Consider the following 113,782-nt stretch of genomic DNA (forward strand, 5'->3'; position numbering starts at 1 on the left):
TCGCCACCCATGTCGTACCGGCCAAGGACAAGCCGCACTTCCTGACCCGGGCCTGGGAGCGGGTGCGCGAGGAGGTCGAGAACGGGCACCAGGCGTACGTGGTGTGCCCGCGCATCGGCGACGGCGAGGACGACCCCAAGAAGAAGGCCTCAGCCGAGGACGACGCCGAGAAGCGGCCCCCGCTGGCCGTCCTGGAGATCGCCGAGCAGCTGAGGCGGGGGCCGCTCGCCGGGCTGTCCGTGGAGGTGCTGCACGGCCGGATGGACCCGGCCGACAAGGACGACGTCATGCGCCGCTTCGCCGCCGGCGAGGTCAAGGTGCTGGTCGCCACCACCGTCATCGAGGTCGGTGTGAACGTGCCGAACTCCACGGTCATGGTGATCATGGACGCGGACCGGTTCGGCGTCTCCCAGCTCCACCAGCTGCGCGGCCGCGTCGGCCGCGGCTCCGCGCCGGGCCTGTGCCTGCTGGTCAGCGAGATGCACGAGGCGAGCCCCGCCCGGGCCCGGCTCGCGGCCGTCGCCGCCACCCTGGACGGCTTCGAGCTCTCCCGCATCGACCTCGAACAGCGCCGGGAGGGCGACGTACTGGGCCAGGCCCAGTCGGGCGTGCGCTCCTCGCTGCGCATGCTCGCGGTCATCGAGGACGAGGAGGTCATCGCCCAGGCCCGGGAGGAGGCCGCCCGCGTGGTCGCCGAAGACCCCGAGCTGGAGCGGTTGCCGGGTCTGCGGAGTGCGCTGGAGGCCCTGCTGGACACCGAGCGCGAGCAGTACCTGGAGAAGGGCTGAGCCTCCTCGCCCGGTACCGCTCGGGTCCGTCCCGAGCGGTACGACCTATCGTGGAACTCCGCAGTAGCCATCACCGTCGTACCGAAGGACCCCAGATGACCCGCGTGATCGCCGGCAGCGCCGGCGGGCGACGGCTGACCGTGCCCCCGGGCACCGGCACCCGCCCGACCTCGGACCGGATGCGCGAAGGCCTCTTCTCGACCTGGGAGTCGCTGCACGGCGTCGAGGGGGCCCGGGTGCTCGACCTGTACGCCGGCTCCGGCGCGGTCGGCCTGGAGGCCCTCTCCCGCGGCGCGGACCACGCACTGCTGGTGGAGCCCGAGGCCAAGGCCGCCAAGGCGATCCGGGACAACATCAAGGCGGTGGGCCTGCCCGGCGCCGAGTTCCGGGCGGGCAAGGCGGAGCAGATCGTGGCGGTCCCGGCCGGCGCGGACCCGTACGACGTCGTCTTCCTGGACCCGCCGTACGCCGTCGGCCACGACGATCTTGGCGAGATCCTGCTCACACTCCGCGCCAATGGCTGGCTCACGGACGATGCGCTCGTCACCGTGGAGCGCAGCACGAGGAGCGGGGCCTTCCCGTGGCCCGAGGGCTTCGAGCCGCTGCGCTCCCGCAAGTACGGCGAAGGCACCCTTTGGTACGGTCGCGCCGCCTTCACCAGCGAAGACTCATGATGCCCGCATCGGAGAGCGAGGGACCCAAGTTGCGCCGAGCCGTCTGTCCCGGGTCATTCGACCCCATCACCAACGGACACCTCGACATCATCGGCCGGGCCTCCCGGCTCTACGACGTCGTGCACGTCGCCGTGATGATCAACCAGTCCAAGCAGGGGCTGTTCACCGTCGAGGAGCGGATCGAGCTGATCCGCGAGGCGACCGCCGACTACGGCAACGTCGAGGTGGAGTCCTTCCACGGGCTGCTCGTCGACTTCTGCAAACAGCGCGACATCCCGGCCATCGTCAAGGGCCTGCGCGCGGTCAGCGACTTCGACTACGAGCTCCAGATGGCCCAGATGAACATGGGGCTCTCGGGCGTCGAGACACTGTTCGTGCCGACCAACCCCACCTACAGCTTCCTGTCGTCCTCCCTGGTCAAGGAGGTCGCGGCCTGGGGCGGCGATGTGGCCCACCTGCTGCCGCCGCACGTACACGCGGCGCTGACCGAGCGGCTCGCCGAGCGCTGAGGGACTGACGGGCCGTCAGCCGGTGTCGGGCGTTCGCCCGGTGGCCGTACAGTCGTCCCGTCCGTCTCAGGAACCGCCCGAGGCCGAGAGAGTGCGAGCCCCCATGGACGTGCAGAAGAAGCTCGACGAGATCGTCGCGGCCGTCGGCGGCGCCCGGTCCATGCCCATGTCGGCCTCCTGCGTGATCAACCGCGCCGAGCTGCTCGCCCAGCTCGAAGAGGTGCGCCAGGCGCTGCCCGGCTCGCTCGCGCAGGCGCAGGAGCTCATCGGCGGCCGGGAGCAGATGGTCGAGGACGCCCGCCGCGAGGCGGAGCGGATCATCGACTCGGCGCACGCCCAGCGCGGTTCGCTGATCTCCGACACCGAGGTCGCGCGCCGCTCGCAGGCCGAGGCGGACCGGATCCTGGCGGACGCCCGCAGGGAGGCCGAGGAGATCCGGGCCGAGGCCGACGACTACGTCGACAGCAAGCTCGCGAACTTCGAGGTCGTGCTCACCAAGACCATCGGCTCCGTCGACCGCGGCCGCGAGAAGCTGCTGGGCCGCGGGCCCGGGCTGGACGAGCAGGGCTACGCGGACGCCGAGGCGCCCGAGCGCAGCCACGACCCGGAGACGCAGCGCCGGCAGGCGGACGCGTACGTGGACACCAAGCTCGCGACCTTCGAGGCGGTGCTCTCCAAGACCCTGGAGGCGGTCGGCCGGGGCCGCCAGAAGCTGCTGGGCCGGGTGCCCACGGACGACCTCGGCGCGCACATGGCCGCCCAGGACGCCGCGGGCTCGCAGCAGTCCCGCTCGGCCAGCGACGCGGACTTCCTGGCGGGCCTGGCGGAGCCGGCGGCCCCGATGGTGCCCGCGGCCCCGGCGATCCCGGCGCAGGCGCAGCAGGAGCCCACGTATGACGCGTACGGCTACCAGCAGCCCCAGCAGCAGGACTACGCCTACCAGGACCCCTACGGCTACCAGCAGCAGGTCCAGCAGCCGGATCCGTACGCGGCGCTGGGCTACGACCAGCAGCCGGACCCGTACGCGGCCTACCAGCAGCAGTCGCAGCAGCCGCAGGCCGCGCAGCACCAGCCGCAGCAGCCCGCGCTCGACGAGACCAGCTTCTTCGACACGAGCATGATCAATCTGGACCAGCTGCGCCAGTACGAACAGGGTCGCTGAGGCCGGATTGGGCTCAGAGCGAAGCGCCGGGTATCCTGGCTCTTCGGTCGCGCGTATGCACCGCGATCCATGCTGCCCACAAGTGGCGGAATCTTTGATCTTCAGCGATCTGTGAAAGCAGGAACGGCCCTGAATACCCGCCTCGACCACCGCAACCCCCTCGTGTTCGACACGCACGAGCTGGGTCGGCGTCCTGGTGCCATGCAGCGGCTGTCCCGCGAGATCGCGACCCCGGCGGACTTCGGTCTCGTCGGAGTCATCGGAGTGCCGGAAGGCGCCCCGCTGAAGCTCAGCCTCCGCCTTGAGTCGGTCATGGAAGGGGTGCTTGTCACAGGCACCGCCCGTGCATCGGCCGTGGGGGAGTGCGTAAGGTGTCTGGAGTCCGTCGAGCGCGAGCTCAAGGCGGACTTCCAGGAGATGTTCTCGTACCCTGACGCCGACGACCGGAGCCGCACCAAAGCGGAGCCGGCCGACGACGCCGAGGACGACGAGGACACGCTCTTCCTCGAGGACGGCTTGTTCGACCTCGAACCCGTGCTGCGTGATGTGGTGGTGCTCGCACTGCCCATGCAGCCGGTGTGCCGGGAGGACTGTCTCGGACTGTGCCCCGATTGCGGGCTCAGCCTGAACGACGACCCGGACCACCACCATGACGCCGTCGACATCCGTTGGGCGGCATTGCAGGGACTCGTCGTGACCGATCAGGACGACGAGAAGGACAACATGAGCGGCACTGCCTCTGACGGAGTTCAGGGCGCCGCCGAGAAGCAGGAGAAGTAGCCGTGGCTGTTCCGAAGCGGAAGATGTCGCGCAGCAACACGCGCCACCGCCGGTCGCAGTGGAAGGCTGCGGTCCCCACCCTGGTTTCGTGTGAGCGTTGCCAGGAGCCGAAGCTCCAGCACATCGCGTGCCCGAGCTGCGGCACCTACAACAAGCGCCAGGTCCTCGAGGTCTGAGCGGCTGGTGAGAGGCGCAATGTCTGAGCTGTCCAACGCTGAGAAGCAGGCAGACAGTAACAACGCGGCCTCGTCCCACACGCTTCTGGAAGGGCGGCTCGGGTATCGACTCGAGTCCGCCCTTCTGGTGCGTGCACTGACCCACCGCTCGTACGCGTACGAGAACGGCGGTCTGCCCACCAACGAGCGCCTGGAGTTCCTCGGGGACTCCGTGCTCGGCCTGGTGGTCACGGACACGCTGTACACGACCCACCCCGACCTGCCCGAAGGCCAGCTGGCCAAGCTTCGGGCCGCGGTGGTCAACTCGCGCGCACTGGCGGAGGTCGGGCGCGGCCTCGACCTCGGCTCCTTCATCCGGCTCGGCCGGGGCGAAGAGGGCACGGGTGGCCGGGACAAGGCCTCCATCCTCGCCGACACCCTTGAAGCGGTGATCGGCGCGGTCTACCTCGACCAGGGCCTCGACGCGGCCTCGGAGCTGGTTCACCGGCTCTTCGACCCGCTCATCGAGAAGTCCTCGAACCTCGGGGCCGGCCTGGACTGGAAGACCAGTCTCCAGGAGCTCACGGCGGCCGAAGGCCTCGGCGTACCGGAATACCTGGTCACCGAGACCGGTCCGGACCACGAGAAGACCTTCACCGCTGCTGCCCGCGTCGGTGGTGTCTCGTACGGCACCGGCACCGGCCGCAGCAAGAAGGAAGCGGAACAGCAGGCCGCGGAGTCCGCTTGGCGCGGTATCCGGGCCAAGGCGGACGAGCGGATCGCGGCGGAAGCCGCGGCATCCGCCGCCGCCAAGGTCGCGGTGACGGCTCCGGCCGACACCGGGGCCGAGGCCGTGGCCTCGGCCGAGGACGGCGGGTCGCCGACGCCCGCCGACCCGACGCCGAGCGGCTGAGCTGAACCCTTCCTTCGGGATCCCCCGCCCGCCCCTGCCTCCGTGCAGGGGCGGGCGGACCCGTTTCCGGGCCCGGCGGGGCAGGCCGGTACGCTCGCCGGGAGCGACCAGAACGCACCACGACCGCATCGCCCCCGGAGGACCGCCGTGCCCGAGCTGCCCGAAGTCGAAGTCGTACGGCGGGGCTTGGAGCGCTGGGTGGCCGGCCGGACCGTCGAGGCCGTCGAGGTGCTCCACCCGCGCGCGGTACGCCGCCACCCGGCCGGCGCCGCCGATTTCGCCGCGCGGCTGACGGGCGAGACGATCGGCGTCCCGCAGCGGCGCGGCAAGTACCTGTGGCTGCCCCTGGAGGGGCGGGACCTCTCGGTGCTCGGGCACCTCGGGATGAGCGGACAGCTCCTGGTGCAGCCGCAAGAGGCCGCCGACGAGAAGCACCTGCGCATCCGCGTGCGCTTCGAGGACGCCGCCGGGACCGAGCTCCGCTTCGTCGACCAGCGCACCTTCGGCGGGCTCTCGCTCCACGAGAACACGCCCGACGGGCTGCCCGACGTCATCGCGCACATCGCCCGGGACCCGCTGGACCCCCTCTTCGACGAGGCCGCTTACCATGCGGCGCTGCGCGCCAAGCGGACCACCGTCAAGCGGGCTCTGCTGGACCAGTCGCTGATCAGCGGGGTCGGCAACATCTACGCGGACGAGGCGCTGTGGCGGGCGCGGCTGCACTACGAGCGCGCCACCGCCACGCTGACGCGCCCGCGGAGCGCGGAACTCCTCGGCCACGTCAGGGACGTGATGAACGCGGCGCTCGACGTCGGCGGCACCAGCTTCGACAGCCTGTACGTCAACGTGAACGGCGAGTCCGGCTACTTCGACCGTTCGCTCGACGCCTACGGGCGCGAGGACGAGCCCTGCCGGCGCTGCGGCACCCCGATGCGGCGCCGCCCGTGGATGAACCGGTCCAGCTACTTCTGCCCGCGCTGTCAGCGGCCCCCGCGCGTGGCGTCGTAGGACTCCCGCGCGCCGATGACCCGGGGCATGCTGGCTTCGAGGAAGTGGATGAGCGCGAGCAGCCGGTCGGCGATCTCGACGCCGAGAGGGGTCAGCTCGTAGTCGACGCGGGGCGGGTTCGTCGGCTGTGCCTCGCGGTTGACGATGCCGTCGCGCTCCAGCGCCTGCAGGGTCTGGGAGAGCATTTTCTCGCTCACGCCGTCGACCTTGCGGCGCAGCTCGTTGAAACGGCACGAACCGTCGCGCAGGGCGCCCACCGTGAGGCTGCCCCAGCGGCCCGTGACGTGCTCCAGGGTTTCCCGGGACGGGCACGCGCGCGCGAAGGCGTCGAACGGAAGCTCTGTCTCCATGCCGACCAGCTTAACTCCGTACAGCGCTGACCAGAAGATTGCGCTTTCGGCTGGTAAGCGCCTAGAAGCCGAAGTCCTGGGTCCACCAGGGGCCGCCGGCGGCGACGTACACGCCGACGCCGAGGGTGCGGAACTCGCAGTTGAGGATGTTCGCCTTGTGGCCGGGGCTGTTCATCCAGGCGTTCATGACCGCCTGGGCGTCGCCCTGGCCGCGGGCGATGTTCTCGCCGCCGAGTCCGGAGAGGCCCGCCTTGGTGGCGCGGTCCCACGGGGTGTTCCCGTCGGGGTCGGTGTGGTCGAAGAAGCCGCGGGTGGCCATGTCCTTGCTGAAGGCGGCGGCCAGCGTCGCGAGCGGCGGGTTCGCCCGGACCGGACCGCAGCCGGCCTGCGCGCGCTCCTGGTTGACCAGGGTGAGTACGGCGGTCTCCTCCGCGGAGTGGCCGTCGCCGGGCGTCGGGGCCGGGGCCGGGGGCGGGGTCGGGGTCGGCGGGGCGGGCGGCTTGGGGGCGGCCGTCTTCGGCGGTACCGGCACCGGTACCGGGACCGGCGGCGGGCTCTTCAGCGGCTTCGCCTGCACCTTGGCGGAGGGGGATGCGGAGGCGGTCGGGGTGGGCGAGGCGGAAGGGCTCGCCGAGGCCGAGGGGGAAGGGGAAGGGGAGGCGGACGGCGAGGGGGAGGCCGAGGGTGACGGGCTGCTCGCGTCGGGGCCCGCGGAGGCGCGGCCGGAGAGGTTGGCGAGGCCGCCCCCCTGCTGCTCGGGCACGGGGGCCGGACTCGGCGAGGCCTCGGCCTCGGACTTGGCCTGCGTGTTCGCGGTCGAGCCTTCGGCGCTGACACCGACATAGGGGAAGGAGGTGCCGACCGGAACCATGCCGGTGGTCACCGCCGCCGTACCGAGGACCACGGCCACGGCCCCGCCGAGCAGGGCGGTGCGCACGAGGGTGCGGCGGTTGCCGTCGCGGCCCGGCGCGGCGTGAAGTCGGTGGCGTCCCATCGGCGACGTGCCTTCCTTGAGGCTCAAGATCATCCCTTACTCACCCAAATGGGTGAGTTCACTGGTGCGCGACTGTACGCGATGGGGCGCCGGGGCGATGTGGGGCGAAAGTCTCCGCCCCGTTAGCGTTCACGCATGAATGAAGACGTCCGCATGACCGCGTGGGTGCGCGGCCGTGTACAGGGAGTGGGCTTCCGCTGGTTCACCAGGGCCAATGCACTGGAGATCGGTGGAGTCGTCGGGTTCGCGCTCAACCTCGACGACGGGCGAGTACAGGTGGTGGCCGAAGGTCAACGTGAGAATTGCCACCGGCTGCTCGACTGGCTGCGCTCTGCCGACACGCCCGGGAGGGTGGACGGAGTGACAGAGATCTGGGGCACACCGCGCGGTGGCTACGACGGGTTCGCGATCCGCTGAGCGATCGGCTGATCATGTACTGATCACATCTCCGGACGGTCCGCACCCGGCCGGATCTGCGCGTTCCGCTCCCGACGCGTTGCCGGACGCGGTGTTCCGTGGAAGGGTCGAAGCAGCGGACGATCTCCACGTCCCTTGGGAGAGCCGGGCTGCCCGCCGATACGGGGCGTGATCGTGTTGACCGTCAAACTTTTTGGTGAGACGCTGGAAGCCCCGCGCACCTGAGCTGTTTGGCAGTGCTGGCACTAGTAAGCGCAGTGACTGACAGTCGCTGCCGGACATCCGCGGGTGCGATTCCCTCACGACCCACACCGCTTCGGTCGGTCACTCAGTGTGGAGGACCATCCATCATGGCAAAGGCGCTTCTCGGTTACGTCGGCGGTTCCGATCCGCGACTCCTCGCCGAGATGCGACGGCTTCAGCAGCGCGTCCAGGACCTCGAGTCCGAGCTCGTACGGATTCAGTCCGAAAATGACGCGCTGAACGCGGCCGCCGCTCAGCACGGAGACTCGCTGCTGGACCGCATCGACATCGACGTACCCCAGGCGGAGCCTGCGCTCACCTGATCCGCGCTCTATTCGTCGCTTCGACTCCAGCCCCGCATGATCTGCAAGGGACGCTTCGGCGTCCCTTCTTTCTTGGCCGCCCCGGCCGCCGGCCGCGTCAGTGGTCCACGAGCGCGTTGGGCCAGGTGGGGGGGCGATTCCTTTAGCGTCAGTTGTGCCCTGCACCTTCATGGGTGAAACCGAACGTGAAAGGTAGAGTCCGGCGGCGTGCACCTCAAGTCCCTGACCCTGCGTGGCTTCAAGTCCTTCGCCTCCGCAACCACCCTGCGCTTCGAGCCCGGCATCACGTGTGTCGTGGGCCCCAACGGCTCGGGCAAGTCCAATGTGGTGGACGCGCTGTCCTGGGTCATGGGGGAGCAGGGCGCCAAATCCCTGCGCGGCGGCAAGATGGAGGACGTCATCTTCGCCGGCACCACCGGGCGGCCGCCGCTCGGGCGAGCCGAGGTGTCACTGACCATCGACAACTCCGACGGCGCCCTGCCGATCGAGTATGCCGAGGTCACGATCACGCGCATCATGTTCCGTGGCGGCAGCAGCGAGTACCAGATCAACGGGGACACCTGCCGGCTGCTCGACATCCAGGAACTGCTCTCCGACTCGGGCATCGGCCGCGAGATGCACGTCATCGTCGGCCAGGGCCAGCTGGACTCCGTCCTGCACGCCGATCCGATGGGCCGGCGCGCCTTCATCGAGGAGGCGGCCGGCGTTCTCAAGCACCGCAAGCGCAAAGAGAAGGCGCTGCGGAAGCTGGACGCGATGCAGGCCAACCTCGCGCGCGTACAGGACCTCAACGAGGAACTGCGGCGCCAGCTGAAGCCGCTGGGGCGGCAGGCCGCCGTCGCCCGGCGGGCGGCCGTCATCCAGGCCGACCTGCGCGATGCGCGGCTGCGGCTGCTCGCCGACGACCTGGTGACGCTGCGGGGCGCGCTCGACGCGGAGGTCGCGGACGAGGCGGCGCTGAAGGAGCGCAAGGAGGCGGCCGAGGCACAGCTCGCGCAGGCCCTTCGGAGCGAGGCGGAGCTTGAGGAAACGGTGCGGCAGTTGACGCCGCGGCTCCAGCGGGCGCAACAGACCTGGTACGAGCTGTCGCAGCTGGCCGAGCGGGTACGGGGGACTGCGTCCCTGGCCGACGCGCGGGTCAAGTCGGCCTCGGCCGCGGCCCCGGAGGAGGAGCGGCGCGGCCGCGATCCGGAGGACATGGAGCGGGAGGCCGCGCGCATCCGCGAGCAGGAGGCGGAGCTGACGGCGGCGCTGGAGGCGGCGTCGCGGGCGTTGGAGGACACCGTCGAGCACCGGGCGGAGCTGGAGCGGTCGCTGGCCGCGGAGGAGCGGCGGCTGCGGGACGCGGCGCGGGCCATCGCCGATCGGCGCGAGGGGCTGGCGCGGCTGAAGGGGCGGCTGGGCGCGGCCCGGTCCCGGGCCGGGGCGGCGCAGGCGGAGATCGACCGGCTGGTGGCGGCGCGGGACGCGGCCGAGTCCAGGGCCGGGGCCGCCCAGGCGGAGTACGAGACGCTGGCCGAGGAGGTCGGCGGGCTCGAAGACCCGGCGGTGGACGAGGAGTACGCGGCGGCGCGGGCGGAGCTCGCGGCGGCGGAGGCCGCGCTGGCGCAGGCGCGGGACGCGGTGGCGGCCGCGGAGAAGTCGCGGGCGGCGGTGTCGGCGCGGCGGGACGCGCTGGCGCTCGGGCTGCGGAGGAAGGACGGCACGGGGGCGCTGCTCGCCGCGCGGGAGCGGTTGGCGGGGCTGCTGGGGCCGGCGGCGGAGCGGCTGTCGGTGACCCCGGGGTACGAGGTCGCGGTGGCGGCGGCGCTGGGCGCGGCGGCGGATGCGCTGGCGGTGTCCTCGCCGGGTGCGGCGGCCGCCGCCATCCGGTATCTGAGGGCCGCGGACGCGGGCCGGGCCACCCTCCTGATCACGCACGCACCGACCGGGATCCCGATCCCGGGCCAGGCCGATCCCGACGCGGAGGCCCAGCCCCAGGCGGGTGCGCCGTCGGGGATCCCCTTCCCGGGCCAGGCTGCCACCGGCGTCGATGCCGCCCCTTCCCGAAACCAGGGCTACGCCCCGGATCCCGCGCCTCGAACGCCGGCGGGGCCGGAAGGGCCTGACGGGGGCTCCGCCCCGGACCCCGGTGCTCAGGCGTCGGCGTTGCCCGCCGCGGGGGGCGTGTCGGCGCCGGCGTCTGCCGTTGCCGCCGGCAGTGTCGTGCCCGCCGGGGGGTTGGCGCAGGGGGATGCCGCCCTGCTGCGGGCCGTGGGGTGGGTGTTGCGGGAGTACGTCGTCGTCGAGGGGCTCGACGAGGCCGAGCGGGTGGTCGGTGCGCGGCCCGATCTCGTTGCCGTGACCCTGGACGGGGACGTGCTCGGTGCGCACCTCGCGCACGGCGGTTCCGCCGGCGCTCCCAGTCTGATCGAGGTGCAGGCCGCCGTCGACGAGGCGGATGAGGAGCTCGTTCGGCTGGACGCCGAGTGCGCGGAATGCGGCTCGGCGCGTGACCGGACGCACGCGCTGCGGCGGGAGCTCGCGGCGCGGGTCGAGGAGATCGGCGAGCGGCGGCGGGCCGGGGAGCAGGCCCGGGCCGGGGTGGCGCAGCAGCTGGGGCGCCTCGCCGGGCAGGCGAAGGGCGCCGCGGGCGAGGCCGAGCGCAGTGCCGCCGCCGCGGCCAAGGCCCAGGACGCGCTGGAGCAGGCGCTGGCCGAGGTCGAGGAGTGCGCCGAACGGCTCGCCGTCGCCGAGGAGAACGACCCCCTGGGGGACGGTGGTGCGGGGGAGCCGGACACCGCCGTGCGGGACCGGCTCGCCGCCGACGGGGCCAACGCCCGCCAGACCGAGATGGAAGCCCGGCTCCAGCTCAGGACCCACGAAGAGCGCGTCAAGGGGCTGGCCGGGCGCGCCGATTCCCTGGACCGCGGCGCCCGCGCCGAACGCGAGGCCCGCGCCCGCGCCGAACGCCGCCGGGCCCGGCTGCGCCACGAGGCCGAGGTGGCCCGCGCCGTCGCCGACGGAGCCCGGCAGCTCCTCGCGCACCTGGAGGTCTCGCTGCGCCGGGCCGAGCAGGAGCGCGCCGCCGCCGAGTACGCCAAGGGCCTGCGCGAACGGGAACTCGGCCAGGCCCGGACACGCGGCCGCGACCTCAAGGGCGAGCTCGACAAGCTCACCGACTCCGTGCACCGCGGTGAGGTGCTCGGCGCCGAGAAGCGGCTGCGCATCGAGCAGGTGGAGTCGCGTGCGCTGGAGGAGTTCGGGATGGGGGCGGCGAGCCTCGTCGCCGAGTACGGGCCGGACCAGCCCGTACCGCCGAGCCCGCCGGCCGAGGGGGAGGACCCGGACGCCGACGCCGAGCCGGGGCCCTTCGTACGGGCCCGGCAGGAGAAGCGGCTGAAGGCGGCCGAGCGCGCGTACCAGCAGCTCGGCAAGGTCAACCCGCTCGCCCTGGAGGAGTTCGCGGCGCTGGAGGAGCGTCACCGCTTCCTCAGCGAGCAGTTGGAGGATCTGCGCAAGACCCGGGCCGATCTCCTTCAGGTGGTGAAGGAAGTCGACGAGCGCGTCGAGCAGGTGTTCACCGAGGCCTACCGCGACACGGCCCGGCAGTTCGAGGGGGTGTTCTCGCGGCTGTTCCCCGGCGGCGAGGGCCGGCTGATCCTGACCGACCCCGACAACATGCTCACCACCGGCGTGGACGTGGAGGCCCGCCCGCCGGGCAAGAAGGTCAAGCGGCTCTCGCTGCTCTCCGGCGGCGAGCGCTCGCTGACCGCCGTCGCCCTGCTGGTGTCCATCTTCAAGGCCCGGCCCAGCCCGTTCTACGTGATGGACGAGGTCGAGGCCGCCCTCGACGACACCAACCTGCAGCGGCTGATCCGGATCATGGAGGAACTCCAGGAGAGCTCGCAGCTGATCGTGATCACCCACCAGAAGCGGACGATGGAGGTCGCCGACGCGCTGTACGGCGTCTCCATGCAGGGCGACGGCGTCTCCAAGGTCATCAGCCAGCGGCTCCGCTGACCTACCCGCCCGCCTTCCCTTCGAGAAGTGAACACCATGTGCCGGACTGTGCCCGAACCTTCTGATCACATGTGAACTTCTCCCACCCTATTGACTTCAAGAAATGAACACATAGGCTCGCTCCCGCTGCCTTTCCCTTCGGGTGGTGCCGGATCTTCAGCTGTGCGCCACTGGAAGGAACCACCCCCACCCAGCCCGTCACCGCAGCCGGGCACCCGCAGGAGCACACCTTGACCAGCAGCACAGCGCAGGCGCCGGTGCCGGGCGGCGGCGGCCGGGCCGCCCACCCCGACCACCTCGGGCACGTCATCTTCATCGCCGCCGCGGCCGCCATGGGCGGCTTCCTCTTCGGCTACGACAGCTCGGTCATCAACGGCGCGGTCGTCGCCATCCGCGAGCGGTTCGACGTCGGTTCGGCCGTACTCGCCCAGGTGATCGCCGCCGCGCTGATCGGCTGCGCGCTCGGTGCGGCCACCGCCGGCCGCATGGCTGACCGGATCGGCCGTATCCGCTGCATGCAGATCGCCGCGGTCCTGTTCACCGCGAGCGCGATCGGCTCGGCCCTCCCCTTCGCCCTCTGGGACCTCGCCTTCTGGCGCGTCGTCGGCGGCTTCGGCATCGGCATGGCCTCCGTCATCGGCCCCGCCTACATCGCCGAGGTCTCCCCGGCCGCCTACCGCGGTCGGCTCGCCTCGTTCCAGCAGGCCGCGATCGTCATCGGCATCGCCGTCTCCCAGCTCGTCAACTGGGGGATCCTGAACCTCGCCGACGGCGACCAGCGCGGGGAGATCGGCGGCCTCGAAGCCTGGCAGTGGATGCTCGGCGTCATGGTCGTCCCGGCCGTGCTCTACGGGCTGATGTCCTTCGTCATCCCGGAGTCCCCTCGCTTCCTCGTCTCCGTCGGTCGTACCGACGACGCCAAGAAGGTGCTGACCGAGGTCGAGGGCTCGAAGATCGACCTGGACGGGCGCGTCGCCGAGATCGAGCACGCCATGCGCTCCGAGCACAAGTCCACCTTCAAGGACCTGCTCGGCGGCCGCTTCGGCTTCCTGCCCATCGTCTGGATCGGCATCGGCCTGTCCGTCTTCCAGCAGCTCGTCGGCATCAACGTGATCTTCTACTACAGCTCCTCGCTGTGGCAGTCGGTCGGCATCGACCCGAGCTCCTCCTTCCTGTACTCCTTCGAGACCTCCGTCGTGAACATCATCGGCACGGTGATCGCGATGATCTTCGTCGACCGGATCGGCCGCAAGCCCCTCGCGCTCATCGGCTCGGTCGGCATGGCGATCTCCCTGGGCCTCGCCGCCTGGGCCTTCTCCTACAAGGACACCAGCGGCGGCGACATCGCACTGCCGCACACCCAGGGACTCGTCGCCCTCATCGCCGCCAACTGCTTCGTCCTCTTCTTCGCCCTGTCCTGGGGCGTGGTGGTCTGGGTGCTGCTCGGCGAGATGTTCCCCGGACGCATCCGCGCCGCCGCCCTCGGCGTGGCGGCCGCCGCCCAGTGGATCGCCAACTGGGTCATCACCGTCTCGTTCCCGTCGCTGTCGGACTGGAACCTGTCCGGCGCGTACGTCATTTACTCGATCTTCGCCGCGCTCTCGATCCCGTTCATCCTCAGGTGGGTGCCGGAGACCAAGGGCAAGGCGTTGGAGGAGATGGGGTAACCACCCCCGCCAACACCCCCTCTCCTCTTACGGCAGGTGCTGCCCCCGCTCAGTCCTTGAGCCGGGGCAGCACCTGTTCGCACAAAAGGTGCAGGCTGCGCCAGCCCTCGTCCAGCGGCATCCCGCCGCACAGCGGGTGCAGCACCAGGTTCCCCGCCTCGCCCGCGCCCCGGGCGTACGCGACCGCCTCGTCCGGGGTCAGCACCCGGTACACGCCCTCCGCACGCAGCTCCGCCACCGTGCGCGCGGCCGACCGTACGGCGCTGCGGATGTCCTTCGACTGCCACGAGGCGTACATGCCCGCCTCGTGCAGGAAGCGGTCGCCGTACTCGGCCCAGACCCGGTCCGGGTCCTCCGCGATGTGCAGCAGCGGCGTCTCGGCCGCGGGCATCATGCAGAAGCCCTCCGTCCCGTGCTCCGCGAGCTGCGCCTGGTAGTACGCCTCCAGCTCCGGCAGGTGCGCGCTGGGGAAGAACGGCAGCCCGAGCCGGGCCGCACGCCGGGCCGCGGCCTTGGAGCTGCCGCCGACCAGGAGCATCGGGTGCGGCTGCGTGAAGGGCCGCGGGGTGACCCGTACGGTACGGCCGCGGTACTCGAACGGCTCGCCGGTCCACGCCCGCAGCAGGGTCTCCAGCAGCTCGTCCTGGAGCCGGCCGCGCCGGCCCCACTCGACGCCGTGCTGCTCGTACTCCTCGGGCCGGTAGCCGATGCCCGCGACCGTGACGAGACGGCCGCCGCTCAGCAGGTCGAGGACCGCGATGTCCTCCGCCACCTTCAGCGGGTCGTACAGAGGGCCGATGATCGCCGAGACGGTGACCGCGATCCGGCGGGTGGCGCCGAAGACCGCGCCCGCGAAGGCGAACGGCGAGGGCAGCCAGTTGTTGGCGGCGCCGTGGTGCTCCTCGGTCTGGATCGTGTCGATGCCGCGGTCGTCCGCGTACCTCGCCATCTCCAGCGCGGCCTTGTAACGGGCGGAGAGGGTCTCGGGGGTGCCGTTCGGGTCGACGAGATTGAACCGGGCCACGGTGATGGGCATGGAGAAGTCCCCCTTCGCCGGATGTGGGTGCGCGGGCGAAGGGGGACGTTAGCTGACGCAGCGTCAGTTGGACAGGGATCCGGCGGAGGTGAGCGCGGGCTCCTCGGCCTCGGCCCCGGCCGCGGGAGCAGCCGGAGCCGCCGTGCGCGGCAGTACGGCGTACAGCGCGCCGGAAGTGACGATGCCGGCCGCCCAGCCCAGGCCGTTCTGCCCGATCCAGGTGCCGGCGAGCGGTCCGGCGAACCAGTCGACCTTGGTGAAGAGCAGCCCCACGACCAGGGCCAGGCCCCACGCGGTCATGGCCTGCCAGGCGTACCCGCCCCGGTACCAGTAGGCGCTGGTGCGGGTGGTGTCCAGCAACGCGGCGCCGTCGTACGAGGTCCGCCGCAGCATGTCGACGCCGAAGACGCCGATCCACGCGGAGAACGCCACGGCCAGCAGCGTCAGGAAGGAGATGAACGAGCCGAAGAAGCTGGTCGCGACCACCATCAGCAGGAAGCCGAAGACCAGGCTGATGACGGCGTTGACGCTGACGGCCGCCGCGCGCGGGACCTTGATGCCGAGGGTCTGCGCCGTGAAGCCGGCCGAGTACATGGACATCGAGTTGATCAGCAGCATGCCGACGAGCGCGATCAGCAGGTACGGCACCGCGATCCAGGCGGGCAGCAGATTGCCGATGAAGGAGACCGGGTCCTGGGCCGTGGCCAGGTCCGGGGTGCCGACCGCCATGACCGCGCCCATGAGCACCATCGGGATCACGACGACGGCCGCGCCGCCGATCGTCGCGCCGACCATGCCCTTGGCGGAGGCCGTACGCGGCAGGTAGCGGGTGAAGTCCGGGCCGGACGGGACCCAGCTGATGCCGCCCGCGGCGATGGTGCCGATGCCGGCGATCATCATCGCCGTCGAGCCGGCCGGCTTGTCGAAGACGGCGGACCAGTCGGTCTCCGCGACCAGATAGCCGAGCACGAGCACGCTGAAGGCGCCGAAGAGGTACGTCGACCAGGTCGAGCACACGCGCAGCGCGCTGATGCCGAGGCCGGACACCAGGAAGGTGCAGCCGACGAAGAGCAGCAGGGTGACCAGGATCAGGACGGTGTTCTTCCGCACGCCGAACAGCAGGTCCAGCACGGTGAGCATGGCGAAGGCGCCGCTGACCGCGTTGATGGTCTCCCAGCCCCAGCGGGCGACCCAGATCAGGGCGCCGGGGAAGAGGTTGCCGCGCTGGCCGAACACGGCCCGCGAGAGCGCCATGCCGGGGGCGCCGCCGCGCTTCCCGGCGATCGAGATCAGCCCGACGATCCCGTACGAGACGACCGGAGCGGCGATCGCGACGACCAGCACCTGCCAGATGTTGAGCTTGTTGAAGATGACCAGGCCGGCGCCCATGGTCAGCAGCAGCACGCTGATGTTGGCGGCGACCCAGGTCGGCACGAGCTCGCGGACCCGGCCGCTGCGCTCGCTGTCCGGGACGGGCTCCAGGCCGCGGGTCTCCACCGAGGTCTCGGCCGAGGTCGGGGCGGAGGTCTCGGTCGGCGTCGGTATCGCGCCGTCGGCGGGCTCGGCAGGCATGCGGTACTCCGGTGGGCAGGGCGTACGGGTAAGTCGCCCATCATCGTAGATGTGCCGCCAAGTCCACAAATAGAGGCTTACGGCCCGGCCGGAACCGCGGAGACGGGGGTCCGGGGCCGCCGTGGCAGATACTGGACGGGTTATGGACATCCTCATCCTTGCTGTAGTCATCGCCCTGGTCGCGGTCGGCGCGATCAGCGGGCTCGTGGTCAGCAGCCGCAAGAAGAAGCAGCTGCCGCCCTCGGCACCGTCGAGCACGCCGACCATCACTGCCCCGCCCGCCGAACCGCAGGTGGGGGAGGACGCCGTAGAGACGGCGGAAGAGCCCCGCCGCACGATCGAGGAGGTCGGCCTCCCCGAAGCGGAGGCTGCGGCTCCCGAGGCGCCCGCCGTCGTCGCCGAGCCCGAGGCACCGGCCGCCCCCGAGATCGAGGTGCCCGAGCCCACCGCCGGCCGCCTGGTCCGGCTGCGCGCCCGCCTCGCCCGGTCGCAGAACTCGCTCGGCAAGGGGCTGCTCACGCTGCTCTCGCGTGAGCACCTCGACGAGGACACCTGGGAGGAGATCGAGGAGACCCTCCTGATCGCCGACGTCGGTGTCGTGCCGACGCAGGAGCTCGTGGACCGGCTCCGCGAGCGGGTCAAGGTGCTCGGCACCCGCACCCCGGCGGACCTGCGCGCCCTGCTCAAGGAGGAGCTGCTGACCCTGGTCGGCACCGACTTCGACCGCGCCGTGAAGACCGAGAGCGGCACCGACACCCCGGGCGTCGTGATGGTCGTCGGCGTCAACGGCACCGGCAAGACCACCACCACGGGCAAGCTGGCCCGCGTGCTCGTCGCCGACGGCCGCTCCGTGGTGCTCGGCGCGGCCGACACCTTCCGCGCCGCCGCCGCCGACCAGCTCCAGACCTGGGGCGACCGCGTGGGCGCCCGTACGGTACGCGGCCCCGAGGGCGGCGACCCGGCCTCGATCGCCTACGACGCGGTCAAGGAGGGCATCGCCGAGGGCGCCGACGTGGTGCTCATCGACACCGCCGGCCGCCTCCACACCAAGACCGGCCTCATGGACGAGCTCGGCAAGGTCAAGCGCGTCGTGGAGAAGCACGGCCCGCTGGACGAGGTCCTGCTGGTCCTGGACGCCACCACCGGGCAGAACGGCCTGACCCAGGCCCGCGTCTTCGCCGAGGTCGTGGACATCACCGGCATCGTGCTGACCAAGCTCGACGGCACCGCCAAGGGCGGCATCGTCGTCGCCGTCCAGCGCGAGCTCGGCGTCCCGGTCAAGCTCGTCGGCCTCGGCGAGGGCCCCGACGACCTCGCGCCCTTCGAGCCGGAGGCGTTCGTCGACGCCCTGATCGGCGACTGAGCGCAGCCCGTACGCGGTGCACGCAGCCCGTACGCATGACAGCGCCCCCGCGTTCCGGCCGGAACCCGGGGGCGCTGTCGTAGGCACGTGTACTAGCGCCGGAGCCGGTGGCAGATGTATGCGAGCGTGCCCAGCAGCAGCCGGGCCTGCGGCGGGCCGCCCGCGGAGTCCAGCGCGGGCGGGCGCAGCCAGCCGACCGGGCCCAGGCCCGCGTGGTCGGACGGCGGGGCGGTCAGGAAGGCGCCGGGCCCCAGGGCCCGCAGGTCGAGGTCGGCGTCGTCCCAGCCCATCCGGTACAGCAGCTGCGGCAGCTCGGCGGCCGCGCCCGGGGCCACGAAGAACTGGGCCCGGCCGTCCGGGGTCGCGGTGACCGGCCCGAGCGGCAGGCCCATCCGCTCCAGGCGGACCAGCGCCCGGCGCCCGGCCTCCTCCGAGACCTCGATGACGTCGAAGGTCCGGCCGACGGGGAGCAGTACCGCCGCACCGGGGTAGCCGCCCCAGGTCTCGGTGACCTCGTCGAGGGTGGCGCCGGCCGGGACGGTCGGAGCCAGGGGGAGCGGATGAGCCCCCGGTGCGCTGCAACCCGTATGACCGCAGGAGCAGCCGCGGGCGGGGGCCGCGGCGCGGGCGCCGGGGACCACGTCCCAGCCCCACAGTCCGGTGTACTCCGCGACCGCCGTGCACTCCGAGCTCCGGCCGCGGCGCCGCGAGCCGGAACGGAACTCCTTGGTGCTGCGGCTGCCGCCGATCGTGAAGCCCATGCCCATGCCCCCTCCAACGGGTCGGACGCGCAGGTGGTTACGACGTCGGCGGGACGGGATGCGGGGCCGGGGGCGAGCCCGGTGCCCGGAGGGGCTGCCCGGCGCACTCCTCGCCGCGCGCGCCCCCACCGCACTCCCGTCCATCCGATCGTTTTCGCCTCGGTGTCAAGTGAATCGCGCCTGGCGGGTGGCTAGTTCATTCAAAGGGGTGGCGAATGGTGGCGTTTCTGGAATCGACCTCGCGGAGGGGGTGATCGTAGGATTACTTTCAGTGCACCAAACCCCGAAGGCGGGCCGTCCGTGGTTATGCCGGAGGCAACTTGTGGAGGACCTGTGAAGGTCCGTGGCGGCGCTCGCCGCTCCAGCCAGGGTTTCGTGTGAAGAGGCTGAGTGGATGGGGGCGTTCCAGTGAGCGGCAACGGCGCAAGCGGAACGAGCGTGGAGCCGGAGGTCCCGGGCTCCGCGGCCCGCAATGAGCAACTGACCTCCTGGTTCGTCCGCAGCGGCTGGTCGAAGGGCGAACTCGCCCGCCAGGTGAACCGGCGCGCCCGGCAGATGGGCGCCCACCACATCAGCACGGACACCTCCCGGGTGCGCCGCTGGCTCGACGGCGAGCAGCCCCGCGAGCCCGTCCCGCGGATCCTGTCCGAGCTGTTCTCCGAGCGCTTCGGCTCCGTCGTCGCCATCGAGCAGCTCGGGCTGCGCACCGCCCACCAGACGCCCTCCGTCTCCGGCGTCGACCTGCCCTGGGCCGGCCCGCAGACCGTCGAGCTGCTCGGGGAGTTCTCCCGCAGCGACCTGATGCTGGCCCGCCGCGGCTTCCTGGGGACCTCGCTGGCCCTCTCCGCCGGCCCCGCCCTCATCGAGCCCATGCAGCGCTGGCTCGTCCCGGTCGCCGCCGCCGACCCGGGCCCCCGCGAGGCGGGTGCGCCCGGCGCCCTCAGCGGCCACCGCCCGCCCCGGCTCTCCGAACCGGAACTCGGCCTCCTCGAAGCCACCACCGTCATGTTCCGCCAGTGGGACGCCCAGTGCGGCGGCGGACTGCGCCGCAAGGCCGTCGTGGGCCAGCTGCACGAGGTCACCGACCTGCTCCAGGAGAACCACCCGGCCCCCGTCATGCGCCGGCTCTTCAAGGTCGCCGCGGAACTCGCCGAACTGGCCGGCTGGATGAGCTACGACATCGGCCTGCACCCCACCGCGCAGAAGTACTTCGTCCTGGCGCTGCACGCCGCCAAGGAGGGCGGGGACAAGCCGCTCGGCTCGTACATCCTCTCCAGCATGAGCCGCCAGATGATCCACCTGGGCCGCCCCGAGGACGCCCTGGAACTCATCCACCTCGCCCAGTACGGCAGCCGCGACTGCGCCGGCCCGCGCACCCAGGCCATGCTGTATGCGATGGAGGCCCGCGCCTACGCCAACATGGGCCAGCCCAGCCGCTGCAAACGAGCCGTCCGGATGGCCGAGGACACCTTCTCCGACGTCGACTTCGGCGGCGAGCCCGAACCCGACTGGATCCGGTTCTTCTCCGAGGCCGAGCTGAACGGCGAGAACTCCCACTCGTACCGCGACCTGGCCTACGTGGCCGGGCGCAGCCCCATGTACGCCTCGCTCGCCGAACCGGTGATGCAGCGGGCCGTGGACCTCTTCGAGAAGGACGACGAGCACCAGCGCTCGTACAGCCTCAACCTGATCGGCATGGCCACCGTGCACCTGCTGCGGCGCGAGCCCGAGCAGGCCGTCGTCCTCGTCGACCGCGCCCTGAAGGTGGCGGAAAAGGTGCGCTCCGAACGGGTCAATACGCGGATCCGCAAGACCGTCGACACCGCCGCCCGTGAGTACGGCGACGTGGCCGACGTGGTCCAGCTGACCGACCAGCTCGCCTCCCGGCTCCCCGAGGCCGCGGTGGCCGTCTGACGGCCCGCGCGGCCGCCCCCGAAGGCCCCGGCCGCGGCAGTCACCCCGTGAAGCCCGATCAGGCTCCCCCAGCCAGGTCCCCCGGGTGCTGCCGCGGCCGGCTCGCTTTTTCTGCGCCTGAACCGGCGCCGCTCTCGCGGAGGTGGTTGCTCGCCGTCGTGGTTCCTCAATTCATGGTTGCCGTGTTCATCGTGCTGTAACAGCCCGGACGCCTTCGTCATCGGCGCGAAACACCCAGCGGCGCCGCCGGAAACCGGCCTGCGCGAATCTCAGGGCCAATAACCGGCCAGCCCCCAGGCCCCCACCCCCCGGCCTTACGCCTTGCGCCGCTCAGGTTTTCACGATCGCCCGCACGCGAACGTACCGACGACGAGGAGACGCCGATGGCATCAGCCATCACGACCCTCGCGGCAGACGCCCCGACGCTCTCTGCCGCGAACACCGGGTTCATGCTCATCTGCTCCGCCCTGGTCATGCTGATGACCCCCGGGCTCGCCTTCTTCTACGGCGGCATGGTCCGAGTCAAGAGCAGCCTCAACATGCTCATGATGAGCTTCATCAGCCTCGGGATCGTCACGATCCTCTGGGTCCTCTACGGCTTCAGCCTCGCCTTCGGCACGGACTCCGGCAGCATCATCGGCTGGTCCTCCGACTACGTCGGCCTCAGCGGCATCGGCATCACCGAGCTGTGGGACGGGTACACCATCCCGGTCTACGTCTTCGCGGTCTTCCAGCTGATGTTCGCCGTCATCACCCCCGCCCTGATCAGCGGCGCCCTGGCCGACCGCGTGAAGTTCAGCGCCTGGGCCCTGTTCAGCGCCCTGTGGGTCACCGTCGTCTACTTCCCCGTCGCCCACTGGGTCTGGGGCGCCGGCGGCTGGCTCTTCGAGCTCGGCGTCATCGACTTCGCGGGCGGCACCGCCGTCCACATCAACGCCGGCGCCGCGGCCCTCGGCGTCATCCTGGTCATCGGCAAGCGCGTCGGCTTCAAGCGGGACCCGATGCGCCCGCACAGCCTCCCGCTCGTGATGCTCGGCGCCGGTCTGCTCTGGTTCGGCTGGTTCGGCTTCAACGCCGGCTCCTGGCTCGGCAACGACGACGGCGTGGGCGCGGTCATGTTCGTCAACACCCAGGTCGCCACCGCCGCCGCCATGCTCGCCTGGCTCGCGTACGAGAAGCTGCGCCACGGCTCCTTCACCACCCTCGGCGCCGCCTCCGGCGCGGTCGCGGGCCTCGTCGCCATCACCCCCTCCGGCGGCTCCTGCTCCCCGCTCGGCGCGATCGCCATCGGCGCCATCGCCGGTCTGGTCTGCGCCATGGCCGTCGGCCTCAAGTACAAGTTCGGCTACGACGACTCCCTCGACGTCGTCGGCGTCCACCTCGTCGGCGGAGTCATCGGCTCGCTCCTGGTGGGCTTCTTCGCCACCGGCGGGGTCCAGTCCGACGCGGCCGGCCTCTTCTACGGCGGCGGCCTGGAGCAGCTCGGCAAGCAGGCCGTCGGAGTCTTCTCCGTACTCGCCTACTCTCTCGTGGTGTCCGCGATCCTCGCCTTCCTCCTGGACAAGACGATCGGGATGCGGGTCACCGAGGACGACGAGGTCTCCGGCATCGACCAGGTCGAGCACGCCGAGACCGCCTACGACTTCAGCGGAGCCGGCGGCGGCGCCTCCTCCCGGAGCACCGCCGCACCCGCCCCCGTTGCCGCCGCGAGCAAGAAGGTTGACGCATGAAGCTGATCACCGCGATCGTCAAGCCGCACCGGCTCGACGAGATCAAGGACGCCCTCCAGCGGTTCGGAGTCCAGGGGCTCACCGTCTCCGAGGCCAGCGGGTACGGCCGCCAGCGCGGCCACACCGAGGTCTACCGCGGCGCCGAGTACACCGTGGACCTCGTACCGAAGATCCGTATCGAGGTGGTCGTCGAGGACGACGACGCCGAATCGGTGATGGACGTCCTGGTCAAGGGCGCCCGCACCGGAAAGATCGGTGACGGCAAGGTGTGGAGCGTCCCCGTGGACGCGGTCATCCGCGTCCGCACCGGCGAGCGCGGCGCAGAAGCGCTCTAGGCGACGGGAGCTCCTGGGTGACGAGTGTCGAAGAGACCACGACGGGTGATTCCGACGAACCGTCCGCCTCGGGACCCAGCGGTTACGCCGCGGCCCGGCTGCGACTCCTCCAGGAGGAGTCGCGGTCCGGGCCTTCGCGGCGTTCCGCGCTGGCCGGGCTGACCGACGACTGGCTGAACGCCCTGTTCACCACGGCCCTGCGGGAGACCGGGGTGCGGGGCGCCACCCTCGTCGCCGTCGGCGGCTACGGGCGGGCCGAACTCTCCCCGCGCAGCGACCTCGACCTGCTGCTGCTCCACGACGGCAAGGCCGAGCCGCGGGCACTGAGCGCGCTGGCCGACCGCATCTGGTACCCCGTGTGGGACCTGGGCGTGGCCCTCGACCACTCGGTGCGGACCCCGGCCGAGGCCCGCAAGACCGCCGCCGAGGACCTCAAGGTGCACCTGGGGCTGCTGGACGCCCGGCCGGTCGCGGGCGACGCGGGGCTGCTCGCGGGCCTGCGCACCTCGGTGCTGGCCGACTGGCGCAACCAGGCCGCCAAGCGGCTCCCGCAGCTGCACGCGCTGTGCAGGGAGCGGGCCGAGCGGGCCGGGGAGCTGCGCTTCCTGCTGGAACCCGACCTCAAGGAGGCCCGCGGCGGGCTCCGCGACGCCACCGCGCTGCGGGCGGTCGCCGCGTCCTGGCTGGCCGACGCCCCGCGCGAGGGGCTGGCCGAGGCCCGGCGGCGGCTGCTGGACGCGCGCGACGCCCTGCACCTGGTGACGGGCCGGGCGACCGACCGGCTCGCGCTCCAGGAACAGGACCAGGTCGCGGCCCAGCTGGGGCTGCTCGACGCGGACGTGCTGCTGCGCGAGGTGTACGAGGCCGCGCGGGTCGTCGCGTACGCCGGGGACGTGACCTGGCGGGAGGTCGGGCGGGTCCTGCGGGCCCGCGCGGCCCGTCCGAGGCTGCGCGGGCTGCTCGGGACGCGGGGGGCCGCGGCGGCCGAGCGGGCGCCGCTCGCGGAAGGGGTCGTGGAGTCCGACGGCGAGGCCGTCCTGGCCCTGGCCGCCCGGCCCGACCGGGATCCCGTGCTGGCGCTGCGGTTCGGGGCCGCGGCCGCGCAGGCCGGGCTGCCGGTGTCGCTGCACGCCGTACGAAGGCTCGCGGCGCAGGCCAAGCCGCTGCCGGTGCCGTGGCCCGCCGAGGCGCGGGAGCAGCTGCTGACCCTGCTGGGGGCGGGGGAGCCGACCGTCGCGGTCTGGGAGGCCCTGGAGGCGGAGGGGCTGATCACCCGGCTGCTGCCCGACTGGGAACGGGTGCGGTGCCGGCCGCAGCGCAATCCCGTGCACACCTGGACGGTGGACCGGCACCTGGTGGAGACGGCGGTACGGGCCTCCGCCCTGACCCGCCGGGTCGGCCGGCCCGACCTGCTGCTGATGGCCGCCCTGCTGCACGACATCGGCAAGGGCTGGCCCGGGGACCACTCGGTGGCGGGCGAGACGATCGCCCACGACGTGGCCGTACGCGTGGGCTTCGACGAACGGGACGCCTCCGTGCTGGGCGTGCTCGTACGGCACCACCTGCTGCTGATCGACACCGCGACGCGGCGCGACCTCGACGATCCCGCGACGGTCCGTTCGGTCGCGGAGGCCGTGGGATCGCTCGGCACGCTGGAGATACTGCACGCGCTGACCGAGGCGGACGCGCTGGCCACCGGCCCGGCGGCGTGGAGCACGTGGCGGGGCTCGCTGGTGGCGGACCTCGTGGCGCGGGTGGCCGCGGTGCTGCGGGGCGCGCCCCCCGCGGCGGCGGAGCCGGCCATCGCGACGACCGACCAGGAACGCCTCGCGGTGGAGGCGCTGCGCACCGGGGAGCCGGTGCTGGCGCTGCACGCGCGCCAGGAGGAGGACGACGCGGTCGGCGTCGAGCTGGTGGTGGCGGTCCCGGACCAGCCGGGGGTCCTCCCGGCGGTGGCCGGCGTACTGGCCCTGCACCGGCTCACGGTCCGGGCCGCCGACCTGCGCTCGCTGGAGCTGCCGGAGCTGGCCGGCGAGGTGCTGGTCCTGCGGTGGCGGGTGGCGGCGGAGTACGGGGCGCTGCCGGAGGCGGCCCGGCTGCGGACGGACCTGATCCGGGCGCTCGACGGCTCGCTGGACGTCCCGGCGAAGCTGGCGGACCGCGAGGCGGCGTACCCGCGGCGGCGCGGGGTGGTGCCGCCGCCGCCCCGGGTCACGGTGGTCCCGGAGGTGTCCTCGCTGGCCACGGTCCTGGAGGTGCGTGCTCCGGACGCGGTGGGTCTGCTGCACCGGATCGGGCGCGCGCTGGAATCCTCCGGGGTACGGGTGCGCAGCGCGCACGTCTCGACGCTGGGCGCCAACGCGGTGGACTCCCTGTACGTGGTCGACGCCGACGGCAAACCGCTGCCCCCTGCCGCCGCCGCGGCCCTGGCCGCCGCCCTGGAGGGCGCCCTCCGCTGACCGGGGGTCGGGGGCCCGCCGCGCGGCGTCCGGGGGCGGAGCCCGGGGCCGGAAACGGGCGGGTCCCCGGACGGGGGGAGGGCCCGATACCCTGGGGGGCGACCACACGCCCCCGACCCGAGGAATCGCGACCACCGTGTTCGATACGCTTTCCGACCGCCTCAGCGCGACCTTCAAGTCCCTCCGGGGCAAGGGCCGCCTCTCCGAGCAGGACATCGACGCTGCGGCGCGGGAAATCCGTATCGCCCTCCTCGAGGCCGACGTCGCCCTCCCCGTCGTCCGTTCCTTCATCGCGAACGTCAAGGAGCGCGCCCGCGGCGAAGAGGTCTCCAAGGCCCTGAACCCGGGCCAGCAGGTCCTCAAGATCGTCAACGACGAGCTCGTGTCGATCCTCGGCGGCGAGACCCGGCGGCTGCGCTTCGCCAAGACCGCGCCCACCGTGATCATGCTCGCCGGCCTCCAGGGTGCCGGTAAGACCACCCTCGCCGGAAAGCTCGGCCTCTGGCTCAAGGGCCAGGGCCACTCCCCGCTGCTCGTCGCCTGCGACCTCCAGCGCCCCAACGCCGTCAACCAGCTCAGCGTCGTCGCCGAGCGCGCCGGCGTCGCGGTCTACGCGCCCGCCCCCGGCAACGGCATCGGCGACCCGGTGCAGGTGGCCAAGGACTCCATCGAGTACGCCCGCACCAAGCAGTACGACATCGTCATCGTAGACACCGCCGGCCGCCTCGGCATCGACTCCGAGCTGATGCAGCAGGCCGCGGACATCCGCGACGCCGTCAGCCCCGACGAGATCCTCTTCGTCGTCGACGCCATGATCGGCCAGGACGCGGTCAACACCGCCGAGGCCTTCCGCGACGGCGTCGGCTTCGACGGCGTCGTGCTCTCCAAGCTCGACGGCGACGCCCGCGGCGGTGCCGCGCTCTCCATCGCGCACGTCACCGGCAAGCAGATCATGTTCGCCTCGAACGGCGAGAAGCTCGACGAGTTCGACGCGTTCCACCCCGACCGCATGGCGGGCCGGATCCTCGACATGGGTGACATGCTCACCCTCATCGAGCAGGCCGAGAAGACCTTCAGCCAGGCCGAAGCCGAGAAGATGGCGGCCAAGCTGGCCAAGGGCCCCAAGGAGTTCACGCTCGACGACTTCCTGGCCCAGATGGAGCAGGTCCGGAAGATGGGCTCCATCTCCAAGCTGCTCGGCATGCTCCCCGGCATGGGGCAGATCAAGGACCAGATCAACAACATCGACGAGCGCGACGTCGACCGCATGGCCGCGATCATCAAGTCGATGACCCCGGCCGAGCGCCACGACCCGCACATCATCAACGGCTCGCGCCGCGCCCGTATCGCCAAGGGCTCCGGCGCCGAGGTCAGTGCCGTCAAGAACCTCGTCGAGCGCTTCTTCGAGGCCCGCAAGATGATGTCCCGCATGGCGCAGGGCGGCGGGATGCCGGGGATGCCGGGCATCCCCGGGATGGGCGGCGGCCCCGGCCGGCAGAAGAAGCAGATCAAGCAGGCCAAGGGCAAGCGCAAGAGCGGCAACCCGATGAAGCGCAAGGAAGAGGAGGCGGCGGCAGCCGCCCGCCGCGAGCAGGGCCCGCAGAGCGCCCCGCCCGCGACCGGCAGCCCGTTCGGCCTTCCCGCCGGCGGCGGCCAGTCGGGCCAGGACTTCGACCTTCCGGACGAGTTCAAGAAGTTCATGAAGTAAGCGGCAGCCGTACGAGGGCGTACGGAAAGGGCCCTGGCGGGATCATCCCGCCAGGGCCTTCCTCGTACGTACTGCGGGCGCAATGGTGCGTTATATCCCTTATGGTCGGCCACGAGGACGGCAGTAAGGAGGCCACGTGCCCAGCCCCACCCCCGTACCGCCTCGCGAACGCGCCGATACGCCCTGGCGCTCCGAGGGCGCGCCGACGCCGCCACCCAAGAGGAAGATGCCCGGGGGCTGGCGCGGACTGGTCCTCGCCGCACTGATCGTCTTCCTGCTCGCCAACGTGGCCCTGTCGTACTTCAACCAGGGCGACGAGCCGACCGTCTCGTACACGGAGTTCAGCAAGCAGGTCGCCGACGGCAACGTCTCGAAGATCTACTCCAAGGGCGACGCCATCCAGGGCGAGCTGAAGAACAAGCAGCCGCTGCCCGACGGCGACAAGGGCGACTACACGAAGTTCGTCACCCAGCGCCCGGCCTTCGCCGACGACGACCTGTGGGCGAACCTCAGCAAGCACAACGTCGTCGTCACGGCCTCCCCGGTCGTCCTGCAGCGCAGCTTCCTGGCCAATCTGCTGATCTCGCTCGCCCCGATGCTGCTGCTGGTCCTCCTGTGGGTGTTCATCGCCCGCCGCATGGGCTCGGCCATGGGCGGCGTCGGCGGGCTGGGCCGCAAACAGCCGCCCAAGCCCGTCGAGCTGGAGGGCGGCAAGCGCACCACCTTCGCCGACGTGGCCGGCATCGACGAGGTCAAGGGCGAGCTCAACGACGTCGTGGACTTCCTCAAGAACCCCCAGCGGTACCGGGCCCTGGGCGCCAGGATGCCCGGCGGGGTGCTGCTCGCCGGACCGCCCGGCACGGGCAAGACGCTGCTGGCGCGGGCGGTCGCGGGCGAGGCCGGGGTGCCGTTCTTCTCCGCCTCCGCCTCCGAGTTCATCGAGATGATCGTCGGCGTGGGCGCCTCCCGGGTCCGCGAACTCTTCTCCGAGGCGCGGAAGGTGGCCCCCGCGATCATCTTCATCGACGAGATCGACACCATCGGCCGGGCCCGCGGCGGCGGGGCCGCCATGGGCGGCCACGACGAGCGTGAACAGACCCTGAACCAGATCCTGACCGAGATGGACGGCTTCTCCGGCTCGGAGGGCGTCGTCGTCCTCGCCGCCACCAACCGGCCCGACGTCCTCGATCCGGCGCTCACCCGCCCCGGCCGCTTCGACCGCACGGTCTCGGTCTCCCCGCCCGACCGGGCCGGCCGCGAGGCCATCCTGCGGATCCACACCCGGGACATCCCGCTCGCCGCCGACGCGGACCTCGACCAGGTGGCCCGCACCACTCCCGGCATGACCGGCGCGGACCTCGCCAACCTGGCCAACGAAGCCGCCCTCCTCGCGGTGAAGCACAAGCAGAGCCAGGTCACCCAGGCAGACTTCATGGACGCCCTGGAGAAGGTCCAGCTGGGCGCCGCCCGGTCGCTGGTCATGCCGGAGGAGGAGCGCCGCCGCACGGCCTACCACGAGAGCGGCCACGCCCTGCTGGGCATGCTCCAGCCGGGCGCCGACCCGGTCCGCAAGATCACGATCGTGCCGCGCGGCCGAGCGCTCGGCGTCACCCTCTCCACCCCCGACGCGGACCGCTACTCGTACACGGAGGAGTACCTGCGCGGCCGCATCATCGGCGCGCTGGGCGGCATGGCGGCCGAGCACGTCGTGTTCGACGTCATCACCACGGGCGCGGAGAACGACCTGGAACAGGTCACCAACCTCGCCCGCGGCATGGTCGGCCGCTGGGGCATGAGCGAGCGCGTCGGCCGCCTCACCGCGATCCCGGCCGACGCGCAGAGTCCGTACGGGCTGCTGGCGGCACCCGCCACCCTCGACGCGGTGGACCACGAGATGCGGCGGATCGTCGACGAGTGCTACCTGGAGGCCTGCCGACTGCTGCGCGAACACCGGCCGAAACTCGACGCGCTGACCGAGGCCCTGCTGGCGAACGAGACCCTGGACGAGCCGGCCGCCTACGAGGCCGCGGGCATTCCCCGCCTCTCGAAGGAGGTGAAGTAGCGGCGCGGGCCCCGCCGACACCCCTACGGCACGCGGGCGATCACGTAGCGGAAGATGTTCGGCAGCCACACGGCGCCGTCCGGCCGCTCGTACGGGTGAAGCGCCTCGGTCAGCTCCTTCTCGACCTGCGCCGGATCGGACGAGGACTCGTACAGCCCCGTCGACAGCAGCCCCCGTACCGCGCTGTCCACGTCCGCGTACCCGAACGGGCAGAACACCCGGCCCGATCCGTCGGGCGTGAGCCCGGCCTTCGCCACCGCCGCGTCCAGGTCCCGCGGCGCGGGACCGCCGCCCAGGACCGCGGGCACCGTGCACCGCTCCGCCGGGCCCCAGTCGGCCATCACCACCGCCCCGCCCCGCCGGACCGCCGGCAGGGCCGCGTCCAGGGCCGCCGCGGTCGGGGAGAAGGCCAGCAGCACGTCGTACGGGCGCACGCCCCCCGGCGGGGCCGGGACCACCTCCAGCAGCCGCTCGCGCGCCAGCGCCCGCCGCGCCGGGTCCGCCTCCACCCCCGTGGCGGCGGCTCCCCGCCCCGCGGCCAGCAGCAGGGCCAGCCCCGACCCGCAGTCCAGGCCGAGCAGCCGGTCGCCCGGCCCGACCTCCAGCCGGTCGTAGACCGCTTCGTACAGCGGTACCAGCATCCGTTCCTGGATCTCCGCCCAGTCCCGGGCGACGAGCGTCGCCGTCGGCGTCGGTGTCATCGAAAGAGCGCTCCTGATTCCTTGTCGCCCCCTTGCCCCCGTTGCCAGAGAACTCCCCATTCGCCCCCGCGTCCAGAGGAGTGCGCCACCCGATTCACGCTCGGCGCGCCCGGCGCCGTACCATTCGCGCCATGGCAAAGGCACCCGTTCTCACCCCCCAGGCGGAGGATTTCCCCCGCTGGTACCAGGATCTGATCAACAAGGCCGAGCTGGCCGACAACGGTCCGGTACGCGGCACCATGGTCATCCGACCGTACGGCTACGGGCTGTGGGAGCGGATGCAGCAGGAGATGGACGCGCGCATCAAGGACGCGGGCGCCCAGAACGCGTACTTCCCGCTGTTCATCCCGCAGTCGTACCTGACGCGCGAAGCCGAGCACGTCGAGGGCTTCGCCCCCGAGCTCGCGGTCGTCACGCACGGCGGCGGCAAGGAGCTGGACGAGCCGGTCGTGGTCCGGCCCACCTCCGAGACGATCATCAACGACTACTTCTCGAAGTGGGTCCAGAGCTACCGCGACCTGCCCCTTCTGATCAACCAGTGGGCGAACGTGGTCCGCTGGGAGATGCGCCCGCGCGTCTTCCTCCGTACGAGTGAGTTCCTCTGGCAGGAGGGCCACACCGCCCACGCCACGTACGAGGACGCCCGCGACTACGCCGCCCGCATCCACACGGACGTGTACGGCGACTTCATGACGAACGTGCTCGGCATCGACGTCGTGCTCGGCCGCAAGACCGCCAAGGAGCGCTTCGCCGGCGCCATCAACACCCTCACCCTCGAGGGCATGATGGGCGACGGCAAGGCCCTGCAGCTGGGCACGAGCCACGAGCTCGGCACCAACTTCGCCAAGGCCTTCAACACGCAGTACCTGTCGAAGGAAGGCAAGCAGGAGCTCGTCTGGCAGACCTCGTGGGGCGTCTCGACCCGCATGGTCGGCGGTCTGATCATGTCCCACGGCGACGACAACGGCCTCCGTGTCCCGCCGCGCCTCGCGCACATCCAGGTCGTCGTCATGGCGATCAAGGGCGACGAGGCCGTCACCAAGGTCCGCGAGCTCGGCGCGCAGCTGAAGGCCGCCGGCATCCGCGTGCACGTCGACGACCGCGTCGACACCCCCTTCGGCCGCCGCGCCGTGGACTGGGAGCTCAAGGGCGTACCGGTCCGCGTCGAGATCGGCCCCCGCGACCTGGAGGCCGGCACCGCGATGCTGGCCCGCCGGATCCCGGGCGGCAAGGAGCCCGTGCAGATCGACGCGCTCGCCGACCTGCTGCCCAAGGTGCTCGAAGAGGACCAGGCGCAGCTGCTGCGCGAGTCCCGCGAGCGCCGCCTGGCCCGCACCTCCGACGTCTCCACCATCGAGGAGGCCGCCGAGGCCGCCATCGCCGGCGGCTGGGCGCGGATCCCGTGGGCCGACCTCGGCCCCGAGGGCGAGGCCAGGCTGGGCGAGCAGGCCGTCTCCGTACGCTGCCTGATCGCCGCGGACGGATCGGTTCCGGAGGCGGACGACGCCCCCGGTACGCTCGCGATCGTCGCGCGCTCGTACTGATCGCCCCTCTCTGACCAGGGGTCGGCCCCGGCGCACGGCACGAGCCGCGCGCCGGGGCCGATCCTTTTGGTCGACGTTACGTACCGACTCATCCTGGGATCGGCGCACCCGTCCTCGTCGGGACGCATGAGACTGAACTGACTGGTACGTGCAAAAAATTTGGAATGGCCCGGAATCGGAACACCGGGGCACCCCGGCTCGTTGTCACGACGTGAGCACGACACCACCTGTTCTCGCCGCAGAGCTGGCGCAGGCGTGGGCCGATATTCAGCGGTACCACCCCGAGCTGCCTGACCTTGCCGCGCCCGAGTCCCTGATCGGAGAGTCCTCGTCCGCCTGCGGCGCCGAGCTCTCCTTCGAGCGACTGCTGCACGAGGCAGTCCACGGCATCGCAGCCGCCCGCGGAGTGCGCGACACCTCGCGGGCAGGCCGCTACCACAACCGCAGATTCCTCGCGATCGCCGAGGAGATGGGGCTGGACCACGCCGACGAGCCGCACGCCAGCAGCGGCTTCTCGCTGGTCTCGCTCAATCCCGAGGCGAAGAAGCGCTACCGCCCCACCATGGAGAGGCTGCAGCGCGCGCTGAAGGCGCACACGGCCGCGACGGCCGCCGACACCAAGCGCAGCTTCCGCGGGCCGGCCGCCCGGCACGGCTCCTCGGGTGGCGGTGTCCGCGTCAAGGCGGTCTGCGACTGCGGGCGCAATGTGCGGGTGGTCCCCTCCGTGCTGGCCCAGGCGCCGATCGTGTGCGGCGGCTGTATGAAGCCGTTCCGCATCCCCGAGGTCGCCGTCTCGGCCGCCGCCTCCTGAGCCCGGCCGACTCCCCCGCGAGAAGCGCCGCAGGCATGTGGCACAATGGCTAGCTGTACTCGACAGTCGCATAGGACCCCTCTCTCCTCCGGCTGACGCGTCCATCGGGCACCCGAGTACCGCAACCCCACGTGGCATCTCATGTGCCCAACCACGTCAAGTTCAGGAGACACCACTCCAGTGGCAGTCAAGATCAAGCTCAAGCGCCTCGGCAAGATTCGCCAGCCGCACTACCGCATCGTCGTCGCCGACGCCCGCACCCGCCGGGACGGTCGCGCGATCGAAGAGATCGGTATCTACCACCCGACGTACAACCCGTCGCGCATCGAGGTCAACGCCGAGCGTGCGCAGTACTGGCTGTCCGTCGGCGCCCAGCCCACCGAGGCTGTGCTCGCCATCCTGAAGCTGACCGGTGACTGGCAGGCGCACAAGGGCCTCCCGGCCCCCGCGCCGCTGCTGCAGCCGGAGACGAAGGAGAGCAAGCGTCGCTCCTTCGACGAGTTCGCCAAGGCCCTCGAGGGCATCGGCGAGACCAAGGGCGATGCCATCACGCAGAAGGCGAAGAAGGCCGACAAGAAGGCGGACGAGGCTGAGGCCGCCGCCGAGTCGACCGAGGCCTGATCATGCTCGAGGAGGCTCTTGAGCACCTCGTGAAGGGCATTGTGGACAACCCCGACGAAGTGCAGGTCGCCTCGCGCAACCTGCGTCGCGGGCAGGTGCTCGAGGTCCGGGTTCACCCGGACGACCTCGGGAAGGTGATCGGCCGTAACGGCCGCACCGCGCGTGCTCTGCGTACCGTCGTGGGCGCCATCGGCGGCCGGGGGATCCGCGTCGACCTCGTCGACGTGGACCAGGTCCGCTGAGACTTGGTTCATCGAGAACGTGAATCACCGGCACGGGCCGGGGAGGGCATTCGTGCCCGCCCCGGCCCGTCGTCGTCTGAACAGGAGAAATAGGTGGAGCTGGTAGTCGCGCGGATCGGCCGCGCCCACGGGATCAAGGGTGAGGTCACCGTCGAGGTGCGGACCGACGAGCCGGAGCTGCGGCTCTCGCCCGGTGCCGTGCTGCGGACCGAACCGGCGTCGGCGGGTCCGCTGACCATCGAGACGGGCCGCGTGCACAGCGGGAGGCTGATGCTCCGCTTCGCCGGCGTCAAGGACCGCACCGGCGCCGAGGCGCTGCGCAACATCCTGCTGATCGCCGATGTCGACCCCTCGGAGCTCCCCGAGGAGGAGGACGAGTACTACGACCACCAGCTGATGGACCTGGACGTGGTGCTGGAGGACGGTACCGAGATCGGCCGGATCACCGAGATCTCCCACCTGCCCTCGCAGGACCTCTTCATCGTCGAGCGCCCCGACGGCACCGAGGTGATGATCCCGTTCGTCGAGGAGATCGTCGCCGAGATCGACCTGGAGGAGCAGCGCTGCGTCATCACCCCGCCGCCCGGGCTGATCGACGACCGCGCCGAGATCGTCTCCACGCGTGACGACGGGGCCGAGGCCGGGGAAGAAGCCTGATGCGTCTCGACGTCGTCACGATCTTCCCCGAGTACCTGGAGCCGCTGAACGTCTCCCTCGTCGGCAAGGCGCGGGCCCGTGGGCAGCTCGACGTACACGTCCACGACCTGCGGGACTGGACGTACGACCGGCACAACACGGTCGACGACACCCCGTACGGCGGCGGTCCCGGCATGGTCATGAAGACCGAGCCGTGGGGCGAGGCCCTCGACGCGGCCCTGGCCGACGGGTACGAGTCCGGCGCGCGCGGGCCGGTCATGGTCGTCCCCACGCCCAGCGGCCGCCCGTTCACCCAGGAACTGGCCGTCGAGCTCTCCGAGCGGCCCTGGCTGATCTTCACGCCGGCCCGGTACGAGGGCATCGACCGCCGGGTCATGGACGAGTACGCCACGCGCATGCCGGTCTACGAGGTCTCCATCGGCGACTACGTGCTGGCGGGCGGCGAGGCCGCCGTCCTCGTCGTCACCGAGGCCGTGGCCCGGCTGCTGCCCGGTGTGCTCGGCAACGCCGAATCGCACCGCGACGACTCCTTCGCACCCGGCGAGATGGCGAACCTGCTGGAGGGGCCGGTCTACACGAAGCCCCCCCAGTGGCGCGGCCGGGGCATCCCGGACGTGCTGCTCAGCGGCCACCACGGGAAGATCGCCCGCTGGCGCCGGGACGAGGCCTTCCGCCGGACCGCGCGGCACCGTCCGGATCTGATCGAGCGCTGCGAGGCCTCGGCCTTCGACAAGAAGGACCGCGAGATCCTGAGCATCCTGGGCTGGCGGCCCGCCGCCGACGGCCGATTTTGGCGTAGGCCGGAGGCCGTGGAAGAATAGGCGGCTGCTGTGTGCTCGCGTGCGCCCCTGCCACAGGGGGACAGTCGTTCGCCGAGTGACGCGGCTCCCGAATTCTCTCCGGAAACCCGCACCGGCGGCCTGTGGCGTCGTGCGAAGAAAGCAGACGAAGAACATGTCTCACCTGCTCGATGGCGTCAACGCCGCCTCGATCCGCTCCGACGTCCCGGCCTTCCGCCCGGGTGACACGATCAACGTGCACGTCCGCGTCATCGAGGGCAACCGCTCCCGTATCCAGCAGTTCAAGGGTGTTGTCATCCGTCGCCAGGGCTCTGGCGTCTCCGAGACCTTCACCGTTCGCAAGGTCTCCTTCAGCGTCGGCGTCGAGCGCACCTTCCCGGTGAACTCCCCGATCTTCGAGAAGATCGAGCTCGTCACCCGCGGTGACGTGCGTCGCGCCAAGCTGTACTTCCTCCGTGAGCTCCGCGGCAAGGCCGCGAAGATCAAGGAGAAGCGCGACCGCTGATCTCCTCTCCGGGTCCCGGAGGCGGCCGGATAGGCTCGCCCTCGATGGACACCGAAGCAGAGCTCACACAGCGCGGCCACTCCTCCCCCGAACCGGGGGAGGGGCGGCCGCGTTCTGCGTTGTGGGGACGGAGTGCGCTGCCCACGTGGCGGGCCTTCCTGACGGTGCGGGGAGCGGCGCTGCTGGGCGTGGTGTGTACGGGGTTCCTGCTGCTGGTCAGCAACTTCGTCGTACAGCCCTTCCAGATCCCGAGCCGGTCGATGGAGCCGACGCTCCAGGTCGGGGACCGGGTGCTGGTGAACAAACTGGCGTACCGTTTCGGCGATGGGCCGAAGCGCGGGGACGTGGTGGTCTTCGACGGCACGGGCTCCTTCGTACAGGAGCGGGCCGAGGGCAATCCGATCGGCGAGGCCCTGCAGGGCGCGGCCTCCGCGCTCGGGATCGGCGAGCCGTCCGAGACCGACTTCGTGAAGCGGGTCGTGGGCGTCGGCGGGGACGACGTGGTGTGCTGCGACGCCGGAGGGCGGATCAAGGTGAACGGGGTCCCCGTGGAGGAGCCGTACCTGTACCCCGGCGACGCGCCCTCGAAGGTGCCTTTCCGGATCGTCGTACCCCTTGGGACCCTGTGGGTCATGGGTGATCATCGTTCCCAGTCCCGGGACTCCCGGGACCACCTGGGGGAACCGGGCGGGGGGATGGTGCCGGTGGAGAAGGTGATCGGGCGGGCCGACTGGATCGGCTGGCCGGTCTCGCGCTGGGGATCGACTCCCACGGCGACACCGTCCTCCGGTGGCGGTCATGGGTAGCCGGGGGCGGTCCAGAGGCGGCCGGGTCCCCGAGCCGGAGCCGGATCCGGAGCCCGAGCCGAGGCGGACGCCCCAGCCCCCGCCCGCGCCCCGATTCTGGCGTGCCCCCGAGACTCCGGGCGGCCCCGAGCCCCGGCGGGAGCCCGAGCCCGCCGCGGTCCCCGAGCGGCCGGTGCGGGAGCCCGGGTCGCGGCGAGGGGCCAAGGCGCAACCCGTCGCGGCCGAGAGCGGCGGCCGGGCCGAGCGGCGCCGGCTGGCCCGCCGGGTCAAGCGGCGCAGGCGTACCCGCCGGGTGGGCGAGGTGCCGCTGCTGATCATCGTGGCGCTGTGCATCGCGCTGGTCCTCAAGACCTTCCTCGTACAGGCCTTCTTCATCCCGTCCGGATCCATGGAGCAGACGATCCGGATCGGCGACCGGGTGCTGGTCGACAAGCTGACCCCGTGGTTCGGCTCCAAGATCGAGCGCGGCGACGTCGTGGTGTTCAAGGACCCCGGCGGCTGGCTCAAGGGCGAGGCCGCGCGCCCGCCCGAGGACCCGGTCGGCGTCAAGCAGATCAAGGAGACGCTGACCTTCATCGGCCTGCTGCCCTCCGCCGACGAACAGGACCTGATCAAGCGGGTCATCGGCGTCGGCGGCGACACCGTCGTGTGCTGCGACGCCAAGGGCCGCGTCACCGTCAACGGAACGGCCCTCGACGAGCCGTACGTGAGCCCCGGCAACGCCCCCTCCGAAATCCGGTTCGAGGTGCAGGTGCCCCGCGGGCGGCTCTTCGTCATGGGCGACCACCGGGCGAATTCGGCCGATTCCCGCTTCCACCTCGACGAGGCCTTCGACGGCACCATCGACGAGAAGGGCGTCGTGGGGCAGGCCGTCGTCATCGCCTGGCCGTTCGACCACTGGCGCAAGCTCGAACAGCCCGTGACCTTCCGTTCGGTCCCCGATCCGGCCCCGAGCGGGCGACGCGGCCGCCGACGGCGCCGACGCGGCCCGCCGTTCGCATAGTGTGTCCTCGGTCTCCCGCGCCTTAGGGAACTCCCGCTCGTTAAGGGAGGGGAGGGCCCGTATCCGATTCGGCGCGGGCGGCGATCTGCGAGGTTGAGGAGTGGATGTGGGGGATGTGGCGGTAGGCGCGCGATCCGGACGCGATGAAGGCGAGGAGCGGCCGGACGATGCCGAGCGCGAGGCCGAGGACAGTGGTGCCGAGGCGAAGCCGCACCGCTCGTTCTGGAAGGAGCTCCCGCTCCTCGTCGGCATCGCCCTGCTGCTCGCCCTACTGATCAAGACCTTCCTGGTGCAGGCGTTCTCGATCCCGTCCGACTCGATGCAGAACACCCTGCAGCGCGGCGACCGGGTGCTCGTGGACAAGCTGACGCCGTGGTTCGGTTCTGAGCCCGAGCGCGGCGAGGTCGTGGTCTTCCACGACCCCGCGAGCTGGCTGGCCGGGGAGCCCACCCCGGAGCCCAACTTCGCGCAGCAGGTCCTCAGCAAGATCGGCCTGATGCCGTCCGCGGACGAGAAGGACCTGATCAAGCGGACCATCGCCATCGGCGGTGACACGGTCGAGTGCAAGAAGGGCGGCCCGGTCGTCGTCAACGGCAAGGAGCTCGACGAGCCGTACATCTACCCGGGCAACACCCCGTGCGACGACGCCCCGTTCGGTCCGATCACGGTGCCCAAGGGCAAGATCTGGGTGATGGGCGACCACCGGCAGAACTCGCAGGACTCCCGCTACCACATGCAGGACTCCACCCAGGGGTTCGTGCCCGTCGACAAGGTCGTCGGACGGGCCGTGGTCGTGGCCTGGCCGATCACCCGGTGGGCGACCCTGCCCATCCCGGACACCTTCGACCAGCCGGGCATCGGTAACCAGACCAGGGCGACCGCGATGGGCCTCGGGGCCGCAGGGCTGGCGCCCGTCGGGCTCGGACCGGCCGCGCTGGGCCTGGCCGGAGCGGTTCCGGTCGTCATGTGGCGTCGGCGGAGGCTGACCAGCGGGACTACCGGCAGGTAGGGTGCCGCCCAGGTCGTCGATCCCGGAAGTGTGGGGGCGCTGCAATGGGCGAAACGCTGAATACGCGGACAAGCGGTACCGAGGGCATCCGCGGTACCGGAGGAACACGCGGTGGCAAGGACGGCCGCGGCGGTCTCGGCAACGTGCTGTCGGGAGTCGCCGTGGCCGTCGGCTTTGTGCTCTTCCTGGGCGCCTTCGCCTGGGGGGCCTTCACCTACAGGCCGTACACGGTGCCGACCGACTCGATGATGCCGACGGTGAACCCCGGGGACCACGTGATCGCGCAGCGGATCGACGGCGGTCAGGTGCGGCGCGGCGACGTGGTCGTGTTCACCGACCACACGTGGAGCGACACGCCCATGGTCAAGCGTGTCGTCGCCATCGGCGGCGACACCGTGAAGTGCTGCGGGGCGGGAGGCCGCCTCACCGTGAACGGCAAGGAGCTCGACGAGCCGTACCTCGAGCACGCCCTGCCCGAGGGGGCGGCCGCGAGCAGCGCCGCCGTGCCGGCCTCCGACACCCCCTTCGAGGTCACGGTGCCCGAGGGCAACCTCTTCCTGCTGGGCGACGAGCGCGCCGCCTCGCTCGACTCCCGGGCCCACCTCCAGGAGGCCGGCCAGGGCACCGTGCCGCGGTCCGCGGTCCAGGCCCGGGTCGACGCCCTCGCCTGGCCCACGGTGAAGATGCTGGAGCGGCCCGCCACCTACGCCTCCCTTCCCGGAGGGACCTCGCGGCCGGGGCCGCTGCGCCTCCAAGCGGCCGTGGTGGTGGCCGGAGCCGCCCTGGTGCTGCTGGGGGCCGCGTACGGGCCCCTCGTACGGGTCCTGCGGCGCGGGCGGCGGCGGGAGCCGGCCGGTGCCCGCTGACGCGGCCGGCGCGGGCGGCCCCCGCAAGGTGTCCCGGGTGATCCTGCTGGACCCCGCGGACCGGATCCTGCTGCTGCACGGCTTCGAACCGGACAATCCCGCGGACCACTGGTGGTTCACCCCGGGCGGCGGGCTCGAAGGCGGCGAGACCCGGGAGCAGGCCGCGCTGCGGGAGCTCGCCGAGGAGACGGGGATCACAGAGGTGGATCTGGGGCCGGTGCTGTGGCAGCGGTACTGCTCGTTCCCGTTCGACGGGCGGCGCTGGGAGCAGGACGAGTGGTACTACCTGGCCCGGACCACGCGGACGCGGACCGAGCTGAGCGGGCTCACCGAGCTGGAGCGACGCAGCGTCAGCGGTGCCAGGTGGTGGACCTCCGAGGAACTTCTCTCGGCCCATGAGACGGTGTACCCGACCAGACTCGCCGAGCTGCTCCGTACGCTGCTCGACGACGGTCCCCCGGGTGCGCCGGTGGTCCTGGCCCCCGAAATCGTTTAGGGGCGCACGGGCCTGGCGCACAATAGGGGGACGCACGGCTGAAGGGGAACATGCCATGAGCGCCGAGGACCTCGAGAAGTACGAGACCGAGATGGAGCTGAAGCTCTATCGCGAGTACCGCGACGTCGTCGGGCTGTTCAAGTACGTGATCGAGACCGAACGTCGTTTCTACCTCACGAACGACTACGAGATGCAGGTGCACTCGGTCCAGGGGGAGGTGTTCTTCGAGGTCACGATGGCCGACGCCTGGGTGTGGGACATGTACCGGCCGGCCCGCTTCGTGAAGCAGGTGCGGGTGCTGACCTTCAAGGACGTGAACATCGAGGAGCTCAACAAGAGCGATCTCGAACTGCCGGGCAGCTGACGCCCGTCCCTTCGCCGCCCGCGCGCGCTCTCGCGGCCACCGTCCCGGCCTTCCCGGTTTCACCCTCAGGGGTGAGGGGGTTGTCCACAATGCCCTCGCTGTCCACCAAGATCCACAGGGTGGGCGGGGCCGCGGGATCGTCGGGGGCGGAGGTGGTGCCCGATGAACGCGAAGGGCGTGGCACGGCAGGCGTTGGGGCGGTACGGCGAGGAGCTCGCCGCGCGGAGGCTGACCGAGGCCGGCATGACGGTGATCGCGCGGAACTGGCGGTGCCGCAGCGGGGAGATCGACATCGTCGCGCGGGACGGGGACGCCCTCGTCGTGTGCGAGGTCAAGACGCGCCGGGCGGGGGATTTCGAACACCCGATGGCGGCCGTCCGCCCCGGCAAGGCCGAGCGACTGCGCCGGCTCGCCGGGCGCTGGCTCGCCGACCACGGCGGACCACCCCCGGGCGGGGTGCGGATCGACCTCGTGGGAGTCCTGCTGCCGCGGCGCGGTGCGGCCGTGGTGGAGCACGTCCGGGGGGTGGCGTGATGGGTTTCGCACGAGCCTGCTCGGTTGCCCTGGTGGGTGTCGACGGCGTGGTGGTGGAGGTCCAGGCCGATCTGGAGCCGGGGCTCGCCGCTTTCACCCTGGTGGGGCTGCCCGACAAGACCCTGACCGAGAGCCGGGACCGGGTGCGGGCCGCTGTCGTGAACTCCGGCGCGACCTGGCCGCAGAAGAAGCTCACGGTCGGGCTCAGCCCGGCTTCCGTTCCGAAATCGGGCGCGGGATTCGACCTGGCCGTCGCGGCCGCCGTGCTGGGCGCCGCCGAGGTGGTCGACCCCGCCGCCATCGCCGATCTGGTGCTCATCGGGGAGCTGGGGCTGGACGGCCGGGTGCGGCCGGTGCGGGGCATCCTGCCCGCGGTCCTCGCCGCGGCCGACGCCGGGTACCGGAACGTGGTGGTGCCGCAGCAGTGCGCCGCCGAGGCCATGCTCGTCCCGGACGTCAGCGTGCTCGGCGTGCGCAGCCTGCGCCAGCTGATCGCGGTCCTCACCGACGGGGAGGTCCCCGAGGAGGAACCGCCCGATCCGCTGGGGCGGCCCGATCCGATGCTGGCCGGGCTGGTGGTCCCGGGCGCGGGCATCGGCACGGGGATCTCCCGAGGCGGGGGCCGGGCCGGAGAGGCGGGGGAGGTCCCGGACTTCCCCGACCTCTCCGATGTCGCCGGGCAGCACGGCGCCCGCCGGGCCCTGGAGGTGGCCGCCTCCGGGGGCCACCACCTCTTCCTCAGCGGACCGCCGGGAGCCGGCAAGACGATGCTGGCCGAGCGGATCCCCTGGATCCTCCCGCCGCTGTGCCGGCAGGACTCCCTGGAGGTCACGGCCGTGCACTCGGTCGCCGGGGTCCTGCCGCCGGGCGAACCGCTGGTGGCCCGGCCCCCGTACTGCGCGCCGCACCATTCGGCGACCATGCAGTCCCTGGTCGGTGGCGGGGCGGGGGTGCCGCGGCCCGGGGCGGTCTCCCTGGCCCACCGGGGCGTGCTGTTCCTCGACGAGGCCGCCGAGTTCAGTACGAAGGCGCTGGACGCGCTGCGCCAGCCCCTGGAATCGGGGCACGTGGTGATCGCCCGGGCCGCGGGGGTGGTGCGGCTGCCGGCCAGGTTCCTGATGGTCCTCGCGGCGAACCCCTGCCCGTGCGGGCGCCACACCCTGCTCGGGGCCGGCTGCGAGTGCCCGGCCTCGGTGATCCGGCGCTACCAGGCCAGGCTGTCGGGGCCGCTGCTGGACCGGGTGGACCTGCGGGTGGAGGTCGAGCCGGTCACCCGCTCCGACCTGCTGGGGCGCGGGGGCCGCGGGGAGTCCACGGCGGTCGTAGCCGACCGGGTGCGAGAAGCCAGGGACCGCACCGCGGCCCGGCTCGCCGACACCCCGTGGCGGCTCAACGCCGAGGTGCCCGGGCACGAGCTGCGCACCCGCTGGCAGGCGGCCCCCGGGGCGCTGGCCCAGGCCGAACGCGACCTGGAGCGCGGGCTGCTCACCGCCCGCGGGCTGGACCGGGTGCTGCGGGTCGCCTGGACCGTGGCCGACCTGCGCGGCCGGGACCGCCCCGAGGCCCTGGACGTGGCCGTCGCCCTCGAACTGCGCACCGGCATCGCCCGCGGGGCGGCCCTGGCCATGGGGGCGCAGTCATGAGCACCGCGGAGGGGCCCGAGCAGGCGTACGGGACCGGACCGGCGAGTGGTTCCGAGCCGGTCGACGGGTCCTGGACGGCGGCCGAGCCCGACCAGGAGGTGCTGGCGCGGGCGGCGCTGACCCGGGTGTTGGAGCCCGGGGACGAGCACGGCGGGCGGTGGCTGCGCGAGCACGGCGCCGTCGGGTTGATACGGCTGCTGACCGGCCCGGACACCGCGGCGGCGGCCCTCACCGGGGTGGGGGAGCAGCGGCTCGCCGGCTACCGCGGACGGGCCGCGCTCGCCGACCCCCGGCGGGACCTGGCGGCCGCGGCCCGCAGTGGCGGCCGGTTCATCTGCCCCGGCTCCCCGCAGTGGCCGACCCAGCTGGACGACCTCGGTGACGCCCGGCCCATCGGGCTCTGGTTACGGGGCCGGCCGGACCTGCGGACCTGGGCACTGCGCTCCGTCGCCGTGGTCGGGGCCCGGGCCTGCACCCCGTACGGCGCGCACATGGCCCAGACCCTGGCCGGCGGACTCGCCGAGCGGGGCTGGGTGGTGGTCTCGGGAGCGGCGTACGGGGTCGACGGCGCGGCCCATCGAGGGGCCCTCGCCTCGGGCGGCGCCACCGCCGCGGTGCTCGCATGCGGCGTGGACATCGCCTACCCGCGCGGCCACGCCGAGTTGCTCGGCCGGATCGCCGCGCAGGGGATCGTACTGGGGGAGCTGCCGCCCGGAAGCCACCCGACCGCGAGCCGGTTCGTGCTGCGCAACCGGGTCATCGCCGCACTGACCCGGGGCACCGTGGTGGTCGAGGCGGCCCACCGCAGCGGCTCCCTGGTCACAGCCCGGCGGGCCCAGCAGCTCGGGCGGTTCACCATGGGCGTTCCCGGCCCGGCCACCAGCGGGCTCTCGGGCGGGGTGCACGAACTGCTGCGCGGCGAGGCCGTGCTCGTCACGGACGCCGCGGAAGTGGTCGAGCTCGTCGGCGGCATGGGCGAACTGGCCCCCGAGCGGCGCGGCCCGGTGCTCGCCCGGGACTTGCTGGACCGGGACACCGCCCGCGTGCTCGAAGCCATGCCGGCCGGCCGCCTCGCGCACGCGGACCAAGTGGCCCTCGCCGCCGGCACCGGAACCGATGAAGTCATCGGCAGACTGTACGAACTTCACTCTCTGGGGTTCGTCGAACGGCAGGGCGAGGGCTGGCAGTTGACCACACAATCACCTGAAGGAGGCACACAAACCGGCGGCATCCGGCGAGGCGGTCATTGACCTGGGGTGTTCCGGTGAAAGAGTGAAGCCGATGAGAGACGCGGTCTCCCCGGTGGCAGCCGCCGGGACCGAGCGCCAGGCGCCGGTCCCGGGTCGCCCGCGCGAGTCAGGACGCCCCGGTGCCCATGCGCGATCCCGTACTCTTCGCGCACCGCGACACTTCCGTCACGCTACGCTCCCAAGGAATCCGGCTCCGGCAAAGGCGAAGCATGCCCCAGCACACCTCAGGGTCTGACCGCGCTGCGGTGCCCCCCGCTGCCCGCGGCAGCGTGCGGACCACCGCGCCCTCGTCCCTCGAGGTGCTGTGGCGCTCGTACAAGGAGAGCGGTGACGAGCGGCTGCGGGAGCAGCTGATCCTGCACTACTCGCCCCTGGTGAAGTACGTGGCAGGCCGGGTCAGCGTGGGTCTGCCGCCCAATGTGGAACAGGCCGACTTCGTCTCCTCCGGGGTCTTCGGGCTGATCGACGCCATCGAGAAGTTCGACATCGAGCGGTCCATCAAGTTCGAGACGTACGCGATCACCCGCATCCGGGGCGCGATGATCGACGAGCTGCGCGCCCTGGACTGGATCCCGCGCTCGGTCCGGCAGAAGGCGAGGGCCGTGGAGCGGGCCTACGCCACCCTCGAAGCCCAGCTGCGCCGCACCCCGACCGAGCACGAGGTCGCCGGCGAGATGGGCATCGCCGTGGAGGAACTCCACGCCGTGTTCAGTCAGTTGTCGCTGGCCAACGTGGTCGCCCTGGAGGAGCTGCTGCACGTCGGCGGCGAGGGCGGCGACCGCCTCTCGCTGATGGACACCCTGGAGGACACCGCCGCCGACAACCCGGTGGAGGTGGCCGAGGACCGCGAGCTGCGCAGGCTCCTGGCCAGGGCGATCAACACCCTGCCGGAACGCGAGAAGACCGTGGTCACGCTGTACTACTACGAGGGCCTCACGCTGGCCGAGATCGGCAACGTACTGGGCGTCACCGAGAGCAGGGTCAGCCAGATCCACACCAAGTCGGTGCTCCAGCTGCGGGCCAAGCTGGCGGATGTCGGCCGGTGAGCTTGCGGCACCTCCGTAGAGTGGACGCGTGCCCAGGATTCGAGCGGCCTCCGTGGCCGAGCACCGGTCGATGCAGCGCGGCGCCCTGCTGGACGCCGCGCGCTCCCTGTTGTCCGAAGGCGGGACGGAAGCGCTGACCTTCCCCGCCCTGGCGGAGCGCACCGGCCTCGCCCGGTCCTCCGTGTACGAGTACTTCCGCTCCCGCGCGGCCGTGGTCGAAGAGCTGTGCGCGGTGGACTTCCCCGTGTGGGCCGCCGAGATCGAGGCGGCGATGGAGCAGGCCGAGTCGCCCGAGGCCAAGGTCGAGGCCTACGTACGGAGCCAGCTGGGGCTGGTCGGGGACCGGCGGCACCGGGCGGTGGTCGCGATCTCGGCCAGTGAGCTGGACGCGGGGGCGCGGGAGAAGATCCGGGCCGCCCACGGGGGGCTCGTGGCGATGATCGTGGAGGCGCTGGGTGCCCTCGGGCACGAGCAGCCCCGGCTCGCGGCGATGCTGCTCCAGGGGGTCGTCGATGCGGCCGTGCGGCGCATCGAGCTGGGCGCCGCGGAGGATCCCGGTGTGGTCACCGAGGCCGCCGTGGCCATGGCCCTGCGGGGCGTTCAGGGCTGATTCGGCAGCAGTCTGGGTGTGGGGCGCGGCAGGAGGGTCAGCGGATTCAGGTACGCCGTGCCCGAGAGCAGGCCCCAGTGCAGGCAGGGGCCGCCGCAGTGCGTGCCCTCCGTGAGGACCGCCACCACCTGGCCGGTCGAGACCTCCTCACCCTCCGTGACCAGCGGCCGGACCGGTTCGTATGTGGTGCGCAGGCCGCCCGGGAGGGTCAGGGACAGGACCCCGCGCCCGGCCACCGGGCCCGCGAAATGCACCCGCCCCGGGCCGACCGCCCTGATCCGCGCTCCCGCCGGGGCGGCCAGGTCCACCCCGCGGTGCCCCGCCGCGTACGGGGTCGGGGGCGGATCCCACCAGCGCGCCACCACCAGTGGCGGCGGGAGCGGCCGGGCCCCGGGAGCGAGAGACTGGGACAGGGTCAGGAGCAGCGTGAGCAGCAGTGTCGTCATGCCGTCCAGGTTGCCGCCCCGTCGCGCAGCGTGAGCGGGCCTGTGGACAAGCGGCCGGGTGTGGACAACGGCGTCACCTGGCATACCGCCCGGTCCCGTACACTTCTTACGGCGATCCGGGTCACCGGGTCGACTTCGCACGCCCCAGCACCAGCCGCTCAGGCCGGGTGAAAGCGTCTCTCGGTCCCCTTCGTCGGGGGCAGGACGCGGTGGGGCGTCAGGAACCAAACCGAGAAACCAAGGAGATGGCCATGGCCGTCGTAACGATGCGGGAGCTGCTGGAAAGCGGCGTCCACTTCGGTCACCAGACCCGTCGCTGGAACCCGAAGATGAAGCGCTTCATCTTCACCGAGCGCAACGGCATCTACATCATCGACCTGCTCCAGTCGCTGTCGTACATCGACCGCGCCTACGAGTTCGTCAAGGAGACCGTCGCCCACGGCGGCTCCATCATGTTCGTCGGTACCAAGAAGCAGGCCCAGGAGGCCATCGCCGAGCAGGCGACGCGCGTTGGTATGCCGTACGTCAACCAGCGCTGGCTGGGTGGCATGCTCACCAACTTCTCCACCGTCTACAAGCGCCTCCAGCGTCTGAAGGAGCTTGAGGCGATCGACTTCGAGGACGTCGCCGCCTCGGGTCTCACCAAGAAGGAGCTCCTGGTCCTCTCCCGCGAGAAGATCAAGCTGGAGAAGACCCTCGGTGGTATCCGCGAGATGTCGAAGGTCCCCAGCGCCGTCTGGATCGTCGACACCAAGAAGGAGCACATCGCCGTCGGTGAGGCGCGCAAGCTCCACATCCCGGTCGTCGCGATCCTCGACACCAACTGCGACCCCGACGAGGTCGACTACAAGATCCCGGGCAACGACGACGCGATCCGCTCCGTCACCCTGCTCACCCGCGTGATCGCCGACGCCGTCGCCGAGGGCCTCATCGCCCGCTCCGGCGCTGCGACCGGTGACTCGAAGCCGGGCGAGAAGGCCGCCGCCGAGCCGCTCGCCGAGTGGGAGCGCGACCTGCTCGAGGGTGAGAAGAAGGCTGACGATGCTGAGGCCGCCCCGGCCGAGGCCGCTGTCGAGGCCCCCGCCGCCGAGGCCCCCGCGGCTGAGGCCCCCGCGGCCGAGGCCGTCGTCGAGGCTCCGGCCGCCGACGCCGAGCAGGCCTGACCCTCTGAGAGAGCCCGGCGTTCATCCGCCGGGCACTCGCAGCACGGACGATGACGGCGGGGGAGCCGCGCCTGGTGCGCGCCTCCTCCGCCGTTCACCCGTAGATCTACGACTTCGAGAGAGAATCACAGACTCATGGCGAACTACACCGCCGCTGACGTCAAGAAGCTCCGCGAGCTCACCGGCGCCGGCATGCTGGACTGCAAGAACGCGCTGGTCGACTCCGACGGTGACGTCGACAAGGCCGTCGAGGCGCTCCGTATCAAGGGTCAGAAGGGCGTCGCCAAGCGCGAGGGCCGTTCTGCCGAGAACGGTGCCGTCGTGTCCCTCATCGCCGACGACAACACCTCCGGTGTCATCGTCGAGCTGAAGTGCGAGACGGACTTCGTCGCGAAGGGCGAGAAGTTCCTCGCCGTCGCCAACGAGCTGGCCGCGCACGTCGCCGCCACCTCCCCGGCCGACATCGAGACGCTCCTCGCGTCCGAGATCGCCCCCGGCAAGACCGTCACGGCCTTCGTGGACGAGGCGAACGCCAACCTCGGCGAGAAGATCGTCCTGGACCGCTTCGCGCAGTTCACCGGCGGTTACGTCACGGCGTACATGCACCGCACCATGCCCGACCTGCCGTTCCAGATCGGTGTCCTGGTCGAGCTCGACAAGCCCAACGCCGAGGTCGCCCGCGGTGTCGCGCAGCACATCGCCGCGTTCGCGCCGAAGTGGCTGTCCGCCGAGGACGTCCCGGCCGAGGTCGTCGAGTCCGAGCGCCGCGTCGCCGAAGAGGTCACCCGCGCGGAGGGCAAGCCCGAGGCCGCCCTGCCGAAGATCGTCGAGGGTCGTGTCAACGGCTTCTTCCGCGACAACACGCTTCTTGGCCAGGCGTACGCCCTGGACGCCAAGAAGTCCGTCCAGAAGGTTCTGGACGAGGCCGGTGTCACCCTGGTGCGTTTCTCGCGCATCAAGGTCGGCATCTGAGTCCGTCCTTACAACGACGGACACCGGACCCCGGTAGGGTCTGAAGCAGTCGTCCGCGTGCGCGCGGAACGACCGCAGATCTGACGAGGAGGCCATTGCCGTAGAGGGAACCGCGAGGACCCACCGGCAATGGCCTTCTTCGTATGTGCACGAGGAGATCTCCATGAATCAGGGCGTGGACCCCCACACCGCTTCCGACGACAAGAGCGACCACGACAAGAAGGGCCGCCGCTTCATGCTGAAGCTGTCGGGCGAAGCCTTCTCCGGTGGTGGAGGACTGGGCGTCGACCCCGACGTCGTCCATGCCATCGCGCGCGAAATCGCCGCGGTGGTCCGTGACGGCGCGGAGATCGCCGTCGTCATCGGCGGCGGAAACTTCTTCCGCGGCGCCGAACTCCAGCAGCGCGGCATGGACCGTGCGCGGTCCGACTACATGGGCATGCTCGGCACCGTCATGAACTGCCTCGCCCTCCAGGACTTCCTGGAGAAGGAAGGCATCGACTCCCGTGTGCAGACCGCCATCACCATGGGGCAGGTCGCGGAGCCGTACATCCCGCTGCGCGCCGTGCGGCACCTGGAGAAGGGCCGCGTCGTGATCTTCGGCGCCGGCATGGGCATGCCGTACTTCTCCACCGACACCACGGCCGCCCAGCGGGCCCTGGAGATCGACGCCGAGGCCCTGCTCATGGGCAAGAACGGTGTCGACGGGGTCTACGACTCCGACCCGAAGAAGAACCCCGACGCGGTGAAGTTCGACGCGCTGGAGTACAGCGAGGTGCTGTCCCGCGACCTGAAGGTCGCCGACGCCACCGCCATCACGCTGTGCCGCGACAACAAGCTGCCGATCCTGGTCTTCGAGCTGCTCGCCGAGGGCAATATCGCCCGCGCCGTCAAGGGTGAGAAGATCGGCACGCTCGTGAGCGACCAGGGCACCCGGGCCTGAGCGTCTCGACGCCGGGCCCGGCCCCACTGGGCCGAGCCCGCCCCGCCCGCCTGAACCATCCATATCTGACATGCAGGAGCACGTGGTGATCGAAGAAATCCTCCTCGAGGCCGAGGAGAAGATGGAGAAGGCCGTCGTCGTCGCCAAGGAAGACTTCGCGGCGATCCGCACCGGTCGTGCGCACCCGGCGATGTTCAACAAGATCGTGGCGGACTACTACGGCGCCATCACGCCCATCAACCAGCTCGCGTCCTTCTCGGTGCCCGAGCCGCGCATGGCGATCGTGACCCCGTTCGACAAGAGCGCCCTGCGCAACATCGAGCAGGCCATCCGCGACTCCGACCTGGGCGTCAACCCCAGCAACGACGGCAATATCATCCGGGTGACCTTCCCCGAGCTGACGCAGGACCGCCGCAAGGAGTACATCAAGGTCGCGCGCACCAAGGCCGAGGACTCCAAGGTCTCGATCCGCGCCGTCCGCCGCAAGGCGAAGGACTCCCTCGACAAGCTCGTCAAGGACAAGGAGTCCGGCGAGGACGAGGTGCGCCGCGCGGAGAAGGAGCTCGACGACACCACCGCGAAGTACGTCGCGCAGGTCGACGAGCTGCTCAAGCACAAGGAAGCCGAGCTCCTCGAAGTCTGATGAACGACTCTCCCTGGGCCACGGAGCCGGTTCCGGCGGGTCCCGCATACGATGCGCTGGTGGGCACGCACACTCGGCCCATGCCCATCGTGCCCGATGCCGCCGGCCGTGACTTCGACGACCGGGAAGCACGCGATCGGGGGGCCGCCGCCGAAGGCAGCCCCCCGTTCCGCGCCGAGACGCCGCCGCAGGAGCCCATGCCCAGCCCCCCGCCCCCGCCCTCGCAGGCACCGCAGGACGCCACGCCGCCGCCGAAGAAGCGGGCGGGGCGAGACCTGCGTGCCGCCATAGGGGTCGGTGTCGGCCTCGGTGCGGTGATCTTCGCTTCGCTGTTCATCGTCAAGGCGGTCTTCGTCGGCGTCATCGTCGTCGCGGTCGTCGTGGGCCTGTGGGAGCTCACCTCCCGGCTCCAGGAGAAGAAGGGCATCAAGGCGCCGCTCGTCCCGCTCGCGGTCGGCGGCGCCGCCATGGTCATCGCCGGGTACGTCCGGGGGGCCGAGGGTGCCTGGGTGGCCATGGCCCTGACCGCGCTGGCGGTCCTGGTCTGGCGGATGACCGAACCGCCCGAGGACTACCTCAAGGACGTCACGGCGGGCGTCTTCGCGGCGTTCTACGTGCCCTTCCTGGCCACCTTCGTCGCGATGCTGCTCACCGCCGACGACGGGCCGGAGCGCGTGGTCACGTTCCTGCTGCTGACCGTGGTCAGCGACACCGGGGCGTACGCGGTGGGCTGGCGCTTCGGCAAGACCAAGCTGGCGCCGCGCATCAGCCCCGGCAAGACCCGCGAGGGGCTGCTCGGCGCGGTGGCCTTCGCGATGGCGGCCGGCGCGCTCTGCATGGAGTTCCTGATCGACGGGGGCGTGTGGTGGCAGGGCCTGCTGCTCGGTCTCGCGGTCGCGGTCAGCGCCACGCTGGGCGACCTCGGTGAGTCGATGATCAAGCGGGACCTGGGCATCAAGGACATGGGCACGCTCCTCCCGGGCCACGGCGGCATCATGGACCGGCTCGACTCCCTGCTGCCGACCGCCCCTGTGGTGTGGCTGCTGCTCGCCGCCTTCGTCGGCACCGGCTGAAACCGGGCCCCGCGGCTTCCGACCGGCGGGCGGTTCACCAGGGCAACCCCGCTGAGCTGGGACGACGTACGTACGAAGGCTTCGGGTGGGTCGGGGCGGTTACTCTTGAAAGGCGCGCTGCTTCTGCGGCGCGCCTTTCGTCTTACGAGGAGTACCAGCCATGGCCCGCCCTGTCCCGGGAGAGCTCACCTTCGTCGCCCCTCGCGGGGCCAAGAAGCCGCCCCGGCATCTCGCCGACCTCACGCCCGAGGAGCGTCGCGAGGCGGTCGCCGCGATCGGCGAGAAGCCCTTCCGGGCCAAGCAGCTCTCACAGCACTACTTCGCCCGGTACGCGCACGACCCGGCCGAGTGGACCGACATCCCGGCGGGCTCGCGGGAGAAGCTCCAGCAGGAACTGCTGCCCGAGCTGATGAACGTCATCCGGCACATCTCGTGCGACGACGACACCACGCGCAAGACCCTGTGGAAGCTGCACGACGGCACGCTCGTCGAGTCCGTGCTGATGCGCTACCCCGACCGGGTCACCATGTGCATCTCCTCGCAGGCCGGCTGCGGCATGAACTGCCCGTTCTGCGCCACCGGCCAGGCGGGCCTGGACCGCAACCTGTCCACCGCCGAGATCGTCCACCAGATCGTCGACGGCATGCGCGCGCTGCGCGACGGCGAGGTCCCCGGCGGCCCGGCCCGGCTGTCCAACATCGTCTTCATGGGCATGGGCGAGCCGCTGGCCAACTACAAGCGGGTCGTCGGCGCCATCCGCCGCCTCACCGACCCCGAGCCCGACGGCCTGGGCCTGTCGCAGCGCGGCATCACCGTCTCCACCGTCGGCCTCGTCCCGGCGATGCTGCGCTTCGCCGACGAGGGCTTCAAGTGCCGCCTCGCGGTCTCGCTGCACGCGCCGGACGACGAGCTGCGCGACACCCTCGTCCCCGTGAACACCCGCTGGAAGGTCCGCGAGGTCCTCGACGCGGCCTGGGAGTACGCCGAGAAGTCCGGCCGCCGGATCTCCATCGAGTACGCCCTGATCCGCGACATCAACGACCAGGCCTGGCGCGGCGACCTCCTCGGCCGGCTGCTCAAGGGCAAGCGCGTCCACGTCAACCTGATCCCGCTGAACCCGACGCCGGGCTCGAAGTGGACCGCCTCGCGTCCCGAGGACGAGAAGGCCTTCGTGGAGGCCATCGCCCGCCACGGCGTGCCGGTGACCGTACGGGACACCCGCGGCCAGGAGATCGACGGCGCCTGCGGTCAGCTCGCCGCGAGCGAGCGGTAGGCTGGCCCGCGTATATCTGAATACTCATATTCCGACAGGGGAGCGCCACAGCGCTGAGAGTGCGGCAACACGCTATCTAGGACAAGCACAGCGGCCGCAGACCCTCTGAACCTTGCCCAGGTCATTCTGGGTAGGAAGTTCGGTCACCACCTCAAGCTGTTGCGCCCTGCCCGGGCGCCCGCTCCACCGGAGCGCCCGGGCAGGGCCGCGTCTTCTCCTGGTCAACCCAGGAGGAATGTTCCGTGAGCACCACCAGGAAGATCGCGGGTGCGGCGCTGGCCGCGGCCCTCGGTGTCAGTACGCTCGCCGCGTGCGGCGGCGGCAAGGCCAAGGACGAGTCCGCGGCCGGCGGGAGCGAGGCGCCGAAGTCCAAGACGGTCACGCTCGTCTCGCACGACTCCTTCAACGTGACCGACACGGTCCTCAAGGAGTTCGAGCAGCAGAGCGGCTACACCGTCAAGGTCCTGAAGTCCGGGGACGCGGGCGCCGCCCTCAACCAGGAGATCCTCACCAAGGGCTCCCCGCGCGGCGACGTCTTCTTCGGTGTGGACAACACGCTCCTCTCGCGCGCCCTCGACAACGGGATCTTCACGCCGTACGAGGTCAAGGGCCTGGCCGACGTGAAGCCCGAGTACGTGCTCGACAAGGAGCACCGGGTCACCCCGATCGACTCCGGCGACATCTGCGTCAACTACGACAAGGCGTACTTCGCCGACAAGAAGCTCGCCCCGCCGCAGACGCTGGACGACCTGGTCAAGCCCGAGTACAAGAACCTGCTGGTCACCGAGAACGCGGCGACCTCCTCGCCGGGCCTCGGCTTCCTGCTCGCTTCCGTCGGCAAGTACGGGGACGAGGGCTGGAAGGACTACTGGAGCAAGCTCAAGGCCAACGGCGTCGAGGTCGTCGACGGCTGGGAGCAGGCCTACAACGAGCGCTTCTCCGGCTCCGCGGGCGGCAAGAAGGCCAAGGGCGACCGGCCGCTGGTCGTCTCGTACGCCTCCAGCCCGCCGGTCGAGGTCCTGTACGGGGAGCCGCAGCCGGCCGAGGCCCCCACGGGCGTGGCCACCGGCACCTGCTTCCGACAGGTCGAGTTCGCGGGCCTGCTCAAGGGCGCGAAGAACGAGGAGGGCGGCAAGGCGCTCCTCGACTTCCTGGTGAGCAAGAAGTTCCAGGAGGACATGCCGCTCCAGATGTTCGTGAACCCGGTGGTCAAGGACGCGAAGCTGCCGGAGCTGTTCACGAAGCACGGCGTGGTCATCGAGAAGCCGGAAAACGTCGCTCCCGAGACCATCGCCAAGAACCGTGAGCAGTGGGTCAAGGCATGGTCCTCGCTCGTCGTGAAGTAGGACGCGAGAGCACTCCCGTGAAGGAGAGCGCGCGCGGTACGGCTGTCAGGCTCCTGCTGATGGCCGTGCCGCTCGCCTTCTTCGGGCTGTTCTTCGCCTACCCCGTGGCCGCGATCGTCGGCCGCGGGATCAAAACCGACGAGGGCTGGCAGTTCGGCCGGATCGGCGAGGTGCTGACCCGGCCCGACATCGCCGACGTGCTCTGGTTCACCACCTGGCAGGCGCTCGCGTCCACGGTGCTCACGCTCCTGATCGCACTCCCCGGCGCGTACGTCTTCGCGCGCTTCGAGTTCCCCGGCAAGCAGCTGCTGCGGGCGGTGGTCACGGTCCCGTTCGTGCTGCCGACGGTGGTGGTCGGCACCGCCTTCCTGGCGCTGGTCGGGCGCGGCGGACTGCTCGACGAGCTGTGGGGCGTCCGGCTGGACACCACCGTGTGGGCGATCCTGCTCGCGCACGTCTTCTTCAACTACGCCGTCGTCGTACGGACGGTCGGCGGACTCTGGGCGCAGCTGGACCCGCGCCAGGAGGAGGCCGCCCGGGTGCTGGGCGGCGGGCGGTTCGCCGCCTGGCGGCGGGTGACGCTGCCCGCGCTCGGGCCGGCGGTGGCCGCGGCCTCGCTGATGGTGTTCCTGTTCACGTTCACCTCCTTCGGCGTCGTGCAGATCCTCGGCGGGCCCTCGTACGCCACCCTGGAGGTGGAGGTCTACCGGCAGACCGCGCAGCTGCTGGACCTGCCGACGGCCGCCGTCCTCACGATGGTCCAGTTCGTGGCGGTCGGCCTGATCCTCGGTATCCACGCATGGACCGTGCGCCGGCGGGAGACCGCCCTGCGGCTGGTCGACCCGGCGCGGACCGCGCACCGGCCGAGCGGGCCGGGGCAGCGCGCCCTGCTGGGCGGGGTGCTGCTGACGGTGGCGCTGCTGATCGTGGCCCCGCTGGCGGTGCTGGTGGAGCGCTCCCTCGACGTGCCCGGCGGGTACGGGTTCGGCTTCTACCGGGCGCTCCAGGACGTGGGCGCGGGCGGCGGAACGTTTCTGGTACCCCCGCTGGAGGCCATCTGGAACTCCCTCCAGTACGCGCTCGCCGCCACCGCCATCGCCCTGGTGATCGGGGGGCTCGCGGCCGCGGCACTGACCCGGCGCGCGGGCCGGTTCGTGCGCGGGTTCGACGCGCTGCTGATGCTTCCGCTGGGGGTGTCGGCGGTGACGGTCGGCTTCGGGTTCCTGATCACCCTGGACGAGCCGCCGCTGGATCTGCGGACCTCGTGGATCCTGGTCCCGCTCGCGCAGGCGCTGGTGGGCGTGCCGTTCGTCGTACGGACCATGCTGCCGGTACTGCGCGCCGTGGACGGGCGGCTGCGCGAGGCCGCCGCCGTGCTCGGCGCGTCCCCGCTGCGGGCCTGGCGGGAGGTGGACCTGCCGCTGGTGCGGCGGGCGCTGCTGATCGCGGCCGGATTCGCCTTCGCCGTCTCCCTGGGGGAGTTCGGCGCGACCGTCTTCATCGCCCGGCCCGACCGTCCGACGCTGCCGGTGGCCGTGGCGCGGCTGCTGGGGCGGGCCGGTGAGCTGAACTACGGGCAGGCGATGGCCCTGAGCACGATTCTGATGCTGGTGTGCGCGGTGTCCCTGCTGGTGCTGGAGCGGCTGCGCCCCGACAAGACCTCGGGAGAGTTCTGATGACGTTGCTCGAACTGGCCGGGGTGTCGGTCCGCTTCGGCGAGCGCGCCGTCGTCGACGCGGTCGACCTGGAGGTCGCCGAGCACGAGATCGTGTGCGTGCTCGGGCCCAGCGGAAGCGGCAAGTCCACGCTGCTGCGGGTGGTGGCCGGGCTCCAGCCGGTCTCGGCGGGGCGGGTCCTGCTGGGCGGGGCGGACCAGGCGCGGGTGCCGGTGCACCGGCGCGGGGTCGGCCTGATGTTCCAGGACCATCAGCTGTTCCCGCACCGGGACGTGGGAGGGAACGTCGCGTTCGGGCTGCGCATGCGGGGCTCTGCCCGGGGGGCGTACGAGGCCCAGGTCGCGGAGTTGCTGGAGCTGGTCGGGCTCCCCGGAGCCCAGGGCCGCTCGGTGGCCTCGCTGTCGGGCGGTGAGCAGCAGCGGGTCGCCCTGGCCCGGGCGCTGGCCCCTTCGCCGCGGCTGCTGATGCTGGACGAACCGCTGGGGCAGCTGGACCGGGGGCTGCGCGAGCGGCTGGTGGTGGAGCTGCGGGGGCTGTTCTCCCGGCTCGGGACCACGGTGCTGGCCGTCACGCACGACCAGGGGGAGGCCTTCGCCCTGGCCGACCGGGTGGTGGTGATGCAGGACGGGCGGATCGCGCAGGCCGGGACCCCGCTGGAGGTGTGGCAGCGGCCGGCTTCGGAGTTCGTGGCGCGGTTCCTCGGCTTCGAGAACGTGATCCCGGCGACGGTGGTGGGCGGGGCCGCGGCCACGGCGTGGGGGAAGGTGCAGGTGCCGGCCGGGTCGCCGGAGGGGGAGCGGCGGATCCTGATCCGGCCGACCGGGGTGGTGCTGGCGGCTGCCGGGCTGAGCTGTGAGGTGGTGTCGCGGACGTTCCGGGGGACCCATGTCGCGCTGTTGCTGAGGCCGGAGGCAGGGCCGGTGCTGGAGGCGGAGTGCGGGCTGGCCGGGGCGCCGGCCGTGGGGGACCGGGTCGCCGTGTCCTTCGCCCCGGCCGAGGTGGTCGTCCTCCCGGCGGGCTAGGCCCGGGGCTCACACGCCGGCGGGGCTGCGTTCCTCCGGGGCCCCCGCAGGGGACTCGGCGCCGTCGTGGTTGCCGTACCAGGCGACCGCCACCGCGCCGGTCACGGCCAGGACGAAGCCGAGGACCGCCAGCCAGGCCAGGCCCGGGCGCGAGGCGTCGCCCAGCCACAGGACGCCGATCGCGCCCGGCAGGACGGTCTCGCCGACCACCAGCGCCGCCGTCGCGCCGTTCACCGAGCCGATCTGGAGGGCGACCGTGTGCAGGTACATGCCGCCGACGCCGGCCAGCACGATGGCGTAGAGCGCCGGGTCGACGAGCAGCGTGCCCAGGTCGAACGGGTCGATGCCGTCGAGGATCCGGACGCCGACGCCCAGCGCGCCGAAGGCCAGGCCCGACAGCAGGCCCGCCAGGATCGCCGCCCGGGAGCCCAGGAGGCGGACGGCCACCGTGCCGCCCGCGATGATCAGCAGGGTCACCCCGAACAGCCACCAGTGCGTGGACATCGGGGCGTGGTGACCGCCCTCGTGGCCCGCCGCCGTCGCCAGCAGCACCAGCGCCGCGCAGACGACGCCGATCGAGGTCCATTCCTTCCGGGTCAGCCGGATGCCCAGCATCTTCACGCTGAGCACGGCCGTGATCACCAGGTTGGCGCTGATCACCGTCTGGGACAGGAACAGCGGCAGCAGCCGGGCGGCCAGCGCGCCCAGCCCGAAGCCCACGAAGTCCAGGATGGTGCCGACGATGAACTCCCACGTCATCGCCGCCTTCGCGGTGGACGAGAGGTTCGGGCCGCCGTGCGCGGTCACCCCCGCGGCGGCCGGGGACATCCGGGCCGCCCTGCGCGAGCCCACGGCTTGCAGGACGGAGCCCGTGCCGTAGCAGATGGACGCCGCGATCGCGGTCAGCAGGCCTATGAGCACCGAGGGCTCCGTTCACGTCTGGCAGGTTTTGCGTGTTGATTACCTATGGCAGACGTGCGATCGGGCCGGGAAGTTGCCTCGGGCCGTCCCTCAGTTCTTCGCGTTCATTTCGTCGTGCTCATCGCCGCGAGTACGGCGGGCACGTCGTCCACCGAGTCGACCAGCGCGATCCGCGACTCCATCGCGCGGCCGCGCGCCAGCGCCTGGAGCAGCGGCCACACCGGCAGGTGCTCGGTCCAGTGCGTACGTCCGACCAGCACCATCGGCGTCGGCTCGCCCCGCGACTCGTAGTAGTTCGGCGTCGCGTTGTCGAATATCTCCTGGAGGGTGCCCGCGGCGCCCGGCAGGAAGACCACGCCCGCGTTCGACCGGGCGAGCAGCCCGTCCTCGCGGGTGGCGTTCGCGAAGTACTTGGCGATGTGGCCGGCGAAGGCGTTCGGCGGCTCGTGCCCGTAGAACCAGGTGGGGATGCCCACCGAGTCGCCGCCGCCGGGCCAGCGGTCCCGTACGGCGAAGGCCGCCCGCGCCCAGTCGGAGACCGAGGGGACGAAGGACGGGGCCTTGGCCAGCATCTCCAGGGCCTCCGCCAGGGCTTCGTCGGGGGCCGGCGCCAGGTAGGCGCCGAGGTTGGCCGCCTCCATCGCGCCGGGGCCGCCGCCGGTGGCCACCGCCAGTCCGGCCCGGGCCAGCTTCCGGCCGAGCTCCGCCGCGCCCTGGTAGTCGAGGCCGCCGCGGGCCATCGCGTGGCCGCCCATGACGCCCACCACGCGGGCGCCGGCGAGGTGTTCGTCGAGCGCGTCGGATATCGCGTCGTCGTGGACGGACCGCAGCATCGAGGAGAAGACGTCGCCGTCCGCCTTGGTCTCCTGGAACCAGGCGTACGACTGGGCGTCCGGGGTGGTCTCGTAGCCGGCGGACAGCCCCGCGAACAGCTCGTCGGCGGTGTACAGCAGGCCGCGGTACGGGTTGAAGGGCAGGTCCGGGACGGGCGGGAAGACGAGCGCGCCGTCCGCGCGCACCTTCGCCGAGGCGTCGGGCTCCATCGCGCAGCCGAGGAAGACGGCCGCGGAGGTGTCGGCGGACAGCAGGGCGAACGTGCGCTCCAGCAGGTTGACCGACTGGACCCGGTAGCCGCTCAGCGAGCCGCGGGCCACGACCCGGTCGAATTCGGCGAGCGTCTCGATCTCGGTGTCGATGTATCCGTTGACCATTCGGCCCACCCTAAGGGCTGCCCCTGTCAGCGGGTCAATGCCATTGACGTCAGCTGTGCCACACCCCATACGACCGGTCCGCACACGGCCACCAGCGCGGTGGCGCGCAGCGTCGCGGCCGTACGCAGGACCGTGTCCGGAGTACCCAGGTCGCGCAGGGCCGTCCGGGTGGCCGAGCGGTCCTGGCGGACCTCGACGGCCCGGGTGAGCAGGGTCGCGGCCGCGCACAGCACCACCAGGGCGCAGGCCGGTCCGGTCAGCGGGCCCAGCGGGACGCCGAAGCCGCCCCGCTCGCGCAGGGCCGCGGCGGTGAGGGCGCCCGCGCCGACCGCGCACAGCACCCCGAGGGGCCGTCCCAGCCGGGGCGCCTCCTCCTGGAGGGCACGCCCGGCCAGCAGCCGCATGGCGCCCGGGCGGACCGCCTGGACCAGGGCCCCGCAGGCGTAGGCGAGTCCGGGGCCCGCGAGGGAGAGCCCGACGGCGGTGAGCGCCCAGCCCGTCGGCATCCCGGCCCCGCCGGGGCCGGCGTACGCCAGGGCCGCCAGTCCGCAGGCGGTGAGGGCGATGCCCCAGGGCAGGGCGGTCTGCGGGGCCAGCGGCGGGTGGGGGCGCAGGGCTAGGGCCGTGGCGGCGCAGGCGGCCAGCGGGATCAGGGCCAGCAGGGTGAGGGCGGCCGCCAGGGGCAGCGGCCGGTCGGCGTGCAGCAGTGCGGCCCCGGCTCCGTCGAAGGGCAGGCCGGTGAGCTCGCCCCGCAGGTGGAGGAAGGCGGCCAGGGCCAGGGCGCTGCCCAGGGTGCACGCGATCGCGGTGGAGACCACCGCGACGAGGAGGAGCCGTACGGGGCCCAGGCCGACGGAGTCCAGTCCTTCACGGGGCCGGGTCGCGGGGTCGGTCCGGGCGACGGCTACCGCGAACTGCACGGTGACGGCGAGCGGGACCAGGGCCCACAGCAGGCGCGGGAACGATCCGGCAGGCCGGGCGGTGGCCCCGGCGAGCACGTACAGCAGGAGGAATCCGCTGCCGGCGCCGGCGGCGGCGACCAGCAGCCGGCGCAGCTGGACGAGCGGGCGGGAGCCGCGGGCTAGGCGGAGAGCGAGCACGCGGCCTGGCCCTCCGGGGTCTCGTCGGGCGGATCGCCGACACCACCGACACCGCCCACGCCGAGGGCGCCGCTGACCGCGGCCGCGGTTCCGGCGGGCCGCCCGTCCAGCAGTTCGACCCGGCGGTCGGCGACGGCCGCGCTCTCCTCGTCATGGGTGGCGAGCACCACGGTGATCCCGTGCGAGCGGGCCGCGGTGGTGAGCGTACGGAGCAACAGGGCGCGCTCGGTGCGGTGCAGCGGGGCGGTGGGCTCGTCGGCGAAGACGACCGCGGGCTCCTTGACCAGGGCCCGGGCGAGGGCGACCCGCTGGGACTCGGCGCGGGTCAGCGCGCCGGGGCGTTTGCGGGCGAGGGCGCCGATGTCGAGCCGGTCCAGCCATTCGCAGGCGGCGGCCTTGGCGGTGCGGTGGGAGGCGCCGGAGACCAGCAGCGGCAGGGCCGCGTTCTCCCACACCTTGAGCTCGGGCAGCAGCAGGGGGTCGGGGCCGATCCAGCCGAACCGGTCGCGGCGCAGCCGTTCGCGGGCCAGGCCGCCCATGGTGTGGACGGGCACGCTGTTGAACCAGATCTCGCCCTGCTCGGGCACCAGATGTCCCGACAGACACCGCAGCAGGGTGGTCTTCCCGCTGCCGCGCGGGCCGGTCAGGGCCAGGATCTCGCCCTGGCGGACGCCCACCGAGACCCCGATGATGCCGGGTGAACCGCTGTGGGAGTAGTGAACGGACCGTGCCCAGAGGACGTCATTGTCCGGTGGGGCGTTGTCCGGTGGAGCCACCATGGCGTACACCTCCGTCCGGGGGAACGAAGCGGAACCGGTTCAGTCACTGGGGCCGCACTGAGATGTAAAGAGATGAACGTCTTGGATGGTGACAGCACACGGCCCGGACCCCCGCGTTCTCACTCGAACGGGGGATCCGGGCCGTGTGGTTCGGACTGTTTGCTGCTGGTCGTCCCGAGCTTTACAGCTTGGTCCACGCCTCGGTGAGCACCGAGCGCAGGATGCCTTCGATCTCGTCGAAGGTGCCCTGGTCCGCGATCAGCGGCGGGGCCAGCTGGATGACCGGGTCGCCACGGTCGTCGGCGCGGCAGTACAGGCCGTTCTCGAAGAGCGCCTTGGAGAGGAAGCCGTAGAGCACGCGCTCGGTCTCCTCGTCCGTGAAGGACTCCTTGGTGACCTTGTCCTTGACGAGCTCGATGCCGTAGAAGAAGCCGTTGCCGCGGACGTCGCCGACGATGGGCAGGTCGTGCAGCTTCTTCAGCGTCGAGAAGAAGGCGTCCTCGTTGTCCAGCACGTGCTGGTTGAGGCCTTCCTTGTCGAAGATGTCGAGGTTGGCGAGCGCCACCGCGGAGGACACCGGGTGTCCGCCGAAGGTGTAGCCGTGCAGGAAGGTGTTGTCGCCCTTGTAGAACGGCTCGGCGATGCGGTCCGAGACGATGCAGGCACCGATCGGGGAGTAGCCCGAGGTCATGCCCTTGGCGCAGGTGATCATGTCGGGCACGTAGCCGAACTTGTCACAGGCGAACATCGTGCCGAGGCGGCCGAAGGCGCAGATCGTCTCGTCGGAGACGAGGAGCACGTCGTACTCGTCGCAGATCTCGCGGACCCGCTGGAAGTACCCGGGCGGCGGCGGGAAGCAGCCGCCGGCGTTCTGCACCGGCTCCAGGAAGACGGCGGCGACGGTGTCGGCGCCCTCGAACAGGATCTCCTGCTCGATCTGGTCGGCGCACCAGCGGCCGAAGGCCTCGGGGTCGTCGCCGTAGATCGGGGCGCGGTAGATGTTGGTGTTCGGCACCTTGTGCGCGCCGGGCACCAGCGGCTCGAAGGGGGCCTTCAGGGCCGGCAGACCGGTGATGGACAGGGCGCCCTGCGGGGTGCCGTGGTAGGCGACCGCACGCGAGATGACCTTGTACTTGGTGTGCTTGCCCTGCAGCTTGAAGTACTGCTTCGCCAGCTTCCACGCGGTCTCGACGGCCTCGCCGCCACCGGTGGTGAAGAAGACCTTGTTCAGGTCGCCCGGGGCGTAGTCGGCGAGGCGCTCGGCGAGCTCCACGGCCTTGGGGTGCGCGTACGACCAGATGGGGAAGAACGCGAGTTCCTGCGCCTGCTTGTAGGCGACCTCGGCCAGTTCCTTGCGGCCGTGACCGGCGTTGACCACGAACAGTCCGGCGAGACCGTCCAGGTAGCGCTTGCCCTTGTCGTCGAAGATGTAGGTGCCCTCACCCCGCACGATGGTGGGGACGGGGGAGTTCTCGTACGACGACATGCGGGTGAAGTGCATCCACAGGTGGTCGTACGCGGTCTTGGAGAGGTCCTGGCTCACGGGCTATCGAGTTCCCCACATGTAGGTCTGCTTCTTCAGCTTCAGATAAACGAAGCTTTCGGTTGATCGCACGCCGGGGAGCGCGCGGATCTTCTTGTTGATCGTCTCCAGCAGGTGGTCGTCGTCCTCGCAGACGATCTCCACCATCAGGTCGAACGAGCCCGCGGTCATGACCACGTACTCGCACTCGGCCATCTGGGTCAGTGCGTCGGCCACCGGGTCGAGGTCTCCCTCGACGTTGATGCCGACCATGGCCTGGCGTCGCAGGCCCACGGTGAGCGGGTCGGTGACGGCGACGATCTGCATGACGCCCTGGTCGAGCAGCTTCTGCACGCGCTGGCGCACGGCCGCCTCCGACAGGCCGACGGCCTTGCCGATCGCTGCGTAGGGACGGCGACCGTCCTCCTGCAGTTGCTCGATGATCGCCAGGGACACAGCATCGACCGAAGGGGACGGTTGTCTGTTCCTGGAATCTGCGCTTCGACTGACCACGACCTCACTGTGCACGAGGAGTCGTCTGTTCCGCAAGACGGAATCGATGAAATCCGTTGTTTGAGGTCTGCGATCTCACTGATTTCGTAGTTGGTGGCGTCTGGCCCTGCCGAAAGCGTCCGCCGAGGGGCTAGGATTGGGATTCGTCTCAATCGTTGGACATGTGATCAGGAGTGTGGCTGGAGTGACCACCGAACTGCGTCGTCTGCGCAACTACATCGGCGGAGAGTTCAAGGACGCCGCCGACGGACGGACCACCGAGGTGGTCAACCCCGCCACGGGCGAGGTGTACGCCACCGCCCCGCTCTCCGGCCAGGCCGATGTCGACGCCGCCATGGCCGCCGCTGCGGCCGCCTTCCCGGGCTGGCGCGACACCACCCCGTCGGAGCGCCAGAAGGCCCTGCTCAAGATCGCGGACGCCTTCGAGGCGCGCGCGGACGAGCTCGTGGCCGCCGAGTCGGAGAACACCGGCAAGCCGCTGGGCCTCACGGCCAGCGAGGAGCTGCCGCCGATGGTGGACCAGATCCGCTTCTTCGCGGGTGCGGCCCGCCTGCTGGAGGGCCGCTCGGCCGGCGAGTACATGGACGGGATGACCTCGATCGTCCGCCGTGAGCCGGTCGGCGTATGCGCCCAGGTCGCGCCGTGGAACTACCCGATGATGATGGCCGTGTGGAAGTTCGCCCCGGCCATCGCCGCGGGCAACACCGTGGTGCTCAAGCCCTCGGACACCACCCCGGCCTCGACCGTCCTGATGGCCGAGATCATCGATTCGGTCCTGCCCAAGGGCGTCTTCAACGTCATCTGCGGTGACCGCGAGACCGGCAAGGCCATGGTCGAGCACTCCACCCCGGCGATGGCCTCCATCACCGGCTCGGTGCGCGCCGGCATGCAGGTCGCCGAGAGCGCCGCGAAGGACGTCAAGCGCGTCCACCTGGAGCTCGGCGGCAAGGCCCCGGTCGTCGTCTTCGAGGACGCCGACATCGCCAAGGCCGTCGAGGACATCGCGGTCGCCGGCTACTTCAACGCCGGCCAGGACTGCACCGCCGCGACCCGTGTGCTCGTGCACCAGTCCATCCACGACGAGTTCGTGACCGCCCTCGCCAAGGCCGCCGCCGACACCAAGACCGGCGCCCCGGACGACGAGGACGTGCTCTACGGCCCGCTGAACAACCCGAACCAGCTCAAGCAGGTCGCGGGCTTCATCGAGCGCCTCCCGGCGCACGCCAAGGTCGAGGCCGGCGGCCACCAGGTCGGCGACAAGGGCTACTTCTACGCCCCGACCGTGGTCTCGGGCCTCAAGCAGGACGACGAGATCATCCAGAACGAGGTCTTCGGCCCCGTCATCACCGTCCAGTCCTTCACGGACGAGGCCCAGGCCCTGGAGTACGCGAACGGCGTCGAGTTCGCCCTCGCCTCCTCCGTGTGGACCAAGGACCACGGCCGCGCGATGCGCATGTCCAAGTACCTCGACTTCGGCTGCGTGTGGATCAACACCCACATCCCGCTCGTCGCCGAGATGCCCCACGGCGGCTTCAAGAAGTCCGGCTACGGCAAGGACCTCTCCGCCTACGGCTTCGAGGACTACACCCGCATCAAGCACGTGATGACCTCGCTCGACGGCTGATCCGTCTCCGCGGAGATCGCATCGATCACCGAAGGGGCTTGAGAGGGCGGGCAGTAGACAATGTGTCTATTGCCCGCCCTCCTCCGTTCCCCGAGGCTTTGCCCATGCCTGAACTCGCCTTCTCCCGCCGCGCGGCGCTGCGCGGCCTCGGTGCCGCCGGCCTGTTCGCGGCCCTGACCGGCTGCGGTGTGCCCGCCGCGTTCGTCCCCGAGGACCGGCGGGGAGGCCCGGACCGCTCCGACCGGGACAAGCGGGTGGCCTTCTCGAACTGGCCGCTGTACATCGACACCGACGACGCGGACGAGGAGCGCCGGCCCACGCTGGACGCCTTCTCGGAGAAGACCGGCATCGAGGTCCGGTACACCGAGGAGATCAACGACAACGACGAGTTCTTCGGCAAGGTCAGCCCGGCCCTGATGAACCACCAGGAGACCGGCCACGACCTGGTGGTGGTCAGCGACTGGATGGCCGCCCGCTTCGTCCACCTGGGCTGGGCCCAGAAGATGGACCGTACGGCGCAGCCCAACGTGGCCGCCCACCTGGACCCGCAGCTGCGGTCCCCCGCCTTCGACGAGGGCCGCCTGCACACCGTCCCGTGGCAGTCGGGGATCACCGGCATCGCCTACAACCGCAAAGCGCTGGGCCGGGAGATCAAGTCCGTCCAGGACCTGTGGCACCCGGACCTGGCCGGCAAGGTCACCCTCTTCTCCGGCCTGGACGAGTCCTTCGCCCTGCTGATGCAGGGCAACGGCGTGGACGTCACCCGGTGGACCGAGTCCGACTTCCACCGGATGTGCGACCAGGTGGAGAGCATGGTGAAGAAGAAGCACATCCGCCGCTTCACCGGCAACGACTACACGTCCGATCTGAGCAAGGGCGACGTCCTGGCCTGCCAGGCGTACTCCGGCGACGCCATCCAGCTCCAGGCCGACAACCCCGACATCGAGTTCGTGGTCCCGGAGGAGGGCGCCGAGCTCTGGGCGGAGAGCCTGCTCGTCCCCAACCTGGCCCGGCACAAGGCCAACGCCGAGGCCCTGGTCGACTACTACTACGCGCCGGAGGTGGCCGCCGAGCTCGCCGCCGCCGTCAACTACGTCTGCCCCGTCCCGGCCGCCCGCGAGGTCCTGGCCGCCTCCGAGGACAAGGAGACCGCCGAACTCGCCGAGAACCCGCTGATCTTCCCCGACGAGGAGATGCGCAAGCGGCTCGTCGTGGCCCGGGACATCTCCTCGGCCGAGCGACGCTCCCTCGCCCAGCGCTGGAACGCCATCGTCGGTCTCTGAGCGCCGGACGGCGCGGGGATGATCGCAGTCCCGCCACGGAACTGAACGTGTTCAGAGAATTGACTGAACGCGTTCAGAAACCGGCGTACGCTTCCTTCCGTGAGCGAGAGAAGCGCCCTTCAGCGGCGGATCCGTGCCTGGCTGGTCCTGTTCATCGTCTGCCTCGTGCTCAGCGGCCTCACCGCCTTCCCCCTGGTCACCGAACTCCACTGGGCCAACTCCCTGGTCTCCCACGAGTGGCTGCGGCGGGTGGGCGACGGGCTGGAACGGGCCGACGCGGACTACCCGTTCCTGCTCTACGGCACCGACTGGCTCGCCTTCGCCCACCTGGTGATCGCGGTCTTCTTCTACGGAGTCCACCGCGACCCCGTCCGCAACATCTGGATCGTCGAGGCCGGCATGATCGCCTGCGCCGGCGTGATCCCCCTGGCCCTGATCTGCGGCCCGATCCGCGGCATCCCCTTCGGGTGGAGTCTCATCGACATGTCGTTCGGCGTCTTCGGGGTCATACCCCTGCTGGTGCTCCGCCGCATGATCAAACGACTGGAGGCCCTGCCCGCCTGATCGCTACCTGGTGAAGGCCGCCATGACGATCCCGTAGGCCACCTTGTTCATGTCCTGCCCCTTCGCGTCGGTGGAGTTGACCGAGTAGACGAGGGTGCGTGAGAGATCGCGCGACCCGCCGATCACGGTGCTGTAGCCGTACCGGGAGCCGGTCTTGCCGTAGACCACCGTGCCGTCGGGCAGGACGAACCGCTTCATCCCCGCTGTCTGCACGGCGTCCTCCCCGGACTCGAAGTCCTTCACCGCGGGCACCGTGAACATCTCCTCCAGCTGCGCCTTCGGCACCACCCGACCCGCGAACAGGGCCTGGGTGAACTTCTCCAGGTCGGCCGTGGTCGATATCAGGTCCCCGGCGGCCCAGTTGGACGAGGAGTTCCAGTCGGTCACGTCCACCAGCGTGCTCCCGCCGCCGGGCTTCTCCACGGCCTGGTAGCCGTGGTGGTGCGGGCCCGCCATTCGGTTCTCCCCACGCGCCGGAACCGACGTGTGGCGCAGGCCGAGCGGCCTCAGGATCCGTTCGGACAGGGCCTGTTCGTACGTCGTGCCCGTCAGCTTCTCGATCAGCACGCCCAGCACCGTGTAATCGATGTTGAGGTAGTGCTGCTTCTCGCCCGGCCTGAACTCGGGTCCCTTCGCCACCGCTTCGGCGATCAGCGCGTGCGGATCGACCACGTCGAACCGGTGGGCGTACTGCTCGTCGAAGGAGTCCCCGGGCCCGTCGGCCGACCGGATGCCGCTCGTGTGGTTCAGCAACTGCCGGACGCTTACGGGCTCGAAGCCCTTCGGACCGGACGGCAGCAGCCCCGGAAGGTACTGCTGCACCGGCTTGTCCAGATCGACCTTGCCCTCGGCGGCCAGCTGGAGCACCACCGCCGCCGTGAAGGTCTTCGTCACGGAGCCCGCCCGGAACCGGGCATCATCGAACGCCTTGCGTCCGGTGCGGACATCGGCCACGCCGGAACTGCCCACCCAGCGGCCGCTCGTACCGCCCACCCGCACCAGCGCGGCCGTCGCGTCCTTGTTGTCAGGGCCGACGCCGGCGATCGCCCTGCTCAGCGCCGCCGCGTCGGGCGCGGTCGTGTAGAGCGGCGGCGTCATGGCGCCCGTCGGCGCGGGCACGCTCACCGCCTCGGACATCGGTGCGGCATAGGCAACGGCCGGGCCGGCCGCGATGCCCAGGACCACGGCGCCGGCGACCAGTGTGCGCGTACGTACCTTCATGGCGGAATCCCCCTTGAACCATCCGGGCCCCAGCGGCCCCGATGACTCAATGCTGCAGGTCACAGGGGTGCCCGCGGATCACCACCAAGAGGGGTCTTCAGCAGTACGACAACTCACCCGCGCGAGGGATCCGACCGTCGCCCTCTCACTCCCCGGAGGGAGATACCCGAGAGCCGGCCCCGCCCCTGGCCCCCGTCCCGGCCGCGATCAGGCCCGTCTCGTACGCGCAGATCACCGCCTGGATCCGGTCCCGCAGCCCCAGCTTCGCCAGCACATGGCCCACATGCGACTTCACCGTGTGCTCGCTCACCACCAGCGCGGCCGCGATCTCCGCGTTCGACAGCCCCCGCCCCAGATGCAGCAGCGTCTCCCGCTCCCGCGCCGTCAGCACCTCCAGCCGCTGAACGGGCAGCGCCCCCGCCGCCGGCCGCGCCGTCGCCGCCGTGTACTCCTCGATCAGCCGCCGCGCCACCGACGGCGCGAGCAGCGAGTCGCCCGCCGCCACCACCCGTACGGCATGCACCAGATCGTCGCGCCGCACGTCCTTCAGCAGGAACCCGCTCGCCCCCGCGTGCAGCGCCTCGTAGACGTACTCGTCCGAGTCGAAGGTCGTCAGCATCACCGTCCTGCACGAGGTCCCGGCCGAGATCGTCCGGCACGCCTCGATCCCGTCGAGCACCGGCATCCGGACGTCCAGCAGCGCCACGTCCGGCCGCAGCTCCCGCACTGCCGCCACCGCCGCAGCGCCGTCCCCGACCTCCCCGACGACCTCGATGTCCTCCTGCGCGTCCAGGATCATCGCGAAGCCGCTGCGCACCAGCTCCTGGTCGTCCGCCACCACCACACGGATCGTCAACGCCCCACCTCCAGCGGCGAGGTTACTAGCACGATGCGGGCCGAGAACCCCAGGCCACCGGGGCCCGGACCGAACTCCGCCGTACCGCCGTGCGCCGCCGCACGCTCCCGGATCCCGATCAGCCCGTGCCCCCCGGACGGCCCGCCGGGGGGAGCCTGCGCCACCGTTCCCGGGCCCCGCCCGTCGTCCGTCACCGTCACCGTGAGCTCCCGGGGCCCGTACGCCAGCCGGACCGACACCTGCGAGGCCCCGGCATGCTTCACCACGTTCGTCAGCGCCTCCTGTACCACCCGGTGCACCGTCGCCTCCAGCGGCGCCGGCAAGGCGCGCACCGCGCCCGTGCGCTCGTACGAGACCTGCGGCCCGCTGCCCCGCACCCGCTCCAGCAGCCCCGGCAGCTCCCCGATCCCGGGCTGCGGCGACCGCGGAGCCGCCTCCCGTGCTGCCGGGTCCGTCCGCAGCACGCCCAGCATGGTCCGCAGCTGCGCCATCGCGTCCCGCCCCGTCTCGGCGATCGCGTCGAACGCGGCCTCCGCCCGCTCGGGCGCCCTGCGCACCGCCACCGGACCGGCCTCCGCCTGCACGATCATGATGCTGACCGCGTGCGAGAGGATGTCGTGCATCTCCCGCGCTATCCGGGTCCGTTCGCGTGCCGCAGCCTGCTCCGCCTCGATCCGGTTCGCCCGCTCCAGCTCCGCGGCCCGCGCCTCGACGGCGGCCGTATATGCCTGCCGGGTGTACTGGAGCCGCCCCAGGGCGTAGGCCGCCGCGAAGACGAACAGCGCGAACAACAGCTCCTTGGCCGTCCCGGTGTTGAGCGCCACGGAGACCAGGATCAGCCCGGTCAGGGTCACGCCCATCGCGATCCGCACCCGGGACGGGCACAGCAGCGCCATCGTGTACACGCCGATCAGCGAGGCGTACGGCAGCGGCTGCCCGGGGCCGTCCAGTGCCAGGGTGTAGAGCGAGCCGGCCGCGACCATCCCGAAGATCGCCGCCACGGGCGCCCGCCGCCGCCACACCAGCGGTACGTTGCCCAGCGTCGTCAGCAGGTACGCGGGCCAGGTGGCCGGCGAATCCAACGGATCGCGGGGCACGACGAACGGAATCGTCGTCGCCACCTGGACCAGCAGCGCCAGACCCAGGTCCTGCCACCGCGGATCCGCCCGCCGGACCCGCTCCCCCCAGGTGCGTATCACCGGCCGGGCAGACCGAGCTCGGCGCGTACGCGGGAGAGGGCGTCCAGGCGGTTGGTGGTGACGGAGTCCACGCCGGCCGTGATCAGCCTGCGCATCGACCATGTGGTGTCCGCGGTCCAGGCCGAGACCCGCAGGCCCTCCCGGTGGAGGGCGTCCGCCAGCTCCCGGTCCACCAGCCCGAAACGGTAGTTGAGCCAGGACGGCGCCACCGCGTCGATCAGCACCCGGCGGGGCGGCGACAGCGTGGTCCAGGTCAGCGCGATCTCGGCGCCCGGATCGGCCGCGCGTACGGCCAGCATCGTGTCCGGGCCCGCGCAGTAGTACGTACGGTCGCGCGCCCCGCACTCCCGGACCTGGCCGACGACCGTCCGTACGGCCTCGGCCGTCGCCCCGGGCAGGTCGATCATCACCCGGCCCGCGCCGGCCGCCGTCAGGGCCTCGCGCAGCGTCGGGATCCGGCCCTCCGTCAACTCCTTCAGCTGCGGGGCCGTGACGGCGTCGAGCCGCACGTCATGGCCCCACAGTCGCTGGAGCGTCTCGTCGTGGAGGAGGACCGGCACCCCGTCGCGGGTCAGCCGTACGTCGATCTCCACCGCGTCCGCCCCGCGCGCGAAGGCGGAGCGGATCGAGGGCAGGGTGTTCTCACGGACACGGTAGGGATCGCCGCGGTGGCCCACGGCCGTCAGGGTGCGCATGGCACCCATTCTCACGGGGCGTCAGCGCGCCAGCCAGGCGGAGGTGTACGTGTCGATCTCCGCGCTCAGCTTCGCCTTGCCGGCCTCGTCGAGGAAGGAGGCCTCGACGGCGTTCCTCGCCAGCTGCGCGAGCCCGAGCTCGTCGAGGTCGAGGAGCCGGGCGGCGACCGCGTACTCGTTGTTGAGGTCGGATCCGAACATCGGCGGGTCATCGCTGTTGATGGTGACGAGCACGCCCGCCTGCACCATCTCCTTGACGGGGTGCCGGTCCAGGTCGGTCACGGCGCGCGTGGCGATGTTGGAGGTCGGGCAGACCTCCAGCGCGATCCGGTGCTCGGCGAGGTAGGCGAGCAGCTCCGGGTCCTGGGTGGCGCTGGTGCCGTGACCGATGCGCTCGGCGCCCAGCTCGCGGATGGAGTCCCAGATCGTCTCCGGGCCGGTGGTCTCGCCGGCGTGCGGCACGCTGTGCAGGCCGGCCGCGCGGGCGGCGTCGAAGTACGGCTTGAACTGCGGGCGCGGCACGCCGATTTCGGGGCCGCCGAGGCCGAAGGAGACCAGGCCCTCGGGGTGCAGTTCGACGGCGAGGCGCGCGGTCTCGGCGGCGGCCTCCAGGCCGGCCTCGCCGGGGATGTCGAAGCACCAGCGCAGGATGACGCCGAGCTCGGTCTCGGCGGCCTTGCGGGCGTCCTCGATGGCCTCCATGAAGGCCTTCTCGTCGATGCCGCGGCGGGTGGAGGAGTACGGGGTGATGGTCAGCTCGGCGTAGCGGATGTTCTGCCGGGCCATGTCGCGGGCGACTTCGTAGGTCAGGGTGCGTACGTCGTCGGGGGTGCGGACCAGGTCCACGACGGAGAGGTAGACCTCGATGAAGTGCGCGAAGTCGGTGAAGGTGAAGTAGTCGGCGAGCGCCTCGGGGTCGGTGGGGACCTTGGAGTCGGGGTGCCGGGAGGCGAGTTCGGCCACGATGCGCGGGGAGGCCGAGCCGACGTGGTGGACGTGGAGTTCCGCCTTGGGCAGCCCAGCGATGAAGGGGTTCAGGTCGGGCATGAGGGAGCCTCCGGGAGGAGCGGGTGAGGACAGATCGGGCTTCATCGTAGGCAGCTCCGGGACTGTCCGTGGCAGCACATAGCATGGGCGTACGAGAGGGGGGCGCCGCATGACCGATCAGAGCCCCGAGCCGAAGGACCCGTGGGCGCCGCCGGAGCGGCCGGCGGTGGAGCTCGGGAAACCGCAGGCCGCACCGGGGGTGTCCGGTCCGCCGTCCGTGCACGACCAGCAGACGATCGCGGGGATGCCGGGAGCCGACGTCCCGCCGGCGCAGATACCCGGCCCGACGCCGCAGTCCGCGTACGGGTACCCGGCCCAGCCGGACCCGGGGGGCTACGCCTACCCCGGACCGCCGCCCGCGCAGCCGGCGTACGGCCATCCCGGATACCCGGGTCAGCCGGGCTACCCGGGCCAGCCGGGATACCCGGGGTATCCGGGCTACCCCGGATACCCCGGCTATCCGCAGAAGAGCAACGGCTTCGGGGTCACCGCCCTCGTGCTCGGCATCATCGGCATCGTCACCTGCTACCTGGGCCTGCTGTTCGGCGTCCCGGCCGTCATCTTCGGCGTCCTGGGCCGCGGCAAGGCCCAGCGCGGCGAGGCCGACAACGGTCCGATGGCACTGGCCGGCATCATCCTGGGCGCGATCGGCATCCTGCTCAGCCTGCTGATGATCGGGCTCGTCATTGCCGGCGTCCTGCTCGGTGAGCCGGGGCGACGCGGGAACGACTTCGACTACGACAACGGCGGTTCGTCGCCCTCGCACACGCAGATACGCCAGCACGTCTGAGCAGTGGGCACGTCTGAGCGGTGGGCGCGGCCTTGGGGGGCCTACGCCACCCACGGCCAGTCGGCCTCCCGGCCGCCCTCGATCAGGGAGACCATCCGGAAGGCCGCGTCGCCGAGTCCGCCGAAGGTGTGCCGGTTGGCGGATCCGGAGGGCGCATGCCCCGTCCGGTACCCGGCGAGGTTCCAGGTGTACACCGGGACCTCGTTCGGGACGAGGGCCGTCGGGTCGCCGCCGTAGTGGTACGTCGCCTGCTCGTCGGTGACGATCAGGACCCGGTCGTGCCCCTTGTAGTTCCTGCGCACGGCCTCGGAGGTGTCGGTGCCGCCGAGGTCCTCGAACCGCTCCAGCACCTTCAGCACGGACTCGCCCCGGCCGTACGGGACCTGCTTGCTGTGCGTCCCGAACTGCACGAGGTCCGCGTCCTCGGCGCGCAGCGCCAGCGCCGCGCCGAAGACGGCCGCCGCGTCCGCCCGGTTGAGCTGCGAGCGGTCCGACAGCGGTGCCCACATCGACCCCGAGCGGTCCACGAGGACCAGCGTCCGGCCCGGCAGGGCCGGTACGTTGGCCAGCGAGTGGCCGAGCGCCTGCTCCAGCGGGTACGCCCAGCGCAGCGAGGGCGCGTGCTGGTAGGCGGCCAGGTAGCGGAACGGGAACTGCCGGGACCGGGCGACGACCTCCGGGTCGCTGACCTTGGCCGCGACCTGCGCGGCCACCGCGTCCGAGACACCGGCCTGGTCGAAGTTGCGCAGGTTGCGCAGCAGCGCCATCGCGCCCATGGACGGGATGACCGCCTCCCAGGCGGCCGCGTCCATCGGCCCCTGGAGCCAGCCGGCCAGCGCCTCCCAGGTCATGCCCGCGGCGGCGAGCCGCTCGGCCCCGTCGGGCGCGGTGATCACGGCCCGGCGCTCCGCCACCGGCAGTTCCATGAGCTCCCGGTGTGCGAGCAGGGTGCGGTTGCCGGCCGGCACCTGCGCCGTCTGCGGGTGGTGGCGCCGGTCGAGGGCGTACCGGAACAGCTCGCCCTGCCAGGCCTTCGCGGGATCGGGGGAGGCGTGCACGAGGTTGAGCACGTCGCCGAAGCGGTACCCCTTGGAGTCGGTGTCGTACTTCAGCAGCGAGGTGCCGGAGTAGAGCCTGCGCACGGCATCGGCGATACCGCGCTTGACGGGCTTGGGGACGCTGCGCCCGTACGTCGCCGTCCAGTAGGCCAGCAGCTCACCGGGCTCGTCCGCGCGCCGCAGTACGCAGTCCACGACCTCGCGGTTCGACGGCCCGCCGGTGGCTCCGGCATCGAGCCGCGCCTTCACGTACTCGGCCGCTCCGACCACGGAGGCCGTCCGCATGTTCCCGTCGGTGCGCAGCCAGCGGAGCAGGCCGGCGGTCCACGCGGGGTCCTCGACGGCGAGGCGGCGCACGAGGGCGGAGAACCGGTCGTCGCGGGCCTCGCCGCTCTCGTAGAACGTCCGCTGCGTCACGAAGTTGGCGACGGCGAGCAGGAACAGTTCGGAGCGCGCGTCGCGGACGAAGCCGCGGCCGCCCTGGTGGTTGTCGGCGCGAGCGCCCGTGGAGCGCACGGGCGAAGCGGGCCCCGAGGATGCCTTGAATGCGCGCAGGTTGAAGCGAGCCATGTGAATCCCCCCGAATTCAGTGGTACGTGGGGGAGGCGTGGCGTGCGGGACGCCCGAGTTCAGAGGTCGGCGACGGACTGTGTCGACTGCTCTCTCCGGACTGAGCTACCGGCCGCAGCCGGGCGGGATTCGAACCCGCGACCCGTCGATCCGGAAGTAGCCGTCGCCTGCGCACCGGGCATCCCGCACGCGTGCCTCCCGAGATCAAGGTGGCGGCGGCTTGGGATTCTCTGCGAAAGAAGGAGCCGCCGCCCGCGCACCGGGAGGTGCGTGACGTAGGTGTCCAGAGTTCGAGGTCGGCGAAACCACGTGCTGCTCTGCCAACTGAGCTACACCGGCCCGAAAAGCCGGCGGCGGGACTCGAACCCGCGACCTGCCCATTAAGAGTGGAAGTAGGTCTCGCCTGCGCACCTGGACGAGTCCTACGGTAGGCGGCCCGCTCGCCCGCCCGCCACGCATTTAAGATCGCGTCCGCCAGGGGACCCGACCCGGCTCAGACGGCGTCCGTACGCAGCCGGTCGCGGGCCTCCATCAGCGCGAAGCCCAGCAGGTTCAGCCCGCGCCAGCGGGAGGGGTCCAGGGCGCGCTCGTCGTCCGCCGCCAGCCCGATGCCCCAGATGCGGTCCATCGGACTCGCCTCCACCAGCACCCGGTCCCCGGTCGACAGCAGGTACGCGCGCAGCCGGGGGCCGGACGCGAACTTGTGCACGCTGCCCTCCACCACCAGCGCGAACCGCTCCCGCGCCCATGTCTCCTCGTCGAAGCCGCGCACCAGCCGCCCGGCCTTCTTGGCCTCCGCCGGAGTCCTCGCCTCCAGCGCGGCGCGCTCCGCCTCCGCGTCCCCGAACAGCCTGGCCTTGCCGGCCATCATCCAGTGCTCGGCCGTGTCGTACCGGACATCACCCACGGTGAACGGCGACGGCCACCACTGGCTCATGCAGCTGGGGCCGAGCGTCCCGTCGGGCCGCGGCCGGTGCCCCCAGAACGGCAGGTACTTCACTCGCTCACCACGGCTGACCTGCTCGATCAATTTGTCGATCTTCTCCATGCACGCGAGTCTGGCAGTCGCCACTGACACTTCGTACGGGATTTGGGGCGCGCCTCGACACATGGTCGACCGATTCCGTCGCGTAATCAAAAGGCAACAACGGAATCACTTGGCGGTGGGGAACACCTCTGCCAGGATCGGCACTCAATTCGAGCTGAAGCTACGGAGAGCGTGAGAGCGTCATGGGTAATCGCTTCCAGGTCAAGGACCGCTTCGCAGACGGCGCGCAGTACATCGACGGGCAGCTGAGGTCCGGTACGTCCGGGCAGTCGCACACCATCGTCGACCCTGCGACGGGCGAGGAGGTGCTCACGTACGAGCTGGCCTCCACCGACGACGTCGACGAGGCCGTCGCCGCCGCCAAGCGGGCCTTCCCGGCCTGGTCCGCGGCCACCCCCGGCGAGCGCTCGGACGCCCTGCACCGGCTGGCCGCCGTGCTGGCCGAGCAGGCGGAGGACTTCGCGTACGCGGAGTCCCTCCAGTGCGGCAAGCCGATCAAGCTGTCCACCGAGTTCGACGTTCCGGGAACCATCGACAACACCGCCTTCTTCGCGGGCGCCGCCCGGCATCTCCAGGGGCAGGCGGCGGCCGAGTACTCAGGGGACCACACCTCCTACGTACGACGCGAGGCCATCGGAGTCGTCGGTTCCATCGCGCCCTGGAACTATCCGCTCCAGATGGCCGCCTGGAAGATCCTCCCCGCGATCGCCGCGGGCAACACGATCGTCCTGAAGCCGGCCGAGCTGACCCCGCTGACCTCCCTGATGTTCGCCCAGGCCGCCAAGGACGCGGGTCTGCCCGACGGCGTGGTCAACATCGTCACCGGCGCCGGCCGGGACGCGGGCGAGCACCTGGTCGGCCACCCGGACGTGGTCATGACCTCCTTCACCGGCTCCACCGCCGTCGGCAAGCGGGTCGCCGAGATCGCCACCGCCACCGTCAAGCGGCTCCACCTGGAGCTCGGCGGCAAGGCGCCCTTCCTGGTCTTCGACGACGCCGACCTGGAGGCCGCCGCGCACGGCGCCGTCGCCGCCTCCCTGATCAACACCGGCCAGGACTGCACCGCCGCCACCCGCGCGTACGTCCAGCGCCCCTTGCACGACGCCTTCGTCGCCCGCGTGGCCGAGCTGATGGAGACCGTCCGCCTGGGCGACCCCTTCGACCCGGCCACCGACCTCGGTCCGCTGGTCTCGCACGCCCAGCGCGACCGGGTCGCCGGCTTCGTGGAGCGCGCCCGCGGCTACGCCACCGTCGTCACCGGCGGCGAGGTCCCGGGCGGCGAGCTCGCCGAGGGCGCGTACTACCGGCCCACCCTCGTCTCCGGCGCCGCTCAGGACAGCGAGGTCGTCCAGTCCGAGATCTTCGGCCCGGTCCTCGTCGTCCTGCCCTTCGACACCGACGACGAGGGCATCGAGCTGGCCAACGACACCCCGTACGGACTGGCCGCCTCCGCCTGGAGCCGCGACGTCTACCGGGCCGGCCGCGCCACCCGCGAGATCAAGGCGGGCTGCGTCTGGGTCAACGACCACATTCCGATCATCAGCGAGATGCCCCACGGCGGCTACAAGGCGAGTGGCTTCGGAAAGGACATGAGCGCCTACTCCTTCGAGGAGTACACGCAGGTCAAGCACGTGATGTACGACAACACCGCGGTGGCCGAGAAGGACTGGCACCGCACCATCTTCGGGGACCGCACCTAACCGTCTTCGGCTCTCGCCGAGTGGCAGCCGGCCGCCTGACCAGCGGCGCCACCCCTCCCGAAAGGGCAGCTCATGGAGCAGTTCGAGCCCGACCGCCTCTCGGCGGCGCAACTCGCCGCGATGCGGCGCAGCCTTGACCGCGGGCGCGGCGCCCTCACCCGCCGCTCGCTGTTGCGCGCCTCCGGTGTCGGAGCGCTCACCCTCGGCGGCCTGGCCTCCCTGTCCGCCTGCGGCATCCCGCCGGCCAAGCGCGCGGGCGACACGGCCGTGGCCTCCGACGACCACTCGGCCGAGGAGAAGGAGCTCAACTTCTCCAACTGGACCGAGTACATGGACACCAGCGAGGACGAGAAGTCCCATCCCACGCTGGAGGAGTTCACCAAGCGCACCGGGATATCGGTCAAGTACACCGAGGACATCAACGACAACGTCGAGTTCTTCGGCAAGGTCCGCCCGCAGCTCGCGGCCGGCCAGGACACCGGCCGTGACCTGATCGTCGTCACCGACTGGCTCGCCGCCCGCATCATCCGGCTCGGCTGGGCGCAGAAGCTGGACCCCTCCCACCTCCCGCACGCCTACGCCAACCTGATCCCGCAGTTCCGCAACCCCGACTGGGACCCGGGCCGCTCGTACAGCTATCCCTGGACCGGCATCGACACCGTCATCGCCTACAACGTGAAGGCCACCGGCGGCAAGAAGGTCGACTCCGTCACGCAGCTGCTGGACGATCCTTCCCTGAAGGGCCGCGTCGGCTTCCTCACCGAGATGCGCGACAGCGTCGGCATGACCCTGATCGACCAGGGCAAGGACCCGGCGAACTTCACCACCGCCGACTTCGACGCCGCCATCGGCCGGCTCCAGAAGGGCGTCGACACCAAGCAGATCCGCCGCTTCACCGGCAACGACTACACGGCGGACCTCGACAAGGGCGACCTCGCCGCCTGCCTGGCCTGGGCCGGCGACGTCATCCAGCTCCAGGCCGGCAACCCGGACATCCAGTACGCGATCCCGGCGCCCGGTTACATCACCTCCAGCGACAACCTGCTGGTCCCCGCCCATGCCCGGCACAAGGCCAACGCCGAGAAGCTGATCGACTTCTACTACGAGCCGCCGATCGCCGCCCAACTGGCCGCGTTCATCAGCTACGTCTGCCCCGTCGACGGTGTCAAGGAAGACCTTGCGAAGATCGACCCCGCTCTCGCGGACAACCCCTTGATCATTCCAGACAAGGCGATGGCGGCCAAGGCCCACGCCTTCCGCTCCCTCACCAGTGAGGAAGAGACCGCGTACGAGGAGAAGTTCGCCAAGCTCATCGGAGCCTGACGAACCCCTTCCCCCGTGCCGGCACCCGCGCCCCGCACCCTTCCGACGACACCACCACCGAAGGCCGCGACCCATGACTGACAAGACCGCGGGCGGCGACGTCCGCCTCGCCGGGATCAGCAAGCACTACGGCTCGTTCACCGCCGTGCACCCGCTGGATCTCACCATCCCCCAGGGCTCCTTCTTCGCCCTGCTCGGCGCCTCGGGCTGCGGGAAGACCACCACCCTGCGCATGATCGCCGGTCTGGAGGAGCCCTCCACCGGCACGGTCAGCCTCGGCGACCGGGAGGTCACCCAGCTGCCGCCGTACAAGCGCCCGGTCAACACGGTGTTCCAGAGCTACGCGCTCTTCCCGCACCTGAACATCTACGAGAACGTGGCCTTCGGACTGCGCCGCCGGGGCATCAAGTCCGTCAAGAAGCAGGTCGACGACATGCTGGAGCTGGTCGAGCTGGGCCAGTTCGCCCAGCGCAAGCCGCACCAGCTCTCCGGCGGCCAGCAGCAGCGCGTGGCGGTCGCCCGCGCGCTCATCAACCACCCGCAGGTGCTCCTCCTCGACGAGCCCCTCGGCGCCCTCGACCTCAAGCTGCGCCGCCAGATGCAGCTGGAACTCAAGCGGATTCAGACCGAGGTCGGCATCACCTTCGTGCACGTCACGCACGACCAGGAGGAGGCCATGACCATGGCCGACACGGTCGCCGTGATGAACGGCGGCCGCGTCGAGCAGCTGGGCGCCCCCGCCGAGCTCTACGAGAACCCGCGCACCACCTTCGTCGCCAACTTCCTCGGCACGTCCAACCTCATCGAGGCCGAGGTCCTGGAGGCGGGCGGCGCCGACGTGGTGGTCAGCTCGGCCGGGACGAAGCTGCGGCTGCCCGCGGCCCGGTGTTCGACCACCCCCAAGGCCGGCGGAAAGCTGCTGGTCGGGGTGCGCCCCGAGAAGATATCCCTGGTCCACGCGGACGAGGAGGACACCATCGCGGCCGGCCGCAACCAGGTCCGCGGCCGGATCGCGGACTCCTCCTTCATCGGGGTCTCCACGCAGTTCGTCATCGACAGCCCGGTCTGCCCGGAGCTGGAGGTGTACGTCCAGAACATCGAGCGCGACGCCCGCCTGGCCCCGGGAGCCGAGGTCGTCCTGCACTGGAACCCCGAGCACACCTTCGGGCTCGACGCGGCACAGTCCATGCTTGCAGGGACGATGGGCGACGCGGGCATCGAGACGGTCGAGGAGGGCGCATGACCGCCACCGCCGCGCCGCCACGGGCCGAGGCCTCCACCGAACCCCCGGTCCACAAGCCGTCCCTGCGCAAGCGGCTGATCCCGTACTGGCTGCTGGTCCCCGGCATCCTGTGGCTGCTGGTGTTCTTCGTCCTGCCGATGATCTACCAGGCCTCCACCTCGGTGCAGACCGGCTCCCTCGAAGAGGGCTTCAAGGTCACCTGGCACTTCCAGACGTACTGGGACGCCCTCACCGAGTACTACCCGCAGTTCCTGCGCTCCCTGCTGTACGCCGGCACCGCGACCGTGCTGTGCCTGCTGCTCGGGTACCCGCTGGCCTACCTGATCGCCTTCAAGGCGGGACGCTGGCGCAACCTTTTGCTGGTGCTGGTCATCGCCCCGTTCTTCACCAGCTTCCTGATCCGCACCCTGGCCTGGAAGACGATCCTGGCCGACGGCGGACCGGTGGTGGGGGTGCTCAACTCCCTGCACGTCCTGGACGTCACCAGCTGGCTCGGGATGACCCAGGGCGACCGGGTGCTGGCCACGCCGCTCGCGGTGGTCTGCGGTCTGACGTACAACTTCCTCCCCTTCATGATCCTTCCGCTCTACACCTCGCTGGAGCGCATCGACACCCGCCTCCACGAGGCGGCCGGGGACCTGTACGCCCGCCCCGCCACCACCTTCCGGAAGGTGACCTTCCCGCTCTCCATGCCGGGCGTGGTCTCCGGGACCCTGCTCACCTTCATCCCGGCGAGCGGCGACTACGTCAACGCCGAACTGCTCGGATCCACGGACACCCGGATGATCGGCAACGTCATCCAGTCGCAGTACCTGCGCATCCTCGATTACCCGACGGCCGCCGCGCTGTCCTTCATCCTCATGGCCATCGTGCTGATCATGGTCACCATCTACATCCGCCGAGCGGGGACGGAGGACCTGGTCTGATGCGTTGGCTCCGGCGCAATCTCGTCGTCATCTTCGGCCTCGGCACGCTCGCGTACATGATCCTGCCGAACGTCGTCGTGACGGTCTTCTCCTTCAACAACCCGGCCGGGCGGTTCAACTACGCCTGGCAGGAGTTCTCGCTCGACGCCTGGAAGGACCCCTGCGGGGTCGCCGACCTGTGCGGCTCGCTGTCCCTGTCGCTCCAGATCGCCGTGTGGGCCACCATCGGCGCCACCGTCCTCGGCACGGCCATCGCCTTCGCGCTCGTCCGCTACCGCTTCCGGGCGCGCGGCGCGGTCAACTCGCTGATCTTCCTGCCGATGGCCATGCCCGAGATCGTGATGGCCGCCTCGCTGCTCGCCCTCTTCCTCAACATGGGCATCCAGCTGGGCTTCTGGACGATCCTGATCGCCCACGTCATGTTCTGCCTCAGCTTCGTCGTCGCGGCCGTCAAGGCGCGCGTCCTGTCGATGGACCCGCGGCTGGAGGAGGCCGCCCGCGACCTCTACGCGGGCCCGGTGCAGACCTTCGTACGGGTCACGCTGCCGATCGCGGCGCCCGGTATCGCGGCCGGCGCGCTGCTCTCGTTCGCGCTCTCGTTCGACGACTTCATCATCACCAACTTCAACTCGGGCAACACCGTCACCTTCCCCATGTTCGTGTGGGGATCGGCCCAGCGCGGTACGCCTGTACAGATCAACGTCATCGGTACGGCGATGTTCGTCATCGCGGTACTGGTGGTGCTCGTCGGCCAGATGGTCGGCAACCGCCGCAAGAACGCACAGCCCAAGTAGCTCTGTAGGGAGTTGGAAGACATGGCCCCAGTCGCCATGCGAAGTGTTGCTCAATCCCTTTCCGAAGCAGTGCCGGTCTCGTACTGGCTGGACGACCCCGGCAAGCCCGCCGCGCAGCCGGCGCTGACCTCCGACGAGGCCTGCGACCTGCTCGTCATCGGCGGCGGGTACAGCGGACTGTGGACCGCGCTGATCGCCAAGGAGCGCGATCCCGCCCGGGACGTCGTCCTGATCGAGTCGAAGGAGGCGGGCTGGGCCGCCTCCGGCCGCAACGGCGGCTTCTGCGCCGCCTCCCTCACGCACGGCCTGGCCAACGGCATGGCTCGCTGGCCGGGCGAGCTCGCCAAGCTGGAGGAGATGGGCGCCCGCAACCTCGACGAGATCGAGGCGGCCATCGCCCGCTACGGCATCGACTGCGACTTCGAGCGCAGCGGCGAGATCGACGTGGCCACCGAGCCCCACCAGGTCGAGGAGCTGCGCGAGCTGTACGAGGAGGCCGAGAAGCTGGGCCTCGCGGGCGGCTCGCGCTGGCTGGACCGCGAGGAGCTGCGGGCCGAGGTCGACTCGCCGACGTTCCTCGCGGGCCTGTGGGACACCGACGGCGTCGCCATGCTCAACCCCGCGAAGCTCGCCTGGGGCCTCAAGGCGGCCTGCCTGTCGCTGGGCGTGCGAATCTACGAGAACACCCGCGGGCTGTCCCTGACCTCCTCGGGCGCCGGGATGGCCGTACGCACCCCGTACGGGCGGATCTTCGCCCGGCGGGTGGCGCTCGGCACGAACATCTTCCCCTCGCTGGTCAAGCGGATCCGGCCGTTCACGGTGCCGGTCTACGACTACGCGCTGATGACCGAGCCGCTGACCGCCGACCAGCTGAAGGCCATCGGCTGGCAGAACCGCCAGGGCCTGGGCGACAGCGCCAACCAGTTCCACTATTTCCGCATCACCCCGGAGAACCGCATCCTGTGGGGCGGCTACGACGCCATCTACCCCTACCGCGGCAAGCTGGACTCCGAGTACGACCACCGTCCCGAGACGTACCTGAAGCTCGCGCAGCACTTCTTCACCGCGTTCCCGCAGCTGGAGGGCGTCAAGTTCAGCCACGCCTGGGGTGGGGCCATCGACACCTGCTCGCGCTTCTCGGCCTTCTTCGGCACCGCGCACGGAGGCAGGGTCGCCTACGCGGCCGGCTACACCGGCCTCGGGGTCGGCGCCACCCGCTTCGGCGCCGAAGTGATGCTCGACCTGCTGGACGGGGCCCGCACCGAGCGGACCGAGCTGGAGATGGTGAAGTCCCGGCCGATGCCGTTCCCGCCCGAGCCCTTCGCCTGGACCGGAATCACGCTCACCAAGTGGTCCCTGGCCCGGGCGGACGCCCGCGGCGGCCGACGCAACCTGTGGCTGAAGGTCATGGACAAGCTCGGCCTCGGCTTCGACAGCTGACCGACCGCCCGACCCCCTCCACGCCCCGGCGTGCGCCGCGGTTCATACCGTGAGCCGCTTCACCACCATGGGGTGGGCAAACCCGCGTCATCGCAGGGCCCGGCCCCGCTCTCTCCCGGTGAGGAACCCTCACCGAAGAGAACGGAGGCCGGGCGATGCGCGGCTCGGAGATCAAGACCGCGGTGGAATGGCTCGTATCGGTGGCGCCGGATCCCGACGCCTGCCGGTGGGAGTGGGAGCGCAACCCCCACGGGGTCGCCCTGCTGCCCGCAGGCCGGCAATGGGACGTACTGATCCTGCCCGGAGGACTGGGGCAGGCCGCCCTCGACGTCCTGACCTTGCTCCTCGACCGGCCCGGCCCGGTGCTCGCCGACTTCGGAGCCACGCGGCGGAGCCGCACATCGACACATCGGATGGGCTTTTTCGTGCCCCCGGGTACGGCCTCCCGCTGGCTCGGCACCGGCGTACGGGGGGCAGGGCACGGGACCTGGATCGTGGTCCCGTACCCCGGCCGGGCCACGGACGGGGTGCGCTGGCTGGTGGTCCCGGACGGTCGCGGCACGCTCACCGATCCGGTGCTGCTGGAGCTCGCGATGCACGAGGCCGCGGCCCGGGTGGCGGGGGAGGAGGGACGCAGGCCTTGACAAGGGCATTGGTCTGGACCATGTTGGGCGCCGCTGCCGCATCACCGGCAGCCTGGCTCCATCCCCCCATGTTCCGGAGGCAGTTGTGCGCAGACCCATGTCGCTGCTTACCGCGGCCGCCCTCGCGGTGGCCGTCTTCCTCGCCGCGGGCCCGCCGGCCGCGGCGGCCGACGCCGACCTCGCCCGCAACGGCGGCTTCGAGGCCGGACTCGATGGCTGGAGCTGCTCGGCCGGCAGCGGAGCCGTCGTCACCACCCCCGTCCACGGCGGGAGTTCCGCCCTCAGGGCCACCCCGGCGGGCCAGGACAACGCCCGTTGCTCCCAGACCGTCACCGTCAAGCCCGACTCCACGTACACGCTCGCCGCCTGGGTACAGGGGGCGTACGTCTACCTCGGCGCGGCCGGGACCGGCACCACCGACGTGTCCACCTGGGCGCAGACCCCGGGTGCCTGGAAGCAGCTGAGCACGACGTTCCGTACGGGCGCGGCCACCACCTCGGTGACCGTCTACACGCACGGCTGGTACGGCCAGAGCGCCCACCTCACGGACGACGTCACGCTCGTCGGACCCGACCCGGGCGGCTCCGGACCCGGTCAGCCCCAGCCCCCGGCCGCCCCCACCGGCCTGACGGCGTCCGGCGCCACCGCGAGCAGCCTGAACCTCTCCTGGTCGGCCTCCTCCGGCGCCACCTCGTACACGCTCCACCGGGACGGTGCCGCGCCCGTGAGCGTCACCGGGACCTCGGCCACGGTCACCGGACTCGCCGCGTCCACGACGTACACCTTCCAGGTCAGCGCGGTGAACGCGGCCGGCGAGTCCGCGAGGAGCGCCCCCGTCTCCGCCTCCACGACGAGCAGCGGCGGCAACCCGGGCAACCCCGGCCTCCCGGCACACGCCCTGGTCGGCTATCTCCACGCGAGCTTCGCCAACGGCTCCGGCTACGTCCGGATGGCCGACGTGCCTGCCTCCTGGGACGTCATCAACCTCGCCTTCGGCGAACCGACCTCGGTGACCTCGGGGGACATCCGCTTCTCGCTCTGCCCGGTCGGCGAGTGCCCGAACGTGGAATCCGCGGCCGAGTTCAAGGCGGCCATCAAGGCCAAGCAGGCGGCCGGCAAGAAGGTCCTGATCTCGATCGGCGGCCAGAACGGCCAGGTCCAGCTCGCCACCACGGCCGCCCGCGACACCTTCGTCTCCTCCGTCAGCAAGATCATCGACGAGTACGGGCTCAACGGACTCGACATCGACTTCGAGGGCCACTCCCTCTCCCTCGCCACCGGCGACACCGATTTCCGCGCGCCCACCACCCCGGTGATCGTGAACCTCATCGCGGCCGTCAAGACGCTGAAGGCCAAGTACGGCCCGGACTTCGTCCTGACCATGGCCCCGGAGACCTTTTTCGTCCAGCTGGGCTACCAGTACTACGGCTCCGGCCCCTGGGGCGGCCAGGACCCGCGCGCCGGCGCCTACCTCCCGGTCATCCACGCCCTGCGCGACGACCTCACCCTGCTCCACGTCCAGGACTACAACTCGGGCTCGATCATGGGCCTCGACAACCAGTACCACTCCATGGGCGCCGCGGACTTCCACATCGCCATGACCGACATGCTGCTCACCGGGTTCCCGGTCGCGGGCGACACCGCGCGCGTCTTCCCGCCACTGCGCCCGGACCAGGTGGCCATCGGCCTCCCGGCCACGACCAACGCGGGCAACGGCCACACCCCGCCCGCCGAGGTGGACAAGGCGCTGGACTGCCTGACGAAGAAGACCGGCTGCGGCACCTATCAGACTCACGGCACCTGGCCCGCCCTGCGCGGGCTGATGACCTGGTCGATCAACTGGGACCGCTTCGGCGCCTGGGAGTTCTCGAAGAACTTCGACGCCTACTTCGGCGGCTAGGGGGTGTCTAGGCGGAGGGTCTGACGGTGCGGCGGACGGCGTGGGCGACGGGGACCAGCAGGAGGGTGCACAGGAAGCAGCTGGCCAGGACGTCCAGGGGCCAGTGCCAGCCGCGCAGGATCAGGCCGGTGGCCGTCGCCGCCGTCAGGAGGAGGGCGGCTGCCATCGGCCAGGGGCGGCGTGCGTACGGGCTGATCAGCAGGGCCGCGCCGACGTACGCGACGGCCGAGGTGGCCGTGTGGCCCGAGGGGAAGTAGCCGGCGGCCCACGGCTCCAGGGGGCCGGGGCGGGCGGTCCACTCCTTCAGCGGCACGATCACCGCCGGGACCAGGGCCATCGCCAGCCCCGCCGTCAGGGCCGGGGCCCAGGCGCGGGAGCGCCGGACGGAGTACGCCATCGCCAGGAGCAGGACCGGTACGGCGACCGGGGCGTTGCCGAGGTCGGAGAGGCGCTCGGTGACGGCGTCGGGGACCGTGCGGACCAGGGCGCGGCTGAGGCGCTCGTCCGGCGTGAGCAGCGGGCCCGAGACCAGGACCTGCCAGGTCGTCAGGGCGAGCCCCAGCAGGGAGAGGAGAAGGAGGAAAATGGCCGGCCGTCCCGGAACAGGGGGGATGGTTCCGGGACGGCCGCCCGGATCGGGTTGCCGGGCGCCCCGGGGGGTTTGGGGCGAACGGCCGTCCGATCGGTGAGGAGTGTGCGCGAACGCAGGCCCAGTGCGGCGCTGGGGAAGCCCGGTACTGGTGTCGCCCCCGGTTTCCCGGGAGCGGGGTGTCTCACTCATCTGCAGAAACCGTACGGCAGCAGAAAGGGGACCGACAGCAGGAACGCGCTCCTGCCATCGGCCCCCCACATCTTCTTCACAGCGCCTGCCCGTTACCGGGGGTACCGGTGGGCTCTGGCGTTCGGAAGGTAGCTCAGACGTCCGTGCCGATGGCCGCGAACGCCGCCTCGATGAGGTCCAGGCCCTCGTTCAGCAGGTCCTCGCCGATGACGATCGGCGGGAGGAAGCGGAGCACGTTGCCGTAGGTGCCGCAGGTGAGGACGAGCAGGCCCTCGGCGTGGCAGGCCTTGGCGAGCGCGCCGGCCGCCTCCGGGAACGGGGTCTTGGACACCGGGTCCTTGACCAGCTCGATCGCGATCATGGCGCCGCGGCCGCGGATGTCGCCGATGATGTCGTACTTCTCCTGCATGGCCGTCAGGCGGGTCTTCATGACGGACTCGATCTTCTTCGCCGCGGCGTTGAGGTCGAGCTCCTTCATGGTCTCGATGGAGCCCAGCGCACCGGCGCAGGCCACCGGGTTGCCGCCGTAGGTGCCGCCCAGGCCGCCCGCGTGCGCGGCGTCCATGATCTCGGCGCGGCCCGTCACGGCGGCGAGCGGCAGACCGCCCGCGATGCCCTTGGCGGTGGTGATCAGGTCCGGGACGATGCCCTCGTCCTCGCACGCGAACCACTGGCCGGTACGGCAGAAGCCGGACTGGATCTCGTCGGCGACGAAGACGATGCCGTTGTCGTTGGCGAACTGCACGATGGCCGGCAGGAAGCCCTTGGCCGGCTCGATGAAGCCGCCCTCGCCGAGGACCGGCTCGATGATGATCGCGGCGACGTTGTCGGCGCCGATCTGCTTGGTGATCTGGTCGATCGCCTGGGCGGCGGCCTCGGGGCCGCAGTTCTCGGCGCCGGTGGGCCAGCGGTAGCCGTAGGCGACCGGGACGCGGTAGACCTCGGGGGCGAACGGGCCGAAGCCGTTCTTGTACGGCATGTTCTTCGAGGTCAGCGCCATCGTCAGGTTCGTACGGCCGTGGTAGCCGTGGTCGAAGACGACGACGGCCTGGCGCTTGGTGTACGCACGGGCGATCTTGACGGCGTTCTCGACGGCCTCGGCACCGGAGTTGAACAGCGCCGACTTCTTCGCGTGGGTGCCCGGGGTCAGCTCGGCCAGCGCCTCGCAGACCTCGACGTAGCCCTCGTACGGCGTGACCATGAAACAGGTGTGGGTGAAGTCCGCGAGCTGCGCGGAGGCGCGGCGCACGACGGCCTCGGCGGAGGCGCCGACGGAGGTCACGGCGATGCCGGAACCGAAGTCGATCAGGCGGTTGCCGTCGACGTCCTCGATGATGCCGCCGCCCGCGCGGGCCGTGAAGACGGGGAGCACGGAGCCCACGCCGCCGGCCACCGTCTCGAGGCGGCGGGCCTGCAGCTCCTGCGACTTGGGGCCGGGGATCGCGGTGACGATGCGGCGCTCCTGCGGGACAGCGGTCATAGAGGGCTCCTGGGGGGTGTTTTCGGACGCACTTGTGTCTTTGTCCGCAGGCTAGGCCCGGGGGAGGGGGTACGGCATGCTCCGTTCGGGAGTGATCTCCGCGTGTCCTTGTCCGTGACGGCCATAGGACGGATCCGCCGCCTGTCTTGTGGACGCTGCGGATACAGGGCTCGTACGGGGCCCACGGCCGTCTCCGGGCAACTACATTGAGCGACGCAGCGCAGGCACGGGCAGGGGGCAGGGGTTTCATGGACACCGACGGCACGTACGGACACAGCCATGGCGGGCCCGGCGGTCCGCCTGACGGGGTGACCGCCGGAGGCCACGTGCCCCGCCCCGCCGGACCGCCGCCCGCGCTCCCACCACGGCCGGCCAAGGCCCCGCCGCCGCCCGCACACGCACCCCGCCCGGCGGCTGAGGGCGTGGCGTCGGCCCAGTCCCCCTTCGCCGCCTGGCTGCGTGCTCCCCGCCCGGAGGCGGAGCCGGGCATCTGGCGCTACGCCTACACCCCGGCCGAGCCGAAGCGCACCGGCTCCGACCGGTCCGTGCTGACCCGCGTCGTGATCGCCTTCCTCGTCTACTTCGTCTGCTGGCGGCTCTTCGTTGCCGGAGAGCTCCCCTTCCTGGGGGCTCCTCTCTATTTCTTCACCCCAGCCGGCTGGTGGACCGACAGCTTGACGCGCGCGCCGGTCGACCACCGTGGCATGGCGGCCTTGGAGCTCTACGAACTGCTGGGCACGGTGGGCATGTTCCTCGGCTTCGCCAAAGTGGGCGGATGGCGAGCCGCATTCGACCGGGTGGTAGCCGCCCGGGGGCCCTGGTACAGGGCGCTGGGCGCGGCGGCCGCCGCCCTCGTCGTGGTGCTGCTGATCGAGAACAAGACCCTGTCGGTCTATCCCCTGGCGTTCGCGCACCTGCCGTACGCGGAACTTGGCAGCACGGCCGCCTCGGTGATCACATACGCCCTCTACGCCTTGATCTATCTCCCCCTCGTCCTCGTCTTCGGCCGCCTTGGCGGCTGGGCCTCCCTGCTGGCCGGTCTCCTCTCCCCGGCTGCCCCTCCTGCGGCTGCCCCGGGCGGCCCGGGGGATCAGGAGGATCCGGTCGGCTGGCCGCAATTGCGTACCGCCGGACTGGGGGAGTCCGCCGACCGGCTGGCCGCCGAAGCCGAAGCGGGCCGGATGAACGACGTCGACCTCGCTCGGATCCGCCGCGCCTGGGAGTCCGTCAAGGCGGACCCCTCGCGCCGCACTGCTTTCGCCCAGGCCGTGCGGGCCAAGGGCGCGGCTGCCTGCGGCCACCCCTCGGGCGCGCGCGACCTGCCGCTGCGCACCGCCTCCCACGACCTGGCGGTTGCACAGGTCCGGCTCGGCCGGGTCACCGACGCCGAGCCCAACCCGTACGAGCGGCGCAGGACCGGGTTCGCGGTGGACCCGGAGGTCCTCGGCACCTCGGTTCTCGCCGTCGGCCCCTCGGGCGCCGGAAAGACGAGCCTGCTGGTCGGGCCGGTCGTCGAGTCGCTGGCGCTCCAGGCTCTCGCCGGACAGGCGGCGGTAATCGCCGTCGGTGCCGCCGGAAGCCGACTGGGACCCGACGACGCCTACGACATCGTGGTCCGCCCCGGTGACCCCGATTCCGTACACGACCTCGACCTCTATGGCGGTACCACAGACCCCGACGAGGCCGCCTCCCTCCTAGCCGACGCGTTCGTCGGTGACACGCCGGGGCTCGACGTCCGCCGGGCCGCCACGGCCCTCGCCCAGCTCCTGGGTCCCTTCCGGGCCGCATACGGCCGATTTCCCACTGTTCCCGAGCTGCGGGCGCTGCTCGACCAGCTGCCGGCCGCCCTCGCGGAACTGCGGCGGGAGCTGGAGAGCGCCGGGCACGGGACCATGCTGCGCGAGCTCGACACCCGTGTCCGCCAGCACACCGCCCACGGCGATCCCGGAGCGGCCCTCGCAGACCGAGTGGCGCTGCTCGACCGGCCCGCCTTCCGCGGCTTCTTCGACAGCACCGGCACCGGTCGGCCCTTTTCCGTCCGTGCCCTCGAACACCCCATCCGGGTCCGCATCGACCTCCCGGAGCGCGGTCACCCAGATGCGTCGCGGCTTCTGGCAAGGCTGCTGCTCGTACAGTTCAACGCCTCCGCCATGGCCCGTGCCGACCGCTCCCTCTTCGCCTTCCTCGCCCTCGACGACGCTTCGCACACGCTTACCCCCGATGTCGTGCGCGCAGTACAGAGGCTCCGCACAGCGAACGCCGGAGTCCTGCTCGCCCTTCGCACCCTGGACGACGTACCGGAGGCGCTCAGGACCCCGCTGCTCGGGGCGGTCGGTTGCCGGGTGGCCTTCTCCGGGGTCACCACCTGGGACGGCAAGCGGTTCGCCGATGCCTGGGGCACCGAGCTGGTTGAGACACGGGACGTGACGAGCCGGACGGTCTACGCCGATCAGCCCTTCACCCGGGCTCTGCATGCCTTGCGCAAGCTGATCACCGGGAAGGCGGTGACGACGGACGCGGTCACGGTGCGGCAGGTGGAGCGCGAGCGCTGGTCGGCCTCAGCCCTCGCCAACACGGTTCCGCCCGGGCACGCGGTGCTCTCGCTGACCTCGGTCAAGGGGGAGCGGGCGGCTCCGCTGCTGGTGCGGCTGGCTGCCACGGGCTGAGCCGACCCGTACGAGGTGGCAGAATCGAGGGGAGTCGTTCATACGACAAGGCGAAATTGCGAAATTCCCGCCGCACCCCTTCCCTCTCCGCCGTACCCCTCCCTCCTCTAAGGCCCCTGGTACCCGATGCCGCTCACGCTCGCCTCACTCGTCCAGCACTCGGCGCTCAAGCTCAGCGTCCGGGCGGGGGAGGGCCGCCTCGACACCCCCGTGCGCTGGGCCCACGTCAGCGAGCTCGCCGATCCCGTCCCCTATATGGAGGGCGGCGAGCTGCTCCTGATCACCGCGATGAAGCTGGACGCGGAGGATCCGCAGGAGATGCGCCGGTACGTACGCCGCCTCGCCGCGGCGGGGGTCGTCGGCATCGGCTTCGCCGTCGGCGTGAACTACGAGGCGATCCCCGAGGCCCTGGTCGAAGCCGCGCGGGCCGAGGACCTGCCGCTGCTGGAGGTACCGCGCAGGACCCCGTTCCTCGCGATCAGCAAAGCCGTCTCGGCGGCGCTGGCGGCGGACCAGTACCGCGCGGTGACCGCCGGATTCGAGGCGCAGCGGGAGCTGACCCGCGCCGCGCTCTCCGCCGACGGGCCCGCCGAGCTGCTGGCGAGGCTGGCGGCGCACGTGCACGGCTGGGCCGCCCTGTACGACACCTCGGGCGCGGTGGTGGCGGCCGCCCCGGAGTGGGCCGCCCGGCGCGCCGCCCGGCTGACCCCCGACGTGGAGCGGCTGCGGGAGCGGCCGGCGCCCGCGAGCGCCGTGGTCGGCGGGTCGGAGGACCGCGTCGAGCTCCAGTCGCTGGGGACGGGCCGGCGGGCCCGCGGCGCGCTGGCCGTCGGCACGGGGGCCCCGCTGGGCACGGCCGAGCGGTACGCCGTGCACTCGGCGGTGGCCCTGCTGACCCTGACCACCGAGCGGTCGAGGTCCCTGCACGACGCCGAGTCCCGGCTGGGCGCGGCGGTGCTGCGGATGCTGCTGGACGGTGAGGCCGAGCACGCCCGGGCGGTGGCCGGGGACCTGTACGGGGCGCTGCTGGAGGCGCCGTTCCGGCTGATCGTGGCGGAGCCGGCGCTGCCGGGTACCGCGCAGCCGGAGGGGCTGGCGCTGCTGGCCGACGCGGTGGAGTCGGCGGCCGCGCGGGCGGGGGAGACGCTGCTGGTGGTGCCGGAGCCGGGGCGGCTGGTGGTGCTGGCGGCCGACGGGGGCGCGGCGGCGTCGGCCTGTGCGGAGCACGCGGAGGCGCTGGAGTCGCGGCGCGGGCGGGAGTCGAGCGGTCCGGAGCCGGACGAGCTGGTGGTCGGGATGTCCGCCGCCGCGGTGCCCTCGGGGGTGGCGGCGGCGTTCAAGCAGGCCGACCAGGCGCTGGCCGTGGCCCGGCGGCGGGGGCGGCCGATGGTCGAGCACGAGGACCTGGCGGCGGGATCGGTGCTGCCGCTGCTGGCGGACGAGGCGGTACGGGCCTTCGCGGACGGCACGCTGCGGGCGCTGCGCGAGCACGACGAGAAGGGGCGCGGGGATCTGGTGGCCTCGCTGCAGGCGTGGCTCTCGCGGCACGGGCAGTGGGATGCGGCGGCGGCCGATCTGGGCGTGCACCGGCATACGCTGCGCTACCGGATGCGGCGGGTCGAGGAGATCCTCGGCCGCTCCCTGGACGACCCGGACGTGCGCATGGAGCTGTGGCTCGCCCTCAAGGCCACCTCACCCGCCGCGTAGGCGGGCATCGCGGGGGCGACACTGACAAAGCGGCGCGGGCGGCGCCCGTCATGCTCCACCCCGGCTAAACGCCGAAACCCGGACGGAGTCCTACGGTGGAGGGGACAAGGACCCCGCACACACTCGAAGGGCCGGGATTCGCATGACTTCCACCCACGCCTTCTGGCTCGCCGGCCGCCAGGCCACCGGCGAGGACAGCTTCGACGTCCACTCCCCGTGGGACAACCGGCTCGTCGGCACCGTCAGCGTGCCCACCGACGCCCAGGTCGAAGAGGCCGTGGCCGCGGCGTACGCCGTGACGGCCGAGTTCTCCGCGACTCCCGCCCACGTCCGTGCCGCCGCCCTGGACCACGTGTCCAAGCGGCTCACCGAGCGCACCGAGGAGATCGCCCAGCTGATCTCCGCCGAGAACGGCAAGCCCATCAAGTGGGCCCGCGGTGAGGTCGGCCGTGCGGTGTCCGTGTTCCGTTTCGCCGCCGAAGAGGCTCGCCGCTTCAACGGCGGAGAGGCCCAGCGCCTCGACACCGACGCCGGCGGCGTCGGCCGTCTCGCCCTGACCCGCCGCTTCGTCAAGGGTCCGGTCCTCGGCATCGCGCCGTTCAACTTCCCGCTGAACCTGTGCGCCCACAAGGTGGCCCCCGCCATCGCCGTCGGCGCGCCGATCATCCTGAAGCCGGCCCCGGCCACCCCGCTCTCCGGCCTGATCCTGGGCGAGCTGCTCGCCGAGACCGACCTGCCGGCGGGCTCCTGGTCCGTCCTGCCGGTCGCCAACGACAAGATGCCGGCCCTGGTGAAGGACGAGCGCCTGCCCGTCATCTCCTTCACCGGCTCCGACAAGGTCGGTTACGCCATCCAGCAGTCGGTGCCCCACAAGCACTGCACCCTGGAGCTCGGCGGCAACGCCGCCGCCGTGGTCCTGGACGACTGGTCCTCCGAGGCCGACCTCGACTGGGCCGCGACCCGTATCGCGACCTTCTCGAACTACCAGGCCGGCCAGTCCTGCATCTCCGTGCAGCGCGTGATCGCCGACGCCTCCGTCTACGACCGCCTCGTCGAGAAGGTCGTCGCGAAGGTCCAGGCCCAGGTCACCGGCGACCCCGCCGACTCCGCCACCGACGTCGGCCCCCTCGTCTCGGAGGACGCCGCCAAGCGCGTCGAGTCCTGGGTCGACGAGGCCGTCTCCGCCGGAGCCAAGCTGCTCACCGGCGGCAAGCGCGAGGGTGCCTCGTACGAGCCGACCGTCATCGCCGACCTGCCCGCCGACACCACCCTCGCCGTCGAGGAGGTCTTCGGGCCGGTGCTGACGCTGACGAAGGTCGAGAACACCGACGAGGCCTTCGCCGCCGTCAACGACTCGAAGTTCGGCCTGCAGACCGGCGTCTTCACCCGGAACATCCAGACCGCGTTCCGCGCCCACCGCGAGCTGGAGGTCGGCGGCGTGATCGTCGGCGACGCGCCGTCCTACCGCGCCGACCAGATGCCGTACGGCGGCGTCAAGCAGTCGGGTGTCGGCCGCGAGGGTGTCCGCTACGCGATGGACGACTACACGTACGAGCGAGTCCTGGTCCTGACCGGCCTCGACATCTGATTCTCGTACGGCCAAAAAGCCGACGGCCGGAGCCTACTGTGCGGGGGCTCCGGCCGTCCCCCTTTTCCCGCGGGCCCGGAATGGGTACGACTCACAGGTAGCACCGGCCAGTAGGCCGGTACCACCGACTCCGGCGGCGAGGTGAGCCCCCTCATGTCCGCAACACAGCCCGCACAGCCCAAGGTGACCGAGCGCGAGGCACGGCAGGTCGCGGAAGCGGCCCGGGAACAGGACTGGCGCAAGCCCAGCTTCGCCAAGGAACTCTTCCTGGGGCACTTCCGGCTCGACCTGATCCACCCGCACCCGATGCCGCCGGACGAGGACGTCCGGCGCGGCGAGGCCTTCCTGGCCCGGCTGCGGGCGTTCTGCGAGACCGAGATCGACGGCGCGCGCATCGAGCGCGAGGCGCGGATCCCCGACGAGACCGTGCGCGGGCTCAAGGAGCTCGGCGCCCTCGGCATGAAGATCGACCCCAAGTACGGGGGCCTGGGCCTCACCCAGGTGTACTACAACAAGGCGCTGGCCCTCGTCGGCTCCGTCAGCCCCGCCATCGGGGCCCTGCTCTCCGCGCACCAGTCGATCGGCGTCCCGCAGCCGCTGAAGATGTTCGGCACGCAGGAGCAGAAGGAAACCTTCCTGCCGCGCTGCGCGACCACCGCCATCAGCGCCTTCCTGCTCACCGAGCCGGACGTCGGCTCCGACCCGGCGCGCCTGGCCACCACCGCCGTGCCCGACGGCGACGACGCGTACGTCCTCGACGGCGTGAAGCTCTGGACCACCAACGGGGTCGTCGCGGACCTGCTGGTGGTGATGGCCCGCGTACCGAAGTCCGAGAACCACCGCGGCGGGATCACCGCCTTCGTCGTCGAGGCCGATTCCCCCGGGATCACCGTCGAGCACCGCAACGCCTTCATGGGCCTGCGCGGTCTGGAGAACGGCGTCACCCGCTTCCACCGGGTCCGGGTGCCCGCCGCGCAGCGCATCGGCGCCGAGGGCGCCGGGCTGAAGATCGCGCTGACCACGCTGAACACCGGCCGGCTGTCCCTGCCCGCTATGTGCGTCGGCGCCGGGAAATGGTGTCTGAAGATCGCCCGCGAATGGTCCGCCGTCCGTGAGCAGTGGGGCCGGCCGGTCGCCAGGCACGAGGCGGTCGGCGCCAAGATCTCCTTCATCGCCGCCACCACCTTCGCCCTCGAAGCCGTCGTCGACCTGGCCTCCCAGATGGCCGACGAGGACCGCAACGACATCCGCATCGAGGCCGCCCTCGCCAAGCTCTACGGCAGCGAGATGGCCTGGCTGATGGCCGACGAGCTCGTCCAGATCCGCGGCGGGCGCGGCTTCGAGACCGCCGAATCGCTGGCCGCCCGCGGCGAGCGCGCCGTCCCCGCCGAGCAGATGCTGCGCGACCTGCGCATCAACCGGATCTTCGAGGGCTCCACCGAGATCATGCACCTGCTGATCGCCCGCGAGGCCGTCGACGCCCACCTGTCGGTCGCCGGCGACCTCATCGACCCCGAGAAGGCGCTCGGCGACAAGGCCAAGGCCGGAGCCCGCGCCGCCGGGTTCTACGCCCGCTGGCTGCCCAAGCTCGCCACCGGCCCCGGACAGGTCCCCGGCGCGTACCGGGCGTTCCACCCGGGCGGCCACCCCGACCTCTCCGCCCACCTGCGCTACGTCGAGCGCAGTGCCCGCAAACTCGCCCGCTCCACCTTCTACGCGATGTCCCGCTGGCAGGGCCGGATGGAGACCAAGCAGGGCTTCCTCGGCCGGATCGTCGACATCGGCGCCGAGCTCTTCGCGATGAGCGCGGCCTGTGTGCGCGCCGAGCACCTGCGGGCCTCCGGGGAGCACGGCCGCGAGGCCTACCAGCTGGCCGACGCCTTCTGCCGGCAGTCCCGGATCCGCGTCGAGGAGCTCTTCGGCCGGCTCTGGTCCAACACCGACGACCTGGACCGCAAGGTCGTCGCGGGCGTCCTGTCCGGCACCTACACCTGGCTGGAGGAGGGCGTGCTCGACCCCTCCGGCGACGGCCCCTGGATCGCGGACGCCACTCCCGGCCCCTCGACTCACAAAAACGTGCACCGTCCCCTCCGCTGACCTGAGAGGATCGACCTCAGGCGCACTGATGTACGGGTACGGGTAGGCGTACGCGTACGCCTACCGGCACGAGGGCAAGGCGGACAGCGATGTCGACGGCCGTGGAAGACCGCAACAGCCGGCGGCTGGCATGGTGCGTGGCGCACGTCCTGCGCCACGCACCGGACCACATCGCCCTCGACCTCCTCGGCCGGCTCGACCGGCCGACCCGCAAGTACCTGTGCCGCGACGAGTGGCTCCCCGCCTCGGCCGTCACCCTGCTCCTGCGCCACGGCAGCGAGGCGGACCGCCACTTCATCGCCCGCAACCCCCGCGTCGTCGGGCGGCCCCTGCCCGGGCTGCCAGGCCCCGCCCGGTACGCCCGCCGCCGCACCCCGCCCGAACTGCTGCCCGTACTGCGGGCCGAGCTCGGCCGGGACCCCGCCGACGGCGCCCTCACCACCGCGGAGCTGATCGTCCTGCTGCGCCGGCACGGCATACGCAGGCCCCGCGTCGCCCTCGACGTCCTGCGGCTCCCGTACGTACTCGACCCGCGCGAGGCGGCCGCCGAGCACGGCCGCCGGCCGCTGCCGGCCGGCGCCGTCGAGGCGCTGCTGCTCGCCGCGGAACTGCCCGACGACACCGTCCGCGCGCTGCTCGCCACCCCCGCCGCAGTCCGGGACGGGCGCTCCTGGCACCGGCCCGCGGTCCGAGCCGTCCGGATGGGCCGGCTCACCCACGAGGAGCTCGTCGCCTGCGTGGCCCCGGCCTGCCACACGCTGCTCCTCGGCCATCTTCCGCCCGGCCCGGGCCTGCGCTGGACGCTGCCCGAGCAGGCCGGGATGCGGACGGCCGTCACCCGGGCGCTGAACCCGCTGGGGGACGACCCCCGGCTGTGGTCCGAACTGCTGCGGCACGCCCCCGGCTTCGCGGGGCCGCTGCCGGACCTGGTGGCCGCCGTGGTCGCGGGAAGCCTGCCCGGGCCGCAGAGCCCGGCCACCCCGGCTGGCTCGGCCGCCGCGACCGCCCCGGCCGCCCGCGCGGAGCCCGGCGAGGCCCTCGCGCGGGCCGTACGTCACCTGGCCCCGACGGCCGCCGAGCCGGTGACCGGGGGAGTGGAGCGGGAGCTCGCCCTGGCCAGCCTCGCCGTCCCCATGGAGACCGTCCAGGAGGACATCCGCTGGGTACGGGACTGCCTGGACCGGTCCCTGCTCACCGGCGCCGACGTGGTCCGGCACAAACTCCCCGCCTGCTGGGCCCTGGACGAGGACCACTGGCTCGGCGACGTGGACCACCCCGACCGGCACGATCGCCCCGAGGCCGTGCTCGCCGCCCGCGCCGAGGCGGACCGGTTGTTCGCCCTGGCCCTCGGTGAGGACCCGGACGCCTGGTGGCGGGTGGCCCGTACGCTCCCCGACTTCGCCGGAACGCTCCCGCACCTGCTGCTGCGGGTCACCGACGGGGACTCCGTGTCCACGCGCCCGTGAGTTGCGGCAACAATGGGGGCATGAGCGACCGCCCAGCCCCCCTCGCCGATCCGCACCTTCTCTTCGACCCCGCGGCCGGCCGGCGGGACATCGTCATCCTCGGGTCCACCGGGTCCATCGGGACCCAGGCCATCGACCTCGCCCTGCGCAACCCGGACCGGTTCCGGGTGACCGCGCTTTCCGCCGCCGGCGGGCGCGTCGGGCTGCTGGCCGAGCAGGCCCGCCGGCTGCGGGTGAACACCGTGGCCGTCGCCCGCGAAGACGTCGTACCGGCCCTGAAGGAGGCCCTGAACGCCCAGTACGGCGCTTCGGAGCCGCTGCCCGAGATCCTGGCCGGGCCCGACGCGGCGACCGAGCTCGCCGCTTCCGAGTGCCACACCGTCCTCAACGGCATCACCGGCTCCATCGGCCTCGCGCCCACGCTGGCCGCGCTGCGCGCCGGCCGGACCCTGGCCCTGGCCAACAAGGAGTCGCTGATCGTCGGCGGCCCGCTGGTCAAGGCCCTCGCGAAGCCCGGCCAGATCATCCCGGTCGACTCCGAGCACGCGGCCCTGTTCCAGGCCCTCGCCGCCGGCACCCGGGCCGATGTGCGCAAGCTGGTGGTCACCGCCTCCGGCGGGCCCTTCCGCGGCCGTACCCGCGCCGAGCTGGCCTCGGTCACCGTCAAGGACGCCCTCGCGCACCCCACCTGGGCCATGGGCCCGGTGATCACCATCAACTCGGCGACCCTGGTCAACAAGGGGCTGGAGGTCATCGAGGCGCACCTGCTCTACGACATCCCCTTCGACCGCATCGAGGTCGTGGTCCATCCGCAGTCTTACGTCCACTCGATGGTGGAGTTCTCCGACGGCTCCACGCTCGCCCAGGCCACCCCGCCGGACATGCGCGGACCCATCGCGATCGGCCTCGGCTGGCCCGAGCGCGTCCCGGACGCGGCCCCCGCCTTCGACTGGACCAAGGCGTCGACCTGGGAGTTCTTCCCCCTCGACACCGAGGCATTCCCCTCGGTCGGCCTGGCCCGGCACGTGGGCACGGTCGGCTCCACCGCCCCCGCCGTGTTCAATGCGGCGAACGAGGAGTGCGTGGAGGTGTTCCTGGCCGGTCGGCTGCCGTTCACAGCAATCATGGATACGGTCTCTGCCGTGGTCGATGAGCACGGGACGCCGGACGCGGGAACTTCTCCGACCGTCGCGGACGTCCTCGAAGCGGAGACCTGGGCCAGGGCCCGGGCACAGGAGATGGCGGCTCGGGCCGCCGTGGAGGCGCGCGCATGACAGCACTCATGACGGTGCTCGGAATACTCATCTTCGTATTCGGGCTGCTCGTCTCCATCGCGTGGCACGAGCTCGGCCACCTGTCCACGGCCAAGCTCTTCGGCATCCGCGTGCCCCAGTACATGGTCGGTTTCGGCCCGACCATCTGGTCGCGGAACAAGGGCGAGACCGAGTACGGGATCAAGGCCATCCCGATGGGCGGCTACATCCGCATGATCGGGATGTTCCCGCCCGGCGAGGACGGCAAGGTCACCGCCCGGTCGACCTCGCCGTTCCGCTCGATGATCGAGGACGCGCGCTCGGCGGCGTACGAGGAGCTCCAGCCCGGCGACGAGACGAGGCTGTTCTACACGCGCAGGCCGTGGAAGCGCGTGATCGTGATGTTCGCGGGCCCGTTCATGAACCTGGTGCTGGCGCTGGCGATCTTCTTCGGCGTCTGGATGAGCTTCGGCATCAACCAGACGACCACGCAGGTAGCGACCGTCTCCCCGTGCGTCATCCAGCAGAGCGAGAAGCGCGAGATCTGCAAGGCCGGCGACCCGGTCGCCCCGGCCAAGGCCGCCGGGCTGCAGGCGGGCGACCGGATCGTGGCGTTCAACGGCCGCAAGGTGGCCGACTGGGCCGCCCTGCAGAAGCAGATCCGCGACACCGTCGGTCCCGCCACCGTCACGGTCGTGCGCGACGGGCAGCAGCAGACCCTCCCCGTCAAGCTGATCGAGAACAAGGTCGCCAAGACGGACGGCCACGGCGGGTACGTCAAGGGCGAGTACGTGACGGCCGGCTGGCTCGGCTTCAGCCCGAAGAGCGAGATCGCCCCGCTGTCCTTCGGCCAGTCCGTGGACCACATGGGCGAGGTCGTGGACAACAGCGTCCAGGGGCTGGTCAAGCTGCCCGCCAAGATCCCGGCGCTGTGGAACGCGGCCTTCAGCGGAGCCGAGCGCGAGCCCGACTCCCCGATGGGCATCGTCGGCGCGGCCCGGATCAGCGGCGAGATCGCCACCCTGGACATCCCGGCCGAGCAGCGGCTGGTGTTCTTCCTCCAGCTCGTCGGGTTCTTCAACCTCTCGCTGTTCCTGTTCAACATGCTCCCGCTGCTGCCGCTGGACGGCGGGCACATCGCGGGCGCCCTGTGGGAGTCGCTCCGGCGCACCGTGGCGCGCGTGTTCCGGCGCCCCGACCCCGGCCCGTTCGACGTGGCGAAGCTGATGCCCGCCGCGTACGTGGTGGCCGGCGTGTTCGTCTGCTTCACGCTGCTCGTGTTCGTCGCCGACGTGGTGAACCCGATCAAGATCACCTAGTACGTCCGCATGCGCGTGGGGCGTACGGAAGCCGTAGGGAGCCGGGCACACTTCGTGCCCGGCTCCCTACGTTCGGGTGTTCCAGCCCCTCGGATGCGTGGGCGGCCCTTTGATTGGCGTAATCTCGAAGCCTGGAGCCCGCCGATCTCGGGACCTTGATCCACACCTTGGGGTTGCACAGCAGATGACTGCCATCTCTCTCGGAATGCCGGCCGTGCCGACGAAGCTTGCCGACCGCAGGGTCAGCCGCAAGATCCAGGTCGGCTCGGTGGCCGTCGGCGGCGACTCACAGATCTCGGTGCAGTCGATGACGACCACCAGGACCTCCGACATCGGCGCGACGCTCCAGCAGATCGCAGAGCTCACCGCCTCCGGCTGCGACATCGTGCGCGTGGCCTGCCCGACCCAGGACGACGCCGACGCCCTCGCCGTCATCGCGAAGAAGTCGCAGATCCCGGTCATCGCCGACATCCACTTCCAGCCCAAGTACGTGTTCGCCGCGATCGACGCCGGCTGCGCCGCCGTCCGCGTGAACCCGGGCAACATCAAGCAGTTCGACGACAAGGTCAAGGAGATCGCGCGGGCCGCCAAGGACGCGGGCACCCCGATCCGGATCGGCGTCAACGCCGGCTCCCTCGACGCGCGACTGCTGAAGAAGTACGGCAAGGCCACCCCCGAGGCGCTGGTCGAGTCCGCGCTGTGGGAGGCCTCCCTCTTCGAGGAGCACGGCTTCAGCGACATCAAGATCTCGGTCAAGCACAACGACCCGGTCGTCATGGTCAACGCCTACCGCCAGCTCGCCGCCCAGTGCGAGTACCCGCTGCACCTCGGCGTCACCGAGGCGGGCCCGGCCTTCCAGGGCACCATCAAGTCCGCCGTCGCCTTCGGCGCGCTGCTCTCCGAGGGCATCGGCGACACGATCCGCGTCTCCCTCTCGGCCCCGCCGGTGGAGGAGATCAAGGTCGGCATCCAGATCCTGGAGTCGCTGAACCTGAAGCCGCGCCGCCTGGAGATCGTCTCCTGCCCCTCCTGCGGCCGCGCCCAGGTGGACGTCTACAAGCTGGCCGAGGAGGTCACGGCGGGCCTCACGGGCATGGAGGTCCCGCTGCGCGTCGCGGTCATGGGCTGCGTCGTGAACGGCCCGGGCGAGGCCCGCGAGGCCGACCTCGGCGTCGCCTCCGGCAACGGCAAGGGCCAGATCTTCGTGAAGGGCGAGGTCATCAAGACCGTCCCCGAGTCGAAGATCGTGGAGACCCTCATCGAAGAGGCGATGAAGATCGCCGAGCAGATGGAGAAGGACGGCATCGCCTCCGGCGAGCCCACCGTCGCCATCGGCGTCTGATCACACCGGGCGCCCGGCCCCGCGCCCGGCACCCCGCACGCATCGGCCCCGGCCCCGTTCCCGCAGCTCGCGGGCGGGGCCGGGGCTTTTTCGTGACCCGTGGGACCAGGCATCCTCCGGTGACGCCGGGTACAGTGCGGAGATCAGCAGACTTGTATGGTGAGGCCCCAGTGTTGACGCAGACCACCACCCGGGTCCTTGAGCCCAGTGATCTCGACGCCGCCCTCGAAGTCCTCGGGCGTGAGCCGGTCGAGAACGCCTTCGTCACCTCCCGGGTCCAGGTCGCCGGACTCGACCCGTGGCGCCTGGGCGGCGAGATGTGGGGCTACTACACCGACGGCCGGCTGCGCTCCCTCTGCTACGCGGGCGCCAACCTGGTCCCCGTCTGCGCCGACTCCGACTCCGTCCGGGCCTTCGCCGACCGGGCCCGGCGCACCGGCCGCCGCTGCTCCTCCATCGTCGGGCCCGCCGAGGCCACCCGGCTGCTGTGGCGGCTCCTGGAGCCCAGCTGGGGCCCCGCCCGTGACGTGCGCTCCCACCAGCCGCTCATGGTCACCGAGCAGCCGTCCGCCGCCGTGCGTCCCGATCCGCTCGTGCGCCGGATCCGCAAGGACGAGATGGACCTGATCATGCCCGCCTGCGTGGCCATGTTCACCGAGGAGGTCGGCGTCTCGCCGATGGCCGGCGACGGCGGACTGCTCTACCAGGCGAGGGTCGCCGAGCTGGTCGGCACCGGCCGCTCCTTCGCCCGCATCGAGGACGGCAAGGTCGTCTTCAAGGCGGAGATCGGCGCCGCGACCGCCCGCGCCTGCCAGATCCAGGGCGTGTGGGTGGACCCCGAGTTCCGCGGCCGGGGGCACTCCGAGACGGGGATGGCCGCCGTCGTCGAATTCGCGCTGCGCGACATCGCCCCCGTGGTCAGCCTCTACGTGAACGACTTCAACACCGCGGCACGGGCCGCGTACCGCCGCGTCGGCTTCCGCGAGGTGGGCGCCTTCATGAGCGTGCTGTTCTGAACGCGCCGCCCGCACGGCCCGGCCCCGCCGCATGCGGGGCGGGGGCCGTAGGGACGCCGGCGGGGGCGCCCAGTAAGGTCGCGGCATGCTGCCTACCCCCGAGGGCGACGGCCCCGACCGGCCCGCCGGACTCCGCATCGGTCCCCTCGACCTCGCCGACCGCGTGGACGAGGCCCTGCGCGTGCAGGCCGTGGCCTTCGGGCTCAGCGAGGAGGAGGTCGGCATCCGGCGCTACATCGTGCAGCGCCACATGACCTGCCGCGGAGCCCGCGCCCTCGGCGCCTTCACCGAGGACGGGGCCCTCGCCGGGTTCGTGTACGGGATGCCGAACGACCGGGCGTACTGGTGGTCCTCCGTCGTCGAACCGTATCTGCGGTCCGAGGGGCTCGACGGCTGGCTCGACGGCTCCTTCGTGATCACCGAGCTGCACGTCCACCCCGGCTTCCAGGGCCGCGGCGTCGGCCGCACCCTCATCACCCGGCTCACCGACGCCGCCGAGGAACCCCGCTCCATCCTCTCCGCCATCGACACCGAGAGCCCGGCCCGCGGGCTCTACCGGGCCCTCGGCTACACGGACCTGGCCCGCCAGGTGCACTTCCCGAGTGCGAGCCTCCCGTACGCCGTGATGGGGGCCCCGCTGCCGCTGCGCCGGCCCTGAAACGGTTTCCGGGGGGCGGCGCGGCCCCGGTAGCCTCCCGACATGTCATCGCAACACGTGCAGCGCATGTCCCGCCTCATGGCCAAGACCCTCCGCGAGGACCCGGCCGACGCGGAGACCCTCAGCCACCGGCTCCTCGTCCGGGCCGGCTACGTCCGCCGCAGCTCCGCCGGCGTGTGGACCTGGCTGCCGCTCGGCAAGAAGGTCCTCGACAACGTCTCGCGCATCGTCCGCGAGGAGATGGACGCGATCGGGGCCCAGGAGGTGCTGCTCCCGGCGCTGCTGCCGAAGGAGCCGTACGAGGTCAGCGGGCGCTGGTCGGAGTACGGGGACCTGCTCTTCCGGCTCAAGGACCGCAAGGGCGCGGACTACCTGCTCGGCCCCACCCACGAGGAGATCTTCACCCTGGTGGTGAAGGACCAGTGCACGTCCTACAAGGACCTGCCGGTCATGCTCTACCAGATCCAGACCAAGTACCGCGATGAGGCCCGGCCGCGGTCCGGCGTGCTGCGGGGCCGCGAGTTCCAGATGAAGGACTCGTACTCCTTCGACGTGAGCGACGAGGGCCTCGCCGAGTCGTACGCCCTCCACCGGGCCGCGTACCAGCGGATCTTCGAGCGCCTCGGCCTGGACCACCGCATCGTGTCCGCCGTGTCGGGCGCGATGGGCGGCTCGGCGTCGGAGGAGTTCCTGGCGCCCGCGGCGGCCGGCGAGGACACCTTCGTGGACTGCCCGTCCTGCGACTACGCGGCGAACACCGAGGCCGTGACCTTCGCACTGGTCCCGGTGGACGCCGAGCACCCCGCGATCGAGGAGGTCGACACCCCCGACACCCCGACGATCGAGACCCTCGCCGCGCACCTCGGCGTGCCCGCGTCGGCGACGCTGAAGAACCTCCTGGTGAAGGTCGACGGCGAGATCACGGCCGTCGGCGTACCCGGCGACCGCGAGGTGGACCTCGGCAAGCTGGGGGAGCATCTGGCCCCGGCCGTCGTGGAGTTGGTGACCGCCGAGGACTTCGTCGACCGCCCCGACCTGGTACGCGGCTACGTGGGCCCGCAGGGCCTCGGCAAGGTCCGCTACCTCGCCGACCCCCGCGTCGCGCCCGGCACTTCGTGGGTGACCGGGGCCAACCGCGTGGACACGCACGCCCGGAACGTGGTCTGCGGGCGCGACTTCGAGGTGGACCAGTACCTCGACGTGGTCGTCGTCGAGCCCGGCGACCCCTGCCCGCGCTGCGGCGCCGGGCTCCGGCTGGACCGGGCGATCGAGATCGGGCACATCTTCCAGCTGGGCCGCAAGTACGCGGACGCCTTCGGGCTGGACGTGCTAGGCCGGGAGGGCAAGCCGGTGCGGGTCACGATGGGCTCGTACGGGATCGGCGTCTCGCGGGCGGTGGCCGCGCTGGCCGAACAGACCGCGGACGAGCGGGGACTGGCCTGGCCGGCGGCGGTGGCCCCGGCGGACGTCCACGTGGTGGCGGCGGGCAAGGCCGTACAGCTGGGGCTCGCGGAGCAGGCGGCCGAGGCCCTGGCGGGGTCCGGGCTGCGGGTCCTGCTCGACGACCGCCCGGGCCTGTCGCCGGGCGTGAAGCTCACGGACGCGGAGCTGATCGGCGTCCCGTGGATCCTGGTGGCGGGCCGTCGCTCGGCGGACGAGGTGGTCGAACTCCAGCACCGCGCCACGGGCACCCGCGAGGAACTGCCCCTGGCGGAAGCCCTCGCCCGCCTGACGGCGTAGGTCAGTCCGCCTTCGGTTCGTCCTGCGGTTCGCCGGAGGCGGGGTCCGGCCCGGCGACCGGGGGCGGGGGCGGCGGCGCGGTGACCGCGGGCGGGGCCTGCTCCGCCCCGCCCGGCGCCGGGGCCGCGCGCTCCAGGAAGCGCAGGAGTTCCACCGGGAACGGCAGGACCAGCGTGGAGTTCTTCTCCGCGGCCACCGCCACCACCGTCTGCAGCAGCCTCAACTGCAGCGCCGCCGGCTGCTCCGACATGACCTCCGCCGCCTGGGCCAGCTTGTGCGAGGCCTGCAGCTCCGCGTCCGCGTTGATCACACGGGCCCGCCGCTCCCGGTCCGCCTCCGCCTGTCGCGCCATCGACCGCTTCATCGTCTCGGGAAGGGACACGTCCTTGATCTCGACCCGGTCGATCTGCACGCCCCAGCCCACCGCCGGGCTGTCGATCATCAGCTCCAGGCCCTGGTTGAGCATCTCCCGGTTGGACAGCAGATCGTCCAGGTCCGACTTGCCGATGATCGACCTGAGCGAGGTCTGCGCCATCTGCGAGACGGCGAAGCGGTAGTCCTCCACCGCCACGATCGCGTTCGCCGGGTCGACGACCTTGAAGTACACGACCGCGTCCACGCGCACCGTGACGTTGTCCCGCGTGATGCCCTCCTGCGCCGGCACCGGCAGCGTCACGATCTGCATGTTCACCTTGTGGATCCGGTCGATCACGGGAACGATCATCGCGAAGCCGGGTGGCCGGATCTCCTCGCGCAGCCTGCCGAAGCGGAAGACCAGGCCCCGCTCGTACTGCTTCACCACCCGGGCCGCGGCGCCCATGTAGACCGCGATGCCCACACCCGCGGCGATTGCCGCTGTCAGCAGTTCTTCGACCATGACGGCCCCCTGCCGGACGTGCATACCTACCTCTAAACGGTATGCCCTACAACCAGGCCGCGAATTCCAGCAGCAGCTCGGCCTCCCGGCGCCGCCCCGCGGCCAGCGCCCGGTTGCCGGACTCCACCGCGCGGAACAGCGTCCAGCCCCGCAGCCGGTCCCGGTCCAGCTCCAGGGAGTCGGCCAGCTTGTTCACCCGGCGCCGGGCGCCCGCGGCCCCCGCCGAGGAGGCGACCTGGTCCTCCAGCCGGTCCCGGACCAGCCGCGCCAGGTCGTACGCGCGGTCCCCGACCAGCGGATCGGGCCCCACCGCCAACCACGGCGCCCGCTCGCCCGCCAGCACCTTGCCCTGCCGGAAGTTCCCGTGCAGCAGCAGCTCCTCGGCGGGCAGCACCGTCAGCTCCTCGCGGACCGCGAGCGCCGCGGAGGCCAGCGCCCCGGCCTCCGGCGCGGCCTTGCGCAGCACCTCCGCCTGCTGCGCGGTGCGCTCCGCCACCGTCTCGAACGGGTGTCCGGCCGGCGGGGTCACCCACAGCCTGCGCAGCGTCCCGCACGCCTCCAGCAGGGCCTTCGCCTCCGGCAGCGAGCGCAGCGACACCTCCGGGTGGAGCCGCTCCAGCAGCAGCGCGCCGTCCTCCTCGTGGTGCCGGGTGTCGAGGACCCGTACCGCCCCGAAACCGCCCCAGTGCGCCAGCGCGGCCAGCTCCCGGTCGGGCCGGGCCTGCGGGGGAGCCAGCTTCAGCGCGGCCGGCGTGCCGTCGGCGTAGTGGACGAGGAGGACCAGACTGCTCCGGCCGCCGGGGGCCTGCACCCGCTGGGCCCGCACCCCACGCCGTGCCAGCGCCTCCTCGGCGAGCCGGGGCAACTGCCCCAGCCAGTCCGCGTTCTGCGCCGAATCCGGCGTCTCGCCGAGCGCCCGTACAAGCCGCTGCGGCGGTTCGAAAGCCATGCGTGCGTGATCCCTTTCAGCTGGTCCGAGCTCGTTCTCCACGTTCCGTGAGCCCAGGGAAGGCTACGCCGACCCCGCGCCAGCGTGCCGCGCGCACGGCCGCGGCGCTCAGCGCGTCGGCCGCCTCACGGCGCAGCCGGCCGTCCGCCGCCCGCACCAGATCGGAGTACGCGCCCGCCACCCGGTCCTCGATCTCGGCGGCCAGCCGCTCGGCGTCGGCCGGAGTGCGCACCTCGAAGGGCAGGGCGTACGCGGCCTCCGAGGGCCGCGGCGAACCGCCCATCTCTCGCACCGTCCGGGCCAGCGCGTCCCGGCGGGAGAGGTGGCCGCCGTACGCCTCGCGGGCCTCGGCCGACCGCGCGGAGGCGGCCCGGGCGCCGATGACCCCGTAGCCGTATGCGGCCGCGTGCTCGGCGGCGAGCGCGGCCTGCGCCGCCTCCAGGGCGCGGCTCGCGGAGGAGGGTTCGGGGGTCACGGCTTGTCTCCCTGGGGCGAGGTCAGCAGATACGCGTGTACGGCGCCGCAGGCGGCCACCGAGGCCAGCAGCCGGGCCAGCTCCCCGGGCGCCCCGGCGAGGGTGACGGTCCGGGCCTCGGCGAGGCTCCGCTCGGCGTCGGCGAGGGCGGTCAGCGCCTCCTCGGGCTTCGGCGGCACGGGCTCGGCGCTCACCACGGGGGCGCCGGCCGCGGCGGACGAGGGCGACGGGGACGGCGGCGCGGAGCTCGGGGTCCTGCCGGCCGGGGCGTCCGCGGAGGCGAGCGCCCCCGCGTGGGCGGCGACCGCGGAGCGCAGCGGCGCGAGGCGCGCGGCCAGGGCCGGATGGGCGGCGGCGGTGGCGTCGTAACGTTCCAGCAGCCGCTCACTGTCCCGAACGGCTGTCTCGCGCATCCGCCGTTCGAGTGGAACGCCGGTGGCGGTTTCCGACGAGCCGCCCCCATCGGAGCACCCGGTGAGCAGCGCGGCGCCGGCCGCGCCGGCGGCGGCGGTGAGCAGGCTCCTGCGAGAGGGCCGCGAAGGCAGGGTCCAGGGCACGGAGACGTCCTCGGAGGTGGTGGCGGGGCAGGGTGTGATCACCGTACCCGGGGCCCCGTCCCCACGGCGGACGGCAACACCCTCCGCGACCGGATACCCTTTGACCTGACACGCGACGTAAACCACAACAGCACACGCGGCCGAGGAGTCACCCGGATGAGCACCACCCAGAGCGACAGGCTGCGCGGATTGCTGGAGCCGCTCGTCGCCGCCAAGGGCCTGGACCTCGAGGACATCGAGATGTCCAAGGCCGGCAAGCGCCGGATGCTGCGCATCATCGTGGACTCCGACGAGGGCGTGGAGCTGGACGCGTGTGCCGAGCTGAGCCGCGAGGTCTCCGACAAGCTCGACGATTCCGATGTGATGGGCGAGGACGAGTACGTCCTCGAAGTGAGCTCGCCGGGCGCGGACCGCCCGCTGACCGAGCACCGTCACTACGTACGGGCGATCGACCGTCTCGTGAAGTTCCAGCTGTCCGCCGAAGGTGAAAAGGGCGCCGGGGAACTGATCGCCCGCATCCTCGACGTGGACGACGAGGGAATGGACCTTGAGGTTCCGGGCGTGAAGGGCCGCAAGGCGACCGCCCGCCGCATTGCTTTCACCGACATCGCCAAGGCGCGGGTCGAGATCGAGTTCAACCGCAAGGACAAGAAGGAAGAGGAGGCGTAGCCGTGGACATCGACATGAGTGCCCTGCGGGGTCTGGTCCGGGAGAAGGAGATCTCCTTCGACCTGCTCGTCGAGGCGATCGAGTCGGCCCTCCTCATCGCGTACCACCGCACCGAGGGCAGCTTCCGGCGCGCCCGCGTTGTGCTGGACCGCACCAACGGCCACGTCGTCGTGTGGGCGACGGAGGACCCGCGGGACCTGGAGGAGGGGCAGGAGGCCAAGGAGTTCGACGACACCCCGTCGGACTTCGGCCGGATCGCCGCGACGACCGCCAAGCAGGTGATCCTGCAGCGTCTGCGCGACGCCGAGGACGACCTGACCTTCGGCGAGTTCGCCGGCCGCGAGGGCGACGTGATCACCGGCGTCGTCCAGCAGGGCAAGGACCCCAAGAACGTCCTCGTCGACATCGGCAAGCTGGAGGCCATCCTGCCGGTGCAGGAGCAGGTCCCCGGCGAGGAGTACACGCACGGCCTGCGCATCAAGGCGTACGTCGTACGGGTGGCGAAGGGTGTCCGCGGTCCGTCCGTGACCCTGTCGCGCACCCACCCCAACCTGGTGAAGAAGCTCTTCGCGCTGGAGGTCCCGGAGATCGCGGACGGCAGCGTCGAGATCTCGGCGATCGCCCGCGAGGCCGGCCACCGCACCAAGATCGCCGTGCGGTCCACCCGCTCGGGCCTCAACCCCAAGGGCGCGTGCATCGGCCCGATGGGTGCCCGCGTGCGCAATGTCATGGCCGAGCTGCACGGTGAGAAGATCGACATCGTCGACTGGTCGGACGACCCGGCGGAGATGGTCGCGAACGCGCTGTCACCCGCCCGGGTGAGCAAGGTCGAGGTCGTGGACTGGGACTCGCGCTCCGCCCGGGTGACCGTGCCCGACTACCAGCTGTCGCTGGCCATCGGCAAGGAGGGCCAGAACGCCCGCCTCGCCGCGCGGCTCACCGGCTGGCGCATCGACATCCGCCCCGACACCGAGGTGTCCCCGGACGCCGACCGGGCCCGGGGCGGGGAATAAATCCGGTACCGGTCGGAGCTGTCCGGCCGGTAGACAGGATCAAGACAGCAGATCTCGACAACATCCGTTCGATTTTTCGCCCGAAGGGGTGAGGTCGGTGCGGGGAGGTAGACTTAGGCGTGTCTGGCCGGACGCAAGCCCGCGCATGCCCCGAACGCACCTGTGTGGGGTGTCGGGAGCGAGCGGCCAAGAGCGATCTGCTGCGCATCGTGGCGATCGGGGACGAATGCGTCCCTGATCCACGCGGTACGCTGCCCGGCCGGGGTGCCTACGTGCACCCTGCCGTGGTCTGTCTGGACAAGGCGGTCCGTCGCAGAGCGTTCCCCCGGGCCCTTCGGTCCCCGGGAGCACTCGACACGACCGGACTGAGCAAAGCCGTGGCCGTCGTGGCCGAGGCGACACCGTAAGAAGTAGTACGGCACGGATACCCCGTGCGGTCAGGTACCTCGCGAGTTGGAAGTAGGTCGAGATTGCGATGAGCACTCGATGAGTACGCGATGAGTACGCCCATGAAGTAGCGACGGTCCGGCGTAACCCGGACCTAAAAGGAGCGAAGTGGCTAAGGTCCGGGTATACGAACTCGCCAAGGAGTTCGGAGTTGAGAGCAAGGTCGTCATGGCCAAGCTCCAGGAACTCGGTGAGTTCGTCCGTTCGGCGTCCTCGACGATCGAGGCGCCGGTTGTACGCAAGTTGACTGACGCACTGCAGGGGCCCGGCGGCAACGCCGGCAAGTCCGCTGCGAAGCCGGGCGCGCCCCGCAAGGCCGCGCCCGCCAAGCCCGGGGCTCCCACCCCGGGTGCCGTTGCACGTCCCGCTGCCCCGAAGCCCGGCGCACCGGCTCCCAAGCCGGCCGCTGCCGAGGCCCCGGCCGCAGCTGCCCCGGTGACTCCGGCCGCCTCCGGCCCGCGTCCCGGTCCGAAGGCTCCGGCCGCCCCGAAGCCCGCTCCGGCGGCTCCCGTGGCGACCGAGTTCTCCGCGCCTCCGGCGGCCCCGGCCGCCCCGGCGCGCACCGAGCGTCCCGCCGGTCCCGGCGCGACCCCGGGCCCGCGTCCGGCGCAGCAGCGTCCCGCGGCCCAGGGTGGCCAGGCCGGCGCCCGTCCCGGCGCCCCGCGCCCGGCAGGCACCGCCCCCGGCCAGGGACAGCGTCCCTCCGGTCCCGGTTCCCAGGCACCGCGTCCGCAGGGCGCCCGTCCGGCCGGTCCCCGTCCGGGCAACAACCCGTTCACCTCTGGTGGCTCCACCGGCATGGCGCGCCCGCAGGCGCCCCGTCCGGCCGGCGCTCCCCGTCCCGGTGCCCCCGGCGCCGGCGGCGGCCAGGGTGCTCCCCGCCCGCAGGGCGGTCCCGGTGGCGCTCCGCGTCCCCAGGGTCCCGGTGCCGGTCGTCCGACCCCGGGCGGCATGCCCCGTCCGCAGGGCGGCGCCCCGCGTCCCGGTGGTGCTCCCGGCGGTAACCGTCCGAACCCGGGCATGATGCCGCAGCGTCCCGCTGCCGGTGGTCCCGGTCCCCGTCCCGGCGGCGGCCCCGGTGGCCGTGGTCCCGGTGCCGGTGGCCCGCGTCCCGGTGGTGGCGCCGGTCGTCCCGGTGGCGGCGGCTTCGCCGGCCGTCCGGCCGGTCCCGGCTCGCGTCCCGCGGGCGGCGGCGGCTTCGGCGGCCCGCGTCCGGGTGGCGGCGGCTTCGGCGGCGGCCCGGCCGGCGCCGGTGGCGGCGGTCGTCCCGGCTTCGGTGGCCGTCCCGGCGGTCCCGGTGCCCGAGGTGGCACGCAGGGTGCCTTCGGCCGTCCCGGCGGGCCCGCCCGTCGCGGTCGCAAGTCGAAGCGCCAGAGGCGCCAGGAGTACGAGGCCATGCAGGCCCCGTCGGTCGGCGGCGTGATGCTGCCGCGCGGCGGCGGCGAGACCGTGCGCCTGTCGCGCGGTGCCTCCCTCACCGACTTCGCGGAGAAGATCAACGCCAACCCGGCGTCGCTGGTCGCGGTCATGATGAACCTCGGCGAGATGGTCACTGCCACGCAGTCCGTCTCCGACGAGACCCTCCAGCTCCTCGCCGACGAGATGAACTACGTCGTTCAGATCGTCAGCCCGGAGGAGGAGGACCGCGAGCTCCTCGAGGGCTTCGACATCGAGTTCGGCGAGGACGAGGGCGGCGAGGAATTCCTCATGCCGCGTCCCCCGGTCGTCACCGTCATGGGTCACGTCGACCACGGTAAGACCCGACTGCTCGACGCCATCCGCAAGACGAACGTCGTCGCGGGCGAGGCCGGCGGCATCACCCAGCACATCGGTGCCTACCAGGTGGGTACCAACGTCAACGGTGAAGACCGCAAGATCACCTTCATCGACACCCCGGGTCACGAGGCGTTCACCGCCATGCGTGCCCGTGGTGCCAAGTCGACCGACATCGCGATCCTCGTGGTCGCGGCCAACGACGGCGTCATGCCGCAGACGATCGAGGCGCTGAACCACGCCAAGGCCGCCGGCGTCCCGATCGTCGTCGCGGTCAACAAGATCGACGTCGAGGGTGCCGACCCGGTCAAGGTGCGCGGTCAGCTCACCGAGTTCGGTCTGGTCGCCGAGGAGTACGGCGGCGACACGATGTTCGTCGACATCTCCGCCAAGCAGGGTCTGCACATCGACTCCCTGCTGGAGGCCGTCGTCCTCACCGCCGACGCCTCGCTCGACCTGCGCGCCAACCCGGAGCAGGACGCTCAGGGTATTGCGATCGAGTCCCACCTCGACCGCGGCCGCGGTGCCGTTGCCACCGTCCTCGTCCAGCGCGGTACCCTCCGCGTCGGCGACACGATGGTCGTGGGCGACGCCTACGGCCGCGTGCGCGCCATGCTCGACGACAAGGGCAACAACGTCGAGGAAGCGGGTCCGTCGACCCCCGTCCTGGTCCTGGGTCTCACCAACGTCCCCGGCGCCGGCGACAACTTCCTCGTCGTCGACGAGGACCGCACCGCCCGTCAGATCGCCGAGAAGCGTGCTGCGCGTGAGCGCAACGCCAACTTCGCCAAGCGCGTCCGCCGGGTGTCCCTGGAAGACCTCGACTCGGTCCTCAAGGCCGGTCTGGTCCAGGAACTCAACCTCATCATCAAGGGCGACGCGTCCGGTGCGGTCGAGGCCCTCGAGTCCTCGCTGCTCCAGCTCGACGTCGGCGAAGAGGTCGACATCCGCGTCCTGCACCGCGGTGTGGGTGCGGTCACCGAGTCCGACATCGCCCTGGCGATGGGCTCCGACGCCATCGTCATCGGTTACAACGTCCGTGCGGCCGGCCGTGCCGCGCAGATGGCGGACCGCGAGGGTGTCGACGTCCGCTACTACTCGGTGATCTACCAGGCCATCGAGGAGATCGAGGCGGCCCTCAAGGGTCTGCTCAAGCCGGAGTACGAAGAGGTCGAGCTCGGTACGGCGGAGGTCCGCGAGATCTTCCGCTCGTCCAAGCTGGGCAACATCGCGGGTGTTCTCATCCGCTCCGGCGAGGTCAAGCGCAACACCAAGGCGCGGCTCCTGCGCGATGGCAAGGTCATCGCCGAGAACCTCACCATCTCCGGTCTGCGCCGCTTCAAGGACGACGTCACCGAGATCCGCGAGGGCTTCGAGGGTGGTATCAACCTCGGTTCCTTCAACGACATCAAGATCGACGACGTCATCGCGACGTACGAGATGCGCGAGAAGCCCCGCGCGTAAGCGCGAGGCGGTTCGTACCGTGTCGTAAGCCCGGGGCCGGTCGGCGGAATATCCGTCGATCGGCCCCGGCCGTTGCGTGTACGGTTCTGGTGACCCTGCCGCGCGACGGCCGGCAGGCCACCGAACCCGCACCGGCGGGATATCCGGAACTGAATGTACGTGGGGACTCTGTCCTTCGATCTGCTCCTCGGCGACGTCCACTCGCTGAAGGAGAAACGCTCTGTCGTCCGGCCCATCGTCGCCGAGCTCCAACGCAAGTTCTCCGTGAGCGCGGCCGAAGTGGGCGACCAGGATCTGCACCGCAGGGCCCGTATCGGGGTCGCTCTGGTCAGTGGGGACGCGGGGTTCCTCTCGGATGTACTGGACCGCTGCGAGCGGCTGGTCGCGGCGCGTCCGGAAGTGGAGCTGCTGTCGGTGAGACGGCGGCTGCACGGTGATGAAGACTGACTGCAAGACATAAGAAGGAGACGGACCAGTGGCCGACAATGCGCGGGCGAAGAAGCTGGCGGACCTCATCCGGGAGGTGGTGGCCGAGAAGCTGCAGCGTGGTGTCAAGGACCCCCGCCTCGGTACGCACGTGACCATCACGGACACCCGGGTCACCGGCGACCTGCGGGAGGCCACGGTCTTCTACACGGTCTACGGTGACGACGAGGAGCGCGCCAGCGCGGCGGCGGGCCTCGAAAGCGCCAAGGGCGTACTGCGCTCCGCGGTCGGCCGGGCGGCGGGAACCAAGTTCACGCCCACCCTGACCTTCGTCGCGGACGCCCTCCCGGAGAACGCCAAGACCATCGAGGACCTCCTCGAGAAGGCGCGGACCTCCGACGCCCAGGTGCGCGAGGTGTCCTCCGGCGCCCAGTACGCCGGCGACGCCGACCCGTACAAGAAGCCGGGCGACGAGGACGACGAGGACGCAGCCTCCGAATGAGCAACAACGCAGGGAAGACGCCGGACGGCCTCGTCATCGTCGACAAGCCGTCCGGCTTCACTTCGCACGACGTGGTCGCCAAGATGCGCGGGATCGCCAAGACCCGCCGCGTCGGCCACGCCGGCACGCTCGACCCGATGGCGACGGGCGTCCTCGTTCTGGGCGTCGAGAAGGCCACCAAGCTCCTCGGCCACCTCGCGCTCACCGAGAAGGAGTACCTCGGGACGATCCGCCTCGGTCAGAACACCCTGACGGACGACGCGGAGGGTGAGATCACCTCCTCGGCGGACGCCTCCGCGGTGACGCGCGAGGCCGTGGACGAGGGCATCGCCAAGCTGTCCGGCGAGATCATGCAGGTCCCGTCGAAGGTCAGCGCCATCAAGATCAAGGGCGTGCGCTCCTACAAGCGCGCCCGGGACGGCGAGGACTTCGAGATCCCGGCCCGGCCGGTGACCATCTCGTCGTTCCAGGTGTACGACATGCGGGACGCGGAGGCCGAGGACGGCACCAAGGTCGTCGACCTCGTCGTCTCCGTCGTCTGCTCCAGCGGTACGTACATCCGCGCGCTCGCCCGTGACCTGGGCGCCGACCTCGGCGTCGGCGGGCACCTGACCGCGCTGCGGCGCACCCGGGTGGGCCCGTACAAGATCGACCGGGCGCGGACCCTGGACCAGCTCCAGGAGGAGCTGACCGTCATGCCGATCGGCGAGGCGGCGGCCGCGGCCTTCCCGCGCTGGGACCTCGACGCCCGGCGGGCCTCGTTGCTCGCCAACGGCGTGCGGATCGACATGCCGGACGCGTACCCCGCGGGGCAGACGGTGGCGGTCTACGGGCCGGAAGGCGTGCTGCTCGGGCTCGTGGAGAGCAAGGGCGGCAAGGCGAAGTCCCTGGCGGTCTTCGCCTGATCCGCTGATCCGCCGATCCGCTTTGACGTGAAGCGGTGAGCGCACATCGCCTGCCGCTCACCGCTCCACGACCCCCCTCGGGTAGGTCTCTATCCAGCGGGGCCCTCGTATTCACCCGTCCGGGCAGGCGCTCGGAGTGACTGGAGGGAGCGTAAGGGGGCGCTTTCGCCCCCCGTGCCCCTCCCCGCCGGGGCGCCGCCTTCCCGAGATGACGGAGACGGACCCCACCCAGATGCCGATGCTGGGCCCCGGGCACGGGCATGGCAGTCTTAGTCCAGCAATCGGCAACCAGTACAAGGGCCTACACGGTTCGGGCGAGGAGCGGTCACAGTGCAGCGCTGGCGTGGCTTGGAGGACATCCCCCAGGACTGGGGACGCAGCGTCGTCACCATCGGCTCGTACGACGGTGTGCACCGGGGCCATCAGCTGATCATCGGGCAGGCCGTGGCCAAGGCCCGCGCGCTCGGCGTCCCGTCCGTCGTCGTCACCTTCAGCCCGCACCCGAGCGAGGTCGTGCGCCCCGGCAGCCACCCGCCGATCCTGGCCCCGTACGACCGCCGTGCCGAGCTGATGGCCGGCCTGGGTGTGGACGCGCTGCTGATCCTGCCGTTCACGGCGGAGTTCTCCCAGCTCTCCCCGGCCGACTTCATCGTGAAGGTGCTCGTCGACAAGCTGCAGGCGCGCGCCGTCATCGAGGGTCCGAACTTCCGCTTCGGCCACCGGGCCGCCGGGAACGTCGACTTCCTCCGCGAGCTGGGCGCCACGTACGACTACGAGGTCGAGGTCGTGGACCTGGTCGAGCGCGGCGAGGCGGGCGGCGGGGTGCCCTTCTCCTCCACCCTGGCGCGCAGGCTGGTCGCCGAGGGCGACATGGAGGGCGCGGCCGAGATCCTGGGCCGGCCGCACCGGGTCGAGGGCGTCGTCGTACGAGGTGCCCAGCGCGGGCGCGAGCTCGGCTACCCGACCGCCAACGTCGAGACGCCCCCGCACACCGCGATCCCGGCGGACGGCGTGTACGCGGGCTGGCTCACCGCCAACGGCGAGCGGATGCCGGCCGCGATCTCGGTCGGCACGAATCTGCAGTTCGACGCCACCGAGCGGACGGTGGAGGCGTACGCGATCGACCGGGTCGGCCTGGACCTGTACGGCATGCACGTCACCGTGGACTTCCTCGCGTACGTGCGCGGCATGGCGAAGTTCGAATCGCTGGACGGCCTCCTCGAAGCGATCGCGGACGACGTGAAGCGGGCGCGGACGCTGACGGACGCGTACGACGCGGAGAGCTGAGCCGGGTCGCAGGCGGGCTGGCTGCGCCCGCCGCCCCGCCCCGCCCCGCCCCGAACACGCAAGGGCCCGTACCTCCCCCGGGGGAGGTACGGGCCCTTCTCGTTCCCTGCCGCCGTCGTCAGCCGAGGCGCGGGTCGCGCGGGGGCTGCTGCGGGTGCTGGGGCGGCTGCTGCTGGGGCTGCCAGGGCTGGCCGGGCTGCGGATAGGGCTGGCCGTACGGCTGCGGGGGCTGCTGGTACGGGGACGGGCCCTGGGGCTGGCCGTACGACTGGCCCTGCGGCTGCTGCTGCGGAGCCTGCTGGTGTGGCTGGGGGTGCTGGGGCTGCGGCTGCTGGGGCGCTCCCCAGTGGCCCTGGGGGGCCTG

104 protein-coding genes, 1 tRNA gene and 1 riboswitch (2 of these 106 only partly in view) are annotated in these 113,782 nt (G+C 71.6%); of the genes, 77 read left to right on the forward strand and 28 right to left on the reverse strand.

Annotated elements, in window-relative coordinates:
• The 8 genes from recG to mutM form a co-directional block, all read left to right on the forward strand.
• Nucleotides 1–788, forward strand: the 3' portion of a protein-coding gene (recG, locus tag OG509_RS26855; RefSeq protein WP_406185080.1) for an ATP-dependent DNA helicase RecG. Its footprint begins 1,417 nt before the window's first position; the window shows 788 of its 2,205 coding nt (coding positions 1,418–2,205); its start codon lies beyond the left edge, outside the window; it ends in the stop codon at nucleotides 786–788.
• 95 nt (nucleotides 789–883) lie between these two features.
• Entirely contained in the window at nucleotides 884–1,462 is a 579-nt protein-coding gene (gene rsmD, locus OG509_RS26860) for a 16S rRNA (guanine(966)-N(2))-methyltransferase RsmD (protein WP_406185081.1), read from the forward strand.
• Between the two features lie 29 nt (nucleotides 1,463–1,491).
• Nucleotides 1,492–1,971 (forward strand): pantetheine-phosphate adenylyltransferase, encoded by a 480-nt coding sequence (coaD, locus tag OG509_RS26865; protein WP_208328977.1) that lies wholly within the window; start codon nucleotides 1,492–1,494, stop codon nucleotides 1,969–1,971.
• 103 nt (nucleotides 1,972–2,074) lie between these two features.
• On the forward strand, nucleotides 2,075–3,133 hold the full coding sequence (locus OG509_RS26870; RefSeq protein ID WP_406185082.1) for a cell division initiation protein: 1,059 nt from the start codon (nucleotides 2,075–2,077) through the stop codon (nucleotides 3,131–3,133).
• 69 nt (nucleotides 3,134–3,202) lie between these two features.
• The gene (locus OG509_RS26875) at nucleotides 3,203–3,913 is read left to right on the forward strand and encodes a YceD family protein (protein ID WP_387282428.1); all 711 of its coding nucleotides are present in this window, start codon (nucleotides 3,203–3,205) and stop codon (nucleotides 3,911–3,913) included.
• Nucleotides 3,914–3,915: 2 nt separating this feature from the next.
• Nucleotides 3,916–4,089 (forward strand): 50S ribosomal protein L32, encoded by a 174-nt coding sequence (gene rpmF / locus OG509_RS26880; protein ID WP_003965982.1) that lies wholly within the window; start codon nucleotides 3,916–3,918, stop codon nucleotides 4,087–4,089.
• 19 nt (nucleotides 4,090–4,108) lie between these two features.
• Nucleotides 4,109–4,981 (forward strand): ribonuclease III, encoded by an 873-nt coding sequence (gene rnc, locus OG509_RS26885; RefSeq protein ID WP_406185083.1) that lies wholly within the window; start codon nucleotides 4,109–4,111, stop codon nucleotides 4,979–4,981.
• 147 nt (nucleotides 4,982–5,128) lie between these two features.
• Complete coding sequence (mutM, locus tag OG509_RS26890; protein WP_406185084.1) at nucleotides 5,129–5,989, forward strand: bifunctional DNA-formamidopyrimidine glycosylase/DNA-(apurinic or apyrimidinic site) lyase; 861 nt, start codon at nucleotides 5,129–5,131, stop codon at nucleotides 5,987–5,989.
• Here mutM and OG509_RS26895 read toward each other — a convergent pair.
• On the reverse strand, nucleotides 5,962–6,339 hold the full coding sequence (locus OG509_RS26895; protein ID WP_403724013.1) for a winged helix-turn-helix transcriptional regulator: 378 nt from the start codon (nucleotides 6,337–6,339) through the stop codon (nucleotides 5,962–5,964). The genes mutM and OG509_RS26895 overlap by 28 nt on opposite strands.
• Before the next feature lie 61 nt (nucleotides 6,340–6,400).
• Nucleotides 6,401–7,333 (reverse strand): CAP domain-containing protein, encoded by a 933-nt coding sequence (locus tag OG509_RS26900; RefSeq protein WP_406185085.1) that lies wholly within the window; start codon nucleotides 7,331–7,333, stop codon nucleotides 6,401–6,403.
• Nucleotides 7,334–7,468: 135 nt separating this feature from the next.
• Here OG509_RS26900 and OG509_RS26905 point away from each other — a divergent pair, with 135 nt between their 5' ends.
• The 4 genes from OG509_RS26905 (at nucleotide 7,469) to OG509_RS26920 (ending at nucleotide 13,985) form a co-directional block, all read left to right on the forward strand.
• Entirely contained in the window at nucleotides 7,469–7,750 is a 282-nt protein-coding gene (locus OG509_RS26905) for an acylphosphatase (protein ID WP_053691075.1), read from the forward strand.
• 350 nt (nucleotides 7,751–8,100) lie between these two features.
• A complete protein-coding gene (locus OG509_RS26910) occupies nucleotides 8,101–8,316 on the forward strand; it encodes a hypothetical protein (protein WP_030162422.1) in 216 nt (71 codons plus the stop codon).
• Nucleotides 8,317–8,523: 207 nt separating this feature from the next.
• A complete protein-coding gene (locus tag OG509_RS26915; protein WP_406185086.1) occupies nucleotides 8,524–12,318 on the forward strand; it encodes an AAA family ATPase in 3,795 nt (1,264 codons plus the stop codon).
• A 230-nt stretch (nucleotides 12,319–12,548) separates the two neighbouring features.
• Complete coding sequence (locus tag OG509_RS26920) at nucleotides 12,549–13,985, forward strand: sugar porter family MFS transporter (RefSeq protein WP_406185088.1); 1,437 nt, start codon at nucleotides 12,549–12,551, stop codon at nucleotides 13,983–13,985.
• Nucleotides 13,986–14,034: 49 nt separating this feature from the next.
• Here OG509_RS26920 and OG509_RS26925 read toward each other — a convergent pair whose 3' ends face one another.
• Both OG509_RS26925 and OG509_RS26930 read right to left on the reverse strand, forming a co-directional pair.
• Complete coding sequence (locus OG509_RS26925; protein WP_406185089.1) at nucleotides 14,035–15,021, reverse strand: LLM class flavin-dependent oxidoreductase; 987 nt, start codon at nucleotides 15,019–15,021, stop codon at nucleotides 14,035–14,037.
• A 63-nt stretch (nucleotides 15,022–15,084) separates the two neighbouring features.
• A complete protein-coding gene (locus tag OG509_RS26930) occupies nucleotides 15,085–16,593 on the reverse strand; it encodes a cytosine permease (protein WP_406185091.1) in 1,509 nt (502 codons plus the stop codon).
• Between the two features lie 142 nt (nucleotides 16,594–16,735).
• On the opposite strand from OG509_RS26930, the gene ftsY reads away from it, so the two are divergent.
• Nucleotides 16,736–17,956: a signal recognition particle-docking protein FtsY gene (gene ftsY, locus OG509_RS26935; RefSeq protein WP_406185093.1), complete on the forward strand. Its 1,221-nt coding sequence runs from the start codon at nucleotides 16,736–16,738 to the stop codon at nucleotides 17,954–17,956.
• Between the two features lie 92 nt (nucleotides 17,957–18,048).
• Here ftsY and OG509_RS26940 read toward each other — a convergent pair whose 3' ends face one another.
• The gene (locus OG509_RS26940) at nucleotides 18,049–18,717 is read right to left on the reverse strand and encodes a bifunctional DNA primase/polymerase (protein WP_406185095.1); all 669 of its coding nucleotides are present in this window, start codon (nucleotides 18,715–18,717) and stop codon (nucleotides 18,049–18,051) included.
• 408 nt (nucleotides 18,718–19,125) lie between these two features.
• Between OG509_RS26940 and OG509_RS26945 the strand changes: the two genes are divergently transcribed.
• The 6 genes from OG509_RS26945 (at nucleotide 19,126) to ftsH (ending at nucleotide 28,925) form a co-directional block, all read left to right on the forward strand.
• Complete coding sequence (locus OG509_RS26945) at nucleotides 19,126–20,631, forward strand: hypothetical protein (RefSeq protein ID WP_406185096.1); 1,506 nt, start codon at nucleotides 19,126–19,128, stop codon at nucleotides 20,629–20,631.
• Between the two features lie 383 nt (nucleotides 20,632–21,014).
• Entirely contained in the window at nucleotides 21,015–22,361 is a 1,347-nt protein-coding gene (locus tag OG509_RS26950) for an ammonium transporter (RefSeq protein ID WP_406185097.1), read from the forward strand.
• Nucleotides 22,358–22,696: a P-II family nitrogen regulator gene (locus OG509_RS26955; RefSeq protein WP_053691083.1), complete on the forward strand. Its 339-nt coding sequence runs from the start codon at nucleotides 22,358–22,360 to the stop codon at nucleotides 22,694–22,696. Before OG509_RS26950 ends, OG509_RS26955 begins: the two co-directional genes overlap by 4 nt.
• Nucleotides 22,697–22,713: 17 nt before the next feature.
• Nucleotides 22,714–25,155 (forward strand): [protein-PII] uridylyltransferase, encoded by a 2,442-nt coding sequence (locus tag OG509_RS26960; protein WP_406185098.1) that lies wholly within the window; start codon nucleotides 22,714–22,716, stop codon nucleotides 25,153–25,155.
• 136 nt (nucleotides 25,156–25,291) lie between these two features.
• Nucleotides 25,292–26,863 (forward strand): signal recognition particle protein, encoded by a 1,572-nt coding sequence (gene ffh, locus OG509_RS26965; RefSeq protein WP_406185099.1) that lies wholly within the window; start codon nucleotides 25,292–25,294, stop codon nucleotides 26,861–26,863.
• Nucleotides 26,864–27,089: 226 nt separating this feature from the next.
• Nucleotides 27,090–28,925 (forward strand): ATP-dependent zinc metalloprotease FtsH, encoded by a 1,836-nt coding sequence (gene ftsH / locus OG509_RS26970; protein WP_406187695.1) that lies wholly within the window; start codon nucleotides 27,090–27,092, stop codon nucleotides 28,923–28,925.
• Between the two features lie 23 nt (nucleotides 28,926–28,948).
• On the opposite strand, the gene OG509_RS26975 is transcribed toward ftsH, so the two are convergent.
• Nucleotides 28,949–29,626, reverse strand: coding sequence for a methyltransferase type 11 (locus OG509_RS26975; protein WP_406185100.1), 678 nt, complete (start codon nucleotides 29,624–29,626; stop codon nucleotides 28,949–28,951).
• Between the two features lie 131 nt (nucleotides 29,627–29,757).
• Between OG509_RS26975 and proS the strand changes: the two genes are divergently transcribed.
• The 18 genes from proS (at nucleotide 29,758) to OG509_RS27065 (ending at nucleotide 44,433) form a co-directional block, all read left to right on the forward strand.
• Nucleotides 29,758–31,170: a proline--tRNA ligase gene (gene proS / locus OG509_RS26980; RefSeq protein ID WP_406185101.1), complete on the forward strand. Its 1,413-nt coding sequence runs from the start codon at nucleotides 29,758–29,760 to the stop codon at nucleotides 31,168–31,170.
• A 211-nt stretch (nucleotides 31,171–31,381) separates the two neighbouring features.
• Entirely contained in the window at nucleotides 31,382–31,981 is a 600-nt protein-coding gene (locus tag OG509_RS26985) for a hypothetical protein (protein ID WP_385589279.1), read from the forward strand.
• A gap of 180 nt (nucleotides 31,982–32,161) precedes the next feature.
• Entirely contained in the window at nucleotides 32,162–32,602 is a 441-nt protein-coding gene (rpsP, locus tag OG509_RS26990) for a 30S ribosomal protein S16 (protein WP_406185103.1), read from the forward strand.
• Nucleotides 32,603–32,604: 2 nt separating this feature from the next.
• A complete protein-coding gene (locus tag OG509_RS26995) occupies nucleotides 32,605–32,844 on the forward strand; it encodes an RNA-binding protein (protein WP_030011889.1) in 240 nt (79 codons plus the stop codon).
• A 93-nt stretch (nucleotides 32,845–32,937) separates the two neighbouring features.
• Complete coding sequence (rimM, locus tag OG509_RS27000; RefSeq protein WP_406185104.1) at nucleotides 32,938–33,501, forward strand: ribosome maturation factor RimM; 564 nt, start codon at nucleotides 32,938–32,940, stop codon at nucleotides 33,499–33,501.
• Nucleotides 33,501–34,322, forward strand: a complete 822-nt coding sequence (gene trmD / locus OG509_RS27005) for a tRNA (guanosine(37)-N1)-methyltransferase TrmD (protein ID WP_406185105.1) — start codon at nucleotides 33,501–33,503, stop codon at nucleotides 34,320–34,322. Before rimM ends, trmD begins: the two co-directional genes overlap by 1 nt.
• Nucleotides 34,323–34,455: 133 nt before the next feature.
• Nucleotides 34,456–34,806: a 50S ribosomal protein L19 gene (gene rplS, locus OG509_RS27010; RefSeq protein ID WP_008737520.1), complete on the forward strand. Its 351-nt coding sequence runs from the start codon at nucleotides 34,456–34,458 to the stop codon at nucleotides 34,804–34,806.
• A gap of 44 nt (nucleotides 34,807–34,850) precedes the next feature.
• Nucleotides 34,851–35,612, forward strand: coding sequence for a signal peptidase I (lepB, locus tag OG509_RS27015; protein WP_406185106.1), 762 nt, complete (start codon nucleotides 34,851–34,853; stop codon nucleotides 35,610–35,612).
• On the forward strand, nucleotides 35,605–36,615 hold the full coding sequence (gene lepB / locus OG509_RS27020; protein WP_406187696.1) for a signal peptidase I: 1,011 nt from the start codon (nucleotides 35,605–35,607) through the stop codon (nucleotides 36,613–36,615). The genes lepB (OG509_RS27015) and lepB (OG509_RS27020) overlap by 8 nt, the downstream gene beginning before the upstream one ends.
• Nucleotides 36,616–36,730: 115 nt before the next feature.
• Complete coding sequence (lepB, locus tag OG509_RS27025) at nucleotides 36,731–37,624, forward strand: signal peptidase I (protein ID WP_406187697.1); 894 nt, start codon at nucleotides 36,731–36,733, stop codon at nucleotides 37,622–37,624.
• Nucleotides 37,625–37,668: 44 nt separating this feature from the next.
• Nucleotides 37,669–38,490 (forward strand): signal peptidase I, encoded by an 822-nt coding sequence (gene lepB, locus OG509_RS27030; protein WP_406185107.1) that lies wholly within the window; start codon nucleotides 37,669–37,671, stop codon nucleotides 38,488–38,490.
• A complete protein-coding gene (locus tag OG509_RS27035; protein WP_406185108.1) occupies nucleotides 38,480–38,986 on the forward strand; it encodes an NUDIX hydrolase in 507 nt (168 codons plus the stop codon). The genes lepB (OG509_RS27030) and OG509_RS27035 overlap by 11 nt, the downstream gene beginning before the upstream one ends.
• Before the next feature lie 55 nt (nucleotides 38,987–39,041).
• Nucleotides 39,042–39,350, forward strand: a complete 309-nt coding sequence (locus tag OG509_RS27040) for a DUF2469 domain-containing protein (protein WP_006139554.1) — start codon at nucleotides 39,042–39,044, stop codon at nucleotides 39,348–39,350.
• 162 nt (nucleotides 39,351–39,512) lie between these two features.
• Nucleotides 39,513–39,884: a YraN family protein gene (locus tag OG509_RS27045; RefSeq protein ID WP_403723959.1), complete on the forward strand. Its 372-nt coding sequence runs from the start codon at nucleotides 39,513–39,515 to the stop codon at nucleotides 39,882–39,884.
• Nucleotides 39,884–41,527, forward strand: a complete 1,644-nt coding sequence (locus OG509_RS27050) for a YifB family Mg chelatase-like AAA ATPase (protein WP_406185109.1) — start codon at nucleotides 39,884–39,886, stop codon at nucleotides 41,525–41,527. Before OG509_RS27045 ends, OG509_RS27050 begins: the two co-directional genes overlap by 1 nt.
• Nucleotides 41,524–42,777 (forward strand): DNA-processing protein DprA, encoded by a 1,254-nt coding sequence (gene dprA, locus OG509_RS27055; RefSeq protein WP_406185110.1) that lies wholly within the window; start codon nucleotides 41,524–41,526, stop codon nucleotides 42,775–42,777. Before OG509_RS27050 ends, dprA begins: the two co-directional genes overlap by 4 nt.
• A gap of 209 nt (nucleotides 42,778–42,986) precedes the next feature.
• On the forward strand, nucleotides 42,987–43,823 hold the full coding sequence (gene whiG / locus OG509_RS27060; RefSeq protein WP_385589299.1) for an RNA polymerase sigma factor WhiG: 837 nt from the start codon (nucleotides 42,987–42,989) through the stop codon (nucleotides 43,821–43,823).
• Between the two features lie 52 nt (nucleotides 43,824–43,875).
• The gene (locus OG509_RS27065) at nucleotides 43,876–44,433 is read left to right on the forward strand and encodes a TetR/AcrR family transcriptional regulator (RefSeq protein ID WP_385589361.1); all 558 of its coding nucleotides are present in this window, start codon (nucleotides 43,876–43,878) and stop codon (nucleotides 44,431–44,433) included.
• Here the strand turns inward: OG509_RS27065 and OG509_RS27070 are convergent.
• Nucleotides 44,424–44,879: a M23 family metallopeptidase gene (locus tag OG509_RS27070; protein ID WP_406185111.1), complete on the reverse strand. Its 456-nt coding sequence runs from the start codon at nucleotides 44,877–44,879 to the stop codon at nucleotides 44,424–44,426. The genes OG509_RS27065 and OG509_RS27070 overlap by 10 nt on opposite strands.
• A gap of 251 nt (nucleotides 44,880–45,130) precedes the next feature.
• Between OG509_RS27070 and rpsB the strand changes: the two genes are divergently transcribed.
• The 9 genes from rpsB (at nucleotide 45,131) to OG509_RS27115 (ending at nucleotide 54,990) form a co-directional block, all read left to right on the forward strand.
• Nucleotides 45,131–46,042: a 30S ribosomal protein S2 gene (gene rpsB / locus OG509_RS27075; protein WP_406185112.1), complete on the forward strand. Its 912-nt coding sequence runs from the start codon at nucleotides 45,131–45,133 to the stop codon at nucleotides 46,040–46,042.
• A 135-nt stretch (nucleotides 46,043–46,177) separates the two neighbouring features.
• Nucleotides 46,178–47,014: a translation elongation factor Ts gene (tsf, locus tag OG509_RS27080; protein ID WP_132757082.1), complete on the forward strand. Its 837-nt coding sequence runs from the start codon at nucleotides 46,178–46,180 to the stop codon at nucleotides 47,012–47,014.
• A gap of 163 nt (nucleotides 47,015–47,177) precedes the next feature.
• Nucleotides 47,178–47,957, forward strand: coding sequence for a UMP kinase (gene pyrH / locus OG509_RS27085; protein WP_030162523.1), 780 nt, complete (start codon nucleotides 47,178–47,180; stop codon nucleotides 47,955–47,957).
• Between the two features lie 85 nt (nucleotides 47,958–48,042).
• A complete protein-coding gene (gene frr / locus OG509_RS27090; protein WP_030162526.1) occupies nucleotides 48,043–48,600 on the forward strand; it encodes a ribosome recycling factor in 558 nt (185 codons plus the stop codon).
• On the forward strand, nucleotides 48,600–49,673 hold the full coding sequence (locus OG509_RS27095; protein ID WP_406185113.1) for a phosphatidate cytidylyltransferase: 1,074 nt from the start codon (nucleotides 48,600–48,602) through the stop codon (nucleotides 49,671–49,673). The genes frr and OG509_RS27095 overlap by 1 nt, the downstream gene beginning before the upstream one ends.
• A gap of 160 nt (nucleotides 49,674–49,833) precedes the next feature.
• Nucleotides 49,834–50,946, forward strand: coding sequence for a 23S rRNA (adenine(2503)-C(2))-methyltransferase RlmN (gene rlmN, locus OG509_RS27100; RefSeq protein ID WP_053786137.1), 1,113 nt, complete (start codon nucleotides 49,834–49,836; stop codon nucleotides 50,944–50,946).
• Between the two features lie 26 nt (nucleotides 50,947–50,972).
• A riboswitch (TPP riboswitch) is annotated at nucleotides 50,973–51,101 on the forward strand.
• 87 nt (nucleotides 51,102–51,188) lie between these two features.
• The gene (locus tag OG509_RS27105; RefSeq protein WP_387282483.1) at nucleotides 51,189–52,292 is read left to right on the forward strand and encodes a thiamine ABC transporter substrate binding subunit; all 1,104 of its coding nucleotides are present in this window, start codon (nucleotides 51,189–51,191) and stop codon (nucleotides 52,290–52,292) included.
• A gap of 59 nt (nucleotides 52,293–52,351) precedes the next feature.
• Nucleotides 52,352–53,968 (forward strand): ABC transporter permease, encoded by a 1,617-nt coding sequence (locus tag OG509_RS27110; protein ID WP_406187698.1) that lies wholly within the window; start codon nucleotides 52,352–52,354, stop codon nucleotides 53,966–53,968.
• A complete protein-coding gene (locus tag OG509_RS27115) occupies nucleotides 53,968–54,990 on the forward strand; it encodes an ABC transporter ATP-binding protein (RefSeq protein ID WP_406185114.1) in 1,023 nt (340 codons plus the stop codon). Before OG509_RS27110 ends, OG509_RS27115 begins: the two co-directional genes overlap by 1 nt.
• 9 nt (nucleotides 54,991–54,999) lie before the next feature.
• On the opposite strand, the gene OG509_RS27120 is transcribed toward OG509_RS27115, so the two are convergent.
• The 6 genes from OG509_RS27120 to OG509_RS27145 form a co-directional block, all read right to left on the reverse strand.
• Nucleotides 55,000–55,911 (reverse strand): hypothetical protein, encoded by a 912-nt coding sequence (locus OG509_RS27120; RefSeq protein ID WP_406185115.1) that lies wholly within the window; start codon nucleotides 55,909–55,911, stop codon nucleotides 55,000–55,002.
• A gap of 104 nt (nucleotides 55,912–56,015) precedes the next feature.
• Entirely contained in the window at nucleotides 56,016–57,122 is a 1,107-nt protein-coding gene (locus tag OG509_RS27125) for an LOG family protein (RefSeq protein WP_406185116.1), read from the reverse strand.
• Between the two features lie 26 nt (nucleotides 57,123–57,148).
• Nucleotides 57,149–58,222 carry a hypothetical protein gene (locus tag OG509_RS27130; protein WP_406185117.1) on the reverse strand — a complete coding sequence of 358 codons (1,074 nt, stop codon included), beginning with the start codon at nucleotides 58,220–58,222 and terminating at the stop codon, nucleotides 57,149–57,151.
• Nucleotides 58,204–59,001, reverse strand: coding sequence for an ABC transporter ATP-binding protein (locus OG509_RS27135; protein WP_406185118.1), 798 nt, complete (start codon nucleotides 58,999–59,001; stop codon nucleotides 58,204–58,206). The genes OG509_RS27130 and OG509_RS27135 overlap by 19 nt, the downstream gene beginning before the upstream one ends.
• A 181-nt stretch (nucleotides 59,002–59,182) precedes the next feature.
• Nucleotides 59,183–60,544: an aspartate aminotransferase family protein gene (locus tag OG509_RS27140; RefSeq protein ID WP_030162551.1), complete on the reverse strand. Its 1,362-nt coding sequence runs from the start codon at nucleotides 60,542–60,544 to the stop codon at nucleotides 59,183–59,185.
• A 3-nt stretch (nucleotides 60,545–60,547) separates the two neighbouring features.
• On the reverse strand, nucleotides 60,548–61,051 hold the full coding sequence (locus OG509_RS27145) for an Lrp/AsnC family transcriptional regulator (protein ID WP_030298396.1): 504 nt from the start codon (nucleotides 61,049–61,051) through the stop codon (nucleotides 60,548–60,550).
• 169 nt (nucleotides 61,052–61,220) lie between these two features.
• Between OG509_RS27145 and OG509_RS27150 the strand changes: the two genes are divergently transcribed.
• The 3 genes from OG509_RS27150 (at nucleotide 61,221) to OG509_RS27160 (ending at nucleotide 64,507) form a co-directional block, all read left to right on the forward strand.
• Nucleotides 61,221–62,660, forward strand: a complete 1,440-nt coding sequence (locus tag OG509_RS27150; RefSeq protein WP_406185119.1) for a gamma-aminobutyraldehyde dehydrogenase — start codon at nucleotides 61,221–61,223, stop codon at nucleotides 62,658–62,660.
• A 104-nt stretch (nucleotides 62,661–62,764) separates the two neighbouring features.
• On the forward strand, nucleotides 62,765–63,943 hold the full coding sequence (locus OG509_RS27155) for a PotD/PotF family extracellular solute-binding protein (protein WP_406185120.1): 1,179 nt from the start codon (nucleotides 62,765–62,767) through the stop codon (nucleotides 63,941–63,943).
• Between the two features lie 99 nt (nucleotides 63,944–64,042).
• Nucleotides 64,043–64,507, forward strand: coding sequence for a hypothetical protein (locus OG509_RS27160; RefSeq protein WP_406185121.1), 465 nt, complete (start codon nucleotides 64,043–64,045; stop codon nucleotides 64,505–64,507).
• 3 nt (nucleotides 64,508–64,510) lie between these two features.
• Here OG509_RS27160 and OG509_RS27165 read toward each other — a convergent pair whose 3' ends face one another.
• The 5 genes from OG509_RS27165 to OG509_RS27185 form a co-directional block, all read right to left on the reverse strand.
• Nucleotides 64,511–65,728 (reverse strand): serine hydrolase domain-containing protein, encoded by a 1,218-nt coding sequence (locus tag OG509_RS27165; protein WP_406185122.1) that lies wholly within the window; start codon nucleotides 65,726–65,728, stop codon nucleotides 64,511–64,513.
• Nucleotides 65,729–65,873: 145 nt separating this feature from the next.
• Nucleotides 65,874–66,584, reverse strand: a complete 711-nt coding sequence (locus OG509_RS27170) for a response regulator (protein ID WP_406185124.1) — start codon at nucleotides 66,582–66,584, stop codon at nucleotides 65,874–65,876.
• Nucleotides 66,581–67,783 (reverse strand): sensor histidine kinase, encoded by a 1,203-nt coding sequence (locus OG509_RS27175; protein ID WP_406185126.1) that lies wholly within the window; start codon nucleotides 67,781–67,783, stop codon nucleotides 66,581–66,583. Before OG509_RS27175 ends, OG509_RS27170 begins: the two co-directional genes overlap by 4 nt.
• Nucleotides 67,780–68,487, reverse strand: coding sequence for a glycerophosphodiester phosphodiesterase (locus OG509_RS27180; RefSeq protein ID WP_406185127.1), 708 nt, complete (start codon nucleotides 68,485–68,487; stop codon nucleotides 67,780–67,782). The genes OG509_RS27175 and OG509_RS27180 overlap by 4 nt, the downstream gene beginning before the upstream one ends.
• A 12-nt stretch (nucleotides 68,488–68,499) precedes the next feature.
• Complete coding sequence (locus tag OG509_RS27185; RefSeq protein WP_406185129.1) at nucleotides 68,500–69,525, reverse strand: adenosine deaminase; 1,026 nt, start codon at nucleotides 69,523–69,525, stop codon at nucleotides 68,500–68,502.
• A 109-nt stretch (nucleotides 69,526–69,634) separates the two neighbouring features.
• Here OG509_RS27185 and OG509_RS27190 point away from each other — a divergent pair, with 109 nt between their 5' ends.
• A complete protein-coding gene (locus tag OG509_RS27190; protein WP_406185130.1) occupies nucleotides 69,635–70,315 on the forward strand; it encodes a DUF4190 domain-containing protein in 681 nt (226 codons plus the stop codon).
• A gap of 41 nt (nucleotides 70,316–70,356) precedes the next feature.
• Here the strand turns inward: OG509_RS27190 and OG509_RS27195 are convergent, their stop codons facing one another.
• The 3 genes from OG509_RS27195 to OG509_RS27205 all read right to left on the reverse strand — a co-directional run bounded on the left by OG509_RS27195 (nucleotide 70,357) and on the right by OG509_RS27205 (nucleotide 72,991).
• A complete protein-coding gene (locus OG509_RS27195) occupies nucleotides 70,357–71,943 on the reverse strand; it encodes a TROVE domain-containing protein (protein WP_406185131.1) in 1,587 nt (528 codons plus the stop codon).
• Nucleotides 71,944–72,288: 345 nt separating this feature from the next.
• Nucleotides 72,289–72,350, reverse strand: a tRNA-Ser gene (locus OG509_RS27200).
• 86 nt (nucleotides 72,351–72,436) lie between these two features.
• Nucleotides 72,437–72,991 (reverse strand): NADAR family protein, encoded by a 555-nt coding sequence (locus OG509_RS27205; protein WP_406185133.1) that lies wholly within the window; start codon nucleotides 72,989–72,991, stop codon nucleotides 72,437–72,439.
• Nucleotides 72,992–73,173: 182 nt separating this feature from the next.
• On the opposite strand from OG509_RS27205, the gene OG509_RS27210 reads away from it, so the two are divergent.
• The 8 genes from OG509_RS27210 (at nucleotide 73,174) to OG509_RS27245 (ending at nucleotide 82,961) form a co-directional block, all read left to right on the forward strand.
• Nucleotides 73,174–74,691, forward strand: a complete 1,518-nt coding sequence (locus tag OG509_RS27210) for a gamma-aminobutyraldehyde dehydrogenase (RefSeq protein WP_406185134.1) — start codon at nucleotides 73,174–73,176, stop codon at nucleotides 74,689–74,691.
• 72 nt (nucleotides 74,692–74,763) lie between these two features.
• On the forward strand, nucleotides 74,764–76,014 hold the full coding sequence (locus OG509_RS27215) for a spermidine/putrescine ABC transporter substrate-binding protein (RefSeq protein ID WP_406185137.1): 1,251 nt from the start codon (nucleotides 74,764–74,766) through the stop codon (nucleotides 76,012–76,014).
• A 73-nt stretch (nucleotides 76,015–76,087) separates the two neighbouring features.
• Nucleotides 76,088–77,257 (forward strand): ABC transporter ATP-binding protein, encoded by a 1,170-nt coding sequence (locus OG509_RS27220; RefSeq protein WP_406185138.1) that lies wholly within the window; start codon nucleotides 76,088–76,090, stop codon nucleotides 77,255–77,257.
• A complete protein-coding gene (locus OG509_RS27225; RefSeq protein WP_406185140.1) occupies nucleotides 77,254–78,183 on the forward strand; it encodes an ABC transporter permease in 930 nt (309 codons plus the stop codon). The genes OG509_RS27220 and OG509_RS27225 overlap by 4 nt, the downstream gene beginning before the upstream one ends.
• Nucleotides 78,183–78,977 (forward strand): ABC transporter permease, encoded by a 795-nt coding sequence (locus OG509_RS27230; RefSeq protein WP_030162582.1) that lies wholly within the window; start codon nucleotides 78,183–78,185, stop codon nucleotides 78,975–78,977. The genes OG509_RS27225 and OG509_RS27230 overlap by 1 nt, the downstream gene beginning before the upstream one ends.
• A gap of 21 nt (nucleotides 78,978–78,998) precedes the next feature.
• Complete coding sequence (locus OG509_RS27235) at nucleotides 78,999–80,417, forward strand: NAD(P)/FAD-dependent oxidoreductase (RefSeq protein ID WP_406185142.1); 1,419 nt, start codon at nucleotides 78,999–79,001, stop codon at nucleotides 80,415–80,417.
• A gap of 155 nt (nucleotides 80,418–80,572) precedes the next feature.
• A complete protein-coding gene (locus OG509_RS27240; protein WP_406185144.1) occupies nucleotides 80,573–81,061 on the forward strand; it encodes a hypothetical protein in 489 nt (162 codons plus the stop codon).
• A 97-nt stretch (nucleotides 81,062–81,158) separates the two neighbouring features.
• Nucleotides 81,159–82,961, forward strand: a complete 1,803-nt coding sequence (locus tag OG509_RS27245) for a chitinase (protein ID WP_406185145.1) — start codon at nucleotides 81,159–81,161, stop codon at nucleotides 82,959–82,961.
• A gap of 7 nt (nucleotides 82,962–82,968) precedes the next feature.
• Here the strand turns inward: OG509_RS27245 and OG509_RS27250 are convergent, their stop codons facing one another.
• Together OG509_RS27250 and gabT are read right to left on the reverse strand one after the other, a co-directional pair.
• On the reverse strand, nucleotides 82,969–83,742 hold the full coding sequence (locus OG509_RS27250; RefSeq protein ID WP_406185146.1) for a phosphatase PAP2 family protein: 774 nt from the start codon (nucleotides 83,740–83,742) through the stop codon (nucleotides 82,969–82,971).
• A 133-nt stretch (nucleotides 83,743–83,875) separates the two neighbouring features.
• On the reverse strand, nucleotides 83,876–85,222 hold the full coding sequence (gene gabT / locus OG509_RS27255; protein ID WP_406185147.1) for a 4-aminobutyrate--2-oxoglutarate transaminase: 1,347 nt from the start codon (nucleotides 85,220–85,222) through the stop codon (nucleotides 83,876–83,878).
• 248 nt (nucleotides 85,223–85,470) lie between these two features.
• On the opposite strand from gabT, the gene OG509_RS27260 reads away from it, so the two are divergent.
• The 11 genes from OG509_RS27260 (at nucleotide 85,471) to OG509_RS27310 (ending at nucleotide 102,074) form a co-directional block, all read left to right on the forward strand.
• A complete protein-coding gene (locus OG509_RS27260) occupies nucleotides 85,471–87,888 on the forward strand; it encodes an ATP/GTP-binding protein (RefSeq protein WP_406185148.1) in 2,418 nt (805 codons plus the stop codon).
• A gap of 126 nt (nucleotides 87,889–88,014) precedes the next feature.
• Complete coding sequence (locus OG509_RS27265; RefSeq protein ID WP_406185149.1) at nucleotides 88,015–89,595, forward strand: PucR family transcriptional regulator; 1,581 nt, start codon at nucleotides 88,015–88,017, stop codon at nucleotides 89,593–89,595.
• Between the two features lie 142 nt (nucleotides 89,596–89,737).
• On the forward strand, nucleotides 89,738–91,183 hold the full coding sequence (locus tag OG509_RS27270) for an aldehyde dehydrogenase family protein (protein ID WP_406185150.1): 1,446 nt from the start codon (nucleotides 89,738–89,740) through the stop codon (nucleotides 91,181–91,183).
• 153 nt (nucleotides 91,184–91,336) lie between these two features.
• Nucleotides 91,337–93,280 carry an acyl-CoA dehydrogenase family protein gene (locus tag OG509_RS27275; protein ID WP_406185151.1) on the forward strand — a complete coding sequence of 648 codons (1,944 nt, stop codon included), beginning with the start codon at nucleotides 91,337–91,339 and terminating at the stop codon, nucleotides 93,278–93,280.
• Nucleotides 93,281–93,369: 89 nt separating this feature from the next.
• On the forward strand, nucleotides 93,370–94,746 hold the full coding sequence (locus OG509_RS27280) for a hypothetical protein (protein WP_406185152.1): 1,377 nt from the start codon (nucleotides 93,370–93,372) through the stop codon (nucleotides 94,744–94,746).
• Nucleotides 94,747–94,766: 20 nt separating this feature from the next.
• Nucleotides 94,767–96,020, forward strand: coding sequence for a 1-deoxy-D-xylulose-5-phosphate reductoisomerase (gene dxr / locus OG509_RS27285; RefSeq protein WP_406185153.1), 1,254 nt, complete (start codon nucleotides 94,767–94,769; stop codon nucleotides 96,018–96,020).
• The gene (locus OG509_RS27290) at nucleotides 96,017–97,318 is read left to right on the forward strand and encodes a M50 family metallopeptidase (protein ID WP_406185154.1); all 1,302 of its coding nucleotides are present in this window, start codon (nucleotides 96,017–96,019) and stop codon (nucleotides 97,316–97,318) included. The genes dxr and OG509_RS27290 overlap by 4 nt, the downstream gene beginning before the upstream one ends.
• A 184-nt stretch (nucleotides 97,319–97,502) precedes the next feature.
• Nucleotides 97,503–98,660 carry a flavodoxin-dependent (E)-4-hydroxy-3-methylbut-2-enyl-diphosphate synthase gene (ispG, locus tag OG509_RS27295; protein ID WP_053693180.1) on the forward strand — a complete coding sequence of 386 codons (1,158 nt, stop codon included), beginning with the start codon at nucleotides 97,503–97,505 and terminating at the stop codon, nucleotides 98,658–98,660.
• Nucleotides 98,661–98,830: 170 nt separating this feature from the next.
• The gene (locus tag OG509_RS27300; protein WP_406185155.1) at nucleotides 98,831–99,676 is read left to right on the forward strand and encodes a GNAT family N-acetyltransferase; all 846 of its coding nucleotides are present in this window, start codon (nucleotides 98,831–98,833) and stop codon (nucleotides 99,674–99,676) included.
• Nucleotides 99,677–99,761: 85 nt separating this feature from the next.
• Nucleotides 99,762–100,334 (forward strand): GNAT family N-acetyltransferase, encoded by a 573-nt coding sequence (locus OG509_RS27305; protein ID WP_406185156.1) that lies wholly within the window; start codon nucleotides 99,762–99,764, stop codon nucleotides 100,332–100,334.
• A gap of 42 nt (nucleotides 100,335–100,376) precedes the next feature.
• Nucleotides 100,377–102,074 (forward strand): proline--tRNA ligase, encoded by a 1,698-nt coding sequence (locus OG509_RS27310; RefSeq protein WP_385590270.1) that lies wholly within the window; start codon nucleotides 100,377–100,379, stop codon nucleotides 102,072–102,074.
• Between the two features lies 1 nt (nucleotide 102,075).
• On the opposite strand, the gene OG509_RS27315 is transcribed toward OG509_RS27310, so the two are convergent.
• From OG509_RS27315 to OG509_RS27330, 4 genes are read right to left on the reverse strand one after another with little or no spacing between them, the layout of a single operon-like run.
• Nucleotides 102,076–102,951: a slipin family protein gene (locus OG509_RS27315; RefSeq protein ID WP_406185158.1), complete on the reverse strand. Its 876-nt coding sequence runs from the start codon at nucleotides 102,949–102,951 to the stop codon at nucleotides 102,076–102,078.
• A 46-nt stretch (nucleotides 102,952–102,997) separates the two neighbouring features.
• Nucleotides 102,998–103,900, reverse strand: coding sequence for an aminoglycoside phosphotransferase family protein (locus OG509_RS27320; RefSeq protein ID WP_406185160.1), 903 nt, complete (start codon nucleotides 103,898–103,900; stop codon nucleotides 102,998–103,000).
• Between the two features lie 16 nt (nucleotides 103,901–103,916).
• Complete coding sequence (locus tag OG509_RS27325; protein WP_385590264.1) at nucleotides 103,917–104,375, reverse strand: ferritin-like domain-containing protein; 459 nt, start codon at nucleotides 104,373–104,375, stop codon at nucleotides 103,917–103,919.
• Complete coding sequence (locus OG509_RS27330) at nucleotides 104,372–104,974, reverse strand: hypothetical protein (protein WP_406185161.1); 603 nt, start codon at nucleotides 104,972–104,974, stop codon at nucleotides 104,372–104,374. Before OG509_RS27330 ends, OG509_RS27325 begins: the two co-directional genes overlap by 4 nt.
• A 114-nt stretch (nucleotides 104,975–105,088) precedes the next feature.
• Between OG509_RS27330 and rimP the strand changes: the two genes are divergently transcribed.
• The 8 genes from rimP to OG509_RS27370 all read left to right on the forward strand — a co-directional run bounded on the left by rimP (nucleotide 105,089) and on the right by OG509_RS27370 (nucleotide 113,418).
• On the forward strand, nucleotides 105,089–105,601 hold the full coding sequence (rimP, locus tag OG509_RS27335) for a ribosome maturation factor RimP (protein WP_406185163.1): 513 nt from the start codon (nucleotides 105,089–105,091) through the stop codon (nucleotides 105,599–105,601).
• 2 nt (nucleotides 105,602–105,603) lie between these two features.
• The gene (gene nusA / locus OG509_RS27340; protein WP_030161474.1) at nucleotides 105,604–106,614 is read left to right on the forward strand and encodes a transcription termination factor NusA; all 1,011 of its coding nucleotides are present in this window, start codon (nucleotides 105,604–105,606) and stop codon (nucleotides 106,612–106,614) included.
• A 119-nt stretch (nucleotides 106,615–106,733) separates the two neighbouring features.
• Entirely contained in the window at nucleotides 106,734–107,021 is a 288-nt protein-coding gene (locus OG509_RS27345) for a YlxR family protein (protein WP_351781482.1), read from the forward strand.
• Between the two features lie 148 nt (nucleotides 107,022–107,169).
• Nucleotides 107,170–110,298 carry a translation initiation factor IF-2 gene (gene infB, locus OG509_RS27350; RefSeq protein WP_406185165.1) on the forward strand — a complete coding sequence of 1,043 codons (3,129 nt, stop codon included), beginning with the start codon at nucleotides 107,170–107,172 and terminating at the stop codon, nucleotides 110,296–110,298.
• Between the two features lie 153 nt (nucleotides 110,299–110,451).
• On the forward strand, nucleotides 110,452–110,745 hold the full coding sequence (locus OG509_RS27355; protein WP_030651158.1) for a DUF503 domain-containing protein: 294 nt from the start codon (nucleotides 110,452–110,454) through the stop codon (nucleotides 110,743–110,745).
• Between the two features lie 28 nt (nucleotides 110,746–110,773).
• Nucleotides 110,774–111,226: a 30S ribosome-binding factor RbfA gene (rbfA, locus tag OG509_RS27360; RefSeq protein ID WP_406185166.1), complete on the forward strand. Its 453-nt coding sequence runs from the start codon at nucleotides 110,774–110,776 to the stop codon at nucleotides 111,224–111,226.
• Nucleotides 111,223–112,131: a tRNA pseudouridine(55) synthase TruB gene (gene truB / locus OG509_RS27365; RefSeq protein ID WP_406185167.1), complete on the forward strand. Its 909-nt coding sequence runs from the start codon at nucleotides 111,223–111,225 to the stop codon at nucleotides 112,129–112,131. The genes rbfA and truB overlap by 4 nt, the downstream gene beginning before the upstream one ends.
• A gap of 330 nt (nucleotides 112,132–112,461) precedes the next feature.
• Nucleotides 112,462–113,418, forward strand: coding sequence for a bifunctional riboflavin kinase/FAD synthetase (locus tag OG509_RS27370; protein WP_406185168.1), 957 nt, complete (start codon nucleotides 112,462–112,464; stop codon nucleotides 113,416–113,418).
• A gap of 118 nt (nucleotides 113,419–113,536) precedes the next feature.
• Here OG509_RS27370 and OG509_RS27375 read toward each other — a convergent pair whose 3' ends face one another.
• Nucleotides 113,537–113,782, reverse strand: partial view of an SCO5717 family growth-regulating ATPase gene (locus OG509_RS27375; RefSeq protein ID WP_406185170.1) — the 3' portion only. Its footprint extends 2,205 nt past the window's final position; only the last 246 of its 2,451 coding nucleotides appear in the window; its start codon lies off the right edge, out of view; its stop codon occupies nucleotides 113,537–113,539.

This window comes from Streptomyces sp. NBC_01006 (assembly GCF_045162725.1).
Taxonomy (GTDB): domain Bacteria; phylum Actinomycetota; class Actinomycetes; order Streptomycetales; family Streptomycetaceae; genus Streptomyces.

What these genes read in the sequence shown, in the direction of transcription:
- rsmD (WP_406185081.1), top strand. Translation starts at nt 884, where the DNA reads ATGACCCGCGTGATCGCCGGCAGCGCCGGCGGGCGACGGCTGACCGTG.
- OG509_RS26870 (WP_406185082.1), top strand. Translation starts at nt 2,075, where the DNA reads ATGGACGTGCAGAAGAAGCTCGACGAGATCGTCGCGGCCGTCGGCGGC.
- OG509_RS26875 (WP_387282428.1), top strand. Translation starts at nt 3,203, where the DNA reads ATGCTGCCCACAAGTGGCGGAATCTTTGATCTTCAGCGATCTGTGAAA.
- rnc (WP_406185083.1), top strand. Translation starts at nt 4,109, where the DNA reads ATGTCTGAGCTGTCCAACGCTGAGAAGCAGGCAGACAGTAACAACGCG.
- OG509_RS26895 (WP_403724013.1), bottom strand. Translation starts at nt 6,339, where the DNA reads ATGGAGACAGAGCTTCCGTTCGACGCCTTCGCGCGCGCGTGCCCGTCC.
- OG509_RS26900 (WP_406185085.1), bottom strand. Translation starts at nt 7,333, where the DNA reads ATGGGACGCCACCGACTTCACGCCGCGCCGGGCCGCGACGGCAACCGC.
- OG509_RS26905 (WP_053691075.1), top strand. Translation starts at nt 7,469, where the DNA reads ATGAATGAAGACGTCCGCATGACCGCGTGGGTGCGCGGCCGTGTACAG.
- OG509_RS26910 (WP_030162422.1), top strand. Translation starts at nt 8,101, where the DNA reads ATGGCAAAGGCGCTTCTCGGTTACGTCGGCGGTTCCGATCCGCGACTC.
- OG509_RS26925 (WP_406185089.1), bottom strand. Translation starts at nt 15,021, where the DNA reads ATGCCCATCACCGTGGCCCGGTTCAATCTCGTCGACCCGAACGGCACC.
- OG509_RS26930 (WP_406185091.1), bottom strand. Translation starts at nt 16,593, where the DNA reads ATGCCTGCCGAGCCCGCCGACGGCGCGATACCGACGCCGACCGAGACC.
- ftsY (WP_406185093.1), top strand. Translation starts at nt 16,736, where the DNA reads ATGGACATCCTCATCCTTGCTGTAGTCATCGCCCTGGTCGCGGTCGGC.
- OG509_RS26940 (WP_406185095.1), bottom strand. Translation starts at nt 18,717, where the DNA reads ATGGGCTTCACGATCGGCGGCAGCCGCAGCACCAAGGAGTTCCGTTCC.
- OG509_RS26950 (WP_406185097.1), top strand. Translation starts at nt 21,015, where the DNA reads ATGGCATCAGCCATCACGACCCTCGCGGCAGACGCCCCGACGCTCTCT.
- OG509_RS26955 (WP_053691083.1), top strand. Translation starts at nt 22,358, where the DNA reads ATGAAGCTGATCACCGCGATCGTCAAGCCGCACCGGCTCGACGAGATC.
- ftsH (WP_406187695.1), top strand. Translation starts at nt 27,090, where the DNA reads ATGCCCGGGGGCTGGCGCGGACTGGTCCTCGCCGCACTGATCGTCTTC.
- OG509_RS26975 (WP_406185100.1), bottom strand. Translation starts at nt 29,626, where the DNA reads ATGACACCGACGCCGACGGCGACGCTCGTCGCCCGGGACTGGGCGGAG.
- proS (WP_406185101.1), top strand. Translation starts at nt 29,758, where the DNA reads ATGGCAAAGGCACCCGTTCTCACCCCCCAGGCGGAGGATTTCCCCCGC.
- OG509_RS26995 (WP_030011889.1), top strand. Translation starts at nt 32,605, where the DNA reads ATGCTCGAGGAGGCTCTTGAGCACCTCGTGAAGGGCATTGTGGACAAC.
- trmD (WP_406185105.1), top strand. Translation starts at nt 33,501, where the DNA reads ATGCGTCTCGACGTCGTCACGATCTTCCCCGAGTACCTGGAGCCGCTG.
- rplS (WP_008737520.1), top strand. Translation starts at nt 34,456, where the DNA reads ATGTCTCACCTGCTCGATGGCGTCAACGCCGCCTCGATCCGCTCCGAC.
- lepB (WP_406185106.1), top strand. Translation starts at nt 34,851, where the DNA reads ATGGACACCGAAGCAGAGCTCACACAGCGCGGCCACTCCTCCCCCGAA.
- lepB (WP_406187696.1), top strand. Translation starts at nt 35,605, where the DNA reads ATGGGTAGCCGGGGGCGGTCCAGAGGCGGCCGGGTCCCCGAGCCGGAG.
- lepB (WP_406185107.1), top strand. Translation starts at nt 37,669, where the DNA reads ATGGGCGAAACGCTGAATACGCGGACAAGCGGTACCGAGGGCATCCGC.
- OG509_RS27040 (WP_006139554.1), top strand. Translation starts at nt 39,042, where the DNA reads ATGAGCGCCGAGGACCTCGAGAAGTACGAGACCGAGATGGAGCTGAAG.
- OG509_RS27045 (WP_403723959.1), top strand. Translation starts at nt 39,513, where the DNA reads ATGAACGCGAAGGGCGTGGCACGGCAGGCGTTGGGGCGGTACGGCGAG.
- OG509_RS27050 (WP_406185109.1), top strand. Translation starts at nt 39,884, where the DNA reads ATGGGTTTCGCACGAGCCTGCTCGGTTGCCCTGGTGGGTGTCGACGGC.
- dprA (WP_406185110.1), top strand. Translation starts at nt 41,524, where the DNA reads ATGAGCACCGCGGAGGGGCCCGAGCAGGCGTACGGGACCGGACCGGCG.
- whiG (WP_385589299.1), top strand. Translation starts at nt 42,987, where the DNA reads ATGCCCCAGCACACCTCAGGGTCTGACCGCGCTGCGGTGCCCCCCGCT.
- OG509_RS27070 (WP_406185111.1), bottom strand. Translation starts at nt 44,879, where the DNA reads ATGACGACACTGCTGCTCACGCTGCTCCTGACCCTGTCCCAGTCTCTC.
- rpsB (WP_406185112.1), top strand. Translation starts at nt 45,131, where the DNA reads ATGGCCGTCGTAACGATGCGGGAGCTGCTGGAAAGCGGCGTCCACTTC.
- tsf (WP_132757082.1), top strand. Translation starts at nt 46,178, where the DNA reads ATGGCGAACTACACCGCCGCTGACGTCAAGAAGCTCCGCGAGCTCACC.
- pyrH (WP_030162523.1), top strand. Translation starts at nt 47,178, where the DNA reads ATGAATCAGGGCGTGGACCCCCACACCGCTTCCGACGACAAGAGCGAC.
- OG509_RS27095 (WP_406185113.1), top strand. Translation starts at nt 48,600, where the DNA reads ATGAACGACTCTCCCTGGGCCACGGAGCCGGTTCCGGCGGGTCCCGCA.
- rlmN (WP_053786137.1), top strand. Translation starts at nt 49,834, where the DNA reads ATGGCCCGCCCTGTCCCGGGAGAGCTCACCTTCGTCGCCCCTCGCGGG.
- OG509_RS27110 (WP_406187698.1), top strand. Translation starts at nt 52,352, where the DNA reads ATGGCCGTGCCGCTCGCCTTCTTCGGGCTGTTCTTCGCCTACCCCGTG.
- OG509_RS27115 (WP_406185114.1), top strand. Translation starts at nt 53,968, where the DNA reads ATGACGTTGCTCGAACTGGCCGGGGTGTCGGTCCGCTTCGGCGAGCGC.
- OG509_RS27125 (WP_406185116.1), bottom strand. Translation starts at nt 57,122, where the DNA reads ATGGTCAACGGATACATCGACACCGAGATCGAGACGCTCGCCGAATTC.
- OG509_RS27135 (WP_406185118.1), bottom strand. Translation starts at nt 59,001, where the DNA reads ATGGTGGCTCCACCGGACAACGCCCCACCGGACAATGACGTCCTCTGG.
- OG509_RS27155 (WP_406185120.1), top strand. Translation starts at nt 62,765, where the DNA reads ATGCCTGAACTCGCCTTCTCCCGCCGCGCGGCGCTGCGCGGCCTCGGT.
- OG509_RS27165 (WP_406185122.1), bottom strand. Translation starts at nt 65,728, where the DNA reads ATGAAGGTACGTACGCGCACACTGGTCGCCGGCGCCGTGGTCCTGGGC.
- OG509_RS27180 (WP_406185127.1), bottom strand. Translation starts at nt 68,487, where the DNA reads ATGGGTGCCATGCGCACCCTGACGGCCGTGGGCCACCGCGGCGATCCC.
- OG509_RS27185 (WP_406185129.1), bottom strand. Translation starts at nt 69,525, where the DNA reads ATGCCCGACCTGAACCCCTTCATCGCTGGGCTGCCCAAGGCGGAACTC.
- OG509_RS27190 (WP_406185130.1), top strand. Translation starts at nt 69,635, where the DNA reads ATGACCGATCAGAGCCCCGAGCCGAAGGACCCGTGGGCGCCGCCGGAG.
- OG509_RS27195 (WP_406185131.1), bottom strand. Translation starts at nt 71,943, where the DNA reads ATGGCTCGCTTCAACCTGCGCGCATTCAAGGCATCCTCGGGGCCCGCT.
- OG509_RS27205 (WP_406185133.1), bottom strand. Translation starts at nt 72,991, where the DNA reads ATGGAGAAGATCGACAAATTGATCGAGCAGGTCAGCCGTGGTGAGCGA.
- OG509_RS27210 (WP_406185134.1), top strand. Translation starts at nt 73,174, where the DNA reads ATGGGTAATCGCTTCCAGGTCAAGGACCGCTTCGCAGACGGCGCGCAG.
- OG509_RS27215 (WP_406185137.1), top strand. Translation starts at nt 74,764, where the DNA reads ATGGAGCAGTTCGAGCCCGACCGCCTCTCGGCGGCGCAACTCGCCGCG.
- OG509_RS27220 (WP_406185138.1), top strand. Translation starts at nt 76,088, where the DNA reads ATGACTGACAAGACCGCGGGCGGCGACGTCCGCCTCGCCGGGATCAGC.
- OG509_RS27225 (WP_406185140.1), top strand. Translation starts at nt 77,254, where the DNA reads ATGACCGCCACCGCCGCGCCGCCACGGGCCGAGGCCTCCACCGAACCC.
- OG509_RS27230 (WP_030162582.1), top strand. Translation starts at nt 78,183, where the DNA reads ATGCGTTGGCTCCGGCGCAATCTCGTCGTCATCTTCGGCCTCGGCACG.
- OG509_RS27235 (WP_406185142.1), top strand. Translation starts at nt 78,999, where the DNA reads ATGGCCCCAGTCGCCATGCGAAGTGTTGCTCAATCCCTTTCCGAAGCA.
- OG509_RS27240 (WP_406185144.1), top strand. Translation starts at nt 80,573, where the DNA reads ATGCGCGGCTCGGAGATCAAGACCGCGGTGGAATGGCTCGTATCGGTG.
- OG509_RS27245 (WP_406185145.1), top strand. Translation starts at nt 81,159, where the DNA reads ATGTCGCTGCTTACCGCGGCCGCCCTCGCGGTGGCCGTCTTCCTCGCC.
- OG509_RS27250 (WP_406185146.1), bottom strand. Translation starts at nt 83,742, where the DNA reads ATGAGTGAGACACCCCGCTCCCGGGAAACCGGGGGCGACACCAGTACC.
- gabT (WP_406185147.1), bottom strand. Translation starts at nt 85,222, where the DNA reads ATGACCGCTGTCCCGCAGGAGCGCCGCATCGTCACCGCGATCCCCGGC.
- OG509_RS27260 (WP_406185148.1), top strand. Translation starts at nt 85,471, where the DNA reads ATGGACACCGACGGCACGTACGGACACAGCCATGGCGGGCCCGGCGGT.
- OG509_RS27265 (WP_406185149.1), top strand. Translation starts at nt 88,015, where the DNA reads ATGCCGCTCACGCTCGCCTCACTCGTCCAGCACTCGGCGCTCAAGCTC.
- OG509_RS27270 (WP_406185150.1), top strand. Translation starts at nt 89,738, where the DNA reads ATGACTTCCACCCACGCCTTCTGGCTCGCCGGCCGCCAGGCCACCGGC.
- OG509_RS27275 (WP_406185151.1), top strand. Translation starts at nt 91,337, where the DNA reads ATGTCCGCAACACAGCCCGCACAGCCCAAGGTGACCGAGCGCGAGGCA.
- OG509_RS27280 (WP_406185152.1), top strand. Translation starts at nt 93,370, where the DNA reads ATGTCGACGGCCGTGGAAGACCGCAACAGCCGGCGGCTGGCATGGTGC.
- dxr (WP_406185153.1), top strand. Translation starts at nt 94,767, where the DNA reads ATGAGCGACCGCCCAGCCCCCCTCGCCGATCCGCACCTTCTCTTCGAC.
- OG509_RS27290 (WP_406185154.1), top strand. Translation starts at nt 96,017, where the DNA reads ATGACAGCACTCATGACGGTGCTCGGAATACTCATCTTCGTATTCGGG.
- ispG (WP_053693180.1), top strand. Translation starts at nt 97,503, where the DNA reads ATGACTGCCATCTCTCTCGGAATGCCGGCCGTGCCGACGAAGCTTGCC.
- OG509_RS27305 (WP_406185156.1), top strand. Translation starts at nt 99,762, where the DNA reads ATGCTGCCTACCCCCGAGGGCGACGGCCCCGACCGGCCCGCCGGACTC.
- OG509_RS27310 (WP_385590270.1), top strand. Translation starts at nt 100,377, where the DNA reads ATGTCATCGCAACACGTGCAGCGCATGTCCCGCCTCATGGCCAAGACC.
- OG509_RS27315 (WP_406185158.1), bottom strand. Translation starts at nt 102,951, where the DNA reads ATGGTCGAAGAACTGCTGACAGCGGCAATCGCCGCGGGTGTGGGCATC.
- OG509_RS27320 (WP_406185160.1), bottom strand. Translation starts at nt 103,900, where the DNA reads ATGGCTTTCGAACCGCCGCAGCGGCTTGTACGGGCGCTCGGCGAGACG.
- rimP (WP_406185163.1), top strand. Translation starts at nt 105,089, where the DNA reads ATGAGCACCACCCAGAGCGACAGGCTGCGCGGATTGCTGGAGCCGCTC.
- OG509_RS27355 (WP_030651158.1), top strand. Translation starts at nt 110,452, where the DNA reads ATGTACGTGGGGACTCTGTCCTTCGATCTGCTCCTCGGCGACGTCCAC.
- truB (WP_406185167.1), top strand. Translation starts at nt 111,223, where the DNA reads ATGAGCAACAACGCAGGGAAGACGCCGGACGGCCTCGTCATCGTCGAC.